General features: G+C 66.1%; 92 protein-coding genes, 1 other RNA gene and 1 riboswitch (2 of these 94 running past the window's edge). Of the genes, 32 read left to right on the top strand and 61 right to left on the bottom strand.

What is annotated here, in order from left to right:
• From KT882_RS09530 to KT882_RS09500, 7 genes are all read right to left on the bottom strand, one after another.
• On the bottom strand, window positions 1–931 hold the 5' portion of the coding sequence (locus KT882_RS09530; protein ID WP_228895496.1) for a methyl-accepting chemotaxis protein. 818 nt of this gene lie to the left of the window's left edge; only the first 931 of its 1,749 coding nucleotides appear in the window; the start codon lies at window positions 929–931; the stop codon falls past the left edge of the window.
• A 168-nt stretch (window positions 932–1,099) separates the two neighbouring features.
• Window positions 1,100–1,756: an adenylate kinase gene (adk, locus tag KT882_RS09525; RefSeq protein WP_161071786.1), complete on the bottom strand. Its 657-nt coding sequence runs from the start codon at window positions 1,754–1,756 to the stop codon at window positions 1,100–1,102.
• A gap of 200 nt (window positions 1,757–1,956) precedes the next feature.
• Window positions 1,957–2,718: a 3-deoxy-manno-octulosonate cytidylyltransferase gene (kdsB, locus tag KT882_RS09520; protein ID WP_161071785.1), complete on the bottom strand. Its 762-nt coding sequence runs from the start codon at window positions 2,716–2,718 to the stop codon at window positions 1,957–1,959.
• 10 nt (window positions 2,719–2,728) lie between these two features.
• Window positions 2,729–2,905, bottom strand: a complete 177-nt coding sequence (locus KT882_RS09515; protein ID WP_082219489.1) for a Trm112 family protein — start codon at window positions 2,903–2,905, stop codon at window positions 2,729–2,731.
• Window positions 2,886–3,983 carry a tetraacyldisaccharide 4'-kinase gene (lpxK, locus tag KT882_RS09510; protein WP_228895494.1) on the bottom strand — a complete coding sequence of 366 codons (1,098 nt, stop codon included), beginning with the start codon at window positions 3,981–3,983 and terminating at the stop codon, window positions 2,886–2,888. The genes KT882_RS09515 and lpxK overlap by 20 nt, the downstream gene beginning before the upstream one ends.
• Window positions 3,984–4,113: 130 nt before the next feature.
• Window positions 4,114–4,536, bottom strand: a complete 423-nt coding sequence (locus KT882_RS09505) for an ExbD/TolR family protein (RefSeq protein WP_161071783.1) — start codon at window positions 4,534–4,536, stop codon at window positions 4,114–4,116.
• Between the two features lie 8 nt (window positions 4,537–4,544).
• The gene (locus KT882_RS09500) at window positions 4,545–5,153 is read right to left on the bottom strand and encodes a MotA/TolQ/ExbB proton channel family protein (protein ID WP_161071782.1); all 609 of its coding nucleotides are present in this window, start codon (window positions 5,151–5,153) and stop codon (window positions 4,545–4,547) included.
• Window positions 5,154–6,264: 1,111 nt separating this feature from the next.
• On the opposite strand from KT882_RS09500, the gene xseA reads away from it, so the two are divergent.
• Window positions 6,265–7,650, top strand: coding sequence for an exodeoxyribonuclease VII large subunit (gene xseA / locus KT882_RS09495; RefSeq protein WP_228895492.1), 1,386 nt, complete (start codon window positions 6,265–6,267; stop codon window positions 7,648–7,650).
• A gap of 74 nt (window positions 7,651–7,724) precedes the next feature.
• Here the strand turns inward: xseA and KT882_RS09490 are convergent, their stop codons facing one another.
• The 3 genes from KT882_RS09490 to KT882_RS09480 form a co-directional block, all read right to left on the bottom strand.
• Window positions 7,725–8,768 (bottom strand): glucokinase, encoded by a 1,044-nt coding sequence (locus KT882_RS09490; protein WP_228895490.1) that lies wholly within the window; start codon window positions 8,766–8,768, stop codon window positions 7,725–7,727.
• Between the two features lie 74 nt (window positions 8,769–8,842).
• Window positions 8,843–11,314, bottom strand: a complete 2,472-nt coding sequence (locus KT882_RS09485; protein ID WP_228895488.1) for a TonB-dependent receptor — start codon at window positions 11,312–11,314, stop codon at window positions 8,843–8,845.
• A 105-nt stretch (window positions 11,315–11,419) separates the two neighbouring features.
• Window positions 11,420–12,766 (bottom strand): GH1 family beta-glucosidase, encoded by a 1,347-nt coding sequence (locus KT882_RS09480; protein ID WP_228895486.1) that lies wholly within the window; start codon window positions 12,764–12,766, stop codon window positions 11,420–11,422.
• 206 nt (window positions 12,767–12,972) lie between these two features.
• On the opposite strand from KT882_RS09480, the gene KT882_RS09475 reads away from it, so the two are divergent.
• The 6 genes from KT882_RS09475 to KT882_RS09450 all read left to right on the top strand — a co-directional run bounded on the left by KT882_RS09475 (window position 12,973) and on the right by KT882_RS09450 (window position 19,420).
• Entirely contained in the window at window positions 12,973–13,986 is a 1,014-nt protein-coding gene (locus KT882_RS09475) for a LacI family DNA-binding transcriptional regulator (RefSeq protein ID WP_228895484.1), read from the top strand.
• A gap of 65 nt (window positions 13,987–14,051) precedes the next feature.
• A complete protein-coding gene (sodB, locus tag KT882_RS09470; protein ID WP_161071777.1) occupies window positions 14,052–14,630 on the top strand; it encodes a superoxide dismutase [Fe] in 579 nt (192 codons plus the stop codon).
• Between the two features lie 145 nt (window positions 14,631–14,775).
• Window positions 14,776–15,459 carry a penicillin-insensitive murein endopeptidase gene (locus KT882_RS09465; protein WP_161071776.1) on the top strand — a complete coding sequence of 228 codons (684 nt, stop codon included), beginning with the start codon at window positions 14,776–14,778 and terminating at the stop codon, window positions 15,457–15,459.
• A gap of 150 nt (window positions 15,460–15,609) precedes the next feature.
• Window positions 15,610–16,746 carry a TRAP transporter substrate-binding protein gene (locus KT882_RS09460; protein ID WP_161071775.1) on the top strand — a complete coding sequence of 379 codons (1,137 nt, stop codon included), beginning with the start codon at window positions 15,610–15,612 and terminating at the stop codon, window positions 16,744–16,746.
• Window positions 16,747–16,823: 77 nt separating this feature from the next.
• Window positions 16,824–17,411, top strand: coding sequence for a TRAP transporter small permease subunit (locus tag KT882_RS09455; RefSeq protein WP_228895483.1), 588 nt, complete (start codon window positions 16,824–16,826; stop codon window positions 17,409–17,411).
• Window positions 17,408–19,420, top strand: a complete 2,013-nt coding sequence (locus KT882_RS09450) for a TRAP transporter large permease (RefSeq protein WP_228895481.1) — start codon at window positions 17,408–17,410, stop codon at window positions 19,418–19,420. Before KT882_RS09455 ends, KT882_RS09450 begins: the two co-directional genes overlap by 4 nt.
• A 22-nt stretch (window positions 19,421–19,442) precedes the next feature.
• Here the strand turns inward: KT882_RS09450 and KT882_RS09445 are convergent, their stop codons facing one another.
• The gene (locus KT882_RS09445; RefSeq protein ID WP_228895479.1) at window positions 19,443–22,073 is read right to left on the bottom strand and encodes an ATP-binding protein; all 2,631 of its coding nucleotides are present in this window, start codon (window positions 22,071–22,073) and stop codon (window positions 19,443–19,445) included.
• A 114-nt stretch (window positions 22,074–22,187) separates the two neighbouring features.
• The gene (locus tag KT882_RS09440; RefSeq protein WP_161071772.1) at window positions 22,188–22,934 is read right to left on the bottom strand and encodes an SDR family oxidoreductase; all 747 of its coding nucleotides are present in this window, start codon (window positions 22,932–22,934) and stop codon (window positions 22,188–22,190) included.
• Window positions 22,935–23,045: 111 nt separating this feature from the next.
• Between KT882_RS09440 and KT882_RS09435 the strand changes: the two genes are divergently transcribed.
• On the top strand, window positions 23,046–23,942 hold the full coding sequence (locus KT882_RS09435; RefSeq protein ID WP_228895476.1) for a LysR family transcriptional regulator: 897 nt from the start codon (window positions 23,046–23,048) through the stop codon (window positions 23,940–23,942).
• A 1-nt stretch (window position 23,943) separates the two neighbouring features.
• Here the strand turns inward: KT882_RS09435 and KT882_RS09430 are convergent, their stop codons facing one another.
• Both KT882_RS09430 and KT882_RS09425 read right to left on the bottom strand, forming a co-directional pair.
• Entirely contained in the window at window positions 23,944–24,243 is a 300-nt protein-coding gene (locus KT882_RS09430) for a hypothetical protein (protein WP_228895474.1), read from the bottom strand.
• Between the two features lie 89 nt (window positions 24,244–24,332).
• Window positions 24,333–26,846, bottom strand: coding sequence for a chemotaxis protein CheW (locus KT882_RS09425; protein WP_228895472.1), 2,514 nt, complete (start codon window positions 26,844–26,846; stop codon window positions 24,333–24,335).
• A gap of 300 nt (window positions 26,847–27,146) precedes the next feature.
• Between KT882_RS09425 and KT882_RS09420 the strand changes: the two genes are divergently transcribed.
• From KT882_RS09420 to KT882_RS09395, 6 genes are read left to right on the top strand one after another with little or no spacing between them, the layout of a single operon-like run.
• Window positions 27,147–27,368 carry a DUF4148 domain-containing protein gene (locus tag KT882_RS09420; protein ID WP_228895470.1) on the top strand — a complete coding sequence of 74 codons (222 nt, stop codon included), beginning with the start codon at window positions 27,147–27,149 and terminating at the stop codon, window positions 27,366–27,368.
• A gap of 21 nt (window positions 27,369–27,389) precedes the next feature.
• Window positions 27,390–28,844, top strand: coding sequence for an efflux transporter outer membrane subunit (locus tag KT882_RS09415; RefSeq protein ID WP_161071767.1), 1,455 nt, complete (start codon window positions 27,390–27,392; stop codon window positions 28,842–28,844).
• 48 nt (window positions 28,845–28,892) lie between these two features.
• Window positions 28,893–29,390 (top strand): MarR family winged helix-turn-helix transcriptional regulator, encoded by a 498-nt coding sequence (locus KT882_RS09410; RefSeq protein ID WP_161071766.1) that lies wholly within the window; start codon window positions 28,893–28,895, stop codon window positions 29,388–29,390.
• Between the two features lie 15 nt (window positions 29,391–29,405).
• Window positions 29,406–31,601: an FUSC family protein gene (locus tag KT882_RS09405; protein WP_161071765.1), complete on the top strand. Its 2,196-nt coding sequence runs from the start codon at window positions 29,406–29,408 to the stop codon at window positions 31,599–31,601.
• Window positions 31,591–31,791, top strand: a complete 201-nt coding sequence (locus KT882_RS09400; RefSeq protein ID WP_161071764.1) for a DUF1656 domain-containing protein — start codon at window positions 31,591–31,593, stop codon at window positions 31,789–31,791. The genes KT882_RS09405 and KT882_RS09400 overlap by 11 nt, the downstream gene beginning before the upstream one ends.
• Before the next feature lie 14 nt (window positions 31,792–31,805).
• Window positions 31,806–32,741: an efflux RND transporter periplasmic adaptor subunit gene (locus KT882_RS09395; protein WP_228895468.1), complete on the top strand. Its 936-nt coding sequence runs from the start codon at window positions 31,806–31,808 to the stop codon at window positions 32,739–32,741.
• 66 nt (window positions 32,742–32,807) lie between these two features.
• Here KT882_RS09395 and KT882_RS09390 read toward each other — a convergent pair whose 3' ends face one another.
• The 4 genes from KT882_RS09390 to KT882_RS09375 all read right to left on the bottom strand — a co-directional run bounded on the left by KT882_RS09390 (window position 32,808) and on the right by KT882_RS09375 (window position 37,118).
• Window positions 32,808–33,113, bottom strand: a complete 306-nt coding sequence (locus KT882_RS09390; RefSeq protein ID WP_161071762.1) for a hypothetical protein — start codon at window positions 33,111–33,113, stop codon at window positions 32,808–32,810.
• 12 nt (window positions 33,114–33,125) lie between these two features.
• Window positions 33,126–33,776 carry a thiol:disulfide interchange protein DsbA/DsbL gene (locus tag KT882_RS09385; protein WP_161071761.1) on the bottom strand — a complete coding sequence of 217 codons (651 nt, stop codon included), beginning with the start codon at window positions 33,774–33,776 and terminating at the stop codon, window positions 33,126–33,128.
• A 160-nt stretch (window positions 33,777–33,936) separates the two neighbouring features.
• Entirely contained in the window at window positions 33,937–34,896 is a 960-nt protein-coding gene (locus tag KT882_RS09380) for an IS110 family RNA-guided transposase (RefSeq protein WP_228892791.1), read from the bottom strand.
• A gap of 227 nt (window positions 34,897–35,123) precedes the next feature.
• Window positions 35,124–37,118, bottom strand: a complete 1,995-nt coding sequence (locus tag KT882_RS09375) for a TonB-dependent receptor (protein WP_228895466.1) — start codon at window positions 37,116–37,118, stop codon at window positions 35,124–35,126.
• 67 nt (window positions 37,119–37,185) lie between these two features.
• A riboswitch (cobalamin riboswitch) is annotated at window positions 37,186–37,439 on the bottom strand.
• A gap of 61 nt (window positions 37,440–37,500) precedes the next feature.
• Here KT882_RS09375 and KT882_RS09370 point away from each other — a divergent pair.
• From KT882_RS09370 to KT882_RS09360, 3 genes are all read left to right on the top strand, one after another.
• A complete protein-coding gene (locus tag KT882_RS09370) occupies window positions 37,501–39,705 on the top strand; it encodes a M1 family metallopeptidase (RefSeq protein WP_161071759.1) in 2,205 nt (734 codons plus the stop codon).
• Window positions 39,702–40,559, top strand: a complete 858-nt coding sequence (locus tag KT882_RS09365) for a hypothetical protein (RefSeq protein ID WP_228895464.1) — start codon at window positions 39,702–39,704, stop codon at window positions 40,557–40,559. The genes KT882_RS09370 and KT882_RS09365 overlap by 4 nt, the downstream gene beginning before the upstream one ends.
• 79 nt (window positions 40,560–40,638) lie before the next feature.
• A complete protein-coding gene (locus KT882_RS09360; protein ID WP_161071757.1) occupies window positions 40,639–41,445 on the top strand; it encodes a DODA-type extradiol aromatic ring-opening family dioxygenase in 807 nt (268 codons plus the stop codon).
• A 24-nt stretch (window positions 41,446–41,469) separates the two neighbouring features.
• Here KT882_RS09360 and ylqF read toward each other — a convergent pair whose 3' ends face one another.
• Window positions 41,470–42,420, bottom strand: coding sequence for a ribosome biogenesis GTPase YlqF (ylqF, locus tag KT882_RS09355; protein ID WP_161071756.1), 951 nt, complete (start codon window positions 42,418–42,420; stop codon window positions 41,470–41,472).
• 148 nt (window positions 42,421–42,568) lie between these two features.
• On the opposite strand from ylqF, the gene KT882_RS09350 reads away from it, so the two are divergent.
• Together KT882_RS09350 and KT882_RS09345 are read left to right on the top strand one after the other, a co-directional pair.
• Complete coding sequence (locus tag KT882_RS09350) at window positions 42,569–44,551, top strand: OPT family oligopeptide transporter (RefSeq protein ID WP_161071755.1); 1,983 nt, start codon at window positions 42,569–42,571, stop codon at window positions 44,549–44,551.
• 97 nt (window positions 44,552–44,648) lie between these two features.
• Window positions 44,649–47,651 (top strand): hybrid sensor histidine kinase/response regulator, encoded by a 3,003-nt coding sequence (locus tag KT882_RS09345; RefSeq protein WP_228895461.1) that lies wholly within the window; start codon window positions 44,649–44,651, stop codon window positions 47,649–47,651.
• Between the two features lie 16 nt (window positions 47,652–47,667).
• Here the strand turns inward: KT882_RS09345 and KT882_RS09340 are convergent, their stop codons facing one another.
• Window positions 47,668–48,594, bottom strand: a complete 927-nt coding sequence (locus KT882_RS09340) for a histone deacetylase family protein (protein ID WP_228895459.1) — start codon at window positions 48,592–48,594, stop codon at window positions 47,668–47,670.
• A 94-nt stretch (window positions 48,595–48,688) separates the two neighbouring features.
• On the opposite strand from KT882_RS09340, the gene KT882_RS09335 reads away from it, so the two are divergent.
• From KT882_RS09335 to KT882_RS09315, 5 genes are all read left to right on the top strand, one after another.
• Window positions 48,689–49,609 (top strand): AAA family ATPase, encoded by a 921-nt coding sequence (locus KT882_RS09335; RefSeq protein ID WP_161071752.1) that lies wholly within the window; start codon window positions 48,689–48,691, stop codon window positions 49,607–49,609.
• An 18-nt stretch (window positions 49,610–49,627) separates the two neighbouring features.
• Window positions 49,628–50,650 carry a DUF58 domain-containing protein gene (locus KT882_RS09330; RefSeq protein ID WP_407682045.1) on the top strand — a complete coding sequence of 341 codons (1,023 nt, stop codon included), beginning with the start codon at window positions 49,628–49,630 and terminating at the stop codon, window positions 50,648–50,650.
• 49 nt (window positions 50,651–50,699) lie between these two features.
• A complete protein-coding gene (locus tag KT882_RS09325) occupies window positions 50,700–52,742 on the top strand; it encodes a transglutaminase TgpA family protein (protein WP_228895454.1) in 2,043 nt (680 codons plus the stop codon).
• Window positions 52,739–53,875 carry a lytic murein transglycosylase B gene (mltB, locus tag KT882_RS09320; RefSeq protein WP_161071750.1) on the top strand — a complete coding sequence of 379 codons (1,137 nt, stop codon included), beginning with the start codon at window positions 52,739–52,741 and terminating at the stop codon, window positions 53,873–53,875. Before KT882_RS09325 ends, mltB begins: the two co-directional genes overlap by 4 nt.
• A 413-nt stretch (window positions 53,876–54,288) precedes the next feature.
• Entirely contained in the window at window positions 54,289–54,624 is a 336-nt protein-coding gene (locus tag KT882_RS09315) for a hypothetical protein (protein ID WP_082552264.1), read from the top strand.
• 57 nt (window positions 54,625–54,681) lie between these two features.
• On the opposite strand, the gene cysM is transcribed toward KT882_RS09315, so the two are convergent.
• Both cysM and KT882_RS09305 read right to left on the bottom strand, forming a co-directional pair.
• Window positions 54,682–55,584, bottom strand: coding sequence for a cysteine synthase CysM (cysM, locus tag KT882_RS09310; protein WP_161071749.1), 903 nt, complete (start codon window positions 55,582–55,584; stop codon window positions 54,682–54,684).
• Window positions 55,585–55,664: 80 nt separating this feature from the next.
• Complete coding sequence (locus KT882_RS09305; RefSeq protein ID WP_228895452.1) at window positions 55,665–56,204, bottom strand: GNAT family N-acetyltransferase; 540 nt, start codon at window positions 56,202–56,204, stop codon at window positions 55,665–55,667.
• A gap of 191 nt (window positions 56,205–56,395) precedes the next feature.
• On the opposite strand from KT882_RS09305, the gene KT882_RS09300 reads away from it, so the two are divergent.
• Window positions 56,396–58,108 (top strand): FAD-dependent oxidoreductase, encoded by a 1,713-nt coding sequence (locus KT882_RS09300; RefSeq protein ID WP_228896586.1) that lies wholly within the window; start codon window positions 56,396–56,398, stop codon window positions 58,106–58,108.
• 156 nt (window positions 58,109–58,264) lie between these two features.
• On the opposite strand, the gene KT882_RS09295 is transcribed toward KT882_RS09300, so the two are convergent.
• The 39 genes from KT882_RS09295 to KT882_RS09105 form a co-directional block, all read right to left on the bottom strand.
• Window positions 58,265–59,647 carry a M28 family peptidase gene (locus tag KT882_RS09295; protein WP_228895450.1) on the bottom strand — a complete coding sequence of 461 codons (1,383 nt, stop codon included), beginning with the start codon at window positions 59,645–59,647 and terminating at the stop codon, window positions 58,265–58,267.
• A 34-nt stretch (window positions 59,648–59,681) separates the two neighbouring features.
• Window positions 59,682–60,659, bottom strand: coding sequence for a hypothetical protein (locus KT882_RS09290; protein ID WP_228895448.1), 978 nt, complete (start codon window positions 60,657–60,659; stop codon window positions 59,682–59,684).
• Window positions 60,660–60,674: 15 nt separating this feature from the next.
• A complete protein-coding gene (locus tag KT882_RS09285; RefSeq protein WP_228895446.1) occupies window positions 60,675–65,276 on the bottom strand; it encodes an RHS repeat-associated core domain-containing protein in 4,602 nt (1,533 codons plus the stop codon).
• 43 nt (window positions 65,277–65,319) lie between these two features.
• On the bottom strand, window positions 65,320–66,216 hold the full coding sequence (locus KT882_RS09280) for a right-handed parallel beta-helix repeat-containing protein (protein WP_228895444.1): 897 nt from the start codon (window positions 66,214–66,216) through the stop codon (window positions 65,320–65,322).
• Window positions 66,213–67,169, bottom strand: coding sequence for a right-handed parallel beta-helix repeat-containing protein (locus KT882_RS09275; protein WP_228895442.1), 957 nt, complete (start codon window positions 67,167–67,169; stop codon window positions 66,213–66,215). Before KT882_RS09275 ends, KT882_RS09280 begins: the two co-directional genes overlap by 4 nt.
• Window positions 67,166–68,071 (bottom strand): right-handed parallel beta-helix repeat-containing protein, encoded by a 906-nt coding sequence (locus KT882_RS09270; RefSeq protein WP_228895440.1) that lies wholly within the window; start codon window positions 68,069–68,071, stop codon window positions 67,166–67,168. The genes KT882_RS09275 and KT882_RS09270 overlap by 4 nt, the downstream gene beginning before the upstream one ends.
• A gap of 1 nt (window position 68,072) precedes the next feature.
• On the bottom strand, window positions 68,073–73,169 hold the full coding sequence (locus KT882_RS09265; protein WP_228895438.1) for a DUF6765 family protein: 5,097 nt from the start codon (window positions 73,167–73,169) through the stop codon (window positions 68,073–68,075).
• 8 nt (window positions 73,170–73,177) lie between these two features.
• A complete protein-coding gene (locus KT882_RS09260; protein ID WP_228895436.1) occupies window positions 73,178–74,833 on the bottom strand; it encodes a DUF192 domain-containing protein in 1,656 nt (551 codons plus the stop codon).
• Window positions 74,834–74,836: 3 nt separating this feature from the next.
• Window positions 74,837–75,769, bottom strand: a complete 933-nt coding sequence (locus tag KT882_RS09255; protein ID WP_228895434.1) for a type II secretion system F family protein — start codon at window positions 75,767–75,769, stop codon at window positions 74,837–74,839.
• Between the two features lie 10 nt (window positions 75,770–75,779).
• Complete coding sequence (locus tag KT882_RS09250) at window positions 75,780–76,643, bottom strand: type II secretion system F family protein (RefSeq protein ID WP_228895432.1); 864 nt, start codon at window positions 76,641–76,643, stop codon at window positions 75,780–75,782.
• Entirely contained in the window at window positions 76,640–78,505 is a 1,866-nt protein-coding gene (locus KT882_RS09245; protein ID WP_228895430.1) for an ATPase, T2SS/T4P/T4SS family, read from the bottom strand. Before KT882_RS09245 ends, KT882_RS09250 begins: the two co-directional genes overlap by 4 nt.
• A 2-nt stretch (window positions 78,506–78,507) precedes the next feature.
• Window positions 78,508–80,049 (bottom strand): type II and III secretion system protein family protein, encoded by a 1,542-nt coding sequence (locus KT882_RS09240; RefSeq protein ID WP_228895428.1) that lies wholly within the window; start codon window positions 80,047–80,049, stop codon window positions 78,508–78,510.
• 73 nt (window positions 80,050–80,122) lie between these two features.
• Window positions 80,123–81,067: a Flp pilus assembly protein CpaB gene (cpaB, locus tag KT882_RS09235; RefSeq protein ID WP_161072362.1), complete on the bottom strand. Its 945-nt coding sequence runs from the start codon at window positions 81,065–81,067 to the stop codon at window positions 80,123–80,125.
• 2 nt (window positions 81,068–81,069) lie between these two features.
• Window positions 81,070–81,264: a hypothetical protein gene (locus KT882_RS09230; RefSeq protein ID WP_161072363.1), complete on the bottom strand. Its 195-nt coding sequence runs from the start codon at window positions 81,262–81,264 to the stop codon at window positions 81,070–81,072.
• The gene (locus KT882_RS09225; RefSeq protein WP_161072364.1) at window positions 81,261–82,001 is read right to left on the bottom strand and encodes a hypothetical protein; all 741 of its coding nucleotides are present in this window, start codon (window positions 81,999–82,001) and stop codon (window positions 81,261–81,263) included. Before KT882_RS09225 ends, KT882_RS09230 begins: the two co-directional genes overlap by 4 nt.
• Window positions 81,998–82,837 carry a hypothetical protein gene (locus KT882_RS09220; RefSeq protein ID WP_228895427.1) on the bottom strand — a complete coding sequence of 280 codons (840 nt, stop codon included), beginning with the start codon at window positions 82,835–82,837 and terminating at the stop codon, window positions 81,998–82,000. The genes KT882_RS09225 and KT882_RS09220 overlap by 4 nt, the downstream gene beginning before the upstream one ends.
• Entirely contained in the window at window positions 82,834–83,700 is an 867-nt protein-coding gene (locus KT882_RS09215) for a hypothetical protein (RefSeq protein ID WP_228895426.1), read from the bottom strand. The genes KT882_RS09220 and KT882_RS09215 overlap by 4 nt, the downstream gene beginning before the upstream one ends.
• 35 nt (window positions 83,701–83,735) lie before the next feature.
• Window positions 83,736–85,103, bottom strand: a complete 1,368-nt coding sequence (locus tag KT882_RS09210) for a pilus assembly protein TadG-related protein (protein ID WP_228895423.1) — start codon at window positions 85,101–85,103, stop codon at window positions 83,736–83,738.
• A gap of 3 nt (window positions 85,104–85,106) precedes the next feature.
• Window positions 85,107–85,412 carry a hypothetical protein gene (locus tag KT882_RS09205; RefSeq protein ID WP_161072368.1) on the bottom strand — a complete coding sequence of 102 codons (306 nt, stop codon included), beginning with the start codon at window positions 85,410–85,412 and terminating at the stop codon, window positions 85,107–85,109.
• 283 nt (window positions 85,413–85,695) lie between these two features.
• The gene (locus KT882_RS09200) at window positions 85,696–86,067 is read right to left on the bottom strand and encodes a ComEA family DNA-binding protein (protein ID WP_161072369.1); all 372 of its coding nucleotides are present in this window, start codon (window positions 86,065–86,067) and stop codon (window positions 85,696–85,698) included.
• Window positions 86,068–86,168: 101 nt separating this feature from the next.
• On the bottom strand, window positions 86,169–87,062 hold the full coding sequence (locus KT882_RS09195) for an FAD:protein FMN transferase (protein ID WP_228895422.1): 894 nt from the start codon (window positions 87,060–87,062) through the stop codon (window positions 86,169–86,171).
• A 4-nt stretch (window positions 87,063–87,066) separates the two neighbouring features.
• Window positions 87,067–88,212 carry a DUF3570 domain-containing protein gene (locus KT882_RS09190; RefSeq protein ID WP_228895418.1) on the bottom strand — a complete coding sequence of 382 codons (1,146 nt, stop codon included), beginning with the start codon at window positions 88,210–88,212 and terminating at the stop codon, window positions 87,067–87,069.
• Window positions 88,212–88,475, bottom strand: coding sequence for a DUF4266 domain-containing protein (locus KT882_RS09185; RefSeq protein ID WP_161072370.1), 264 nt, complete (start codon window positions 88,473–88,475; stop codon window positions 88,212–88,214). The genes KT882_RS09190 and KT882_RS09185 overlap by 1 nt, the downstream gene beginning before the upstream one ends.
• Before the next feature lie 10 nt (window positions 88,476–88,485).
• Entirely contained in the window at window positions 88,486–88,980 is a 495-nt protein-coding gene (locus tag KT882_RS09180; RefSeq protein ID WP_228895416.1) for a TlpA family protein disulfide reductase, read from the bottom strand.
• On the bottom strand, window positions 88,977–90,254 hold the full coding sequence (locus tag KT882_RS09175; protein WP_161072372.1) for a DUF4214 domain-containing protein: 1,278 nt from the start codon (window positions 90,252–90,254) through the stop codon (window positions 88,977–88,979). Before KT882_RS09175 ends, KT882_RS09180 begins: the two co-directional genes overlap by 4 nt.
• Before the next feature lie 81 nt (window positions 90,255–90,335).
• Window positions 90,336–91,280, bottom strand: coding sequence for a D-glycero-beta-D-manno-heptose-7-phosphate kinase (gene rfaE1, locus KT882_RS09170; protein WP_161072373.1), 945 nt, complete (start codon window positions 91,278–91,280; stop codon window positions 90,336–90,338).
• A gap of 124 nt (window positions 91,281–91,404) precedes the next feature.
• Window positions 91,405–92,580 (bottom strand): lipopolysaccharide assembly protein LapB, encoded by a 1,176-nt coding sequence (gene lapB, locus KT882_RS09165; RefSeq protein ID WP_228895414.1) that lies wholly within the window; start codon window positions 92,578–92,580, stop codon window positions 91,405–91,407.
• A gap of 13 nt (window positions 92,581–92,593) precedes the next feature.
• On the bottom strand, window positions 92,594–92,899 hold the full coding sequence (locus KT882_RS09160) for a LapA family protein (protein ID WP_107877036.1): 306 nt from the start codon (window positions 92,897–92,899) through the stop codon (window positions 92,594–92,596).
• Window positions 92,900–93,003: 104 nt separating this feature from the next.
• Window positions 93,004–93,309, bottom strand: a complete 306-nt coding sequence (locus KT882_RS09155) for an integration host factor subunit beta (protein ID WP_050408958.1) — start codon at window positions 93,307–93,309, stop codon at window positions 93,004–93,006.
• 23 nt (window positions 93,310–93,332) lie between these two features.
• Complete coding sequence (rpsA, locus tag KT882_RS09150; RefSeq protein ID WP_161072484.1) at window positions 93,333–95,012, bottom strand: 30S ribosomal protein S1; 1,680 nt, start codon at window positions 95,010–95,012, stop codon at window positions 93,333–93,335.
• Window positions 95,013–95,094: 82 nt separating this feature from the next.
• Window positions 95,095–95,763, bottom strand: a complete 669-nt coding sequence (gene cmk, locus KT882_RS09145; RefSeq protein WP_161072375.1) for a (d)CMP kinase — start codon at window positions 95,761–95,763, stop codon at window positions 95,095–95,097.
• Window positions 95,764–95,766: 3 nt separating this feature from the next.
• Window positions 95,767–97,104 (bottom strand): 3-phosphoshikimate 1-carboxyvinyltransferase, encoded by a 1,338-nt coding sequence (aroA, locus tag KT882_RS09140; protein WP_228895412.1) that lies wholly within the window; start codon window positions 97,102–97,104, stop codon window positions 95,767–95,769.
• A 14-nt stretch (window positions 97,105–97,118) separates the two neighbouring features.
• Window positions 97,119–98,018: a prephenate dehydrogenase gene (locus KT882_RS09135; protein WP_161072377.1), complete on the bottom strand. Its 900-nt coding sequence runs from the start codon at window positions 98,016–98,018 to the stop codon at window positions 97,119–97,121.
• Window positions 98,011–99,129, bottom strand: a complete 1,119-nt coding sequence (gene hisC, locus KT882_RS09130; protein ID WP_228895410.1) for a histidinol-phosphate transaminase — start codon at window positions 99,127–99,129, stop codon at window positions 98,011–98,013. Before hisC ends, KT882_RS09135 begins: the two co-directional genes overlap by 8 nt.
• Before the next feature lie 19 nt (window positions 99,130–99,148).
• Window positions 99,149–100,222 carry a prephenate dehydratase gene (gene pheA / locus KT882_RS09125; protein ID WP_161072379.1) on the bottom strand — a complete coding sequence of 358 codons (1,074 nt, stop codon included), beginning with the start codon at window positions 100,220–100,222 and terminating at the stop codon, window positions 99,149–99,151.
• Window positions 100,223–100,250: 28 nt separating this feature from the next.
• Complete coding sequence (gene serC / locus KT882_RS09120; protein WP_161072380.1) at window positions 100,251–101,333, bottom strand: 3-phosphoserine/phosphohydroxythreonine transaminase; 1,083 nt, start codon at window positions 101,331–101,333, stop codon at window positions 100,251–100,253.
• Window positions 101,334–101,342: 9 nt separating this feature from the next.
• The gene (locus KT882_RS09115) at window positions 101,343–101,888 is read right to left on the bottom strand and encodes a DUF2059 domain-containing protein (RefSeq protein ID WP_161072381.1); all 546 of its coding nucleotides are present in this window, start codon (window positions 101,886–101,888) and stop codon (window positions 101,343–101,345) included.
• 190 nt (window positions 101,889–102,078) lie between these two features.
• The gene (gene gyrA / locus KT882_RS09110) at window positions 102,079–104,739 is read right to left on the bottom strand and encodes a DNA gyrase subunit A (RefSeq protein ID WP_228895408.1); all 2,661 of its coding nucleotides are present in this window, start codon (window positions 104,737–104,739) and stop codon (window positions 102,079–102,081) included.
• Window positions 104,740–104,843: 104 nt separating this feature from the next.
• Entirely contained in the window at window positions 104,844–104,999 is a 156-nt protein-coding gene (locus KT882_RS09105; RefSeq protein WP_228895406.1) for a hypothetical protein, read from the bottom strand.
• Window positions 105,000–105,159: 160 nt separating this feature from the next.
• On the opposite strand from KT882_RS09105, the gene ompA reads away from it, so the two are divergent.
• The 7 genes from ompA to ssrA form a co-directional block, all read left to right on the top strand.
• Window positions 105,160–105,879, top strand: a complete 720-nt coding sequence (ompA, locus tag KT882_RS09100; protein ID WP_161072383.1) for an outer membrane protein OmpA — start codon at window positions 105,160–105,162, stop codon at window positions 105,877–105,879.
• A gap of 202 nt (window positions 105,880–106,081) precedes the next feature.
• Window positions 106,082–107,773 (top strand): ShlB/FhaC/HecB family hemolysin secretion/activation protein, encoded by a 1,692-nt coding sequence (locus KT882_RS09095; RefSeq protein ID WP_228895404.1) that lies wholly within the window; start codon window positions 106,082–106,084, stop codon window positions 107,771–107,773.
• A 90-nt stretch (window positions 107,774–107,863) separates the two neighbouring features.
• Window positions 107,864–112,675, top strand: a complete 4,812-nt coding sequence (locus KT882_RS09090; RefSeq protein WP_228895402.1) for an MBG domain-containing protein — start codon at window positions 107,864–107,866, stop codon at window positions 112,673–112,675.
• Window positions 112,676–112,774: 99 nt separating this feature from the next.
• Window positions 112,775–113,470 (top strand): bifunctional 2-polyprenyl-6-hydroxyphenol methylase/3-demethylubiquinol 3-O-methyltransferase UbiG, encoded by a 696-nt coding sequence (gene ubiG / locus KT882_RS09085; protein ID WP_161072386.1) that lies wholly within the window; start codon window positions 112,775–112,777, stop codon window positions 113,468–113,470.
• A gap of 40 nt (window positions 113,471–113,510) precedes the next feature.
• On the top strand, window positions 113,511–114,218 hold the full coding sequence (locus tag KT882_RS09080; RefSeq protein WP_161072387.1) for an HAD family hydrolase: 708 nt from the start codon (window positions 113,511–113,513) through the stop codon (window positions 114,216–114,218).
• A 97-nt stretch (window positions 114,219–114,315) separates the two neighbouring features.
• Window positions 114,316–115,272, top strand: coding sequence for a hypothetical protein (locus tag KT882_RS09075; protein ID WP_161072388.1), 957 nt, complete (start codon window positions 114,316–114,318; stop codon window positions 115,270–115,272).
• Window positions 115,273–115,312: 40 nt separating this feature from the next.
• Window positions 115,313–115,343, top strand: a transfer-messenger RNA (tmRNA) gene (ssrA, locus tag KT882_RS09070) (it continues 329 nt past the right edge of the window).

Here is a 115,343-nt window from a genome sequence, read left to right as displayed (position 1 = left end):
TCGAGGACGCGGTCTCCTCCAGCGAGCTGGCCTGCTGCTCGGTGCGCGAAGACAGGTCCAGGTTGCCGCTGGCGATCTCGCCGGACGCCGCCGTGATGGCGTCGGTGCCGGTGCGCACCTGGCTCACGATGCGCACCAGGCCGTGGTGCATGTCCTCCAGCGCCAGCAGCAGCTGGCCGGTTTCATCCTTGGCATGGCCGCTGCCCTGCGCGTTGCCGCCGCCCGGCTCGCCGGTCAGGTCGCCATCGGCCACGCGGCGGGCCAGGTCCACCGCCTGCCGCATCGGCCGCGTAATACCGGTCGACAGCCACCAGGCAAACGCCACGCTGAACACCGCCGTCAGCGCCGCCAGCACCAGCTGCAAATTGCGGCTTTGCGCGGTAACCGCGTCGATGTCGCGTGCTGCGTCGTCGATCTGCTTGTTCTGGTGCTCAAGCATCTTTTGCAGCATGGCCTCGTAGCCCTTGGCGGCGGGCTGGTAGACATTCTCCAGCAGCTTGGCGGCCTCCTCCATATTCCCGGCCGACTTGGCCTTGTTGATGCCGTCGCGCGAATCCACATAACTCTTGCGGAACACGACCAGCTCGGCCATCAGCTTTTTATCTTCGTCCGTGGCCAGGGCCTCGATCTGCTTGATCAGATCCTGCGCCCGCTTGGTGGAGGCGGCGATGTCCTGCGCAAAGAAAGGGGCCAGCGAGGTATCGCTGCTCTTGGCGATGGCGGTGGTGCGGCGTATGCCGGCGTAGACGATGCGGTACCACTCGGAGATCAATCGCTCCTTGGCCAGCGGCACTTCCATCATGGCGCGGGTGGCGTCGGCGCTGCCCTGCAGGCGGTAGATGCCGAAGCCGGTATTGAAGATCAGCCCCGCCAGCAGCACCGTGAAACCCAAGGCCAGCCGGCGGCCTATGCTCCAGTCTCTCATATTCATTTTTTGCCTCCATATGATGTACGGAATCCCCACGTCTAGTGTAGTAGCGCGCAGGCGTACCGTCTGTTGTACTTTGGAACAACTTGTTGAAGAGCTTGGGGAGGGGCGGAAACGACGAGGCGGACCGATGGGTCCGCCTGCGGAGGGGTACTGCGGGGTGGGGCAAGCTTAGTTCGACAGGGCGGCGAACGCGCGGTCGCGGATTTCTTCCACGGCGCCCACGCCTTCGATCTTGCGGTACTTCGGCGCGACGCTGTCACCGGACTGTGCCCAGGTGTTGTAGTAGCCCAGCAGAACCTCGGTCTGGTTGTGGTACACATCCAGGCGCTTCTTCACGGTCTCGGCCTTGTCGTCGTCGCGCTGCACCAGGTCTTCGCCGGTGACATCGTCCTTGCCTTCGACTTTAGGCGGATTGAATTTCACGTGGTACACGCGGCCCGAGCCAGGGTGGCAGCGGCGGCCGTCCATGCGCTCGATGATGGAAGCGTCCGGCACCGAGATTTCCAGCACGTAGTCCACTTTCACGCCGGCGTCCTTCATGGCGTCAGCCTGCGCGATGGTGCGCGGGAAGCCGTCGAACAGGTAGCCGTTGGCGCAGTCGGCCTCTTTCAGGCGCTCTTTCACCAGGCCGATGATGATGTCATCCGATACCAGTTGGCCAGCGTCCATGACCTTTTTCGCAGCCAGGCCCATTTCCGTGCCGGCCTTGATGGCCGCGCGCAGCATGTCGCCGGTGGAGATCTGAGGAATGTTGTATTTTTCCTTGATGAAATTCGCTTGGGTGCCCTTGCCGGCTCCGGGTGCTCCTAACAGAATGAGACGCATGAAAAGTCCTAAAACGATTATAAGAATCTGGTGGTATGGTTGGAAATGCTGACGCTTCGTCTACCTTCGTCACGAAACTTACCACAAAACGCCCGCCTGACGCCAGTTTGTGGACGATTTGGCATGCCAAAAACACGAAAGAGTCAAGGAAAAGAAAAAAGCGTGGGCAATCCGCCTCGCGGCCCGGCGGCCGGGGCGGATCAGGCGGCGTAATGGCGGCGCACGCGCTCCAGGTCTTCCGGCGTATCGACCCCGGCGGCGGGGGCCGCGTCGGTCACATGCACCGCGATCGGATAGCCGTGCCACAGCACGCGCAACTGCTCCAGGGCCTCGATGGACTCCAGCGGCGACACCGCCAGCTGCGGATAGGCCTGCAGGAAATCGTTGCGGTAGGCGTACAGGCCGATATGGCGCAGCGGCACGTAAGCCGAGTCCGCGCCCGGCAGCACGCTCTTGTCCTTGGCGAATGCGTCGCGATGCCACGGGATGGTGGCGCGCGAGAAGTACAGGGCGCGGCCGGCCTTGTCCAGCACCACCTTCACCACATTCGGGTTAAACGCGTCCGCCGCCTCGTGCAGCGGGTGGGCGCAGGTCGACATGGGCACATCGGCGCCGATGCGGGCGGCGGCGGCGGCCAGCAGCGCGGGATCGATCAGCGGCTCGTCGCCCTGCAGATTGACCACCACCGCATCCGGCGCCAGGTCCAGCGCGCGCGCCACCTCGGCGATGCGGTCGGTGCCGGAAGGATGGTCGGCGCGCGTCATGCACACCTCCACGCCGTGCTGCTCGCAGGCGGCGCGGATGTCCTCATGGTCGGTGGCGACGATGATGCGGGCCGCGCCGGCCTGCGCGGCCCGCTCGGCCACGCGCACCACCATGGGCTTGCCGCCCAGGTCGGCCAGCGGCTTGTTCGGCAGGCGGGTGGACGCCAGGCGCGCCGGGATAATGACGACAAAGCTCACGGTTCCGTCCTTATTCCACCGCATCCTGCAGGGTACGGGCCTCATCGGCCCACATGATGGGGATGCCATCGCGGATCGGGTAGGCCAGGCGGTCGCCGCGGCAAATCATTTCCTGGGCTTTTTTATCGTACTCCAGCGGGCCCTTGCAAACGGGGCAGACCAGGATATCAAGCAGACGAGCATCCACGACATTTCTCCACAATGTATTCGGCCAGCGCGGCATCGATGCGCGCTGTCACCGGAACCACCCACAAGCGCGGGTCGTCCCTCAGTTCTTCAATTTGGGCACATTTTACTGCATCCTTCTCGGTCATCAGGATGAGATCCGCATCCAGGCCGTCGAAGGGGTGGTCGAGGAAATCATGATGGTCGGGCAAAGGCAGCTCGATGACGTCCAGTCCGGCGGCGCGCAGCATGCCGAAAAAGCGCGCCGGATTGCCGATGCCGGCCGCCGCCGCGATGCGCAGCGGGCGCCGCGCCAGTTCGGCCAGCGGCACGCGCTCGCTGCGGTCGGCCAGGCGCTCGGCGATATCGCCCGCCAGCACCATCTGCACCGGCACGGAGGCCTGGCCGGTGGCCGCCGCGCGGCCCAGGGCGCGCTGGGCCATGCTGGACAGCGGCGCCACGCTGTCGGCCAGCTCGGCGGTCAGCGCGGGCGTATTGACGACGGTGAAATCGCGCCGGCGCGAAGGCGGCTCGCGCAGCGGCCCGGCCGGCAGCAGCCAGCCATTGCCCACGCCGCGCCCATCGAAGAGCACGATTTCCACATCGCGCTGCAGCTTGTAATGCTGCAGGCCGTCATCCGCCACCAGCACATCCACGGCAGGATTCAAGGCCAGCAGCGCCCTGCCCGCTGCGGCGCGGTCGCGGCCCACCATCACCGGGCAGCCGGTGCGCATGGCGATCAGCAGCGGCTCATCGCCCACCTCCTGCGGCGTCGAACGCGGCCCCACCAGGCGCGGCGCGCCGTCCTTGCTGCCGAAGCCGCGCGAAATCACGCCCGGCGTAAAACCCGCCTGCTGCAGAGCCTGCACCAGCCAAATGGTCAGCGGCGTCTTGCCCGTGCCGCCGATAAAGATATTCCCCACCACCACCACCGGCACCGGCAGCCGCTCCGACTTCAGCACGCCCAAGCGGAACAGCGCCCCACGCAAGCCGGATAACGCACCAAACAGCAGCGACAGCGGCCACAGCGCACACGCAAGCGGCCCCTTGCGCAGCCAATTGCGCGTCAGCGTCAATTCAAGCGAGGAAGTTTTAGACATTAGAACTTTATTAGCAGCCCCCACCCCAACGAACTGAGCCGCATTCACCCCACTTCGGGGTCTGACCCCGAAGTGGGGTGAATGCGGCTCAGGCTGCTTGTAGGAATGGGCTGAATCGTTGGGAGGTTTCTTATTTGGCGGTGCCGGTCTGGGCGGCGAAGGTGAGCTTGTCGTAGCCGGCCAGGCGCGCTGCTTCCATCACGTTGATGACCATCTGGTGCATCGCGAACTGGTCGGCGTTGATGATGACCACCGGCGATTTGGCGTCCTTGGCCGCGCTTTTCAGCGATTCGGCCAACCCCGCCACGTTCTGGAACGACACCGGCACGTTGTTCACCGTGTAGTTGCCCTTGGCGTCCACCGTTACGTTGATTTCGTTGGGCCGCTCGTGCGCCTTCTCGGCCTCGGCCGTCGGCAGCGTGATCTGCAGCTCGGTGAACTTGCTGTACGTGGTCGTCACCATCAGGAAGATCAGTATCACCAGCAGCACGTCGATGAACGGGATCAGGTTGATCTCCGGGTCTTCGCGGTGCTGGCCGCGGCGGAAGTTCATGCCCATGGTCAGGTCTTCCGCGAGCAGTGGACCACGTCGACAAATTTAATCGCCTGCTGCTCCATCTCGATGATGAAGCTGTCCACCAGCGCGCGGAAGTGGCGGTAGAACACCAGCGTGGGCATGGCGATGGCCAGGCCGAAGCCGGTGTTGTACAGCGCCACCGAGATGCCGTGCGCCAGCTGCGCCGGGTTGGTGCCGGTGGCGTTCTGCGCGCCGAAAATCTCGATCATGCCGACCACCGTGCCGAACAAGCCCATCAGCGGGGCCAGCGTGGCGATCGTGCCCAGCGTGGTCAGGAAGCGGTCCAGCATGTGGGCCACGCCGCTGCCGGCTTCTTCTATGGTTTCCTTCATCACTTCGCGCGGCGACTCGATATTGCGCAGCGCGGCCGACAGCACCACGCCCAGCGGCGAGCTTTGTTCCAGTTTCTGGATCACGTCCGGCGTGATGTTGCCGCTGCGGTAGACGCCCACCACTTCGTCCAGCAGCTGGCGCGGAATAATCTTGGCGCGGCGCAGGAACAGCAGGCGTTCAATAATGAGGGCGGTGGCGACGATGGAGGCGATCAACAAAGGCCAGATGGGCCAGCCTGCTGCTTGGATAATGGCGAGCAAAACGAACTCCTGTGTTGGGGGGCTGCGCAGGCAGGAATGCCTAGACGCGCAATGTATCTTGTTGGGGCCTGATCGGCAAGTGCCACGCCATTCTCGGACTTATTCTCCATTCTGCACATTTTCTGTGGACAAGATTGTTAGCAAGGCATCCCACTTCGCATCAAGCCCTTGATCCATAAGGGAAAACTTGCCATGCGTAAAAATATTGCAGTCTCCAAGCCGGCCGCGCGGAAACGACTGTCCACACTTCTCCCCATATTCTGTTGATAAGATTGTTAGCAATGACATTGATGGACAGCAAAGTCTTTGATTCATAAGCACTTTTTTGCCGTGCGCAAAAATTTCGCATATGACGAAAATAGCCCGCTTTTGTATGGTTCTTGATATGAAAACCCGGCTTTCCTCAGCCGTTTTTGAACAACTTCTTCATTCTGCACAAAAACTGTGGACAAAATTGTGCGCAAGGTCAAAGATTGCATGTTAAGCCCATGATTTATAAGGATAAAACACCAAAGATTAAAAAACAGGCAGCGAGCCACACTCGGCCACCGCCGGTTACTTTCTGCTACGCACGTGTACAACTGTGCACTTCTGCACATATTATGTGGATAAGATTGTGCGCAAGGCCGAAAATCACATGCTATCTCATTGATTCAACACGCTTTAGTTTATCTGATTAAATTTTAGACAGCGCTTCCGGGCGCCCGCTGCCGATTGGTCTGCAACGCCGGCCACTGGTATCCAAGTGGAGTTCTGCACATCTTCTGTGGATAAAATTGTGAGCAAGCGCCCGGGCAAGGCATTAAGTACTTGATTTATAAAGTAAATATTTCTATGCGTAAATTTTTAGCACAGGCGTACTTGTTCACAGCAAAGCCCTTTTGATACCAAAAAGTTCCTCACATTTTTTGTGGATAACTTTGTGCGTAACCACCCGCCCCTGCTGCAAAGTGCTTGATCCATAAGGACTTTCTGCCATTGCCCGCTAATGCGGCATGGTTGTTTACCTTTTAAAATCAATCATTTACGAAAAAGACTTGCCTTAAAAAGTGATGTATGACATAAGCATGACCTCCGCGTGATTTTGTGGACAGTTTCCCTTTCCTGAACGATGAACACCTTCCTTCCAGACGATAGCAACAAGCCGCAAGCAGACGTCATCAGCGTCAGCGCGCTCAACCAGGCCGTCAGCCGGCTGCTGGAGCGCAGTTTTCCACTGACGTGGATATCCGGCGAAATTTCCAATTTCACCCGTGCCAGTTCGGGACATTGGTATTTCACCTTGAAGGACGATGCGGCCCAGGTGCGGGCCGTGATGTTCCGCGGCCGGGCGCAGTACGCGGGCTTCGTGCCGCGCGAGGGCGACAAGGTCGAAGTGCGGGCGCTGGTCACGCTGTACGGCCCGCGCGGCGACTACCAGATCAATGTGGAAGCGATACGCCGCGCCGGCGTGGGCGCGCTGTTCGAGGCTTTCCTGCGCATGAAGGAGCGCCTGGGCGCCGCCGGCCTGTTCGACCAGGACCGCAAGCGCGCCGTGCCGCTGTTTGCGCGCACCGTGGGCGTGGTCACCAGCCCCACCGGCGCCGCCCTGCGCGACGTGCTGACGGCCCTGAAGCGGCGCGCCCCCCATGTGCGCGTGGTGCTCTATCCCACCCTGGTGCAGGGGCAGCAGGCGCCGGAGCAGATCGCGGCGGCCATCAACACCGCCTCCGCGCGCGCCGAGTGCGAGGTGCTGATCGTGTGCCGGGGCGGGGGCAGCATCGAGGATTTGTGGGCCTTCAACGACGAGGCGGTGGCGTATGCGGTGGCCAACAGCAATGTGCCCGTCATCTGCGGCATCGGCCACGAGACCGATTTCACCATCGCCGATTTTGCCGCCGACCTGCGCGCGGCCACGCCCACCGCCGCAGCCGAACTGGCCGCCACGCCGCGCGCGGACTGGCTGGCCTCCCTGCGCGCCGACGCCAACGATTTGCGCCGCGCCATGCAGCGCGCACTGGGCGACGCGGCGCAGACGCTGGACGGCTATACGCGCCGCCTGCTCAGCCCCACGGCGCAGATCGCGCAGCAGCGCAGCAAGCTGCAGGCCCACGCCACGGCGCTGACGCACGCCAACCGCGCGCCGCTGGCGTATGCGCGGGTGAGCTTCGATAAATTGCAGTCGCGCTGGTCGGCGCTGCGGCCGGATGTGCGCGCGCTGAGGATGCAGGTGGAGGGGTTGCAGCGGCGTGCGGCGCTCAGCATCGCCAACGGACACGCGCAGAAGCGCGACGCGCTCAACGCGCTGGCGGCGCAGCTGGAGATGTTGAATCCGCAGCGCACGCTGGAACGCGGCTACGCCATTGTGACGGGACAGGACGGTGCCATCGTGCGCGCGCCGTCGCAGCTGCACGCGCGCGACAGTGTGACCGTGCGGCTGGCCGAGGGCAGCGCCGAAATTGAAATCGCGGACGTCAAGCCGGCAAGCGGCGGCACCGGCGGGTTACGCTCGCGCTAACCCGCCCTACGCGCCATCCCGCATCGACTGCATCTCGTAGGGCGGGTTAGCGTGAAGCGCGTAACCCGCCAGCGCTACGCCAGCTCGGCCAGTATCACCGACATGCCGATCAGCGCCGGATACTCGGCCGTGATGACATAGGTCGGTATCTGCGAAATATAGCCGCTCAAGCGTCCCTTGTGCTCAAAGCGTGCGCGGAAGCCCGAGCGCGCCAGGAATCCGCCCAGGCGCGGCACGATGCCGCCGCCTATATAGATGCCGCCGCGCGCGCCCAGTGTAATGGCGACGTTGCCCGCGATGGTGCCCAGCATCTCGCAGAAGGTCTCCAGCGTCTCCACGCACACCAGGCATTCGCCGCGCAGGCCGCGCTCGATAATGGCCGGCGTGTCCATGCCCTGTATCGCCTGCGGCGCCGCGCCTGCGCGCTCGGCCAGCACTTCGTATATCAGCCGTATGCCCGGCCCGGACACCAGCCGCTCGGCCGACACGTGGCCATAGCGCTCGCTGGCCCGCTGCAGGATATGTATCTCGCGCTCGCTGACGGCGGCGAAGGTGCTGTGCCCTCCTTCGCTGTCCAGCGCTATCCACTCCTTGCCCGCCGGGACCAGTCCGGACACGCCCAGGCCCGTGCCTGCGCCGACCAGGCCTATCACGCCGCGCTCGCGTGCCTCGCCGCCGCCGACCTGCACGCGGTGCTGCGCCGACAAGAACGGCACGGCGCGCGCCAGTGCCGCAAAGTCGTTCACGACGTGCAGCGAGGTCAGGCTGAATTGGGAGCAGATCGCTTCAATGGAAAACGACCAGTGGTGGTTGGTCATGCGCACCGCGTCGCCGTCTATGGGGTTGGCGATGGCGATGCCGGCCTGGCGCGCCTGGTAGCCGCCCGCAGCCACCGTGGCGGGCTGCGACAGGTATTGCACGATGGCCGCGCCCAGCGTGGGATAGGCCGCGCATTCGGCCACCCAGATGGCGTCGATGCGCCCGGCCGCCGTCTGCAGGCCGAAGCGGGCGTTGGTGCCGCCGATGTCGGCCAGCAGCCAGGGGCGCTCGTAGCGCGCGCCGCCGCCATCTTCGTCAAAGAATGCGAGGGAATGCTGGGGAATATTTTCGATCTTCATGGTTGCCACCTTTGAACCCACGGCACAACCTGGGGTCAGTCCCATCGGGACTGACCCCGGCCTTGCAGGGTCGGTTAGAACTTCATCGACACGCGCGCACCGACAGTGCGCGGAGCATTATAGAACGCGCCGTAGATCTGCTGGGTAGGCTGGCATGGCATGCCGGTGTCGGTGCACAGCTCCACCACGTCCAGCTTCACTTCGCGGTCGGTTGCGTTCTGCACGAAGATCTCGGCCGTGTAGGCTTTGTTCATCGGCTGGAAGCGCAGGCTCAGGTCCAGCGTGGAGTAGGCTTTCTGCTTCTTCACGCCCGGATGGCCGGGCACGTCGTTGCTGAAGGCGCCTGCGCCGACGAAGGTCTGGCCTTCGTAGTGGGCCGAAATGCGTGGCGTGAACAGGCCTTTGCTGGTGGCGAAGTCGTGCTCGTACTGCAGCGTGGTGGCGAACTTCGGCGCGTGTTTCATCACGCTGCCGCCCACGTCCACGTTGGGCGCGGTGGAGCCGCAGGACAGGCCCTTGGCGCGTGCCGCGTCCACGTCGCAGGACATGAAGCTGTCGTAGGTGGCGTCGAGCCAGGTGGCGTTGCCGGTCAGGCGGTCCACCTTGGTCGGACGCCAGGTCCACTCCGCTTCCACGCCGTTCACGGTGGCGCCGGCGGCGTTGAAGTTGGCCAGCACGCTGTTCACCACTTGCGATTCCAGCTTGTCCTTGTACTTCATGTGGAAGGCGGCCACGTTCAGCGTCAGCAGGCGGTCCAGCAGGTCGGACTTCATGCCCAGCTCATAGCTGGTCAGTTTTTCCGGCTTGGTGGTGGCGCCGCCGTCGCCGATGGCTGGCGAGTGGAAGCCGGTGGTGACCGAACCGTACAGCAGGATCTCGGGACGCAGCTTGTATTCCACGCGGCCCAGCCAGGTGGCCTGGCCGTATTTCAGGTCCGCCGTGTTGTCGCCGAAGGTGTTGCCGCAGGTGGCTGCGCTCACCACGCCGCCAGGGCCGATGTTGTGGGTGTTGATGGTGCCGGTGCCCGGCGTGACCAGCTGCTTGATCTGGTCCGGCGTCAGCACGGTGGTGCCCAGCGGGACGTTGGCGGGCCAGTTCGGGCAGGCCCAGTTCTGGCCGCCGATGTCGAACTTGTGGTCCTTGGTGTAGCGCGCGCCGACGGTGGCTTTCAGTTCGTCGTTCACTTGCAGGCTGCCCTGCGCGAACACGGCTTTGGATTTCAGCTGGCGGTCGCCCTGGATAAAGGACATGGCCGATGCGTACTGGCCCACGGTCGGACGCACGAAGATGACGTTGCCGGCGGCGATGTCCTGCTGCACGGTGGCTTGCGAAATCTGGCTGCGGTCGATGTCGAAGCGCACTTTATTCTTCTCGCCGAACAGGAACAGGCCGCCCACCCACTGGAACGGCGCGTCGTTGTCCGAGCGCGCTTGCAGCTCGTGCGAGTAGCTGTCGAACTTGGCCCACTCGGTGCGGTTTTCGGATTTGAAGCCGGGGAACAGGCCTGCGTCGGCGTCGTTCACGTTGGCGCGCTTGTAGCGGCTCCAGCTGCCCAGGTAGGTCAGGTCCAGCGCGTCGCTCGGATGGTAATTGAGCTTGCCCTTGAAGGTGGTGATGGACTGGTCCAGGTTGCCCGGGCTGTCGATCAGCGCGGAGCGCAGTTCGGTGCCGGCAGCCGGTTCGGCGGCCAGGTAGACGTTGCCGGCGCCCTGGTCTTTATAGTAGTCGGCAATGACGGTGGCTTTCAGCTCGGGGGTGAAGCGCCACATCAGCGAGGCGCGGGCGCCCATCTTGTCTTCGGCGCCGTATTTCTTCGCGCCGGGCAGCACGTTGGAGCCCTTGCGGAAGTCCACGGTGCCGTCATGGCTGTCCTTGATGGCGGCGATGCGCAGGGCGACGTCGTCGGCCAGCGGGATGTTGATCATCGCTTGCGTTTGCAGGCGGTGGTAGTCGCCTATGGTCATGCCGGCCGAGCCGAACACCTTCTCGGTGCTGGGCGCGCCGGACACCAGGTTGACGGCGCCGGCGGTGGAGTTACGGCCGTTCAGCGTGCCTTGCGGGCCGCGCGCCACCTCGACGTGGGACAGGTCGTACATCAGCGCGGTGGCGCCCTGCGGACGCGGCGAGTAGATGCCATCGATGTAGAAGGCCACGGCCGGGTCGCCCAGCTCGGTGTGGTTGGCGGAACCCACGCCGCGCATGTAGACGTGCACGCCGCCCGAGTCGCCGTGCTGCTCCACCACCAGGCTAGGCACCATGGTGGTGAGCGAGGCCAGGTCTTTTACCTGGTTGTTGGCCAGCGTGTCCTGGTTGTAGGCGGTGATCGCCAGCGGGGTTTCCTGCACAAAGGTGTTGCGGCGGGTGGCCGTGACGATGATCTTTTCCATCTCGCCGTTGCGTGCTGGCGCGGCGGCTTCGATCGGGGCGGCGGCGGCGGCAGGCATGGCGCTGGCGGCGGCTGCGGCGCCCTCCTGCGCGAAGGCGTTGGCGGTCAGCAGGGCGAGTGGCGCGAGTTTCCACATCGCTTTGGTGTGCGAGTTTTTCATTGTCATTCCTCTATTATTCCGTTGATTGATGGTGTTGCATAGCTCTTTGGCTACTGCGGCACTCCAGCTGAAATCAGCTCGAATCCATGTTGGGCTCCTGCATGGTCATTGCTCCTTGATGAAATTGCGGTACCAGTGCGCGCTGTCTTTCAGCGTGCGCTGCTGGGTGTCGTAGTCCACGTAGATCAGGCCGAAGCGGCGCAGATAACCCGAGTTCCACTCGAAGTTGTCCAGCAGGCTCCAGTAGAAGTAGCCCTGCACGTCCACGCCCGCCTGCATGGCGTCGTGCAGCGCGGCGAGGTGCATCTTCAGGTAGTCGATGCGCGGCTGGTCCTTGACCTGGCGGCCATTCGCGCCATCCTGCAGCTGGTCCGCCACGGCCATGCCGTTTTCGGTGATGTAGACCGGCGGCAGCGTGTATTCGGCGTGCAGCTTGACCAGCAGCTCGGTCAGGCCTTGCGGGTAGATCTCCCAGCCCATGTCGGTCTTGCCCAGCTTGAATTCGGGCTGGCGCGGCGGCGTCTCGGTGCTGACGAAGGCACGGAAGTAGTAATTCACGCCCAGGAAGTCGATGTCCTGCCGGATATCGTTGAAATCGTTTTCATGAATGGACAGCAAAGAGCAGTCGTTGTTTGCCAGCGCCAGCTCCGGGTAGCTGCCCTTGAAAATGGGGTCCATGAACCAGGCCACGGAGCGCGCCCACTCCACTTCGGCGGCCTTGATGTCGGCGGCGGAATCGGTGGCCGGGGTGGCGGTCCACTGGTTCAGCACGATGCCCAGCTTGGCCGATACGTTCAGCTTGCGCATCGCCTGCATGGCCAGGCCGTGCGACAGCAGCAGGTGGTGCGAGGCGCTCACGGCGGCGGCCGGATTGGCCATGCCCGGGGCGAACTGGCCGGTGCCGTAGCCCAGGTTGGCGGTGCACCAGGGTTCGTTGTGGGTGGCGATGGTGGCCACGCGGTTGCCGAAGCGGCGCGCCACTTCGGCGGCGTACACGGCGAAGTGCGCGGCGGTGTCGCGGTTCAGCCAACCGCCTTTATCTTCAAGGGCTTGCGGCAAATCCCAGTGGTACAGCGTGACGTGGGCGGCGATGTTTTTTTCGGCCAGCTTGTCCAGCAGGCGGCTGTAGAAGTCGAAGCCCGCTTCGTTCCAGGCGCCGCTGCCGTCGGGCTGCACGCGCGGCCAGGCGATGGAGAAACGGTAGGAATCCACATTGAGCGAGGCGATGATGTCCACGTCCTCGGCATAGCGGTGGTAATGGTCGCAAGCCACGTCGCCGGTGCTGGCGTCGGTGATCTTGCCGGGGGTGTGCGTGAACGTGTCCCAGATGGACGGACCACGGCCATCGGCAGTGGCGCCGCCTTCGATCTGGTAGGCGCTGGTTGCCACGCCCCAGGTGAAAGTCGATGGGAATGCTGGCATGGTGGTCGGAGCGGAATCAGGTGTGGTCATGTCGTTGGCGGTGGTGTCTGTCTTTTGAAAACGTTTTCAAGAGTGTGTGCATTTAACACCCAGTTAAAATCGAAGTCAATCATAATATTTTGAACAACTGTGCGATTTTTAACTCGGCAAACCCGCTCCGCAAGAGCGAGAATCCTGTTAAAACTATGCTATGCTGGCCCTGAAAAGGATTTCAAAAAACAACGACAGGACCGACCTTGAGCGACGACGACCATACCTCCCCTTCGACTTTGCTGGACGTTGCGCGCGAAGCCGGAGTGTCGCCCAGCACCGTCTCCCGCATCCTGAACGGCACCGCCAAGGTGTCCGACGACAAGCGCCAGGCCGTCATGGCCGCCATCGCCCGCACCAAGTTCGCGCCCAACCTGATGGCCCAGGGCCTGAAAAAGGGCCGCTCGCAGACCATAGGCATCGTGGTGCAGGATATTTCCTCGCCCTACTTCGACGAAACCCTGCGCGGCGTGGACGACGGCCTGAAGGGCACGGGCTACGCCTCGGTCATCGTCAGCGGCCACTGGAACGCCGAGGAGGAAGCGGACCGCATCCGCCTGCTGCTGGCGCGCAAGGTGGACGGCATCATCCTGCTGTCGGGCCGCATGTCGGACGAGACCGTGCTGCAGTTCTCCGGCCAGCGGCCCATCGTCTCCACCGGGCGCTCGCTGAACACGCGCAGCGCGCTGGGCTTCAAGCTGGACAATGAATACGGCGCCTGGATGGCGGTGCGCCACCTGATCGAGCTGGGGCATCGCCGCATCGCCTTCGTGTCCGGCCCGGCCAACAATATCGACGCCGAGGAACGCGCGGCCGGCTACCGGCGCGCGCTGTTCGAGGCCGGCATCGAGCTGGACCCCAAGTTGATGGTCGAGGGTAATTTCCACGAAAACAGCGGCCTGCTGGCCGTCAGCCACCTGTTCGACACCGGCCAGCAGTTCACCGCCGTGTTCGCCGCCAACGACCAGAGCGCCTACGGCGTTCGCCTGTGCCTGTACCGCAAGGGCATCCGGGTGCCGGACGACGTGTCGCTGGTGGGCTTCGATGACCTGCCCGGCTCCTCCTATACCACGCCGCCGCTGACGACCATACGCCAGCCGCTATATGACATGGGTCTGGTGGCCACCCATGCGCTGCTGCGCCTGATCCACGGCGAGCCGGTGCAGGCGCAAGTGCCTCCGCTGGAGCTGGTGGTGCGCGAGACCACGCGGCGGCGCTGAAAGGTTTACAATAATGGCTGTTTCAGCAAACAATAACTTTCAGCCCACACCAAAAGGATAGACACATGGAACATACTCTGCCACCTCTGCCGTATGCAATCGACGCCCTGGCGCCGCACATCTCGCAAGAAACGCTGGAATACCACTATGGTAAGCACCACCAAGCGTATGTCACCAATCTGAACAACCTGATCAAGGGCACCGAATTCGAAGCCCTGTCGCTGGAAGAGATCATCAAGAAATCCTCCGGTGGCATCTTCAACAACTCGGCCCAGGTCTGGAACCACACCTTCTACTGGAATGGCCTGAAGCCAGCTGGCGGCGGCGAGCCTACCGGCGCGCTGGCCGACGCGATCAACGCCAAATGGGGTTCCTTCGCCAAGTTCAAGGAAGAATTCACCAAGTCCTGCGTTGGCAACTTCGGTTCCAGCTGGACCTGGCTGGTGAAAAAGCCGGACGGCACCGTGGACATCGTCAACACCTCCAACGCCGCCACCCCGCTGACCACCGAAAACAAAGCGCTGCTGACCTGCGACCTGTGGGAGCACGCCTACTACATCGACACCCGCAACCTGCGTCCGAAGTATGTTGAGAACTTCTTCAACCTGGTGAACTGGGACTTCGCGGCCGCCAACTTCGCTTAAGTACAGCCAAGCGAGCGGTCCGCCCCTCAAGAAAGCCTGCGCCACGGCGCAGGTTTTTTTTCGCCGATCGCTTTGACATCCCTCAGCGCCCCCTCACGCGCCGCCATGCTATCCTCAAAAGACAGCGATGCACATACAGGAGAAAATGAAAGCCCTTCCAATTTTTGGCCTTGTCTGCGCTGTTTGCCATATCCAGGCTGCGGGAGCGGTGGAAAGCGAGTGCCATGGCCGCACCGCGAGCGGACGGGTTGAACGCAGCGTGCCCTTGCCGGTCCGGGGCGAGAATTTTTCAGCCTACAGCACACTGGCCGCATCGGCCGGCAGGACTTACGTGCATTCCACCGTCGGGCGGGTCGTGGGCCAGGCCTATGCGGCGCTGGCGGCTTCGCGGCCGGCAACGCACTATGTGTACGGCGAAACCGGGCTGAAAAACGGCGGCCCGTTCAACCCCCACAAGACGCATCAGAACGGCACTTCCGTGGATTTCTTCGTGCCGGTGCTGGATGCCGAGGGCAAGTCCGCCTTGCTGCCATCCACCCCGCTCAACCGCTACGGCTACGATATCGAGTTCGACGCGCAGGCGCGCTACGGCGATTACCGCATCGATTTCCCGGCCATGGCGGAGCATCTCTATCAACTGCGGCTGGCGGCGCTGGCGCAGAAAACCGATCTGGCGCTGGTGATCTTCGATCCCCGCTACCTGCCGCAACTGCTGGCCACACCGCGCGGCCCCTACCTGCGCCGCCACCTGCGCTTCATGCAAGACACGCCCTGGGTGCGGCACGATGAGCATTATCACGTCGACTTTGCCATCGCCTGCGCCTTGTAAGTCCCGTGTAAGCAATCTGTAAGTATGCAGGAACATTCTTGCAATTCCGTTATCAGTGTCTGAACAGACAGGAGGCAGCACCGCCGTACTTTCGCAGCACCACGTCAGGATTTATCGTTCCGGTTACAAAACTACAACAGGAGACATACGATGAAGAAGATCGACACCCCAGCCAAGCAGAACATCAACGCCCGCCGCAAGTTCCTGGGCAACGCCGCCGCCGGCGCCACCGGCGCCGCGCTCGCCCTGCCCATGATCGCCAACGCCCAGGCGCCCACCCAGCTGCGCTTCCAGAGCACCTGGCCGAGCAAGGACATCTTCCACGAATACGCGGGCGACTTTGCCAAAAAGGTCAACGACATGACCGGCGGCGAGCTGAAAATCGAGGTGCTGCCGGCCGGTTCGGTAGTGCCCGCCTTCGGCCTGCTCGATGCGGTGTCGAAAGGCACGCTGGACGGCGGCCACGGCGTGATGGGCTACAACTACGGCAAGCAGAGCGCCATCGCGCTGTGGACCTCCGGCCCGGTGTTCGGCATGGACGCGAACATGGTGCTGGCCTGGCATAAATACGGCGGCGGCAAGGAGCTGCTGGTCAAGCTGTACTCCTCCATCGGCGCCAACGTGGTGTCCTTCCTCACCGGCCCCATGCCCACCCAGCCGCTGGGCTGGTTCAAGAAGCCCATCACCAAGAAGGACGACCTGAAAGGCCTGAAGTTCCGCACCAACGGCCTGGCCATCGACCTGTTCACCGCCATGGGCGCGGCGGTCAATGCGCTGCCCGGCGGCGAGATCGTGCCCGCCATGGACCGCGGCCTGCTCGACGGCGCGGAGTTCAACAACGCCAGCTCCGACCGCCTGCTGGGATTCCCGGACGTGTCCAAGGTGTGCATGCTGCAAAGCTTCCACCAAAGCTCGGAGCAGTTCGAGATCACCTTCAACAAGACCAAATACGACGCCCTGCCCGCCAAGATGAAGGCCATCATCGACAACGCCGTCGAGGCGGCGTCGGCCGACATGTCGTGGAAGGCGATCGACCGCTATTCCAAGGACTACGGCGAGCTGCAATCGAAGGACGGCGTAAAGTTCTACAAGACGCCCGACACCCTGCTGCAGGAGCAGCTGAAGGTGTGGGACGAGGTGGTGGCCAAGAAGGGCGCGGACAATCCGCTGTTCCGCGAAGTGGAGAAGTCGCAGCGCGCCTTCGCGGCGCGCGCCATGAAGTGGGACATGGACACCAATAACCCGCGCCGCATGGCCTACAACCACTACTTCGGCAAGAGGGCCTGATACCGGAACGCGCAGCATCCGGCGCGCGCGGCAGCACCGCGCGCGCCGGCCCGCCCACACCTTTCCGGAGCCGCCGCATGCAGAACTTCTTGTTTTTCATCGACCGGGTGAGCAGCTGGATCGGCCAGGCATTTTCCTGGCTGATCGTGGCGCTCACCTTCCTCATTTCCTGGGAAGTGTTCGCGCGCTACGCGCTGAACCGCCCCAATCCCTGGGCCTTCGATCTGATGATCATGATGTACGGCGCTGCCTTCATGATGGCAGGCGCCTACACCCTGGCCAAAAACGGCCACGTGCGCGGCGACGTGCTGTACAGCTTTTTCCCGCCGCGCCTGCAGGCCGGCCTGGACCTGCTGCTGTATGTGGTGTTCTTCATCCCCGGCGTAGTGGCGCTGGTATGGGCCGGCTACGCCTACGCGGCCGAGTCGCTGGCCATCAATGAGCACTCCACGCTGACGGCGAACGGGCCGCCGCTGTATCCCTTCAAGATGGTGATCCCGGTTTCCGGCGTGCTGCTCCTGCTGCAAGGGCTGGTGGAGATCGTGCGCTGCGTGCTGTGCCTGCGCGACGGCGCCTGGCCCTCGCGCGAGCCGGACGTGGAAGAAGTGGACGTCGGCAAGCTGAAGGAAATGGTCCACGCCGACGGCACGGGAGAAGCAACATGAGGAAGGAAATCTGGTTCGGCCTGTCCATGCTGGTGGCCATCGTCATTGCGCTGTTCGCCCTCATGCCCGCCCCTGCCGACATGACGAACGGCCACGTTGGCCTGCTGATGCTGGCCCTGGTGGTGGTGGCCATCATGCTGGGCTTCCCCACCGCGTTCACGCTCATGGGCATGGGGGTGCTGTTCGCCTGGTACGCCTTCCATAGCCGCGATCCCAACCAGGCGATACAGCTCACGCTGGATCTGATGGTGCAGCGCGCCTATTCCGTGATGGCGAACGACGTGCTCATTTCTATCCCGCTGTTCGTCTTCATGGGCTACCTGGTGGAGCGCGCCAATCTGATCGAAAAGCTGTTCAAAAGCCTGCACATTGCCATGGCACGGGTGCCGGGTTCGCTGGCGGTGGCCACCATCGTCACCTGCGCCATTTTCGCCACGGCCACCGGCATTGTCGGCGCGGTGGTCACGCTGATGGGGCTGCTGGCTTTGCCCGCCATGCTGAAGGCCGGCTACAGCACGCGGCTGTCGGCGGGCGCCATCACGGCCGGTGGCTGCCTGGGCATACTGATACCGCCGTCGGTGCTGCTGATCGTCTACGGCGCCACGGCGGGCGTATCGGTGGTGAAGCTGTATGCGGGCGCGCTGTTCCCCGGCATTATGCTGGCCGTGCTGTACGTGGGCTATGTGATGCTGGTGGCCAAGCTGAAACCGGACGCCGCGCCGCCACTGTCCGCCGAGGAGCGCCGCGTGGCCCTGCCGCCGTTCGCGCAGGCCATGACGGCCAACGGACGCGCAATGGCCCTGCCGGGACTGGCCGGCGCGCTGGCGCAATCGGGGCCGGTGCCGGGCGGCGCGGGCAAGCGCGCGCTGGCGCAGCAGCTGCTTATCGCCCTGCTGCCCGCGCTGGCGTTTGCCGCGTTGATGGGGATGAGCTACCGCATCGTCACGGCGCCTGCCGCAGCGCCCACCGAGCTGGTGGAACTGGGCAGCACGCAGGACTTGAGCGCGTCCGCCAGCGACGTGGGAACGCTGGCGGAACCGGCGCCCGCAGGCGGACTGGAAGAACCGCCGGCCAGCAGCGACCTGGCCGAGCCGCCGGGCGCGGAAACGCCGGCCGGCAAGGCAGCCGCCGGGCAAGGCGCGGGCGCAGTATCGCCAGCCGCGCCGGCAGGGCCAGCGACACCGGCCACCCCGGCTGCCGGCGCAGCCGCACCGGCGCCCGCAGCCGATGCGGCGGCAGGCGCGCAGCCTTCCAGGCCTGCGCCGGCCAGCTTCTGGATAGCGCTGGGGGCCGGCACGGCGGCGCTGCTGCTGTTCTACGTCTTCTTCTCCTTCGCCCGCCTGGAGATACTGAAAATGCTGATGGGGTCATTATTCCCGCTGGCGTTCATGATCCTGGCGGTATTGGGCAGCATCGTGTTCGGCTTCGCCACGCCCACCGAGGCGGCGGCCATGGGCGCGTTCGGCGGCATGCTGCTGGCCATCGCCTACCGGCGCTTCAACTTCGGCATGCTGCGCGAGTCGGCCCACCTGACGGCGAAGACCAGCGCCATGGTGTGCTGGCTGTTTGTCGGCTCCAGCATTTTCTCGGCCGCCTTTGCGCTGCTCGGCGGGCAGGAGCTGATCAACACCTGGGTGCTGGGCATGGAACTCACGCCGGTGCAGTTCATGCTGCTGGCCCAGGTCATCATCTTCCTGCTCGGCTGGCCGCTGGAGTGGACCGAGATCATCGTGATCTTCATGCCCATCTTCATCCCTTTGCTGGGCCACTTCAATATCGACCCGCTGTTCTTCGGCCTGCTGGTGGCGATGAATCTGCAGACGGCCTTCCTGTCGCCGCCGGTGGCCATGTCGGCCTTCTACCTGAAGGGCGTGGCGCCGCCCCATGTGACCCTGAACCAGATCTTCCTCGGCATGATGCCCTTCATGGCGATCCAGGTGCTGGGCGTGGTCCTGCTGTATCTGTTCCCTGCCATCGGCCTGTGGCTGCCCGGGGTGCTGTACAAATAGGCGCGCAGCCCGGGCGGGCGCCTCAGGGCGCCTGCTCGGCGCAAACCGCGTCTATCATGCTGCAAAGCTGCGGGTACTGGTGCTGCTCCAGCATGGCTTCCACAGCCTGCACGGTGTCGCCGTGGTCGGCGCGGAAGGCTTCCAGCAGTTGCAGGGCGCGCGCCGGATACAGCAGGTGCAGCGCTTCGCGCACCGACACCAGCACTTCATAGGGCAGCAGCGCCAGGCGCGCCTCCGTCAGCGGCGCGCGCGGCGCGGACGGCAGGCGCTGGCGGCGCCGGAAGCGCACGCCCAGCTGCTGCTCCAGCACCTGGAACAGCCGGTCCTGCTCGATGGGCTTGCACAGGAATTCGTCGGCGCCGGCCGCCAGCGATTCGCGCCGCTCCTCCTCGAAGGCGTGCGCGGTCATCATCACCACGCGCGGCTGCACCAGCGCCGGTTCGGCGCGCAGTTGCCGTATCACGGCCAGGCCGTCCAGGCCGGGCATGCGCCAGTCCATGAACACCAGCGCCGGCTGGAAGCGGCGCAGCGCCGCCAGTCCGGCCGCGCCGTCAGCCGCCAGCTCCACCTCAAAGCCCAGCGGCGACAGCAGGCTGTGGATCAGGTGGCGGCTGTCGGCGTTGTCGTCCACCACCAGGATGCGGCGGCCGCGCTGCGACGGATCCAGCGCCTCCACCGTGTTGAGCGCCTCTCCCGGCACGTAGTTGGCGCCGCTCACCTCCAGCGTGAAGCGGAATTCCGCGCCGCGCCCCAGCTCCGACTCCACTTCCAGCGTGCCGCCCATCATGCGCACGAACTCGCGCGAGATGGTCAGCCCCAGGCCCGTGCCTTCCTGCGCGCCGGTGTTGTCGGTCTGGACGAAGGGTTCGAAGATGCGCTGCTGGTCTTCCTTGGCGATGCCTTTGCCGGTGTCGCGCACCGAGAACGACAGCCGGTAGCGCCCCTCCTCCAGCGGCGCGGCGCGCGCGATCAGCATTACGCTGCCCTGCTGCGCGAACTTCACCGCGTTCGATACAAGATTGAGCAGCACCTGGCGCAGGCGCGCGCCGTCCATCTGCACGGCCGGCGGCAGGCCGTGGCAGTCCAGCGTCATGTGCAGGCCGGCCTGGCGGGCGCGCGCGCCCAGCATGTCCATCACCTCGCGCAGCACGCCCTCCACCGCCACCACCGTCGACTGCAGCGTGATGCGGCCGGCTTCGATCTTGGACAGTTCCAGCAGGTCGTTGATCAGCGTGAGCAAGTGCTGGCCCGAGCGGTTGATCACGCCCAGGTTGCGCTTTTCCTCCTCCGTCATGGACTGCGAATCGGCCAGCAGGCGCGAAAAGCCGATCACTGAATGCAGCGGCGTGCGCAGCTCGTGGCTCATGGTGGCCAGGAACACGCTCTTGGCGCGGTTGGCCGCCTTGGCCTCGGTCACCGCCACCGACAGCGCCTCGGTGCGCTCGGCCACCAGCTCCTCCAGGTGGTTGCGGTGGCGCCGCAGCTCCTCCTCGGCCAGCTTGATGTCGGTGATGTCGTAGTTCACGCCCACCAGCCGGCGCAGCGCGCCGCTGGCGTCCCGGAATGGCTTGCCCGCCGCCTTGATGTGACGCAGCTGGCCGTCCGGCCAACGGATGCGGAATTCGGCCAGGTAGCTGCGCTCGCCGCTGCGCACTTTTTCCAGCAGTGCGTTCACCTGCACCAGGTCCTCCGGCACCAGGCGCGCCTCCCACGCGTCCAGCGTACTGTCGAAGGCGCCCGGCGGCACGCCGTACTGGCGGTGCATCTCGCGGTCCCACAGCAACTGGTTGGTGTCCACGTCCCAGTCCCAGATGCCGATATGGGCCGCGTCGGTGGCGATCGCCAGGCGCTCCTCGCTGGCCTGCATGGCGCTGTAGCGCTGGTCCAGCAGGTCCACCATTTCCAGGATGGATTCGTTCAGCGTTTTCAGTTCGCCCAGGAAGAGCGACTGGTCCGGCCGCGCGCCGGCGCCGCCGGCCTTCACGCTGGCCGCGTACTGCCCCACCGACTTGAGCGGCTTGAGCATCAGATACCACAGCAGCAGATACACGCCCAGCACCAGCGTGACGTCCAGCGCCACGATGGCAAAGCCGAGCGCAATGCGGCGCTCGCGCAGCGTTTGCAGCACGTACTGCGGCGTGACGTACATCTTCACCACGCCGATCTCGCGCCCCGCCATGCGGATGGGGCGCATGGCCGTGCGCAGCGCCGGAATGTCCGGCTCCTGCTCCACCTGTTCCAGCACGCCCTCGGCGTTGCGCAGGAAGACGAATTGCACCTTGTTGCTGAGGGTGACGGAGCAGCCGTACAGGTCGCGGTTGTTCAGGCTGGCCTGCACCATGGCGATAATCTGGCGGTCGTCGAAATTCCAGGCCGGCAGCGCGATGGCGGCGGTCAGCTGGTCGGCGCTGGCGTCGAGCTGGCGGTGCAGCGCCTTCCAGCGCTCGTCGCGCTCCTGGCTGTAGGACAGCACCGCAAAACCCAGCAGCACCAGCGTTACCAGCGCCGCCAGCGCCAGGCTCACGATCAGCGCGATCGATACCCGGCGCGACGCCATGCGCTGCAGCAGCGCGCGCGGCAGACAAGCGTCGGCCAGCCGCGCAGCCCCACGCCGCGCCGCGCCCATGCAGCGATCCGCCATATTCAAAACCATGCCCATTATTCCGCCCGGACTATCCCCTGTTCCAGCAATGCTAGCGCTCCGGGGGCGGATTGTATCTTGTACCTTGGTACAGTATGTATCAATTTACAATCCGGGCGGCCGGTTTTACACCATGCCGCCGTTGGCGCGCAGCGTCTGCCCGTTGATCCAGGCGCCGTCCGGGCCTGCCAGGAAGGCGACGGCGGCGGCGATGTCGTCCGGCGTGCCCAGGCGCTCCAGCGGCGCCATGGCCGACAGCCGGGCGATGGTTTCCGGCGTTTTCCCGTCCAGGAACAGGGCGGTGGCGGTCGGCCCCGGCGCCACGGCGTTGACCGTGATGCCTTTGCCGCGCATTTCCTTGGCCAGGATATTGGTCATGGTTTCAACCGCGGCCTTGGTGGCGGCGTACACGGCGTAGCCGGGCAGGCGCGTGCCCACCAGGCTGGACGAAAAGTTGATGACGCGGCCGCCGTGCTGCAGCCGGGTGCCCGCTTCGCGCATGGTGTTGAAGCTGCCCTTGAGGTTGACGGCCACCAGGCGGTCGAAGGTATCGTCGCCGGTGTCGGCCAGCGCCGGCAGTTGGGGCGGCATGATGCCGGCGTTGTTGACCAGCACATCGACCCGGCCCAGCTGGGCGATGGCCTGGTCGAACAGCGCGCGCACGGCGGCCGGATCGGCCACGTCGGCCTGGACGGCGATGGCGCTGCCGCCGCCATCCGCGATGGCCTGGACCACCCGGGCCGCTTCGGCCGCGTTGCCGGCGTAGTTGACGACCACCGCGTAGCCCTCGCGCCCCAGGCGCTGGGCGATGGCGGCGCCTATGCCGCGCGATGCGCCGGTGACGATGGCGACTTGTTGCTGTTTGCTGTTCATGGTGCGGCTCCTTTAGTTGGCGGATTCGTTGATGGATTGAGTATCACTCATTCACCACCACCAATAAATGCACTAAAATTGCTAACACAATTCAATAATCCACAATAATTCATGGACAGACTGGACGCCATGCGGCTGTTCACCCGCATCGTGGAACTGGGCAGTTTCAGCCGCGCGGCGGACAACCTGAAGCTGCCGGCCGCCACGGCCACGCACACCATCAAGCAGCTGGAGGCGCGGCTGGGCGTGCGCCTGCTCCAGCGCACCACGCGCCACGTGAGCGCCACGCCGGACGGTCAGGCGTACTACCAGCGCTGCGTGCGCATCCTGGCGGACGTGGACGAGACCGAGGCGGGCTTTGGCCACAGCGGCGCGGCGCCGCGCGGCAAGCTGCGGGTGGACCTGCAAGGCACGCTGGCGCGCCATTTCGTGCTGCCGCGCCTGGGCGAGTTCTTCGCCCGCTATCCGGAGCTTGAACTGGAAATCGGCATGGGCGACCGGCTGGTGGACATGGTGCGCGAGGGTGTGGACTGCGTGCTGCGCGGCGGCGTGCTGCGCGATTCAAGCATGGTGGCGCGGCGCGTGGCCAGCCTGCGGCAAGTCACCTGCGCCAGCGCGGCCTACCTGGACCAGCACGGCACGCCGCGCACGCTAGACGAGCTGGCGGGCCACCGCGCAGTGAATTTCTATTCCATCGCCAGCGGCAAGGTGTTCCCGTTTGATTTCGTGGTGGACGGCGAACCGCGCAGCGTGCAGCTGTCCGGCTCCGTCTCGGTCAGCAATGCGGAGGCCTATGTGCAGTGCTGCGCCAATCACCTTGGGCTGATCCAGCTACCGCGCTACCACGTGGCCGCGCAGCTGGCGGACGGCAGCTTCCGCGCGGTGCTGGACGACTGGCGCCCGCCGGAGATGGCGGTATCGGCCATGTACCCGCAGCAGCGCCAGCTCTCGCCGCGCGTGCGGGTGTTCGTGGACTGGCTGGCGGAGGTGATGGCCGCCGCCAGCTGACTCATTCGTCCCGCTCAGCCTCCACCAGCGGGATTGTTTCAACGTGGTCGACGTTGATGTCGGCGCCGTCCTTCTGCGCCGTATCGCATCCCGGCGCGGCGCGTTCGCCGGTGCCGCCCGAATCGGTATCGCTGTCCAGGTCCGCGTCGCCCAGTTCCGCGCCGGCCGTGCCGCCGCTCACATCGCTGCCGGAATCCGAACTGTCGCTCGGTCCCAGGGCGCCGGTGCCGTGGCCTTTGCCCAGGCCGCGGTCAGGTGCCGTGGGAAAGTTATCGGGATCCAGTGTGCTGTTGCCTGACATGGTGGCCTCCGTAAGCTGTTTGCATTGCAGACCACTGTAACAAAGCCACCGCCGGGGCGGCGCACCCCATGGCGCGCCGCCGCGCAGCGCTACTGGACGGCGTGAGCCTGCTGCCCGGCCAGGGGCGCGTCGCGCAGCACCGCCGCCATGTGCTCCACCGACAGCAGGGTTAGCATCTGCCCTGCCGCATCGGCCGATTTGACAATGGACGCAAGCACCGGCGTGATGCCCACGAACACATGGTTGACCGGCGCGATGTCGGCCACCGGCACCACCGGGATGTCGCCCAGGCGCTCGACCAGCACGCCGAAGCGCTTGCCGTTCGCGTCGGCCAGCACCACGGTGAGCATGTCCGCGCGCGGCACGCTGGAGGCCACGCCCAGCGCGCGCTGCAAATCGTAGATCAGCATGGTGGCGCCCTGGTAGATGGCGGCGCCGCAGACTGCGGGCGCGGCGTTGGGCAACTGCACGCAGCCGCCGAACGGTATCGCCTCCACCACCGAGGACGCGGCCACGCCCAGCAGGTAGCTGCCGACGTGGAAACTGGCGATTTCCAGCCGCTCCGCACCATCCGCAGGCTGCGGCTGCGGGACGGACATCGCCGGCGCGGCAGCGCTGGCGGGCGCACGCCCTGGCGCGGCCAGGCCGCCATTCCAGGCGCCGAGCGGCACGCAGACCAGCGCCAGCACCGCCTGCCCCGCAGCCCCCTCGCTGCCCCGGTACTCGCGGTAGCCGGACGACGCGCGCGCGCCCACCGCCATCACCTGCCCGTCCAGCAGCACCAGCCGCGCCGCGCCGGACGCGGTGGCTGCGGCTTCGGCCAGCAGCTCCTCCGGCACGTCGATGCGGCTGCCGGGCTGCCAGCGCGGGTCGCTGGACGCGATCACGCCGCCGAGTGCGTCCACGAACAGCGTGCAGGCTTTCGCGACTTTGGGCGGCCGCGCCGCCTCCAGTATCGCGGCCAGCTGCGGCGCGGAGTCGAACACCACGGCGATGCCGCCCGCCACGCGGCCGCCGCCGTCCTGCAGCGGTGTCGCGTATATCCAGGTCGGACGGCCGCCGTACAAATCGTCCGCCACGAATTCGGACACGGCGTAGCGCTCCGCATCGCGCAGCGCCACGGCCTGCTGCCGCCACGGCGCATCCAGCCGCCGCCCCAGCCATTGCTCCGCATGGGGACGCGACACCGCCACCACCACACCCTCCGCGTCGAACAGCAGCAGGCTGTCGTAGACCGTGTACAGGTCGTTGATGGCGCGCAGCCGCGCCGACATCGCTTCCTGCTGGCCGTCCGGCTGCGCCAGCAGGCCGCACAGCAGCGGGTCCAGCGCCCACCAGCGGCAATCGTTGCTGCGCTCGTAAAGATTGCGGTCCAGGATATCGATCGCCAGCGCCGCATGGAAACGGCAATCGTCCAGATGCGCGGCCACCGCCATCGCCTGCAATTTGCCGATCGAACGCGTGAAGACCTCCTTCATGCGCGTGCCGGTGCGCACGATCTCGGCCAGCAGCACGCGCGAGAAGGCGGGATTGCTCGCCGGCGCAGCCGCCCCGGACGATCCGGCCGCGCCTTGGCGCGCCTGGCCCTGGCGGATATTCGCGTTCCACACCGAGCGGCTCAACTCGCGCTGGATCGCCTCGGCCTGCGGCGGAATGCGCTGCAGCTCAGGCGGGAAAGCCGAGCCGTCGGCCAGCACCGCCGCCAGCAGACCGCCGCCGCCCGCCGGGTCCAGCGACGCAGACGCGCCGGCCTCCTCCCCGTCCTGCTCATCCTCCTCGAACGCGGCATCCAGCGGCACCAGCACCAGCGCGCTCCACCCCGGCCCCATATAACCCTGGAAGCCCTGCGCCATGCGGCGCGAGGCCAGGTATTTGCGGCCTGCGTAGCGCATCAGATGGCCGTCGCCCGGCGCCACGTCGACCACCGAACCCGGCGCCACCTGGCTGCTGTCGCTGCTCGCGATCACCATGCCCGTATCGTCCAGCAAGGTAATCACGCTCCAGTCGCCGCGCCGCTGCAAGCTGGCGAAGATGCGCTTGACCTCATATTCAAAATCAAAGCACAGGAACAGCGCGCCCAGCACGGCGCCCGCCTCGTTCTGCACGCGCACCGCGTAGAACAGATTGCGCGACTCCTCCGGGAACAGATCGCTGCGCACCGCCGCCTCGGTATAAGGCGCGGTGCTGTCCAGCACCTCGCGCAGCAGCGGGTCGCGGCACACCGCCACGTCCGGCCGTCCCGGCAGCCGCGCCAGCACCTCGCCGGACGGCGACAGCAAAATCACGTCGCGGTACACCGAATAGCGCGCCACATACGCTTGCAGGCGCGCCGCCATGTCCGCCCGCGCGGCGGGGCTGCGTTCCGTGGCCGCAGCAAACCCGCGCAGCGCGTGGTCGGTGGCCAGGAAGCCGATGTCGGCGGTGCGCTCGAACAGATTGCGCACCAGGATATCAATCGCCACCTGGGCGGGCGCGCACAGTTCCTGCACGCGCTTGTCCAGCGTGGTGCGGGCCAGGCTGTCGAGCAGGCCGGCGCTCAGTTCGGCAAAGGCGGCCTTGGTGCCGCTCATTTCCGTGGTGGTGCCGGACAGTTGTCCCAGCAAATTTAAAACATCCCAGACAGATTCCAGGGATTTCAGGGTCTCGCGATTTTCCGTCACGTGCAGCATGTGTGGCTGCAAGCTACGGAATTGATGGCTGACCGCACTTGTGGTTGGGCGCATGTCGTTGGGTTTTCCGATAAGAAGACCCGCCATGCAAGCAATTATCATTCCACACACCAACATTACCTTTTCATCACTTTCGCACCAGACCGGTGCGCTTGTGCCACCTTGTGGTTACTACTTACTTCATTACTGAACAATTCAGTGATATACTGTTTTCACTCAACCAGGAGAACCATCATGAAAAACCTCATCGCCACCTTCGCCTTGATCACCGCCGCCGCTGCCGCCTCCGCCCAAACCGCCGCCCCGGCCACCGACACCAAACAGCCGCAAGCCAGCACCGGCCTCACCCGCGCCGAAGTCATCGCCGAAGTCATCGAAGCACGCAAAAACGGCACCCTGATCGAAACCGAAGCGGACATGGACGTCGCCCAGACCCGCAAGCACATCGCCAAGTAATCCAGGCCGGACGACACCGCCATGACCCTGCTGCGCCCCCTCTCACTGCTTGCCGCCGCGCTGGCGCTCACCGCCTGCGCGGACATGAGCAAGGTCGCGCCGCCGCAAGCGCGCAAGCTGGACCCGGTGCAGCTGAACGCGGGCGCCGCCATCCAGGCCGCAGCGGCCGAGGGCGCCAAAGACGGCGCGGCGGCGCAAGCCGCGTGGCCCAAGGAAGCCTGGTGGCGCAATCTGAACGACCCGCAGCTGGACCGCTTGCTGGAGCGCGCGCTGGAAGGCAATCCCAGCCTGAAGGCCAGCCAGGCGCGCGTGCGCCAGGCGCAGGCGCTGGCCGGCGTAGCCGAAGCAGCCACCCTGCCGCGTGTGGACGGCAGCGCCGTGGTCGACCGCGAACTGTATTCCGCGCACAGCAGCGTGCCCGCGCCGCTGGCCGGCAACTACGCCACCAAGACCACGGCCAATATCACCGCCAACTACGACCTGGACCTGTGGGGCCGCAACCGCGACGCGCTGGCCGCCGCCCTGCACGACGCGCAGATGGCCGCCGCCGAGGCGCAAATGGTCAAGCTGGCGCTGGAGTCGGCCATCGTGCACAGCTACATCCAGCTGGCCAACGCCTGGGCCATGCAGGACGCGGTGGCCGCCAGCCTGCAGCAGCGCCAGCAGATCCTTGAGCTGACCAAGCGCCGCCGCAACGCCGGCCTGGCCAGCGACATCGACGTGGCCACCATAGAAACAACGCTGCCGGCCGGCCGGCGCGAGCGGGAACAGGCGGCAGAATCCGTCGCCCTGCTGCGCAACCAGCTGGCGGCCCTGATCGGCCAGGGACCGGGCGATGGCGACGCCATTGCCCGGCCAGTGCTGACATTGAACCAGCCCACCGTGCTGCCCAGCGCCCTGCCCGCCGAGCTGGTGGCGCGGCGCCCGGACCTGGCGGCCCAGCGCTGGCGGGTGGAAGCGGCGGCCAAGCGCATCGGCGTGGCGCGTGCGGACTTCTACCCCAACATCAACCTGATGGCCTTCGCCGGCATCCAGGCGCTGGGCTTCAGCCACCTGCTGGACATCCATTCCGCCACGCGCGGTATCGCCCCCGCCATCAGCCTGCCGATTTTCGAAGGCGGCCGATTGCGCAGCCAGCTGGGCAGTCAGAACGCGCTGTACGACATCGCGGTGGAGCAGTACAACGCCACGCTGGTGCAGGCGCTGGCCGAAGTGGCCAACGCCGTCACCCAGGCGCGCTCGGTGGAACAGCAGCAGCAACTGGCCGAACGCGCGCTGGCTTCGGCCACCCGTGCGCACGCGCTGGCGGACCGCGCCTTCCGCGCCGGCATGACGGACTCGCTCAGCGTGTTGCAGGCCCGCCTCACCCTGCTGGCCGAACAGCAGCAGATGGTGCAGGTGCAAAGCAGGCGTCTCGACAGCTATGCCGCGCTGATGGCGGCGCTCGGTGGAGGAATTAAACAAGATTTCCCGTGATACAACGATAGTACAATCAATACTTTCGTACAGGGAGAGGAGAGCGCAATGAGCAGTTTTGACGCGACCAACAAGCGCCTTAAGAACATCCACGCACGCATGCCGGCGTTTCCGGAGGAGACCATGCGCCTGATGCGGCTGACGTATCACGTGCAAAAGCGCATGAAGGACTTGTCCAACGCGGCGCTGCGCAAGTACGACCTGGTCGACGCCAGCTATATGGTGCTGGCCGTGCTGTACGGCTCGGACGACGAAACTTCGACCGCGTCCACGCTGGGCGAGGCCTGCATGGAAAAGCCGGCCAACCTGACGCGCGTATGCAACGACCTGGAGACCCAGGGCCTGATCTCGCGCGGCAACCGCCCCGGCGACCGCCGCTGCGTGATGATCTCGCTGACCGACAGCGGGCGCGCGCTGATCGAGCAAGTCATGCCCGAAGTCTGGGCACGCACCACCCGCGCCTATGACGGCTACAGCGCGGAAGACCGCAAGCTACTGGAGCAGCTGTTCAAGCGACAGCTGGAAAATTTAGAAAACATCAGTTGAACCTGACCTGAAAACATGACCCCGGACCCAGCCCCCTACACACATCAACACAGCAAGGCGTGGCTGGCCGGAGCGGCCAGGCTAGTCCAGGGCTGGACCGGGACCGAAGGCGAGCGCTGGATCTTCGTCGCCAAGACCCTGCTGGCGGCCTTCACCGCGCTGTGGCTGGCCTTCCGCCTGGGCCTCGATTCGCCCAACACGGCCATGACCACCACCTTCATCCTCGCCCTGCCCAGCAGCGGCATGGTGCTGGAAAAAGCCTTCTACCGCCTGCTCGGCACCCTGGTGGGCTGCAGCAGCGCCCTGCTGCTGACGGCGCTGTTTCCGCAGCAGGCGCCGCTCATGTTCATCGGCCTGGCGCTGTGGATCGCGGCCTGCACCTGCGGCGCGGCCATGTACCGCAACCAGCAATCGTACAGCTTCGTCCTGGCCGGCTACACCGCCGCCATGATCGCCATCCCCGCGCTGGACCACCCTGCGGGCGCGTTCGCGCTGGCCGTCACGCGCGTGGTGGAAGTGAGCCTGGGCGTGATCTGCGCCACCGTGGTGCACGACGCGCTATTCCCGCGCCACCAGAGCGCGCAGGTGATGCGCACCGTGCAGGCGCGCTACCTGCGCTTCCTCGGCTTCTGCCGCGAGGTGCTGGAACACAAGGCGCCGCCCGCCGAAACCGAACTGGCACACCTGCGCTTCGCGGCCGACATCGCCGCGCTGGAATCGGGCCGCGCCGCCGCCTTCTTCGAAGCCGCCCACGCCCGCGCCCACACGCGCCAGCTGCACGCCTTCAACAGCGCCTTCATGGCCGCGCTAACCACCTTCTACACCCTGCACCGCCTGGCGCACCGCCTGCGCCAGGACGCCGCATCGCCGGTGCCGGCCCTGATCGAGCCGCCGCTGGCGCGGCTGGCCGCGGCGCTGGCGCAAGGCGAAACGCTGCAAGGCCCGGCGCTGGCCGCCCTGCAAACCGAACTGGCCGCCGCCATCGCCGCCGCCCGCGCGCAGGCCCACCTGAACGCGGACGTCTACGTGGACGCGGACGGCGGCAAACCCGCCTCGCCGCACCGCATCGACTTCGAAACCGCCATCGAACTGCTGGAGCGCTTCGCGCGCCAGTTCGGCGACTTCGCCGCCACCTACCACGGCCTGGCGCAGCGCAAGCGCACGCAGGCCAGCGAGCCGCAGTCCTATACTCCCAAGACGCCGCCCGCCATCGTGCTGGCCAGCGGCTTCCGCGCCGCCGCCGCCCTGCTCACCGTGGCCGGCGTGTGGTACTGGATGGCCTGGCCCTACGCCGTCAACGCGGTGCTGATGACGTCCATCTTCTGCGCGCTGGCCTCGTCCTCGCCGCGCCCCACCGCCATGATCAAGCAGGTCATGACGGGCTTCCTGATCGCTTGGCCGCTGTCCTTCTTCACCGAGTACTTCCTGGTCATGCCGGCCAGCGGCTACCCCATGCTGGTGCTGGCCGCCGCGCCCCTGTTCGCGGCCGGCGCCTACCTGACCACCGATCCCAAGCGCGCCGGCGTCGGCATCGGCATGACCTTGTTCAGCGCGCAGGTGATCGCGCCGCTCAACCTGGCCCATTACGACGTCGCCGCCTTCCTCAACACCACGCTGGCCATGCCGCTGGGCGTGGCGCTGGCCTGGGCCATCTTCGCCGTGGTGCTGCCCGAGCACACCATGGGCCAGAAAGACCACGTGGCCGCCGCGCTGTGGCGCGAGGCGCTGGCCGCCAGCACCGCGCCGCAGCACGCCTGGCGGCGCTGGCCAGCGCTGCGCCACCGCTTCGACAACCGCGTGCGCGATCTGCTCAGCCAGCTCAACGCCGCCTCCGGTCCCGCGCCCGGCGAGGACGCGCGCGCCGTGGTGCGCCAGGGCCTGACCTTGCTGGAACTGGGCCACTCGGTGCTGGAGCTGCGCGCGCTGATCGCCGAATCCGGCCGCAGCGAAGCGCGCCGCGCGCTGCAGGACTGCGTGTCCGCCCTGGCGGCCTACTTCCGCTCGCCCACGCAAGAGCGCTGCGGTACGGCCGTCGGCGCGGTGCTGCGCGCCGGCGCCGCCGTGCGTGCAGCGCTGCCCGAAGCCGCCGCGCCCGAGCGCGCAGCGCGCCTGCGCACCGCCCTCACCGACCTGCATTCCATTTACACCTGCCTGCTGGACCAGCTGCTCACAAGCACAAGCACCAGCCCCGGAGACCGCCATGCCTCGTGAACTCGCCGTGTTCGGCATCCTCATTCCCACCCTGCTGCCGATTTTCCTGGCCAGCCTGCTGCTGCAAGGCGCGCTGGACTGGGTGCTGGGCCACGCCGGCCTGTACCGCCGCGCGTGGCACCCGGCGCTGGTGCGCCTGTGCCTGCTGGTATGCATCTTCAGCGCCCTCACGCTGGTCCTCTATTCCTAACTATGCTCTCGACCATGACCGCCAAGATATTCCGCTTCTTCATTACCGCCCTGCTGCTGTGCGGCGCCCTGTGGCTGGGCAAATCCGCCTGGGACCGCTACATGGAATCGGCCTGGACACGCGACGGCCGCATCAAGGCCGACGTCGTCAACATCAGCGCCGACGTGGCCGGCACCGTCACCGAGGTGCTGGTGAAGGACAACCAGCTGGTGCAGAAAGGCGACGTGCTGTTCGTCATCGACAAAGCGCGCTACGGCGCCGCGCTGGCGCAGGCCAACGCGCTGCTGGCGGGCCAGCAGGTTGAGCGCGGCCGCCGCAGCAAGGAAGCCCAGCGCCGCGCGGCGCTGGACGACGCCGTCATCTCGGCCGAGAACCGCGAGAGCGCGGGCTACGCGGCCGACAGCGCCGGCGCCCAGCTGCGCGCCGTGCAGGCCGCACGCGAACTGGCGCAGCTGAACCTGGAACGCACAGTGGTGCGCGCGCCCGTGTCCGGCTATGTGACCAACCTGAATGTGCATGCGGGCGACTTCGCGGCAGTGGGCGCGGCCAAGCTGGCCATTATCGACAGCGCGTCCTACTACGCGGTGGGGTATTTTGAAGAGACCAAGCTGCCGCTGCTGAAAGCGGGCGCGCCGGCGGACCTGAGCCTGATGGGCGGCGAGGCGCTGCTGCACGGCCATATCGACAGCATCGCGCGCGGCATCACCGACCGGGACGCGGGCACCGGCCGCGAGCTGCTGGCCGACGTCAATCCCACCTTCAACTGGGTGCGCCTGGCACAGCGCGTGCCGGTGCGCATACGGCTCGACAGCATACCCAAGGATGTGACGCTGGTGGCGGGCACCACCTGCACGGTCAGCCTGCACGGCGGGTTACGCGCCACGGCGCTAACCCGCCCTACGCCACCAACACAGCCGGCAACGGCGGCAACGGCGCGTAGGGCGGGTTAGCACGCGCAGCGTGCGTAACCCGCCAAGCAGGCCACGTAAAAAAACCCGCCGTGGCGGGTTTTGCGTTTATGGCTTGGTGTGCATGAGCGCGTAGCCCACGTGCTCCCACCAGTGCTCCCTGGTGTGCACCGTCTTCATGCACGCCATATCGGTTTCGCCCTTGAACATGCGGTCCTCGCACTTCTTGCCTGCGTAGGCGTTGCGCTGGTTCTCGGCATTGGCCAGCGCTATCATCAGCCACACCGAAAACGCAATCACGACCAGCAGCAAGCTCCATGCAACGTGGTTCACATGGCTGCGCCAGAACAGCTTGTTCTCGTCCGGCGCGGACTCGCGGTAGATCGCCATCACTTCTTTTTCAGTATCGCTCATGATTGTTCTGCTTTATTTCTTGGCGGCCTTGGCCACCAGATAATCCATCACCTGCAGCGTGGCCTGCTGCGAAGCCTGCTCCGGCATGCCCGGACGGCCGGCCTGCGACGGCGAGGTGACGAAACGGCCGTCGACCACGATGGTAGGCGCACTGTCCACCTTGTAGGCGGTAACCACCTGGGCCGCACGCTTCATTTTAGTCTGTACGGCGAAGGAATTAAAGAACTCCAGGTATTTCGCCTTGTCGATGCCGTTCTTGACCAGGAAGTCGGTCATGGCGTCGTCCTTGTTCAGGCGGTTGCGCTCAACGTGGATGGCGCGGAAGATCTTGTTGTGGAACTCTTCCAGCTTGCCCATCGCTTCCAGCGTCAGGTAAGCATGAGCCTGGGCGTCATTCGGGCCGCCTGCCGGGAAGTGCACGCGGCGGAAGGCGATCTTGTCGCCCTGCTGCTTCACCCACTCGTGCAGCGCCGGCTCGAATGCGTTGCAGTGCGGGCAGGAATACATGAAGAACTCGATAACCTCCACTTTCTTGCCGGTGTCGGTGCGCACCGGGGAAGCCAGCGTGGTGAAGTCCACGCCTTCCTTCGGCTCAGCGGCGGAGGCGCCGGCTGCGGTGAAAGACAGGGCGGCGGCGGCAATAATCAGGCGCAGGAAACGCATAATGATCCTTCTGGAATTAAGAGTGGGCTAATAACGCCGCGAGATTAACATTTTTTCGGCCTCGCCATCAGGCCATACAGCAAAAATCCCCGGCCAGCGGGGATTTTAAGCCTGATTTAAGACCCCGGCCATCAGCAACACGTAGATACTGTTATGCCGGTCAAGCGTTTTGAAGCTCCTGATTGAATGGTTTGCCAGATTTTAAGACGCCGAAAGCAACGTGGACGAGCTTGCGCATCATGGCGCCGATCACCAGCTTGGCCGGCTTGCCTGCTGCTTGTAGGCGGGTGCGGAACTGGCGCCCCCAGTCGGTGCGGTACAGCGCCACCATAGCCGGCATGTACAGATTTTTGCGCAGATGCGCGTGGCCGATCTTGGACATCCGGGGCCGCTGCTTCACGCTTGATCCGGACTCATGTTGGCGCGGATCGAGGCCTGCAAAGGCGGCAGCCTGCCGACCGTTGTCGAAGCGCCCGGCATGCATGCCATAGGCCAGCAGTAACGCAATGGTATTGTCCCCGACACCGGGAATGGTATCGAGTAAGTCGCGTCTGCCGCGCATGTCGGGATCGTCGTTGATGTGATCACGTACGCGCTTGCGCAGCTGTTTAATCTGCTCGCCGAGCCAGGCAATATGCTGTTCGATATCGGCCCGGACCGATTCGCGCGCCACGTCCAGGCGGTTCGTTTCCTGCGTCTGCATGGCCAGCAGCGCATCCAGGCGCAGCACCATCGCTTTCAATTCCTGTTCGCTCAGCGGCGGCGGCTGCCATGCTTCCGGACCATGCTTGGCGCAGAACTCGGCAATGACCTTGGCGTCGACCTGGTCGGTCTTGGTGCGCACCAGCTGCGCCTGGGAAAACGCCTTGATCTGGGCCGGATTGACGACACTGACGCGGTAGCCCCGACGGGCAAAGAACTCCGCGATCGCCTCCCAATAGACGCCAGTGGCCTCCATGCAGATATGGGGCAACCCGTCCGTATGACTCTGCAGCCACGCTTCCAGTTTGGCAAAGCCAGCCTGGGTGTTTTCTACAACTTTCGCACGGTGTTTGCCCGTTTCCAGGCGCAGTGCGCAATCGACCTTCAATTTGGCGACATCTATACCAAGACACAACATTACTCTTCTCCTGATCAACCTTGCAAATGCGGGCTCACGGCACGCCGGGCCAAAGATACTGTTCGATCTTTAATGGAATAAGAGCAACTGCTGCGAAATCTACATCACGGTCTTGGCGACCAAGGGCGGGTACGGCATCCAGTTGCTCTGCCCCGACGTTCCGTTTTCGGGGCAGATGGAATAATACAAGGGCGGGTTAGGCAAAGCCGTAACCCGCCATGCGCGCGTCAGAACTCGTAGCGCGCCGACAGCTTCAGCTGGCGCCCGTCCGAGCTGTAGATGCCGCCACGGCACTGGAAGGCCATGCCGTAGTACTGCTTGTCGGCCAGGTTCAGGCCGGCCAGCGCCACTTCCCAGGCGCCAAACTTGCGCGCATAGCGTGCGTCCAGCGTGGTGTAGGACGCAATGCGCGCGGCGCAGCTGTTGGTGAAATCGGAACCGAAGCGCTGGCTGTCCACCCACTGCGCGCCGATGTCGGCGGTCTGGCCGTCGGCCGGGGTCCAGGTCAGGCGCGCGCTCAGCACGTTCTTCGGCACCAGCACCATTTCACGTCCGGCGATGGCGCCTTCGGTGAAGGTGGCTTTCACGCGCTGGTAGTGGCCGCTCAGCGTCCAGTCGCGCGCCAGCTCGGCGCTCGCGTCCAGCTCGAAGCCCTGGCGCTTGGTCGGCGCCAGGTTGGTGTTGGCGCCAAAGCCGAACGCGCCGGCGGTCGGATCGTAGTAGATCTCGTTGCGCAGCTCGTGGCGGAACACGCGCGCCGACAGCTTGGCGCCGCCGTCGGTGTAGCTGGTGCCCAGTTCCAGGTCATGCGAGGTCTGCGGCTGCAGCACGGTGTTGGGCACCAGGGTGTAGCCGTTTTCATCGGCATTGGCCACGCGGTAGCTGTGGCCGGCCTTCGCGTGCAGCGTGGCTTTCGACGACAGCGCGTAGCTGCCCTGCACGTCCCAGGCGTTCACGCCCTGGGTCACGTCGTAGTTGGCAACCGACCAAGGCGACGGATCGGCGTTGGTCTTCTCGAACAGCTCGCGGCGCACGCCTGCGGCCAGGCGGAAAGCGTCCCACTTGACTTCGTCGCGCAGGTACAGCGCCTTGGATTTCTGCGTGGCCTTGCTCGGGCTGGAGCCCTTCTGCTCGCGGGTCCAGTCGATGAAGTCCACGCCCGCCACCGCTTCGTTCAGCACGCCGCCGAACTGGCCCAGCTTGCGCACGCGCGGCGAGAACTGGGTCTGCTTGCTTTCGTAGTCCAGCACGGAGGACGTGGTGCCGTGGAAGTAGGTCGCTTCCAGCTCCTTGCGGCGGTGCGACAGCTCGGCGGCCAGGTCGTAGCCCGCGCGCTTGGCTTCGACGAAGGCGGTGAAGCGGTCGCTATCGAGGGCGCCGAAGTCCTTCGGCGTGGCGGCCTGGCGCGGGTTGGCGTCGAACTGGGCCTGGCTCAGCGATCCGGCGAAGCGCGAGTCCTGGCGGGTGCTCGACAGGCGCACGCCGGCGCGGCCGTCGGTAAAGCCCACTTGCGAGCCGGCGTTCACGCTGCGCGATTTGAAGGCGTTGTTGTCGCGGTAGTTGTCGGTGTCCAGCGCGCCGCCGGACAGGTCGAAGGCCCAGTCGCCGGTGCTGTGGGTCAGCGCCGCGCGGCCTTCGCGCAGGCCGAACTGGCCCACTTCGGCGTACACGCTGCCGTGCGTGCCGGCATTGCGCGCACCGGGGCGCTTGGTGATGATCTGGATCACGCCGCCGGTGGCGCCGTCGCCGAACAGCACGCTGCTGCCGCCGCGCGTGATCTCGATGCGTTCAACCGAATCAACCGGGATGGTCGACAGGATGGCCGAGCTCAGTTCGTTCTCGGACAGCCGCACGCCGTCCAGCAGCACCACCATGTTCTGGCTGCTGTTGGTGCCGAAGCCGCGCAGGTCCAGCGCGAAGTCCGGGCTGCCGTCCAGGCTCTGGTGGCCCAGCACGCCGCCGATCTTGCGGATGGCCTGGTTCACGTCGCTCACGCCGGCGCGGCGGATCTCGGCCGCGCTGATGACGGTGGCGCCGATGGGCAGCAGCGACGGATCGCTGTCGAAGCGCGCGCCGGTCACCACAACGGCGGCCAGGGCATCGCCCGCGATCTGGGTTTGCGCCATGGCGGAGGAAGAAACGATAGCGGCGGAGAAGCACAGCGCCACGGCAAGCGCCAGCGGCGACGAAGCCGGCGCGCGGCTAGAATTCGAGAAGGTCATGTTGTACTTTTATGCGTAGTGAGCATCCGCCTGCGTCCCCGCAGGCCGGATTCAACGAAAGGCTTTCGGCGCTTTCACCTGTTTGGCCGGTATCCGGGCTGGCAAGACGGGACGGGATCACCTTCCGGCGCGGGACTGGCCTGCGCAGTGGTTGTCGATCCAGCCTGCCGCGCATGCATTGCAGAAGCGCGGCGCTTGCGTACCGTTGCGGGGGCAGCACACCTTGGCCGCCGCGCTGCCAAAAAGCGCCGGCTGCCTTGTGTTTCCCGTTTAACTGCGTCCAAGGGCATGGACGCGGGCACCAAAACGCCGCCATTATACTCCCGGCCCCGTATGGATGATTTTGTTGGCAAATAATTACGTGCTTCGTTATAGTGGCGCCATGAACGCACACTCCTACCGCAAGCCAGCCATCGTCCTTGCCGCCCTCGCCGCCGCCACGCTGGCCGTGCTGGCGCTGGCGCAAGTCCAGGTCATCGCCATCCCCGAGCCGTACACGGACACCGGCATCCCCTTCGCCCCCGCGCAGGCAGGCGCCGTGGCCGCGCCCAGCGCGCCGGACGCCTGGGGCGGCCCGCGCACCGGCAGCGAACCCACCCTGTCCGACCGCGTGGTGGACTACAAGATAGCCGCCACGCTGGACCCGGACAAGCACACCGTGGACGGCAAGCAGCAGCTCACCTGGCGCAACCGCAGCGCGCATCCGGTGCGTACGGTCTACCTGCACCTCTACCTGAACGCCTTCGAGCATGCGGGCACCACCTTCTTCACCGAGCACCGCGCCAGCGGCGGCGGCATGTTCAGCCGCGATCCCAGAGAAGGCGAATGGGGCCACATCAACCTGCGCAGCGTGACGCAAGGCGGCGCCAAGGTGGAACAGTCCTTCGTGCAGCCGGACGGCGGCCCGGCCAGCGACCGCACCGTGGTGCGGCTGGACCTGCCGCAGCCGGTGCAGGCCGGCGCCTCCACCACGCTCGATATCGACTTCCACAGCCAGCTGCCACGGCTGCTCGCGCGCAGCGGGTACTTCGGCAGCTTCCACCTGGTGGCGCAATGGTTCCCCAAGATAGGCGTGCTGGAACTGGCGGGAGAACGCGGCGCCACCAGGCCGCGCTGGAATGTGCACGAATACCACGCCGAGTCAGAGTTCTACGCGGACTTCGGCAGCTACGACGTCAAACTCACCGTGCCCAAGGACTACACGGTGGGCGCCACCGGCGAGCTGCAAGGCGCGCCGGTGGAAAAGAACGGCATGCTCACGCACCACTACGTCCAGGGCGACGTGCACGATTTCGCCTGGACAGCGGACAAGCGCTACGCAGCGCCGCTGATGGGCAGCTGGAGCGGCGCGGGCAGTCCGCCGGTCAGCATCAAGGTGCTCTACATGCCGGAGTTCGCGGCCAGCGCCGCGCCATCGCTGAAAGCCGCGCAGGACGCGCTCACCTACTACTCCAAAACGCTGGGCCCCTATCCCTACAAGACGCTGACCGTGGTGCTGCCTCCGCATAACGCAAGCGAGGCGGCGGGCATGGAGTATCCGACCTTCTACACCGCCGACAGCTACGCCACGGTGGATCCGAAATCGCGCCAGGAATTCGAGCTGGACCTGGTCAACATCCACGAATTCGGACACGGCTACTTCTACGGCATCCTCGCCTCCAATGAATTCGAGGAACCGATGCTGGACGAAGGCCTGAACGAATACTGGAATATGCGCATGGCGCGCGAACGCGGGCAGCTGCTGCATCCGGCGCCGCGCTGGCTGCGCGCCATCGGCGTGTCGCCCGGCTTTGACGGCTTCCACTTTGAACTGGGCGGCGCGGTGCGCGAGAACCCGGCCGACCCCGCCGGCCAGAACGCGTACACGCGCCTGCAAGGCATAGGCCCGGCCTACAACCGCAGCGCCACCATCTTCCACGACCTGGAAGCGCAGCTGGGCAAGCAGGCCACCGAGCAGGCCTTCAAGGAATACTACCAGCGCTGGCGCTTCCGCCACCCCAGCACCGCCGACCTGCGCGAAACGCTGGCCCAGGCCAGCGGCCAGCGCGCGCTGGTGGAGCGCGTGTTCGCGCAGCAGGTCTACCGCACCGGCAAGGTGGACGACCGCGTGCAGTCCATCAGCAGCGAAGAAGTGCTGCCGCAGCCGGGCAGCGGCATCGTCAACGGCAAGCGCGTGGAGCTGACGCAGGACCAGGTGGACAAGCAGATCGACGATGCGCGCGAAAAATGGGAGAAAGCCCATCCCGACGCCAAGCACGGCGCAGGCCCCTACCCCTACCGCACCGAAGTGGTGGTGCGCCGGCGCGGCGAGGCCGTACCGCAAACGCTGCTGGTGCGCTTTGCCGACGGCAGCAGCGAAACCGTCAAATGGGACCCGCAGAACGGCGAACGCTGGGAGCGATTCGTGTGGCAGAAGCCGGTGAAAGCCGTGTCGGCCGAACTCGACCCCGAGCGCAAGCACCTGCTCGACACCAATAAACTCGACGACAGCCGCACCGTCAAGGCCGACGGCAGCGCCGCGCGCCGCTGGACCTTCGACCTGGCCGCGCTCGCGCAAGCCATCCTGACACTGATTGCAACCATATGAAACTGACCGACACCTGCGTGCGCGCCGCCCGCGCAGCCCTGCAATGGCGCCTGCTGGCGCTGTGGACCATCGCCCTGCTGCTGCCCACGCTGGCGCTTGCGCTGCCGTTCTGGATGCAGTTCGGCGCCGCCTTCAACCACTCCGTGCACGCGGCCGAACTGGCGCAGCGGCTGGACCTGTCCAATATCGCCGACCTGATGGGCGAGATGACGCGCAATCCGGCCGCGATCCAGCTGGGCGCAGGCACCGCGCTGGTGCTCACGCTGCTGCTGTCGCCGCTGCTCACCGGCGCGGTCGCCACCGCCGCCCGCTACGACGGCAAGCCGGCCCTGCGCCACATGTTTGCAGGCGCGGTCGCCGAATACCCGCGCATGTTCCGGATGATGCTGTGGGCCTTGGTGCCGCTGGGCGCCGCCATCGGCATCGCCAGCGGGCTGCAAAGCCTGGCCGGCAGCGGCGCAGACAACGCCATCACCCCGAGCGAAGGCCAATACCTGCGCGGCGCCGCCGGCATCCTCACCGCACTGCTGATCGCGCTGGCGCTGGCCACGCTGGACGCCGGCCGCGCCGTGCTGGCGTCCGACCGGCGCCGCCGCTCGGCCGTCGCCGCCTGGTGGCACGGCCTGCGCCTGCTCGCGCGCAGTCCCGGCGCCACGCTGGGCAGCTACGCGGCGATCAGCCTGCTGGGGCTGGCCGTGGCCGCCGTGCTGGGCCTGGGCCGCGTCCACCTGCCCACCGCCGGTACCATCGGCCTGCTGGCGGCCCTGCTGCTGACCCAGGCCATCGCCGTCATCCTGGCCTGGATGCGCAGCGCGCGGCTGTTCGCGCTCATCGGGATTATTAACAAATCCTGAACGATCCATCCATAAAAACACGATTGATGAACAAGGAGTGCGGGACTATAGTAAGTGCATCGAAAACCAGGAGCACTCCATGTCCAGCACTGCACTCCCCACCTACTTCCTGTCCCACGGCGGCGGCCCATGGCCGTGGATGCTCGCCCACTACGGCAACCGCTACGACGCGCTGAAAGCGTCGCTGGAAGACATCCCGCGCCAGCTTGGCAGCGCCAAGCCCAAGGCCGTGCTGGTGGTGACGGCGCACTGGGAGGCGAGCGAGCTGCGCATTTCGGCCAGCCCCAAGCCGCCCATGATTTACGACTACGGCGGCTTCCCCGACTACACCTACGACATCCAGTACAGCGCGCCCGGCTCGCCGGAAGTGGCCGAACGCGTGCAGCAGCTGCTGAACGGCGCCGGCATCGCCGCCCACCTCGACCCGCTGCGCGGCTTCGACCACGGCACCTTCTCGGCCATGCAGCCCATCTACCCGGCGGCCGACGTGCCCATCGTGCAACTGTCGCTGAAACAAGGGCTGGACCCGGCCGAGCACATCGCCATCGGCCGCGCCCTGGCGCCGCTGCGGGAGGAAGGCGTGCTGATCATCGGCAGCGGCCTGAGCTACCATAACCTGCGCCAGTTCGGCGCGGCGGGCGCGGAAGCCTCGCACCAGTTCGACGCCTGGCTGCGCGCATCGATGGCGCTGGCGCCGGCCGAGCGCGAAGCCCGGCTGCTGGCCTGGGAAAGCGCGCCTGCGGCACGGGCGGCGCACCCGCGCGAAGAGCACCTGCTCCCGCTAATGGTAGCCCACGGCGCCGCCACGGCCGACGGCGCCGCCAACGTCTACCACGAAGACAGCTTTATGGGCGCCCTCGCCGTCTCCAGCTTCCGCTTCGGCTAAAAAGCACCAACACCCCAAAAGGGGTCAGGTGCCGCGCTTGCCCTTCATGCGCTCGGCTTCCTTGGCGGCAGCTTTGGCGGCGGCCAGTTCGGCTTTGATGCGCTGCTCTTCGGCGAAGGCGGCCAGGGCGGCGGCGCGGGTGGCGGGGGTCTCCAGGGAGATGCGGCCCAGCACGCCGCTGCGGTAGTCCTGCAGGAAGATGTGGGCCGCTTTTTCGTAGTCGTAGTCGCCGCCCTTGAGGCGGTAGCCGCGCTTGGCGGCGATGCCTTCGACCACGGCAATGGCGTCCATGCTCTCTATGTCCTTGTAGCCGTAGCGCGTGGCCAGCAGCTCGGGGTAGCGGCGCAGCATTTCGCCGGCCAGGAATTCGGCCACTTCTTCTTCGATCAGCGCATTCGAGCCGATGGCGTGGCTGGCGGCCAGCATCAAGCCGTCGCTCGGCATGGCGATCTTGGGCCACAGCATGCCGGGCGTGTCCACCAGCACGGTGTTTTTATCCAGGTAGAGCTTCTGCTGCACCTTGGTCACGGCCGGCTCGTCGCCCACCTTGGCCACGCGCTTTTTCAGCAGCGCGTTCATCAGCGTCGATTTGCCGACGTTGGGGATGCCCATGATCATGATGCGCAGCGGCTTGGTCGGCACGCCGCGGTGCGGCGCCAGCGCCTTGGCCAGGTCCGGAATGCGCGCCACGTCGCCCGGCTTCTTGGTGGTCATGGCGTAGGCGGTCACGCCTTCCTGGCCGTTGTAGTATTCCACCCACGCGGCGGTGGCGGCCGGGTCGGCCAGGTCGATCTTGTTGAGGATCTTCAGGCAGGGCCGCTGGCGGAACAGGCGCAGCTCTTCCACCATGGGGTTGCAGCTGGCTTCGGGCAGGCGCGCATCGACCACCTCGATCACCAGATCGGTGTTCTCCATCTGCTCGGCCGCCTTCTTCTTGGCGGCATTCATATGCCCCGGATACCATTGAATTGCCATGTCTTGCCTTCTGCTGCGTGCGTGTAATCCGCTATTTTACCTGCTCCGGCCTTTGCCGCCTCCATTGCAGTATCCGTTTGCCCGCAGGTCGGCTATCATGAGGCACAAATTTTTTCCTTTTTACAAACATTCCAGGGAGTCGTGCAAGATGACTAAAGCTTCCCCATCCACGCCAGGCGAAATCACCGTCCGCGGCGTGATCCTGGGTATCCTGATCACGCTGGTGTTCACGGCGGCGCAGGTCTATCTGGGCCTCAAAGTGGGCCTGACCTTCGCCACCTCGATTCCGGCGGCGGTGATTTCGATGGCGCTGCTGAGCGCCTTCAAGACCGCGACGATTCAAGAAAACAACATTGTGCAGACCATCGCCTCGGCCGCCGGCACGCTGGCCTCGGTGATCTTCGTGCTGCCGGGCCTGCTGATGATAGGCTGGTGGGCCAATGTGCCCTTCTGGCCGACCTTCGGCGCCTGCGCCATCGGCGGCGTGCTGGGCGTGATGTACACGGTGCCGCTGCGCCGCGCGCTGGTGTCGACCTCGGACCTGCCCTACCCGGAAGGCGTGGCCGCCGCCGAAGTGCTGAAGGTGGGCACCTCGTCGCGCGCCGGCGCCGCTGAAGGCAAGGCCGGCCTGATGGCCGTGATCCTGGGCAGCGTGGCCTCCGCGCTGTACGCGGCCGGCGCGGCCGTGAAGGTGATGGCCGGCGAAATGGCGGTCTATTTCCGCACCGGCAACGGCGCCACCGGCCTGGGCGCTTCCAGCTCGCTGGCCCTGATCGGCGCGGGCCACCTGATGGGCATCACCGTCGGCATCGCCATGCTGGCCGGCCTGGCCATCGCCTGGGGCATCCTGGTTCCCATCCTGACCGCGGCCCAGCCCATGGCGGACGCCTCGGCGGCCGACTGGGCGCTGAAAGTCTGGAAAACCGATGTGCGCATGATAGGCGCGGGCGCCATCGGCGCCGCCGCCATCGTGACCCTGGCCGGCCTCGCCAAGCCCGTCATCGGCGGCCTGAAGTCGGCCATGGCCGCGTCGCGCCACGCCAAGCAGAACGGCGGCGTGCTGCCGCGCACCGAGCAGGATATGCCTATCTTTATCGTCGGCCTGGTGACGCTGATCGCCATGGTGCCGGCCGGCTGGCTGCTGGCTTCCTTCCTGCAAGGCGGCGTGCTGCAAAGCGTGGCGCCGGCGCTGATCGCTGTCGGCGTGGGCTACATCCTGGTGGCCGGCATTTTCGCCGCCGCCGTCTGCGGCTACATGGCTGGCCTGATCGGCTCCTCGAATTCCCCGGTTTCCGGCATCGCCATCCTGACCGTGCTGGGCGCCGCCCTGTCGGTGGGCGCGGTGGGCAAGCACATCATGGGTCCGGAAGTGGCGCATGCGCTGATCGCCTTTGCGCTGTTCGTCACCACCGTGGTGCTGGCCGTGGCCGTGATCGGCAACGACAACCTGCAGGATCTGAAAACCGGCCAGCTGGTCGACGCCACGCCTTGGAAGCAGCAGGTTGCGCTGCTGATCGGCGTGTTCGCCGGTTCCTGCGTGGTGCCGCCGGTGCTGGAGCTGCTGAACCGCGCCAACGGCTTTGCCGGCGCGCCCAATCTGCAGGCCATCTCCTCGCAGCCGCTGGCCGCGCCGCAGGCGACGCTGATCTCCACGCTGGCCAAGGGCGTTATCGGTGGCAATCTGCCGTGGCACCTGATCGGCTGGGGCGCCGCCCTGGGCCTGGGCCTGGTGGTGCTCAACTTCGTGCTGAAAAAAGCGTCGGGCAACAAGTACAGCCTGCCGCCGCTGGGCGTGGGCCTGGCGATCTACCTGCCGAGCGCCGTGACCGCGCCGGTGGTGGTGGGCGCCGTCGCCGGCTACCTGTTCGAACGCGCCGTGCACCACCAGAGCTGGGGTGAAGTGGCCAAGCGCCTGGGCGTGCTGATCATGTCCGGCTTCATCGTCGGCGAGAGCCTGTTCAACGTGGCGCTGGCCGGCCTGATCGTGCTGTCCGGCGAAGGCGAGCCGCTGGCCATCGCCAACTCGCTGAGCGAACACGCCACCATGGTGGTGTCGCTGGTGGTGGGCGCCGCCGTGGTGTCCGCCCTGTACCGCTGGTCCAGCACCAGCGCCAAGCGCGTCGGCGCCTAAGCACAGGCGGCCCCGCGCCGCCTTCCGTGTGTCGTATATATGCGTAGGGCGGGTTAGCAGCGCAGCTGCGTAACCCGCCATGTGTTAATGTAAGCACATGAGATTCGAGACACTGCGGCGATTGCGCAAGCTATTTACTGTGCTGGTAGTGGCAGTGGCGGCGGCATTCCTGATCGTCACTGGTTTCGTACTCCACACCCTGCACGAAAGCCGCCAGCGCTACTTCGCCAATGCGGAAGAAACCTCCCGCAATCTCGCCATTACACTGGAACATTTCCTGCGCGGCCACTTCTACGAAGTGGACCTGGCCATGCGCCGCGCCGGGCAGGAATTCCGCGCCATGCACGCCGAGCACCGCTTCAGCGACGCCGCCTTCAGCGCCTATCTGCGCTCGCTCAAGGAACGCATTCCCCACGCGCGCTCGGTGCGCGGCTCGGACAACGAGGGCCGGGTGATCTACGGCGAGGACATCGACCTGTCCAAGATCCAGAACCTGAGCATCCGCGAGTTCTACCCGCGCGCACAGAAGGAGCGCGAACTGGTGTTCGGCGTGCCGGTCAAGTCGCGCATCACGGGCGACTGGGTACTGCCGCTGGTCTACGCACTCACCTACGAGGACGGCCGCTTCGGCGGCACGGCCTATGTGAACATGACCACCAGCACCATCACCGACGTGCTGAAGTCCCTCAACGTGGGGGCGAATGGCGTAATCACCCTGGTGGACAAAGACCGCCGCATGCTGCACCGCTACCCGGAGGTGGCCGAAGTGCCGCTGGGTTCCCAGGTCATGCTGTCGGCGCCCACGCTGGCGGTGCTGAACAGCCAGCGCCAGCACGCCACCTACACCACCACCAGCGTGCGCGACGGCCTGCAGCGCGTGGTCAGCATCGAACGCATCGGCCAGTATCCGGTGTTCGTGCTGGTGGGCCTGTCCAGCGACGACTTCCTGGCGCCGTGGCGCAAGGAGGCCGTCAACGACGCCATGTTCCTGGCGCTGCTGTTCATCATGGCGGCCGGCTCCCTGCTGGGCGGGCGCTATGCATTGCGCCAGCAGGCCCGCACGGTGGACAAGCTGACCGAGGCCAAGGACCAGGCGCTGGAAGCGGGCCGCGCCAAGTCGGACTTCGTGGCGAACATGAGCCACGAAATCCGCACACCGATGAACGCGGTGCTGGGCATGCTGCAGCTGCTGCAGCAAACGCAGCTCGACGGCCGCCAGCGCGACTACGCAGCCAAGGCGGAATCGGCGGCGCGCGCCCTGCTTGGCCTGCTCAACGACATCCTCGATTTCTCCAAGGTGGAAGCGGGCAAGCTGGCGCTGGACCTGCATCCATTCAGCCTGGACCGGCTGCTGCGCGACCTGTCCGTGATCCTGTCCGCCTACGTGGGCGGCAAGCCGGTTGAGGTGCTGTTCGAGGTTGATCCCGCGCTGCCGCCCTGGCTGCTGGGCGACTCGCTGCGCCTGCAGCAGATCCTGCTGAACCTGACCGGCAACGCCATCAAGTTCACCGAGCAGGGCGAGGTGGTGCTGTCGGTGCGGCCGGTGCAGGGGCCGGACGGCGCGCGCATCGCCTTCGCCATCCGCGACACCGGCATCGGCATCTCGCCCGAGCAGCGCAGCCATATCTTCGACGGCTTCTCCCAGGGCGAGGCCTCCACCGCGCGCCGCTTCGGCGGCTCCGGCCTGGGGCTGGCGATCTCGCAGCGCCTGGCCCGCATGATGGGCGGGACGCTGGATGTGGCCAGCACGCCGGGCCAGGGCAGCACCTTCAGCTTCGAGCTGGCGCTGCCGCAGGCGGAGCCGCCGCCGCAGCAAGGCCATCCCGCGCAGCTGCACGCCCTGGATTGCCTGGTGGTGGACGACAACCCCAGCGCGCGCCAGGTGCTGGCGGCCATGGCGGCGTCCTTCGGCTGGCGCGTTGACACGGCCGACAATGGCCTGGACGCGATCCGGCTGGCGATGGAACGCAGCGCGGGCCACCCTTACGACGTGCTGCTGGTGGACTGGCGCATGCCGCTGCTGGACGGCTGGGAAACCAGCGTGCGCCTGCGCGAGCTGCTGCCCGCCGCCGCCACGCCCTTGATCATCATGGTCACCGCATATGACCGCGAGCAGCTGGCGCAGAAGCAGGCGCAGGAGCCTGCCCGGGCCGCGCCGGTGCTGGACGGGGTGCTGGTCAAGCCGGTCACGGCGTCGATGCTGTTCAACGCGGTGGCCGACGCGCGCTCCGGCCAGCGCCCCGCCCTGCTGGACCAGCCGCCGCAGTCGCGGCGCTTGCTGAACCGGGTGAGCATCCTGCTGGTGGAGGACAATCCGACCAACCAGCAAGTGGCGCGCGAGCTGCTGAGCCACGAGGGCGCGCTGGTGGAGGTGGCCGCCTGCGGGCAGGACGCCATCTCCGCCGTGCGGCGCGAGGGGCCGCTGCCGGACGTGGTGCTGATGGATATCCAGATGCCGGACATGGACGGCTACGAGGCCACGCGCGCCATCCTTGCCGAACTGGGCGAGCGCGCGCCGCCCATTATCGCCATGACGGCCAACGCCATGCAGTCGGACCGGGATCTGGCGCTGGCGGCGGGCATGGTGGACCACGTGGGCAAGCCCTTCGACCTGCAGCAGCTGATCGGGGTCATCCTGTCCCACGCGGGACCTCGGCGCGAACAGGCTGCGGCCGGCGTGACGGCGGCAATCGGCGCAGCGGCAGCCGGCCCGGCTAGCGCAGCGGCAATCGGCGCGGCGGCGCGCACCGAACCGCCGGCGCGGCTGGACTCGGCCGGCGCCATCAAGCGCATGGGCGGCCTGGTGCCGGTCTACCAGATCGCCCTGCGCAGCTTCAATGCGGAAGCCGCGCTGATTGCGGCGGAGCTGCGCGCGGCACTCGATACGGAAGGCTGCGCAGGCGCCGCGTCCGCGCTGCATACGCTCAAAGGACTGGCCGGCACCATAGGCGCCAACGAACTCAGCCAGCTGGCGGCGCAGGCGGAACAAGCGCTGCGCAAGGAAGCCGGGCCGGCGGCGTGCCGGGCCACGGTCCAGGCGGTGCTGGCGGCCATCCCCAATATAGTCGAACAGGTGGACCTGAAGCTGGCGCCGCGTTAAGACGTGCCAGAGCGGCCTACAGCTCCGCCAGCGCCTTCACGTGGGCCACTACGCTGCGGCCCAGCGCCGACAGGTTGTAGCCGCCCTCCAGGCAGCTCACGATACGGCCTTGCGCGTACTCCTTGGCCACGGCCATCACCTGCTGCGTCATCCAGGCGTAGTCCGCCTCCACCAGGCCCATGCCGCCGATGTCGTCCTCGCGGTGCGCGTCGAAACCGGCCGAGATGAAGATCATCTCCGGCTTGAAGGCGTGCAGCGCGGGCAGCCACTTGTCCAGCACCAGCTGGCGCACCACGTCGCCCTTGGAATGCGCCGGGACCGGCACGTTCACCCGGTTCGGCGTTTCCGCCGCCACCGCGCTGTAGGGATAGAAGGGATGCTGGAAGAAGCTCACCATCAGCGCGCGCGGCTCGTCCATCAGCGCCTCCTCGGTGCCGTTGCCGTGGTGGACGTCGAAATCCACGATGGCCACGCGCTGCAGGCCGCGCACGTCCAGCGCGTGCTTGGCCGCGATGGCGATGTTGTTGAACATGCAGAAGCCCATGGGCTCGGTCGGCCGCGCGTGGTGGCCGGGCGGGCGGATGGCGCAAAAGGCGTTGCCGATTTCGCCGTCGATCACCGCGTCCGTGGCCGCCACGGCGGCGCCGGCGGCGCGCAGGGCCGCCTGCCAGCTATGGGCGTTGAGCGAGGTGTCGCCGTCGATGGGGTAGTAGTCGCCCGCCTCCGGCACGTTGTCGCGCACAATGCCGATGGCGTTGCGGCTATGGTTGCGCTCTATGTCGGACAGCGCCGCCAGCGGCGCCTCGCGGTGCTCCAGCAGGTCGTCAATGTGAGAATTGATGAGCTGGTCGGCAATCGCTTGCAGCCGGGCGGGCGATTCTGGATGCCACTCGCCCATCTCGTGGCGCAGGCAGTCGGGGTGGCTGTAAATTGCTGTACTCATGTCTCGTGTCTCTACCGCAGCGATCGGGGTGGTTCCCATGCGGGTTCTCGCATAGAATCAGGTTGTAATCTACCACGGGATAATAACAGGAACCATGTATACCAAACTGCATGCGGTAGCGCGCCAGGTGGGCCAGGTCATCGTCGGCAAGGACCAGCAAGTGCGCCTGGCGCTCACTTGCATGCTGGCCGGCGGCCATTTATTGGTGGAGGACGTGCCGGGCGTGGGCAAGACTACGCTGGCGCACGCGCTGGCCATTTCGCTGGGCCTCAATTTCAACCGCATCCAGTTCACCAGCGACCTGCTGCCGGCCGACGTCTCCGGCATTTCCATCTACGAGCGCGAAAAGAACGGCTTCGCCTTCCATCCCGGCCCCATCTTCACGCAGGTGCTGCTGGCCGACGAGATCAACCGCGCCACGCCCAAGACCCAGTCCGGGCTGCTGGAAGCGATGGAGGAACGCCAGGTTTCGGCCGACGGCGTCACGCGCCCGTTGCCCGAGCCTTTCTTCGTGATCGCCACCCAGAACCCGCTGCACCAGGTTGGCACCTTCCCGCTGCCGGAGTCGCAGCTGGACCGCTTCCTGATGTGCCTCTCGCTGGGCTATCCCGACCCGGCCGCCGAACGCGCCCTGCTGCTGGGCGACGACCGGCGCGCCATGCTCAAGTCGCTGCCGCCGGCCATGAGTTCGGCCGAATTGCTGGAGGCGCAGCGCAGCCTGCGCCGCATCCACGTCTCGCCCGCGCTGGCCACTTATGTGCAGGCGCTGGCCCAGGCCTCGCGCCAGAACGGCGCCTTCGCCGAGGGCCTGAGTCCGCGCGCGGCGCTGGCGCTGCTGCAGGCGGCGCGCGCCTGGGCCGCGCTGGAGGGGCGCGACCACGTGCTGCCGGAGGACGTGCAGGCGGTGCTGGTGCCGGTCTGCGCGCACCGGCTGCGGCCACTGAAAGCGGCGCACGGCGTGGCCCTGGCCAGCCGCGACCTGGTGCTGCAGTTGCAGGCATCGGTGCCGGTGTAAGCCCGCTCCATGCAAACCATGCAGGACGCCGGCGCACCCCGGCCACTATCCCCTCCGCCCCCCGGCCGGCTGCGGGCGTGGCTGAACAGCTGGCTGTTCCAGCTGCGCGGGCCGGAACCGGGCGAGGTGCTGCTAGTGATGCGGCGCGTCTTCATCGTCCCCACGCGGCCCGGCATGGCGTTCACGGGACTGCTGCTGATCATGCTGATCGGCTCCATCAATTACACGCTGGGCCTGGGCTTTGCGCTGACCTTCTTCACCGGCGCCTGCGCCGTGGCGGACATGGTCATGACGGCCCGTAACCTGGCCATGCTGCGCCTGGCGCCTGGCCGCGCGCAGCCGGTGTTCTCCGGGCAGGAGGCGCAGTTCGAACTGCAAGTCCACAACGGCACGGCGCGCAGCCGCTACGGCGTGTGGCTGGGCTTCCAGCACGACGGCGAACCGCGCCAGGCGCTCGACGTGCCGGCCGGCGGCAGCGCGGCGCTGGTGCTGGCGGCGCCCACCGAGGGGCGCGGCTGGCTGGCGGCGCCGCGCGTGCGACTGGTGACGCGTTTTCCGCTCGGCCTGTTCCGCGCCTGGGCTTACTGGGAGCCGGACCTGCGCGTGCTGGTCTATCCCGCGCCGGAAAACAACGCGCCGCCGCTGCCGGTGAGCGGCGCGGCCAGCGAGGACGGGCACGGCCAGGTGGGGCTGGATAATTTCGCCGGCATCCGCAGCTACCAGCCGGGCGACCCCATGCGCCACCTGGCCTGGCGCCAGATCGCGCGGCACGACCCGGCGCTGGGCGGACAGCTCAGCACCAAGCATTTCGAGGGCGGCGCGGTGGCCGAGATGGTGCTCGACTTCGCGCTGCTGCCCTACACCCTGGATCTGGAGCTGCGGCTGTCGCGCATGGCGCGCTGGGTGCTGGAGGCCGAGCAGCGCGCCCTGCCCTACGGCTTCCGCCTGGGCCACCACGACCTGCCGCCCGCCTTGGGCGACGCCCACCGGAGCGCCTGCCTGCGAGCGCTGGCCTTGTACGGCCAGGAGGCCTACGCGTGAGCGCCCCGGCCAAGCGCGGTCCTGCGCCGCAGCGCACCGGGAGCGCCGCGTGAGCGCGCACGGCGCCGCATCGGCGGGACCGCTGGCACGCTGGGCGCAGCGGCTCACGCGCGACAAGGCCGACACGCTGTTGCTGCTGGCCGCCGCCCTGCTGGTGCTGGCGCCGCACTTCGGCCATCTGCCCCCGTGGACCAGCGCCGTCATCTGCTGCGTGCTGCTGTGGCGCGGCGCCATCACGCTGCGGGGGCGCCGCATGCCGCCGCTGTGGCTGCTGCTGCCGGTGTCGCTGCTGGCCATGGGCGGCGTCTACCTGTCCTTCCGCACCCTGCTGGGCCGCGACGCGGGCGTGGCCATGCTGGCCCTGCTGCTGGCCTTCAAGCTGCTGGAAATGCATGCCAGGCGCGACCTGTTCGTGGTCATCTTCCTCAGCTTCTTCCTGCTGCTGACCAATTTCTTCTACTCCCAGTCCATCTTCACCGGCCTGTGCATGGTGGCCACCATCATCGTGCTGCTGGCCACGCTGATGACCTTCCAGTACACCGGCGCCGTGCCGCCGCTGCGCCAGCGCCTGCTGGTGGCGGGAAAAATCTTCCTGGCCGCCGCGCCGCTGGCCGTGGTGCTGTTCTTCGCCTTCCCGCGCATCCAGGGACCACTGTGGGGCCTGCCCGGCGACGCCCGCAGCGCCCGCAGCGGCATTTCGGACACCATGTCGCCCGGCAGCATGACCGGCCTGGCGCTGTCGGACGAGGTGGCTTACCGGGTGCGCTTCTTCGGCCCGCTGCCGCCGCAGAACCAGCTCTACTGGCGCGGCATTGTGCTGAGCAACTACGACGGCAGCACCTGGACCCGCACCGAACGCCCCCGCTACCGCGCCGGCGAAAGCAACTCGCGCGCCTCCGTGCTGGGCGAGCCGCTGCGCCATGAAGTGACCATGGAGCCCACCGGCAAGCGCTGGCTGTTCGCGCTGGAGCTGACCAATCCCAACCTGCCCATGCCCGGCCTGGGCGCCGGCCTGAGCGACGAGTTCGAGTTCATCAGCCGCGAGCCCGTGCACCAGCGGCTGCGCTACCAGGCCAGCGCCTACCTGTCCTACCGCCTGCAGCCCAGCCTGGACGGCGCGCAGCTGGCCCGCGCGCTGCGCCTGCCGGACGGCTACAACCCGCGCACCCTGGCGTTGGCGGCCACGCTGCGCCAGCCCGGCGGCCCCGCGGACTCGGCCCAGGCCGTGCTGCGCATGTTCCGCACCCAGCAGTTCAGCTACACGCTGGAGCCGCCGCTGCTGGGCCGCAACGCGGTGGACGATTTCCTGTTCGGCAGCAAGGCCGGCTTCTGCGAGCACTACGCCGGCGCCTTCGTGGTGCTGATGCGCGCCATGGGCGTGCCGGCGCGCGTGGTCACCGGCTACCAGGGCGGCGAACTGAACCCCGTGGACGGCTACCTCACCGTGCGCCAGTCCGACGCCCACGCCTGGGCCGAAATCTGGGCCGAGGGCCAAGGCTGGCTGCGGGTCGATCCCACCTCCGCCGTCGCGCCCGAGCGCATCAACCAGGGCCTGGGCCGCGCGCTGCCGCAGCAAGCGCCGTTCGGCCTGACCGGCCTGGACGGCCTGATGAATTTCGCCAATGACAGCAATTCGTGGCTGGCGAAACTCAGATTCCGCGCACTGGCGGTGAATAATGCGTGGAATCAATGGGTCCTGGATTACAATCCAGATAGGCAGAGCAGTTTCCTTGCGGAACTATCCGGCGCCTTCGGCAACTGGCGCAGCGGCGCGGCGCTGGCGGCGTCCGCCCTGCTGGCGCTGGCGATGCTGCAGCTGCGCAAACGGCGCGCCCTGGTCCCGCCGGATCCGGTGGACGCGGTGTACGCGGCGTTCTGCCGCATAATGGCCCGGCGCGGCATGGCGCGCGCGCCGCACGAAGGACCGCACAGCTACGCCCGCCGCCTGCAGGCGATGGCGGGGCAGGAAGATAAGAAAGAGGCCATGCTGGCCTTTCTGGAATTGTATGGCGCGCTCAAGTATGCAGCGCCTGCTGATGAGATAACGGCGCCCGCCAAAAGGCTGGCCATTTTGCTGAAACGAATTCAATGAAACTGTCTTTGCACACCAACACGCTCTCCTCCGCCCTGCTGGCATTGGCACTGGCCGGTACCGCGCCGGCGCCAGCCGCCGCCGCCACGCCCGCCGCGCACAGCAAAGCGAAGGCCAAGAAAGCCAAGCCCGCCAAGGCCGTCCCGGCCAAGAAAACCGACTACGAAGGCGAATTCGTCAATTTCGGCCAGTGGAAGGAAGTGGGCCAGTTCCTCGACGAAATGGCCGCCAAGCACGGCTTCGACCGCAAGGAACTGGAAGCGACCATGATGCAGGTGCGCTACGTGGACTCGGCCGTGCAGCTGATGAAGCCGGCCCCTCCCGGCAAGCCGAAGAACTGGCAGGCCTACAGCAAGCTGTTCATCGAGCCGGTGCGCATCAACGGCGGCGTGAAATTCTGGAACGAGAACCGCGAGGCGCTGGCGCGCGCCGAGGCGCTGTACGGCGTGCCGGCGGAAATCATCGTCGGCATCATCGGCGTGGAAACCGTGTACGGCAGCAACACCGGCCGCTTCCGCGTCATGGACGCGCTCACCACGCTGGCCTTCGCCTACCCGCTGGCGCCCGCGCGCGAGGCGCGCATGGCCTTCTTCAAGGGAGAACTGGAAAGCACGCTGCTGTACGCGCGCCAGGCCGGCATCGATCCCTTCTCGCTGCTGGGTTCCTACGCCGGCGCTGTGGGCCTGCCGCAGTTTATGCCAAGCAACATTATGAAATACGCGGTGGATTTCGACGGCAACGGCCGGGTGGACCTGCGCAACTCGCCCACCGACGCCATCGGCAGCGTGGCCGCCTTCCTGGTGGCGCACGGCTGGCGCCGCGACGACCCGGGTCCGCTGGTGTATGCCGCCACCGTCTCGCCCAGCCGCCAGTGGGAACGCTTTATCAACCAGGGCCTGGAAGCAAAATTCCGCCCGCAGGACTTGATGTCCGCCGGCGTCGTCACCACTTCCACCTTGCCGGAAGGAATGAATTTCGGTCTGGTGGATTTGCAGAACGGCTCCGAGCCGACTGAGTTCTGGCTGGGCAGCAATAATTTCTTCTCGATTACGCAATACAATCGCAGCTACTTCTACGCCATGTCGGTGCTGGAGCTGGGACGCGCCATCAAATTATCGCGCCGCGACTTGTAAGGAAGCGTAAAGCCACTTGAAATCTTGCCTCGTGGCAGCTATTGTATAATTGATAGTTGGAAACACGACAGGAATCATATCGTGCGGCAATGCTGAGCGATTTTGCCCTATACTCAACTTTGTGCAAAAGACAAAGAATGGTGCGGGATCTGCAGAGGCATGGTAGCACACGCAGCTGGCGGCAATTCTCACACATTGTTGCGGACGGACAACGATATCTACGTGCAACAGTTATTTTTTATTGCTCGTAAGTATTACATTGCGTGATGTTGTACAATTGTGTATATATTATGAAACTTGTTATTTCGGAATTCCGTCCGTGTGGTGAATTCGTTCCCGAGTAAGGATGAACATGGCTAGGCTCCGAGTGTTTCACTTTGCAGGACAAACTTTACAGAAGGAACAGACGAATCATGACTAACCAAGTGGGTATCGATATGAACAGCGATTCGGAAGGCGATGATCTGCTGCAATACAATCCGAACCGGCTGCTCGACACGCTGATCGAAAACCTGCGCCTGAAAAACGATGCCGCCCTGTCGCGCGCATTGGAAGTGGCGCCACCGGTGATCAGCAAAATCCGCCACCACCGCCTGCCGGTGGGTGCTTCGCTGCTGATCCGCATGCATGAAGTAAGCGATCTGAGCATTCGTGACCTGCGCTACCTGATGGGCGACCGCCGCAACAAGTTCCGCATCAGCGACAAGCAGTTCAAGCCTAAAGAAGGCGAAACGCCGAACCAGGGCTAAGCCGCCCCGGTTTGCGATCCCTCCCCCGCGCGGGCGGAGGGATAAAGTCCTTTGCCCTTACGCCGGGAACACGCCGGTCGACAGGTAGCGGTCGCCCCGGTCGCAGACGATGAACACGATGGTTGCGTTCTCCACGGTCTGCGAAATGCGCAATGCAATCTCGCACGCGCCCGCCGCCGAAATTCCACAAAAGATGCCTTCCTCGGCAGCCAGCCTGCGCGCCATGCGCTCGGCCGCCGCCTGCGTCACGTATTCCACCTGGTCCACGCGCGCCTTGTCGTAAATCTTCGGCAGATAGGCTTCCGGCCATTTGCGGATGCCGGCGATCTGCGAGCCTTCCTCCGGCTGCGCGCCGATAATGCGCACCGCCTCGCTCTGCTCCTTCAAGTACTGCGACACGCCCATGATGGTGCCGGTGGTACCCATGGCGCTGACGAAGTGGGTGACGCGGCCGCCGGTGTCGCGCCAGATTTCCGGGCCGGTGCCCTCGTAGTGGGCGCGCGGATTGTCGCCGTTGCCGAACTGGTCCAGGATAATGCCCTTGCCGTCCTTCTGCATCTGCTCGGCCATGTCGCGCGCGTATTCCATGCCGCCGGTCTTGGGCGTGAGCAGGATCTGCGCGCCGTAGGCGGCCATGGCCTGCTTGCGCTCCTCGCTCTGGTTTTCCGGCATCAGCAGCAGCATCTTGTAGCCGCGGATGGCGGCCGCCATCGCCAGCGCAATGCCGGTGTTGCCGGAGGTCGCTTCGATCAGCGTGTCGCCCGGCTTGATGTCGCCGCGCTCCTCGGCGCGGCGCAGCATGGACATGGCGGCGCGGTCCTTGACGGAACCGGCCGGATTATTGCCTTCCAGCTTGCCCAGGATAATGTTGCCGCGCGCGTCGGCGTCGGCGCCGGGGATGCGTTTCAGCTGCACCAGGGGCGTGTTGCCGATCGTATCGGCAATAGTCATGTAAGCCATTGAGTTCTGTTTTCGTTCAGCAAAAAAGATCATTTTAATCCGGGACGCGAAAGCGCGCCCGGCACGGGGTTGGCCGGACCTTACAGCTTCACGCTCATCAGCGTGTAAGCGAGCTGCTCGCCGTCGATGCGGAACATGTCGGCGATTTCGCCGGTCTGCCGGAAGCCGCAGTCGCGGTAGAGCGCGCGCGCCGGTTCGTTAATGCTCAGCACTTCCAGGTCCACCCACTCGAGGCCGGCCTGGCGCGCCCAATCCATGGCGGACCGCACCAGCACCCGGCCCAGGCCCTGGCGCCGCGCCATGCGGTGCACACCCATGCCCAGCAAGGCGCGGTGGGCGCTGCCGCCCTCGGGCCGCGCGCGCAGGTCGACGTGGCCGAGAATGCCGTCCTGGCCGGTGGCGGCCCAGGCGCGGCGCCAGCCCGGCTGGCCGACGGCAATGCCCATGCCCTTGATAAAGGCGACGGCTTTTTCCTCCGGGAAGACCGACTGGCTGCGCGGCATGGGCTGAAACAGCGGATGGCCGTGCGTGCCGTTGTCCCTCAGGTGATCGTTCAGGTAGACGAAAAACTGCTCGGTTTCGCGCGGATCGAGCGCGCGGATGGCGGGGACGACGGGCATAAATAGCTTATCAGGGAGAATTGCAAAAAATAATTGCAAAGATTGTACCAGCCTGGCTCCCCAATAAGATGTTGGCATGAAAGCCGGGGCATGCGATAGACTGTCCGTAACAAAAACCCGCCCCTTATTTCACGAATACCGCCATGGCCAACGACACCCCTTTCGAAGCAGAAGTGAACGCCAGCGTAGCCATGGGCACTTTGCCCAGCTCGCTGGAATCGCGCCGCCACCAGATGTTCCCCACGCTGAGCGAAGCGGAGATCAAGCGCATGCACCGCTTCGGCACCGTGCGCCATTTCCGCAACGGCGAACGCCTGTTCGAAGCCGGCCGCACCACCTTCGGCATGCTGGTGATCCTGACAGGCCGGGTGGCCATCAGCCGCTACGACGGTCTGGGCAACACCTCGCTGATCATCGAACACGGCGCGGGCCAGTTCTGCGGCGAGGTGGGCCAGCTGTCGGACCGCCCTTCGCTGGTCAACGGCGACGCGGTCGGCGACGTGGAAGTGCTGGTGATCCCGTCCGAATCGCTGCGAGCGCTGGTGGTGGCGGAAGCCGAGCTGGGCGAGCGCCTTGTGCGCGCGCTAATCCTGCGCCGCGTGGGCCTGATCGAAGCGCCGTCGGGCGGCCCCGTGCTGGTGGGCGCGCCCGGCCATCCACGCCTGCACAATCTGCAGACCTGGCTGCAGAGCAACGGCCATCCCTATTCCGTGCTGGACCCGAAGTCCGACGCCCAGGCGCGCGCGCTGTGCGAGCACTACCAGCCGCAGCCCGAGGACATGCCGCTGGTGGTGTGCCCGGACGGCAGCGTGAAAATGAACCCCACCAATGTGGAGCTGGGCCGCTGCCTGGGCATGCTGCCCGAGCTGAGCAGCGACAAGGTGTGGGACGTGATCGTGGTGGGCGCCGGCCCGGCCGGACTGGCGACGGCGGTGTATGCCGCGTCCGAAGGCCTGTCGGTGCTGGCGCTGGAAACGCGCGCCTTCGGCGGCCAGGCGGCCGCCAGCGCGCGCATTGAAAACTACCTGGGCTTCCCGACCGGCATTTCCGGCGGCGCGCTGGCCGGACGCGCTTATGTGCAGTCGCAGAAGTTCGGCGTCAAGATCGCCATTCCGGCGCCGGCCGGGCGGCTTATCTGCGACACCTATCCGCTGCAGGTGGAAATGTGCGGCAGCCTGACGCGGCTGCAGGCCAAGACCGTGGTGCTGTCCTGCGGCGCGCGCTACCGCCGTCCATCGCTGGCCAACCTGAAGCAGTTCGAAGGACGCGGCGTGTACTACTGGGCCTCGCCTATCGAGGCCAAGCTGTGCAAGACCGAGGAGGTCATCCTGGTAGGCGGCGGCAATTCGGCGGGGCAGGCGGCGGTGTTCCTGTCCGGGCACGCGTCCAAGGTGCACATGCTGGTGCGCGGGCCGAGCCTGGCGGCCACCATGTCCAGCTACCTGATCGAGCGCATCCAGGCCACGCCGAATATCGTGCTGCACACGCATAGCGAGATTGTAGCGCTGGAGGGGGATGACGAACTGGGGCTGCAGCAGGTGCGCGTGCGCTGCGGGCGGGACGACTCGGAAACCGACTACGACGTGTGCCGCGTGTTCCTGTTTATCGGCGCCGACCCGAATACGGGCTGGCTCAGCGACTGCGGCGTGGACGTCGACCCCAAGGGCTTTATCCGCACCGGCTTCGACGTGACCAAGGCGCAGTGCAAGGCCAACTTCTCCAAGGGGGTGTACCCGGCCGACCTGCCCTCGCGGGCAGCGCTGGAAACCAGCGTGCCCGGCGTGTTCGCTATCGGCGACGTGCGCGCCAACTCCACCAAGCGGGTGGCGGCGGCGGTGGGAGAAGGCGCGGCGGTGGTGTCGCAGATCCACGCATTCCTGGCCAACCTGCCGCCGGCGTTGTAGCCGGCCGTGGCGGGTTACGGCTTCGCCTAACCCGCCCTACGATGTGCCGATGTGCCGATGTGCCGATGTGCCGATGTGCCGATGTAGTGATGTAGTGATGTGAACGGTGACGTAGGGCGGGTTAGAACCGCAGGTTCGTAACCCGCCGAACGCGGCTCAGCGCAGCGGCACCGGATACGATGCCGGGCTGGCGTTGCCGTCCTTGTCGATGGCCTGCACGCCGAAGTAGTAGTTGTCCTTCGACAGCGGCACCCGCGCTTCGGTGACGTTGCCGACGAATTTGCTGCCCTGCCAGCCCGCCGCATCCGTTGCGCGCCAGACGATGCGGTAGCCCGCCAGGTCCGGCTCGCCGTTCGGCTTCCACACCAGCGCCGTGTCGTTCTCCAGCTGCCCCGTGCGCACCTGCACCTGCTGCGGCGACGCGGGCGCCAGCGCCAGCGTGGCCAGCGCGGCGGCGTTCACGCGCGCCACCTTGGCAATGTATTTGTAGTCGTTGTACTCAGGCATATCGCCTATCACCACGCCGTTTTCCGTGCGCACGTTCTGGTGCTGGTGGTTGAAGTCCTCCGCCGGCTCGGTAAAGCGCAGCGCCGCGTAGCCGCGCTCCAGGAAAGGCATATGGTCGCCGCCGCGCAGATAGCGGTCGCGCCGCTGTATCACGCTGACCTTGAAATCCTTCACGTAGCGCTCGCCCTGCTCCTTCACGTGGCGTGCCAGCTGGCGCGACAGCGAGTCGTTCTCGCCGCCGGTCTGTATCAGCGTGCGGTTGGTGTCGCTGGCTTCCTTCTCCACCGGAAGGCCTTCCGCAAACAGGCGCACCTGCTTGTCGTCCACCTTGCCGTGCTCGTCGCGCGAGCTGCCGATGATGTCGTTGGTGAACATGCCGGCGATGTTCAGCTTCTTCTGCTTGGCCTGTTCGGCCCAGTGCGCCGCGCCCAGCAGGCCCTGTTCCTCCGCCGCCACTGTCATGAAGACCAGCGTGGCGTCGAATTTGTACTTGGCCATGACGCAGGCCATTTCCATCACGGCCGCCGTGCCGGAAGCGTCGTCGTTGGCGCCGGGCGCGAAGCCGGTGGCGTCCATCACGTCGGTGTTGCGCGAGTCATAGTGGCCGCTGACCACGTAGATGCGTTCCTTGGCCGCGTCCTGCGTGCCGGGCAGCGTGGCCACCACGTTGACGATCTCGGTCGGACGGCTGATGCGGCGCGACACTGGCGCGATATGGCTGTCGAATTCCACCTGCAGGCGGCCGCCGCTCTGCGCGTTGCAGCGCTCGAATTCGCTCTTGATCCAGCGCCGCGCGGCGCCTATGCCCACCGTGTCGGATTCGGTCTCGGACATGGTGTGGCGGGTCTGGAAGCTCACCAGCTTGCGTATCGTGGCTTCAATGCGCTGCGGCGAAATCTCGCTGACGATCTTGTCGATCTGCGGCTGGCGGCGGGCGGTGTCCGGTGCCGCTGGCTCGGCGGCGATGGCGCCGTTACAGGCGAAGGCTGCGGACAATGCGGCGGCGATGAGGGTAGTCTTGTTATGGGCCATATCGTTATCCTGGTTGATACAGCCTGCAATATTCTCACGAACCCCGCAGCCCGCGTAACGGGATTTTTGTATCGGCAAGTAGCAGCGCGTAGAAGTTGGCCAGGCGGCGGTAGCGCTCAAGGAAGTAGCGCAGCTGCAGCTCGATGCTGCGTGCGTTATACACGATGGCGTAGAGCCAGGTCAGCGGCACGTCCTTGAACACGATGTCGCTGTCCTTCAGCTTTTTGGTCTGTGATCCCGGCACCAGCAGCAGCGACGGCGGATAGCGGAAGTCCGGCGCGCCGTCCGGCTTTTCTATCATGACGGCCCAGCGCAGCGCGGTGTCGCCGGGCGCGGCGAACACCAGCCGCTTCGCCGTGCTGAGCGCAGCGTTGTAGGGAAAATCCGGGGCCAGCGCCGCCATCAACCTGAGGGTCCAGTCGGGATTGAGCACCACTTGCGGGTCCGCCACCACCACCTCGCTGTTCCAGTACAGGGCGCGCCAGTAGGCCGTGTCCTCGGCGGGCGGCACGCTGGCATCGCGCACGGCAGGCCCCAGCTCCAGGTGCGACAGCATGAAAGGCGGCGTCAGCGTGGCGCGCTCGCCCGCTTCCTTCAGCCACTTGGTGGCGTTGGCCTGGACTTCCATGGCCATGTGCCGCTGCAGCCCGGCCGCCAGGCTGTTGACGGTGTCGTTTGCCACCGCGTCGAGCGCGTCGCCGGTTCCCATCGGGTTCTCGATATCGAGCACGCCCGTTTCCAGGTAGTTGCGGTAGCCGGCGGGCAGCGCCACGTAGTCCGGCGCTTCGGCCTGCAGGATGCGCTGGCGGTAGGCTTCCACCATGTAGCGCCGGCCCGCCTCGTTGACCAGCGGCTCCGGCAGCGCCTCGCGCAGCCACAGCTGGCGCGCGTAAAAGCAGCGCCAGCCCTCCGCGATTTCGCGGTCCATCAGTTCTTCCTGGAAGGCCGCCAGCTTGTCCGCCGACGCGGCCACCAGCCCGCTCACTTCGTCCCGCAACTGCTTCGTGTCCAAACCACTTCCTTTCAATCAGAACCAACCTTTGAACCAGTCGATGGCGCCGTCCAGCATGCCCTTCTGCTTTTCCTCGCCCTTCTTGGTGGCTTCGGCCGCCACCGCCGGACTGAAGGCAAACAGCGCCGCCAGCGCCGCCATCAGCGCCACCGTGCCTGCCGCCGCAGCGGACAGCGCGGCGGCAATCGAGGCCAGCACGGCGGCAATCGCCGGCGCCAGCAGGATGGCGGCCGCCACCAGCAGCGCAATGGCCAGGCCGATCAGCACCACCATGCCTATGGTCTCCAGCGTGGACCAGCCTTCCTTGGCCCCCTGCGCCTTGATCTGCTGCATCTGCTTATCCAGTTCATTGCGCTGGCTGGGCGACAGCGCGGGCGCGGGCACCTGCTGCGGCACCGGCTTTTCCTGCGCCTGCTGCTTACTATAAAACAGCAGGCCGGATTGGTCATTCACTGCATCGGCCTGGAAGGTCACGTTCCACACCTTGCCGCCCATGAGCACGGCCGTGGGCGTGAGCTGGCTGACAATGGCCTTGCTCGATCCGGCGGTCCAGCAGCCTTTCTTCGCCCCCGCGATATAGGCCGCCACTTCGCCCTTGCCCGCCGCGTAGTTGGCGGGGTTGACGGCGGAACTCCAGCTGATGGGCTTCAGCTCCCACAGCGTGCCGTGGAAACTGGGCTTGAACAAGTCTGTCGGCTTGACGTAGTAGGCGTCCGGCCGCAGGCCCACCCAGGTGCCGTTGCGGCCGTCGTTGGCGCCCCAGCCCAGCCCATTGCCGCGTATCTGCGCCGCCATCTGGCTGTGCACCGCCGTACCGAACAGCCAGGGCGCCACGCCGCCGCCCCAGCCGCTGTCCGGCTCTATCGACAGGCCCAGCGGATCGGTCTTGCGCAGCGGGTCGCCTTCGGCGTAGGCGTAGAGGTTCAGGCCTGCTTCTATGCCCAGCGGGTCCGGCTGCAGGTAGCGGCCGGTAGCGGCGTCATAGTAGCGGTGCACGTTGTAGTACAAGCCGGTTTCCGGGTCGGCGTATTGGCCGGACAGGCGCAGCGGCATCTGGCCGCGCGGGCCGCCTTCCTGGCGCAGGTCGCCGAACGGCCCGAGTTCGGCCTGCCAGCGCAGCGCGCCGTTGGCATCGGTGACAGACTCCACCGCGTCGCGCTGGTCCGGGTGCAAGTATTCCACTTCGGGGCCGGCTGCGAAGACTTTGGGTAGCCAGCGCGCAATCCCGCGCATCGCCCCGGGCTCGCTCAGCAGACGCGCCACGGGCTTGCGGCCCAGGTACACGTATTCGGCCACCACGCGGCCTTCGCCGTCGGCTTCCGCCAGCAACTGGCCGTCTTCGTAGAGAAAGTAGCTGGTGCGTCCGCCCGCGCGCTTGACCACGCGGATGCCTTCGGCGTCGTAGCCATACCGGGCCACCAGCTTGCCGTCCGCGCTGCGCACCTCGGCCAGTTCGCCTGCGGCGTTGTAGTCCAGCGTGTGCTTGCCGTGTTCCAGCACATTGCCCACCGCGTCCGTGCTGGGGGCAGGCAGGCCAAGGCGGTCGCCCAGCGCGTTGTAGCGCAGGTCCAGCAGTTGCCGCTCGCCGCTGGACTCGGCCACCAGGCGGTCGTATTCATCATAGCGGTATTGGTGCGGCACGCTGGACGTGGCGGCCGGTTCGGCCACATCGGCCGCCGTGGCGGTGGAGAACAGCTGCGGCAGCCGCAGCGACAGGCGCTCGGGCTGCGGCGCGCGGGTGACGGCCAGCCGCTGTTCGACCAGGGTGGTGTTCTTGTCCGCGTCCGCCCGCAGGATGCGCTGTCGCGTGCCGCTCTCGTGCAGCGTGAGCCGGCCCAGGCCGTCGTAGCTGCTGCGCGCAGCCAGGCCGTTGCCGTAGACGTAGCCGGCCAGCCGTGCGCCGTCCTGCGCAGCCGTGTAGCGCACACCGGATACGATGGGTTTGCCGCCGATGGAAATGGCAGTGACGCCTCCCGCTGCATCGTAGGCATAGTCCAGCACCGCGCCGCCCGGCATGGTCTTGCGCACCACCCGCCCCTGCGCGTCGCGCGCGTAGCCTACCTCCAGCAGCGCAGACGGTTCCGTCCCCGCGCCATACACGGCCAAGCGCTTGCGCGAAGGCCGCCCCCAGGCGTCGGGCTGCCAGTCAACCTGGCTGGCCAGCTGCTGCTGCGCATAACGCGCTTCGCCGGCCAGCGCCACGCCCTGGTATTGGTATGTGAGGCTGTCCTGGTGGCGCCCGGCGGCGTCGAAATACACCACCCGCAGCGCGCGCCCTTGCGCATCGCGCTCCACGGACACGGTCCTGCCGTCGGCAAAGGCCAGCTTGCGCAGCGAGCCGTCCGCCGCGTAGGCCGCCGTCCGCAAGCCGCTTTCGGGAGTAAGAATGGCTACCACGCGGCCGAAATCGTCCAGCCAGCGCCGCACTTCGCTGCCGCCGGGGCGGGATACGCTTTCGACCAGCGCCTCGGCCACGCTGCCGGGCGCGCCGCGCCGGTAGCTGCCCGCCAGCGGCACGCGCTGCGCATCGTCCTGCCCGGCCAGCGCAATCGGTGCGCCGGCGCTGTACTGCACAGCCGCCAGCAAGCGGCCCTCCGTGTCGAAAGTCCGCACGCGCTGGCCCTGGTCCGGCGCCACCACGTGGGTGAGATTGTCGCCGCCGTCAAACACGTAGCGCGCAATGCCGCCGTCGGGAACGGCGGCGGCGCCGACGCGTCCCTGGCCGTCGTAACGGTAGGCGGCGCCGTCGGCCTGCACGCTGCCGGCGTCCGGCTGGCCCTTCTTGTCCAGCAGCCAGGCGCGCTCGGTGAGCGCCGCCAACTGGCCTCCGTGCAGCAATTGCGCTTCGCTGCGCACCAGGCGGTAACCGTCGCTGGCCTTGACCGTGACTGGGCGCAGCGCCTCGTCCCGCTGCACAACCTCCGTCACCACGCCACCCGGCGCCGTAATGCGCTCTATCATGCGGCCCTGGCTATCGTAGTCCAGCAGGGTGATATCGGAATCGGCCGGCGTGCCCGCCTTCCCGTTCGGCAGCGGCCCGTCCACCAGCGCCAGCACGCTGCGGCCGTTGACCGTGCGGTAGCCATAGCTCGTAGTACGGACGATGGGCTGCGGCTCCCCCTTGCCATCCGGCGCGGGCGCCCAGCCCTGCTCGGTCATGCTCAGCAGCTGGCCCTTGCCGTTGTAGGACATGCGCGCCGATGCTTCCCTGCCCGCCACCACGCTGGGCCGGGCCACCACACTGGGCAGCGGCGCTTCAGTCGCATACTCGTAACGCTGCAGCCACTGCGGCGCCAGCGCGCGGCCGTTCTTGTATTCGATGCGGCTGATGCGCAGCGGACGGCCATAGAAATCCAGCTCGGTCTTGTCGGTGCGGCGCACGGCGCCCTGCGCATCGAGTTCGCTGGTCTCCACCAGCCTGCCCTGCTTGTCGTAGCCGTAGCGCTGGTTGGCCGGGCCGCACAGCGCGCAGCCCGCGCCGCGCACTTCCAGCAGGCGGAACTCGCCGGCCACGATGGCGTGCCGGTACACTGTCTTTTCCCCGGCACTGTTGGTGATAACGGTCTGCCCGCCCTGGCTGAAATCGAGCGTCACCTTGTCCGCATTGCCCGCGTGCGTGGACAGCACGGCTTTGCCATTGATGTCGTAGCCGAAAGTGGCGTAGCGCTGGCTGGCGTTTTTGCCGGCCGCGTCCTGCGCTTCGACGCTGACGCCGGTCAGGTAGGTGGGACGCAGCGCGTCCTCGTAATGGTAGCGGCGCGCGGCCGGGCCGCCTGCCGCCCGCTGCGCCGCGCCTTCCGGCACGGGATACTGCACCCGCACCAGGTTGGCCGCCAGCGCCACCTTGCCCACCGTGGCGCCCTGCGGCGCGGCGCTGCCGTATTCGTACACGAAGCGCCCCACCGGGCTGGCGATGCTCTGCACGCCGCGATAGCGCTCGCCGCGCGCCACGCCCTCGCGGTCCAGATAAGCCAGGCGCAGGCTGCGGCCTTGCGGATCGGTCACCTTCACCAGCAAGCCCTGGTTGTACAGCAGGCTCAGTACTTCGCCCGTGGGCGCCTGGATCTGCGTCAGCCTGCCGTCACGGTCAAAGCGCAAAGTGCGCCCGTCGTTCCACGTCCACAGGTATTCCTCCTTGCCGCGCACGCCCTTGATCTCCACCCTGCCGTGCGCCGGATCCGCGCTGGCGCACAGGCTGGGGTTGAGCAGGTCGCGGCTGAAAATCAGGCGGCTGCCGTCGGCCTGCATGATCTGCAGCGTGCCGTCGAAAGCGTAGAGCTGCGTTTCATACGACAGCTTCCAGCCCCGCCCCGTGATGCCGGGCGTGCTATTGCTCCCGCTCAGGAAGCTGTTGTAGTGCCGCACGATCTCCAGCCCCAGCACACCGGGCAGCGCGGGCATGTCCGTCTCCTGCTGGTACTTATTGCCGCTGATGACGTTGATCGGATTGCCCACTGCGAGGCTGACCGCGCCAGATGCGGGCAGGCTGGCCGGGGCCGGATCGGGCGCGGGGCACATCTGGCCCGAGCCGCCGGGACCGCAGGCATGGCTGGCGCCGGCCGCCAGATGCAGTGCCGCAGCGAGCAAGGCGCTGCGCAAGGTACGCTGAATATTCAAAGCTATCCCCTAAGTACGTAGCCTCAGCGCCGCGTCGGGCGCTTTACCGGCGTTGCGTGCCCTGTTGGAGCACACTGGTTTTGCCAACCTGGCGGACAACGTTCTCTATCCCTTCCAGGATGTTGTTCTCAACCCGCACATCGGCCGAATCCAGCAGATTGATGGCCGTGCCGGCACTGCCAAATCCTTTGTGGATGATGCGGTTATTCCTGACGATGGCGCCGCGCGCGTCGCGCAGTTTGATGACGGCGTCATAATTTCCGGTGCCGCGGCCATGCACGATGATGGTGTTGTTTTCAATGACCGTGCCCTTCCCGTACGCAAAGATGGCGACCGGACCGTCGACTTCTATCGTGCTGTCGCGGATCACGTTGTTGTCTCCACCCAGCACCACGCCGCGTCCGCCCGCACGGATGGCCACACGCTCCACCACATTGGCGCTGTCGCCCCAGCTGCCCGACGCCGGCGCAGGCGCGTCTTCGAACTGCGGCAGCGAGGGATACAGGCCGCCCGGCATGCCTTGCGCACCCGCATACAGCATGGACACGCCTACGCTGGTGTCGCCCGTCACCTCGATGCTGCCATTGCTGACCCGCACATTCCTCACCATGCCAAAGGAGCGCACGCCCAGCATGTCCGGAGCCGTGCTGCCGATGCGGTGGCCGCGCAAATCGAGGTCGACCCGGCGGCCGTCCGCTCCACCGCCGCGACTGCCGTAATCAATTGTCAGCAAGGCTTCCCCAGCCGCCGTTTTGAAACTGGCCGCGTGAATGTCGAAGGTGCGCGGGCGGCTGACGTCCGACCGCAGGCAGTAGCTGCCCGGCTTGCGCATGGTCTTCGCCTTGGCTGCGGCATACAGCTCGACCGGTTCGCACGCGAGCACCGGCGCTGCCAGCAACGTCGGCAGGCACGTAAGCAGCAGCCTGGGAAGGATTTTCATCGCCGCTGGGTCCCCTGTTCACGAACACTCGTCTTGCCCGTTTGCCGCACTACTTCGTCGATCCCTTCCACAATGTTGTTCTCGACCCGGACATTGTTCGAGTCCAGCAAATTGATCGCCGTAGCAGCGCGGCTGTCGCCTTTGTAAATAATCCGGTTGTTACGGATGACAGCGCCGTCCGCGTCGCGCAGCTTGATAACGGCATCATTGGGTCCCGCCGCGCGCGCATGAACAATAATGGTATTGTTCTCGATCACGCTGCCTCGTCCATGCAGGAAAATCGCGGTTGCGCCGTCCACCTCGATCATGCTGTCGCGTATGCTGTTGCCAGCACCGCTCATGATGATGCCCCGCCCTCCGGCACGGATGTTGAGACGGCTCAGCAGGAAATTCGCCTGGCCTGTGTCAGCTGCCTCCGGCATGGATACATCCTCGTACTCCGGCTCAATCGGCGAGCGCATGCCTGCGGTCTGCGCGCGGGAACGCAGCAGCAAACGCACGCCGGTGCTCCCCTGCCCAGCCACCGTCAGCGTTCCATTTCGCACGGTGACATTGCGGCCGGGGCCGATGCCGCGTACACCATCCATCCCAGCCACATCCGCCTGGGCATGATGGCCTTGCATGTCCAGCTCAAACGGACCATGCGGCGAATATTTCCCTCCTGTGCGGGGAGTGATGGCGATCAGCGCGCGGGTCGACGGTTCCTTGACGGCGGCCGAGTGGAGATCAAATTCCCGGCCTACGCGAAAATCTTGCTGTAGACAGTGCTTCCCCGCAAACACAACGCTGACGCCACTGGCGCTGCCGGTGTCATCCCTGTGGATAGGCCGGCATTCCTGCGCGCCAGCTGCGGATGCAATCCCTGCTGCGCAAGCAAACACCGCCGCAGCCGCGCAGGCACGCGGCATGCTAAGCGCCTGCCCCGCCAGCGGCAATAATAGACCAACGTTCACCGGCGCTCCGTGCCACGTTCATTCACACTGCTTGCGCCTACCCTCCGCACGACGTTCTCTATTCCTTCCAGGATGTTGTTTTCGATCCGCACATCGGCCGAATCCAGCAGATTGATGGCCGTGCCGGCACTGCCAAATCCTTTGTGGATGATGCGGTTATTCCTGACGATGGCGCCGCGCGCGTCGCGCAGTTTGATGACGGCGTCATAATTTCCGGTGCCGCGGCCATGCACGATGATGGTGTTGTTTTCAATGACCGTGCCCTTCCCGTATGCAAAGATGGCAACCGGCCCGTCGACTTCTATCGTACTGTCGCGCACAACGTTATTGTCCCCGCCGAGCACCACGCCACGCCCACCGGCGCGTATGGATAGTCGCTCCACTACATTGCCGGTATTGCCCCAACTACCCGACGGCGGCGCGGGCACGTCTTCGTATTGCGGCTGCGCCGGATCCAGACTGGACGGCATGCCCTGCGTGCCTGCATATAAAAGAGATACGCCGACGCTGGTCCCCCCCACGAGCTCAATGCTACCGTTGTGCACGTGCGCGTTGCGCACCATACGGGTCGAACGCACGCCCAGCATGTTCGGGGCCGTGCTGCTGATGCGATGACCGAGCAAATCAAGATCGACACGGCCGGCACCACCCACGCCCGGCTCGCGGAACGTCATGCTCAGCAGAGATTCTCCAGCCGCTGATTTCAAGCTGCCCGCATGAATATCGAAGGCAGGCTTGCGCTTGATATCCGTCTGGAGGCAGTAACTGCCCGGGCCGCGGATGGCCCGCGCCAAATCTCCGTCAAAAAACTCGATCGGTTTGCACTCCTCAGCCAGCACATGGGCAACAGGGCTCAAGCAAATCATCAGTACCAACCTCCAGCTCATTTTCTTCAGCTTCAAGTTACTCTCCCTGACTGCACACGGTTGGAAGTATGGTGCCAGCGTATTTTATTTGATCCAGTGGTTTTCCATCACTACCACACAGAAATTTGGCACGATTTTTCTCACCAAGCTCCTTACTGTAGACACCTTCGTCGTCAGCCGAACTCGTCCAATTCAGGCCTTCGATACCCCATTCCGTCAGCTTGGCTGCTAGCAGTTTAATCTTTGAGCTAAGTCTTGGATTTTCAGGATCGTAGCCGCTGCCCTCATGTTCCTCGGTGGCGTTGAACTGCTTCAAAAGCGATTCGATTTCGCTGAACGAATGCGCTTTGGTTTCCGGCGACTTCCAGGCCGCCAGCTTGGCCAGCACTTCCTTTTCCATCTGCAGCGTGCGTTCCTCGTTGTGGTTCCAGTTCATCGCCCCCGGCAGCGGAATCGCGGACCAGTGGTTGTAGGTGTAGTCTGGATTGCTGCCGTAGCCGCCATGCCCCAGGCCCACATTCAGCGGGAAGGGATTGTTGTTCGCGTCGCGGTGGGCGAAAGTGTCTTCAAACGAGTGCAGGTACTCGCCCATGAATTGCAGCTGGGTGCAGCGCGTGTTCGCCAGATTGTTTGCCTTGCCTGCGTTGGTGACCGCCGCATACAGGTGCTTGAGCTGCTCGTTCTCCGCGATGTTGGCGTAAGCGGCGCTGCCCGGTGGCGAGCCGTAGTCGCTCACGCCGCCTTTCACCAGGCCGGTGGCAGGGTCGATTTTGGACGGCACCATGGTGAAGTGATAGGCCAGCAAACGCGCCCTGTGCGCGTCGGAGACGCCGGTGTCGAGGTTGAGCGGCTTGGTCTCCGGATTGTCATCCACGTACTGCGCCGCCAGCGCCAGCACCTGCGCCTCCTCCACGCTCATGCCGGCCGCCACGGCCAGGAAGAAGTTCATGTAGTAGTGGATGTCGCTCTGGTACAGGCCCAGGGGATCGACATTCGACAAGGGATTGCCGCCCACGTACAGATAGGGGTTCATGCCGCCTTCGATGCCCATCGGGTCGGGCGTGGTGTAGCGGCCCAGTTGCGGATCGTAGTCGCGGTAGTAGTTTTGATTCAGCCCGGTCTCGGCGTCGTACACCTGCCCAGGCAGGCGCAGATTCATCTCGAACGCCTTGCCTGCCGCGCCCGCGGCGGCGTGCACCACCCTGGCGTGGCCGAAGGGCGTGGTGCTGGCCTGCCATACCACGCGCTGGGCGCTGTCGGTGACGGCCTGCGGCGTGCCGAGCTGGTCGCCGTGGATGGCGAAGATACTGGCCTCGCTGTCGCTGGCGTGGGGGCCGGCCGGCACCACCATGCCGTTGAGCGTGACGATGGCGCGCCACGCACGGTGCAGCAGGCCGTCATTGGCGGCCATTTCAATCTTCGCCACCGGCTTGCCGTTCAGGTAGACATAGTGCGCCGTAATGCGGCCCTGCTCGTCCGCCTCGGCGGCCAGGCGCTGGCCGCGATAGAGGCTGTAGGTGGTGCGCGCCACGCGCGAACCGCCAGCAGCGGCGGCATAGACGGTCTTGGCAATACGCTCCCCCTGGCTGTTGTAGTAGTAGCGCGCCACGGGCTGCTGCTGCGGCCCGTACACCGCCACGGGGCGGCGCGCGCTGTTGTATTCGATGCGCTGGCGCTGCCCGCGCAGCGGGTCCAGCGCCGGGCGCAATGGCGATATCCCCGCAGCCAGCTGGGCCATGGGCACGCCCGTGGCGTGGTACAGCCATGCGCTGGCGGTGTGCGGCGGCGCGCCGGGCGCGGCGTCCGTCTGCGCCACCAGCCGGTTGGTCCCCGGCTGATAGATGTGCTGGCGGGTGCCAAATTCAGCCGCCCCCTCCGCATCGAGCGCAGTGCGGATCACGCGCGGCGCGTCCGGCGCCGTGGTTTGCGCGATACGGTTGCCTCCCCTGTCGTAAGCGAAACGCGTGACTGCGCCGTCGCCCTGCTCTACGCGGGTCAGCCGGTCCAGCGCGTCGTAGCCGTAACGCTCGCTGCGCGCAATGGCGGCCGTGCCGGCCGTCCCGGCCTGTTCGCGTTCGATGCCGGTCAGGCGTCCCGCCTCGTCGTAGCGGTTCACCTGGCGATACACCGGGCGCGGACCGGCTGCGGGCGCAATGCCGAACCAGCCGGCAATGCGCTGCATCCAGCCGCCCGGCGCAGCACCAGCGCGCGCCACCGCGCTCAGTTCAGCAATGCGTCCATGCGCGTCCAGCTCAAACTGCTGGCGCACGCCATTGCCCATGGTGTAGCCGCGCAGGCCGCCCGCCGCTGTTTGTTCTATGGCGCCGACAACAGCCTGGCCGTCAAACAGCACCTCGCGCAGCTGCCCGTTATCCGCGTAGCGGTAGCTGAGCTGGTGGCCGTCGGGCAGGGTCTGGTCCAGCAGATGGCCGGCTTCGTCATATCTGCTGCCGGTGACAAAGCGCAGACCTTGCCCAGCCTTGCCATCCGGCCTGGCCAGCCAGCGCTGCTCGCTCAGCACCTGGCCGAACGCATCGTAGACATACGTGGTGCGCTCAAGCGCATGCTCTTCCTTGCCGTCCGCGCCCGAACTGGTTTCCAGCAGGCGCCAGCCCTGGTAACGATAGCGAACCAGCTCGGTGTGCTGGTCCCGGCCCAGCGCCAGCAGGCGCCCTGCGTTGTCGTAACGGTAGCGCGTGGCGCTGCCGCTTTCATCAATGCGCGCCAGCACATGGCCTGCCTGGTCATACATGAAAAGCGTGGCGCCCCGGTCGGCATTGGCCTCCATGACCTTGCGGCCGAAGTCGTCGTAGCGGCGCTCGGTCACCACGCCGTTCGCATCGGTGATCTTCACTGCGCTGCCGTGCGCGTCGTAGGCCAGCTTCACGCTGGCCGCATCCGGCGTATTGGCGGCGGCGGTGCGGACGGCCAGCATGCCGTTCTCGTCGTATTCAAAGCGGGTGCTGGCGCCAAGCGCGTTGCTCAGCTCAGCCACCTGCCCCTGCGTGGTGTGGTCGCTGCGGCCGCGCTGTCCGGCGGCGTCCGCCAGCGATTCCAGGCGTCCCGACTGGTCGTAGGCGTAGCCCACCGCACCCAGCGCTTTCGCCGGCGCCAGGTCCGCATCGGCGAAGCGCGCCTCGGCCGATGTGCGGCCTTCGCTGTCCTGCACCGTGACCACGCGGCTGCCGTCCGGCATCACGCGCGAGACGATGCGCCCCGCCTCGTCATAGTCGAAGCGGGCCGGCAAGCCGCCCGGCTGCGTGACGGAGAGCAAGCGCCCCTGCCCGTCGTAGCGGTAGCGCCAGACGCGCTCCTGCCGGGTGCCGGGGTCGGGCGCGCCGCCTTTCAGCATTGCCGCTTCGATGCGCACCTCCTCTGCCTGGCCGCGCCAATTGCTGCGCGTCGTAATGGTGTGTACAACATGGCCGTCGCTGCGGCGTATGCGCACCGGACGCAAGGCCGGGTCGCGCTCCAGCACCTCACTGGTTTCGCCGCCGGGCAGCGTCACGCGCGACAGCAACTGGGTCGCCGGCGCATATTCAAAACGGGTGATGTCGCTATTGGCCGGTCCCGGCGCCTGCGCTGCATTCGGCAGCGGGCCGTCGGCTTCGGTGCGCTTGCCGCGCGCATCGTACTGGTAGCGCATGGTGCGGCTGATGGCTTGCGCCACAGCCTTGCCGTCGTAGGTGGGCATGAAGCCGTCCTGGCTGATTTCCGCAGGCTGGCCGGCGCGATAACGCACGCGGGTGATGTAATCGCGTCCCGGCACCACGCTGGGGCGCGCGATCAACACGGGCGTGGGCAGCGGACTGGAACCGTACTCGTAGCGCACCTGGCGCTGCGGCGCGCCGGCCTTGCCGTCGCGGTAAGCCACCTTGCTCAACGTGAGCGGACGGCCGTAATGGTCCAGTTCCGCGCGCAGGGTCAGTTGCGGGGCGCCGCCGGCGTCCAGCTGCGTGGTTTCCGTGAGCCGTCCCAGCTTGTCGTAGCCGTAGCGCACATTGCTCTCGCCGCACAGCGCGCAGCCCGGGCCGCGCACTTCCAGCAGGCGGAACGCGTCGCCCATGATCTTGTGCTTGTAGACGGTGCGCTGGCCCAGGCTGTTGGTGACGGTGGTCTGGCCGCCCTGGCTGTAGTCCAGCGTGACTTTGTCGACGCCGTTGGCGTGCGTCGACAGCACCGCCTTGCCGTTCTCGTCGTAGCCGAAGGTGGCGTAGCGCTGCGCTTCCGTCTTGCCCTCCTCGACGAAGCTGATGCCGGTCAGATAGGTCGGACGCCGCACATCCTCGTACTGGTATGCGCGGCCAGCAGCGGCCGCCGACGCCGAGGGGTAGCGCACGCGCACCAGGTTGGCCAGCACGCTGTTTTTGGGTGCGCTGGCGCCCTTGGGCATGGCGCTGCCATATTCATAGGAGAAGCGTCCCACCGGCGTGGTGATGGACTGCACGCCGCGGAAGCGGTCGCCGCGCGCCACGCTTTCGCGGTCCAGGTAGCTCAGGCGCAGGCTTCGGCCTTGCGGGTCGGTGACTTTCACCAGCAGGCCGTGCGGGTCGTACAGCAGGGTCAGTACTTCGCCGCTGGCCGCCTTGATGCGGTTCAGCTTACCCCGGTGGTCGAAGGTCAGCTCGCGGCCGTCGGTCCAGGTCCAGACGTACAGCTCGCGTCCGCGCGCGCCGGAAATGGCCAGCGTGCCGTTGGCCGGATCGGCGCTGGCGCACAGGCTGGGGTTGAGCAGGTCGCGGCTGAAGATCAGGCGGCTGCCGTCGGCCTGCATGATTTGCACCGTGCTGTCGAAGGCATACAGCTCGGTCTCGTAGGACAGCTTCCAGCCACGCCCCACGCTGCCCGGCGCCATATTGGCCGCGCTCAAGCTGCTGTTGTAGTGGCGCACAATCTCCAGCCCCAGCACGCCGGGCAGCGCGGGCATGTCGGTTTCGCGCTGGTATTTGTTGCCGCTGATGACGTTGATCGGATTGCCGGCGCCGACATTGACCGAGGCCGCGCTCTGGCTGGCAGGCGCGGCCGTGCCCAGGTCGCAGGTCTGGCCTGAACCGCCGGGACCGCAGGCGTAGGCCGAGCCGCAGGCCAGGGCCAGCAGCGCGGAGGCCAGCGCGCTTTTGTAAATGGCATTCATCGTGTTGTTCATGTTTTCGGTTTCACTTTCACCACCACACGCCGGTTCGGCGCGAGGCAGGATTGCAGCGCGGCGCCGGTGGCGGGCTGGCAGGCCGAGAGTTCCTTGACGAAGTCGGTCGCGCCCGCGCCCACCACGTTCACCTTGTCGGCCTTGATGCCTTTCGAGGCCAGGTAGTCGTACACGGCTTGCGCGCGGGCCTTGGACAAGGCCAGGTTGTGCGCGTCGTTACCCAGCGGGTCCGCGTAGCCGGTCACGGTCAGCGTGTCGATCTGCGTGTTGCCGATGTTGGCGACCAGCTTGTCGAGGATGTCCTTGCCGTCCTGCGTGAGCGTGGACTGGTCGAAGCCGAACAGCGTGTCCGAGCCCAGCGTGGCGGTGGAGGCTGCCGGACAGGTGCCGCCGTCGCCCGGCGTTGGCGTCGGCGTGGTGCAGCCGCCCAGCGGGCAGTCCGGCGGATCGTTCGGATTAGCCGGACCCGGTGGATCGCCCGGATCGGTGGGATTGCCGTTGTTGCCGGTGCCGGGAATGGAAACCGGATTATCAGGCTCGATGGCGTCGCTCTGCATCTGCATCGTCACGTGGCTGACCACGGGAATGCGGCCATCCTGTATCAGCTTGGTGCGGAAGGCGTCGGTGCCGTTGTCCTGCCACTTCAGGTAGGCGGTGTAGATGCTACCCACCACCGGCACCTTGGGCTTCACGCCCTGCATCACGCGCAGCTTGATCAGGTTGGCGTCCTGTATGGTCTCGCCCGAGCTGGCGCCCAGCGCCTGGCCCTTGAACGCCAGGCTGCTGTTCGGGATCACCCGCTTGCCCTGGGTATTGAGCTTGGCCTGCAAGGCGGGATCGTTGAAGTCCGCGAAGGCTTCCTTGGTCGGGTTGATCATGGTGATCTGCACATTGCCCGCCATGTCGGCCTTGGCGCGCGCCAGCGCCTCGGCCAGCTCGGTGGCGTTCTGGCCGCCGCCGTACAGCGGGATCAGCGCCTGTGCATACGCGTCTTCAATCTTGCCCAGCTTGGCGTTGGCCACGCTGCCCGCGCGCGCGGCCATGAAGCTGGCCTGATTGAGCTGGCTCTTGGTGAAGAACAGCAGGCTGTATTGCGTCACGCCCAGCCCCAGCACGGTGAGCACCGGCGCCGCGATGGCGAATTCCAGCACCGCGATGCCGCGCTGGGCGGCACGGCGCGCAGTACGGCGCGGCGCGGCCGGGGCTTCCGGCGTTGCCGACGTTGCATTAGCGGCGGCCAGCGCGCGCGCGCTGCCGTCCAGCAGAGGATGCCGCAGGCGGTCGCCGGGGGCGATGGACCAGCGCGCCACGCTGCCCGCCGCCAGTTCCAATGTATGCGCCGCGCGCGGATGGCGCTGGCCCGCCGCGTCGCGCCCGGCATGGCCCATGCTGGCGCTCCAGGGGCGCAGCGCGGGCACGCAGCGCGTCACCACGCCCTGCGCGTCCAAATACACCACGTCGATGGCGAAGCGCATGAAAGCGGTATGCACGCTGGGGCAGCCCGTCAGCAGCAGGCCCTGGTTGCGTGGCAGCGCCTTGCGCAGCATCAGGCCCATGAAACGGCTCCAGAAGCGCTGCGCCACCTGCACGCCCAGGCGATGGACGCCACTGCGGGTATGCAGGCTGGCGCCGGGGTAAAGGGAATCACTCATGGTTCAGGTTCCAGGATGGAGCAGCTTCATCGCGATGGGAAAAAACAGGACGACGAAGGTGCAGGGAAAAATGAAAACGAGCAGCGGGAACAGCATCTTCACCGGCGCTTCCATGGCCAGCTTTTCAGCGCGCTGGAAGCGCTCGGCGCGGCGCTGGTCGGCCTGAGCGCGCAGCACCGGCCCCAGGTTCATGCCCATGCGCTCGGCCTGGATCACGGCGGTGATGAAGTGCGACACATTGGGCTCGTTCAGGCGGTCGGCCATGGTGCGCAGCGCCTCGGCGCGCGCCTTGCCGGCCCGCATGTCGCGCAGCACGCGCTGGATCTCGTCGCGCAGCACGCCGCGCGGCCCCTTGGCCACGGCCTGCTGCAGCGCGCCTTGCAGGTTCAGGCCCGCTTCCACGCACAGGGTGATGATGTCGAGGTAGAACGGCAGCGACTTGAGCAGCTCGCTGGTGCGGCGCTTGAGCAAATCGTTCAGCCAGATGCCGGGGAACAGCATGCCGAGCAGGAAGCCAATGGCGCAGGTCCACAGCTGCCCGGTGGCGCCCACTTGCAGCCTTCCCTCCAGCGCGTGCTCCAGGCTGGCCAGGCCCCAGCGCAGCAGCATCGCGCCCACCACGCCGGACACCAGGCGCGCGGCCATGAACTGGCCCGCGCTGAGCGCATACTCCAGCCCCGCCTTGCGCAACCGCGCCTGCACCAGCATGTGGCGCCGGGCAGGCACCAGCGGGCCGATGAAGTACGCGATCCAGTGGATGGGCCACCACAGCAGGCGGAAGCCCAACGGCGGCGGGTCTTTGTACTCGCGGTCCTCGGGCGGCACTTCTGCCAGCGCGCCGCTCAGCAGCCAGGCGCACAGCGCCACGGACAGGCCGGCCGCAACCGCCACGAAGGCGATGACGGCGGTGCTATGTTGGATCAGCAGCGATTCCATGCAGGTCTCCTCACACGTCGATACTGATGATTTTTCGGATGATGAACATGCCCATGGCCTCGAACACCACCACCACCGCCAGCGCCGCCCAGCCAGCCGGCGTGTGCCACAGCATGTCCATCGCGGCCGGCTCCATCTTCGACAGCACCAGCCCCAGCGCGATCGGCAGCAGGCCCACCACCCAGGCCTGCAGCTTGCCCTGCGCTGTCAGCGCGCGGATCTTGCCTTCCATTTGCAGGCGGCTGCGGATGGTGCCTGCGGTGCGTTCCAGCGTTTCCGCCAGGCCGCCGCCGGTCTCCGAGGCGATGCGCATGGCCGACACCACCAGCACGGTGGTCTGGGTCGGCATGCGGTGCGCCAGATTGCTCAGGCTTTGCTCCAGCGTCACGCCGATGCGCTGCTCGCGCAGCATGAGCGCGAACTCCTGGCCCAGCGGCGCGGGCGCCTCTGCCACCAGCTGCGACAGCGCCGAACCGAAACCGGCGCCGGCGCGCATGCCGCCGGCCAGCATCATCAGCGCGTCCGGCAGCTGATGCTCGAACTGCAGCATGCGGCGCTGGCGCATGGCCGAATACAGCAGGCGTGGCGCCCACACCAGCATGGCGCAGGCCACCGCCGTGAGGATTGCGCTGCCGGTCGCCATCCAGGCGCCCAGGGTGCCAAGCGCCATCAGCGCCATATTGGCGGCGAACAGCTTGCGCGCGTCGATGAACAGGAAGAACTCGCGCACCTGGAACTGCGCGCGCTCGGTGAAGCTGGCGCGGTAGCGCTTCATGGTGGCGGTGCCGACGTCGATGGCGAACCACGCCAGCAGCGCGCCAGACAGCGCGACGACCAGCGTCAGCACCGTGAGGAAGGTGGCGCTGGTGTTCATGCCGAACGCCTTTCCGCGCGCCGGTCATGGCCGCTGCGGGCCATCCACTCGCGCTCCTGCTGCGTGCCGGCCAGCTGCGCGGCAGGACGGAAGATGTCCATGCGCAGCTCGTTGCCCATGGCGCGCAGCTCCTCGTAGAAGGTGGGCGCCATGTCGCAGCCGGTGAAGACGCCCTGCACGCGGCTCACGCCATGCGCGTCGGCCTTGCCGTAGCCCTGGCCGGCAAAGCGGAACAGCTCCTGCAGCTGGATGCGGCCGCTCTCCATGCCGGTCAGCTCGGTGATGCTGGTGACCTTGCGCGAGCCACAGGCAAAGCGGGTCTGCTGCACGATGATGTCCACCGCCGACGAAATCTGTTCGCGGATGGCCACCAGCGGCAGGTCCATGCCGGCCATCAGCACCATGGTTTCCAGCCGCGCCAGCGCGTCGCGCGGCGTATTGGCGTGCAGCGTGGTGAGCGAGCCTTCGTGGCCGGTGTTCATGGCCTGCAGCATGTCGAGCGCCTCGGCGCCCCGGCATTCGCCCACCACGATGCGGTCCGGGCGCATGCGCAGCGTGTTCTTCACCAGGTCGCGTATCAGCACCGCGCCCTTGCCTTCCACGTTGGACGGCCGCGACTCAAGGCTGATCAGGTGTTCGTGATGCAGCTTCAGTTCGGCCGCGTCCTCCACCGTGATGATGCGCTCGCCGGGTGGAATGAAGTTGGACAGGATGTTGAGCAGCGTGGTCTTGCCCGAACCGGTGCCGCCGGACACGATGATGTTTTTGCGCGAACGAACGCACACCTCCAGGAACTCCGCCATGTCCGGGCTGATGGCGCCGAAGCGCACCAGGTCGTCCGCGTCCAGCTTGCGCTTGGCGAATTTGCGGATGGTGAGCGTGGGGCCTTTCAGCGCCAGCGGCGGGATGATGGCGTTCACACGCGAGCCGTCGGCCAGGCGCGCATCGACCATGGGCGAGGATTCGTCGATGCGCCGTCCCAGCGGCGCCACGATGCGCTCGATCACGCCCAGCACGGCGCGGTCGCCGGTGAAGGTGAGCGGATGGCGCTGCAAGCGGCCGGCGCGCTCGACGTAGATTTCATCGTGGCGGTTGACCATGATCTCGCTCACGCTGTCGTCTTCCAGCAGTTCCTCCAGCGGTCCCAGGCCCACGGCCTCGTTGAGCACCTGGCGGCACAGCACGTCGCGGTCCAGTTCGGGCGGAATGTCCGCCTCCAGCTCCTGGCGGATTTCGCGGATCACGCGGCTCGTTTCGGCGCGCAGCTGCGCGTCCGTCATGCTCGATACGTCCTTGCGGCGCAGGTCCATCGTATCGAGCAGGCGCGCGTGCATGCGCTTGCGCCATTCGAATTCGAGTTCCTTGCGGCGCGGGTCTATGCCCAGCACCACGGCGAAGCCGGGCTCCTTCTCGGGCTCCGGCTGCTGCGCGCGCGCCTGCTCGACGGCGGCGTGCGCCCTTTCCGCATTCACGCGCGAGGCGTGGATCTCCTCGGTGGCCATGCGGTTGCGGTGCTGCGCCGCGCTGGAGCGCAACTGCGGCGCGGCGGCCTGCACCAGTTCCGGTTCCGGCTCGCTATTAAGCACGCGCAGACGGTAGGGCCCGATGGCCAGCACGTCGTTCAGGCCCAGCGGGCCATATTGCGACGTGATCCGTTCGCCGTTCACATACAGGCCGCCGTACGATCCCAGGTCCTGCACCAGCACGCCGCCGGGCGTGCGCAGCAGGCGCGCATGCTCCTTGCTCACGCGCCAGCCACCCAGCTTGACGTCGTTCTGCGGCGACTTGCCGATCAGGCATTCGTCCGGCGCGTGTTCCAGGCGCGGCGCGCCGCTGCCTTCGGTGATCTCGATTTCCAGCATGGCTATTCCTTCCCTTCAGGCTGGGCCTGCGGCTGGGATTGCGGCAGGTACGCTTTGCCCGCATCGGTTCCCGGCTGCAGCGGATCGCTCAGATAAGGCGACTTGCCGAGCCGTTCGCCCAGGCGCTGGCCGGTGCTTTCCACGCGGTCCACCAGCCCCTTCGAGCGCGGATCAACAATGGTCGGCGTAACGAACACCACCAGCTCGGTCTCCTTGTTCTGGAAACGCTTGGAGCGGAACAGCGCGCCGAGGATGGGGATGTCGCCCAGGAAGGGCACCTTGTCCACGTCGTTGCTGCTGTTGCGCTGCAGGAGGCCGGACAGCACGATGGTTTCGCCGGCGCGCACATTGAACTCGGTCTTGGTCTTGCGGCTCAGCAGCGCAGGGCCGCCCAGCGTGGTGATGGAGGAGTCCAGCGAGCTGACTTCGGAGTCGATGATGGCGCGGATCACACCATTGCGGCCCACCTTGGGTTCGATGTCCAGCTTGATGCCGTAGGGCTTGAACACCACCGTCACGCCGTTCACCGACGACACCGAGTAGGGAAACTCGCCGCCCGCCAGGAAGCTGGCCTTGAAGCCGCTGCGGGTGGACAGCTGCGGCTCGGCCAGGATGCTGGCGGTGCCGTTCTGCTCCAGCAGGTTGAGCTGCGCGTTCAGGCCCATATTGATGGCGCTCAGGATGGTCAACTGCGACGGCAGCGTGACCGGGCTGCCGTCTCCCGAGCCTATGGGCGCAGGGGCACTGGTCGGCGAGATGATATTGATCTTGCGTCCGCCCACGTCGCCGCGTCCGCCCGGATACCAGATGCCGCCGATGGCGCCGCCGCCGGTGGGGCTCCACTTCAGCCCCAGTTCGCGCAGTTCGGACTTGGGAAACTCCACCACTTTCACGTCCATCATCACCATCTGCTCCCAGCCGATAGGGCTAGTGAAGTTGACGATCTGCGGGTAGCGCTTGGCCATCTCGGCCACCTTCTCGCGGTCGGCGTCGTCCAGCTCATCACCTTCGACGATGACCTTGTCGCCCACCACCGAAGCGGTGGCGCGGGGGATGCGCTGCAGGAAGCCGGCGATCTCGCGCGCCACGCGGGCCGTTTCGCCCGGCACCACGTTCACGCGGATGCGCTGGTAGCGGCCATCCTCGTTCCACACGAACAGCGTGGACGTGCCCACGCTGTTACCGAAGATGATCACTTCCTTGTCGTCCAGCGCATGCGCCGTCATCACCTGGCCGTTGCCGACCGCGATGCGCGCCACGCCCGGCGTGGGGAACACGCGCGACTCGCCCGCGAACAATTCAATCTCCGGCGCGGCGCCCGCTTCATGCGCAGGGTCGATAGGCGCGTACACGGCAGGCTTGGCCTGCTGGCGTTTCGTGGTGGGCTTCAGATTTTCGATATTGCCCATGCGCGCTGCGCCGGGAGCCTGCGCTGGGGCTTGCGCCTGTACCGCTGCCGCAGGGACCGCCGCCGGCGCCTGCTGCGCCTCGGCTTCCGGGGCTGCAGCCCATGCGGGCGCGGCCAGCACGCCCAACAGTATCAATGCCAGTACCAATGCCAGAGCAAGCAGTGGGAGTAAGTATTTTATTGTTTTCATTGTTGTTCTAGGTATGTGTTTAATGCACGCCGCCGCCGACAACGGCCACCGGCACCGCTGGAGGAACATCGCTTTCCTGCGCCGCCTGCGCAGCTGCCGCCGCCGCTGCGCCGCGCGGACGCAAACGCATCGCTTCAGGCGTCATGCTGCCCGCGCCATTGCCATACAAAACCGGCACCGCGCGGCGTCCGCCCTTGCCCTGCGCGCGCAGCTGGTTCATGCCCAGCAGCGAAGCCAGGTCGTTGGTCTGCGCGCCGATGGGGGTCTGGTCCTGCGGGTTGCGCAGCAGCGCCGTGAGCTTGCCCACTTCGCGCGCCACGATCAGGTTCTGCGCCTGGGCCGGCGTGGTGTCCAGCGTGACGGTGGAATAGCTGCGCCGCTCGCCGCTTTTCGGATCGTCGATCGAGCGCTGGCCGGTGGCCATCACCTGCATGCGCTGCAGCAGCGGGAAGGTGGACTTCTTGCCGTTCTGCTCGACCGTGATAATCAGGTCGATCAAGTCGCCCGGCTCCAGCATGCCGGAGATGGAATTGATTTCGTCCACCGGCACCGTCATGGCGCGGTGGCCGCTCTCCACGCGCGACGAGAACGACGGCGCGCGCTGCGTCTCCATCAGCCCCCACAGGATCATTTCCCCGGCCTTGACCGGATAAGCCACGGCCTGGCCGTCGATGCGGGCGAAGTCGTCCGGCGTGATCGCCACCGAGTGCGCGTATTCGGACGGCACCTGGCGGATGGCGAGGTTTTCATTGCTCACCTTTTCGCCCTTGGCGATGTCCACCTTGGCCACCACCACGGCCGTCATCTGGCCCTTGCCGCGCGCCTCGATGGCGGCCATCTGGCCGCTCAGGAAGCTGCGCGCGGCGAAGGCCGCCAGGCCGCCGATCAGCAGCGCGATACCAAGAACTATCCAGGTCTTGCCGGGCCGGATGCGGCGCAGCGATTCAACATTAGGCAGCTTCATGATCAGAACGGAAGCGAGATGGCGTAGCTGATGTTCTTGTAGGCCAGCTGGAAGCCGTCGCTGACGATCTCGAAGGTGGTGCGCGCCTTGCCCGGGCTGGCCGGGTTGTCCTGTATCGGCACGAACAGGGCGAAGCCCAGCACGGCGCAAACGATGGCGTATTCCATAGAGGTGTAGCCTGCCTGGTTCTTTTTCATTTCAGTTGCTCCATATGCGAAGTAGTGTTCAACACCACGGTGACGCGCCCTTCGCGGTCGCGGCAAATCACGGCCATGGCGTCCTTGCCCCGTCCCTTGAAGAACAGGGTGCTGCCGTTGACGGCGCCGGCAGGCAGGGGCCGGCCACCGTATTCCTCGGGTTTTGCTTCCCGTTCGAATTCCAATCCTTCGTCCCGCATCAGCTGGCGCACGCGGTCGCGGTTCACGTCCTCGCTGTAGCTGTTGTTCACCGCCAGCAGCAGCGAAGCCACGCCGCGCTCGTTCGAGGTGAGGAAGCTGATCACGGACGAGCCCTGCGGCAGCTGGGCCAGGTAGCGCGCGCGTTGCGCCTGCGTGGCGCCGCGCTGGCTCGCAGCGGCCTTCAAGTCGGTTACAGCCAGCAGGCCGCGCGTGCCCTGCGGCAGGCCTTCGAGCTGAATGGTGATGTAGTAGTCGCCGCGCGGCCGGCCCAGCACCAGCTTGTTGCCAACCTTGCTTTCCATCAGCGGCTTTTCCATGTGGCTGCGAAACCAGGCCGCCAGCACCGCAGGGGACTCGCTGGTCGCAAAACCCGTCATGCGCATCGGCATGCCCTGTGCGGCAACCTGCGCCCCCATGTCCACGATGGCGGCGCCGGGTGGCAGCTCCACCTGCGGCCAGACGGCCGCAGCTGCAGGCAGCACAGCCGGCGACAGCAGTACGGACAGTGCGGCGGTGGATAGGGCGCGGCGCATCATTTCAGGCGGTCCACAGGTACTTCGTCGCGCCAGTAAGCCAGTTCGCCCAGCTTTGGGCCTTTTCCATTGCAAGCGCCAGGAAAGCAGCCAGTCATTTCTGTCACTTTCACCGCGTCATCCACGACGCCGTTGAATGGGCGCAGCGCCTTGCCCGGCGTAAGCAGTGTTTGGTCGATGCGCGACTCCACCTGCCCTGGCCCGCTGGCGGTCCAGGTATCGACCGCCACACTGGTGGCACGCCTGATAGTCAGACCGATGTTCTTGAACGGCTCGTAGGTCTCGGCCGGATTGCCGGCGGGTGCCGGCAAATTGGCCAGCGTGACGCTAACGTTGGCGGTGAAGACGCCGTTCGCTTTCAGTTCGAGCTGATCGCGCACATTGATCGGCACAGGCATTGAAAATGGTGCGTCGTCTGAGGCTGCAGCGTAGCCGTCGGACTGCGCTGCACCTGCCGCGCCAGCACCGAAGGTCACCCGCACGTCGCTGAATTTGCTGATCAGCGCACCGCCGTTCTGGTCGCTCCAGAACCGATTGCGGTTGGCATTAAAGTCGCCCGCCGTGTCACCGGTCTTGATAGGGGCATCAGAGTTGCTGAAGTAGCGGCGGCGCACTTCGTCCTCCAGCTGCGACACCGGCTTCCATGAACTCATGCCGTCGTTGCGCGTCATCGCGTCAAAGGCCACGTAGCGGCTGGCCATCTGCGTGGCGTAGCTGATGTCCTGGTACTTCGCCACCACCGGCATCAACAGGAACAGTGGCACGAGCACCAGGCACATGACCACTAACTCCGTGAGCGCCTGGCCGCGCTGGGCTGCGAAGAATGGCGTGCGCGTCATTGCCCGCCCCCTCCGGTAAAGCTGTAGCCACCGGCTGCATAGGGCGTGAAGACAGCCGCGCTGACGGTCGTGTCCATGGCGGCGTCGGCGGCGTTCAGCTTCAAGCCTTCCGGTTGCTCCATTTCCAGCAACAGGCCGCCGAACTGGCGCGACGCCGCGCCCACCGCAGGTTTAAACGAGCCGCCGGATGCGTAGCATGCGCTGCCGCCGCCGGTAGCAGCGGGCAGCGCCCAAATGTCGCAGGTGACGCCCTTCACGTCTTTACGCTGGGCGGTCTTGCTGGCGGCGTAGGCCGATACCTGGCGCAGTTGCGCAGCCATCGCCGCCATGGCTGGGTCGTTCGCCATGCGCTGCAATGCATCCGCCCCACCTGCAGGACGGGCCGGCATAGGTCGGGCACCGGCGTGGCCATCCGGGCCGCAGTTGCCCTTGGCGATCTTCGCCACCAGGTCGATCTGGCAGATACCCGCGCTCGACTCCAGCTTGGCCGTGCGCACAGGTTTGGACAGCAGGCTGCAGTCGCTGATGTTCACCTGGTAGGAAACGCCGGACGAATATTGGATGCTGCGCTGTAAGGCAAGGTAGTAGTCGTCGCGGTGGCTCACCATGTAGTCCGGCCAAGCCTTGGGCGGATTGACCGGCTGGCCGGTACGCTGGTGATCCGTCACGCAAGCCTGCACGTTCTCCTTGAGCCGCGCCAGCAGCGCGGCGTTGCCTTCCTTGCCGTTGAAGTAGCCGTGCAGCCGCGCGCGGTGCACTTGCACCTGCGCGCCCGCCCTGCCGTAGGCCTCGTGCGGCATGGGCGCCTTGAAGATCTCGTCCTCTTGCGGCGTGGTGGCCTGCGCTGCGCAGACTACTGCCATGGCGACCCCGCCGCAGATGAAATATTTTGAACTAGTCATGGATTGATGCCCTGCAGTGCCGCAGCCGCTGCCAGCGTCGCTGCGGAGTTGTCGCCCAAATGCGCCTGCCAGTAAGGATTGAACAAACTTGGCAGTTCCTTCTTGCCGTCCGCGCGCGCCACCGGGCGGTCGAAATAGACTTCGGAGGTCGATACCGCCGCCAGTACGTCCTGCGCCTGCGCGCCTTTCATCACGTCCAGGCGGCCGGTGGGTTTGATCTGCGAGCGGCCGTCGGAGGTCATGGTCTGCGCTTTAGCGCGCGTAAGACGAATGGCGAAGCGTAGCGTGGGGTCTACCCGTTTTGCGGCAGTGGGACTGTCCGGGGAATACAACAGCACTTCGCTGGAGACGTCGAAAAAATTGGGCACGCCGCTGTAGAACCAGTCGCTGCCGCCGCCGTTCTTGCGGGCGGACTGCTGGCCGGTACCCAGCGAGTAGTTGGCGACGGTGCGGCAACGCGGTATGCCGAAGCGGAAGCGCAATTGCTCCGCCCGCAGCGTTGCGCTGTCCTGCGCGCGCCACTCGTCGAATCCAATTAGCTGAGTGCTGCCGGTTCGGTTCGCTTTCCCGCGCGGCACCGGATTGCAGGGCAAGATTGAGCTGTCGCTCCAGGAACGGTTTCGGACGAAACCGTCCTTGTAGGCGGCACTCAGCTCAACATCCTTGAAGCGGGTGCGGTCATTGCCGATGTTCGGCGTTATGAAGGGTTTTCCGTCGAACAACGTGTAGTTGTCGAGCAGCGGAATCAGGTCGACCTTCACCACGCCATCGCCGACGTAATTGGCATCCGCAACTTCCTGCATCAGCCGGGTGCGAGCCGGCAGGAAACTGGCATACATGGTGGTCTGAGCCAGCTGCAAGGCCACCTTTGCCGTTTCAGTCGCAAGCACGGTGACCTGCAGCACCGGGCTAACGACATTCTCAGTGGCGTTGATCACTGTTGCGCCATAGGCCAAGACTCCGCACGCCGGCGTGTACTTCAGCAACTGCAGGCCACCGGGAACAGGGTAATTCGTTGTACAGAGCATCGCCGTATCGGCACTGGTGGCGTGTTCAGCGGAGTATTCAAGCCAGGAATCGACACTCACCATCTGGGCGATCGTTACCTCGTTCGCCATCAGCGCGCGGTTGGTGTAGGCATCGAAGTTCAAGGCACGGGCGTGCATGACGGCGGCGCTGTAGGCCACGGCGTCGGCGGTGTTGACCAGCTTGGCCTTTTCGGCCGTCAGCTGCCCGGTGTTGAACATGAAGAACATCGCAACCAGCCCGCTCAGCAGGACGAACAATCCATAGATGAGCGCCTGCCCCCGCTGCCGCGCGCGGCGCGGCAGGGAAGACAGCGGGTTGGAGGCGAAACGGCTCATGACTTAGTTGCTCCCGCCTGCGCTGCCCTGCTTGCCGGTGGTGGCTTGGTCGCCGTAAGTGCCCAGCGAGTTCTTGTTGGCGTCCTTGGCGGCGGCGGCGGCCTTGGTCGCTGCTGCTTGCGATGCGGTGATGGCGGCAGTGCCGTCGTTGCCGGACACCTCGTTCGAGATGGCGGCCATCTGGTTGCGCACGGTGGCGCCGAACAGTTGCGTGACGGCGATGGCGGCCACGGCAATCATGGCGACGATGATGATGTACTCGGTCATGCCCTGACCGGTTTGCCTGCGTTTGAAAGCGCGGATGTTCATGCGATACCCCTTTATCAAATTGTGGAAACACCAAATGGAATGGGCCTCCACGGACGGGGTGTGGCCCGCGCGAGGAAGCGGAGCCAACTGTAGACCTTGTACACCGCGCACATTTTCACCAAATGTAACGATGTTAAATAAATAATTTTTATTTTTACTTATTGGGCTTTTTGGCAACATTTCAATCGTGCGGGGCCACCTCATCAGTTACGATGGCGGCCTGGCGGCGGAATAAAAAAAACCCCGCAGCGCGGGGTTTTGGGGGTACTGCGGCAGCCGGAGGCTATTTGGCGGTCGCGGGGGCAGCGGCAGAAGCCGTCTTGTCCGCCTTCTCGCCCTTCGCGGCCTTGGCCGGCTTGGCGGGCTTGGCTTCGCCTGCGCCGTCGCGCGATTTGCCGTTCACTTGCAGGCCGGCTTCGGACAGTTTGACCGCGTTCTTTTCCCCCACGCCCTTCACGCGCATTTCAAAGTCGGCCCAGTCCTTGAAGGGGCCGCCCTTGGTGCGCTCGTCCAGTATCGCTTTCGACTTGGCCGGGCCGATGCCCTTCACGCTGTCCAGCGCGGCCGCATCGGCCTTGTTCACGTCGACCTGTGCAAATGCGAAGCCCATCGTCGCAACCAATGCGGCAACTGCCATCAACAGTTTCTTCATCATATTTGTCTCCGTTATGTGGGTAGCGAAACGGGATTCCGCCTCGCCCGTGGTAAACGGAGGCCGCCGACGCCAGTTGACCGGCTTTGTTTGATGTACATCAATCAAACCGCATGGCTGTGCAGGCCGCCAGCCGCGTCCTGCGCCAGCCAGGCGCAGCCTGTTTGGGCCAGGAAATCCAGCGCCTGCGGGCCTTTCAGCATGGCAATCGTGGCGCTGGCGCCCGCCGCCACCGTGAGCGGCGCCAGCACGCTGACCGAGCGCCACGCCGTGACCGGGTAGCCGGTGGCGGGGTCGAGGATATGGCAGTAACGCCGGCCATCCAGCTCGAAATAGCGCTCGTAGTCGCCGGAGGTGGCCAGCGCGCCGCTGGCGACATCGATGGCGGCGATGGCGCCGTCCTCCTGGCGCGGGTGCTGGATGGCGATGCGCCAGGGGCTGCCGTCCGGCTGCGGGCCGAGCACGCGCAGATCGCCGCCCAGGTTGACGTAGCCGCAGTGCACGCCTTGCGCCAGCAGCAGCGCGGCGGCGCGGTCGGCGGCGTATTCCTTGCCGAAGCCGCCGAAATCCAGCTCCATGCCGGCCAGCGGCAGGCGCAGGCTGCTCCCTTCCCGCTCGGCCTTGCGCCAGCCGGTGAGGGCCAGCAGCGGCGCCAGCTCCTCCGGCTGCGGCACGCGCGGCTGCTTGAAGTTCCAGGCCCGGCGCAGCACGCCGGTGGTGATGTCGAACAGGCCGCCGCTGAGGGTGTACAGCTGGTCCGCGTATGCCAGCAGGGCCAAGGTTTCGTCGTCCAGCGGCAGCGGCGCGCCGCCGGCCGCGCCGTTGATGGCGGACACCACACTGTCGCTGCGGTAGCGCGAGTACTTCGCTTCGATGCGCCGCACTTCGGCCATGGCGGGCGCGGCCAGCGCCTGCGCCGCCTCCTCGCTCGCGGCGGGCAGCAGCAGCTGGCAAGGGCTGGCCATGGCCTGGAAAGCCACGGTGTACAGCGCGCTCAAGCGCTCACCATTGCTTGCTGATGCCCAGCTGCCAGATTTGCGCGTCCATGCGCGCCAGGCCGGGGCTGCCGGTGCCGAAGCGGCGCCAGCCCGTGCTCTGGCAGTAACGCTCGGCCTTCACCTGCGCGCGCCAGCCGTCGCCGAAGCTGTAGGCGGCCTGCAGGCCGGCCGTGACGGCGCCGAAGCCGGACAGGCGCTGGTCGGCCGAGCTGAAGGCGGTGGAACCGAAGGTGTAGCCGGGCGGGAAAGGCGGGCCGAAGCGCTTGTCGTACACCGGGTCGAAATAGAAGTCCGCCGCCGATTGCGTGCTCAGCCGCAGCGAGGGCGTCAAGGCCCAGCCGCCGCCCAGCGCGCGCTCGTATTCGGCGCCCAGGGTGTGGGCGCGGGTGCCGAAGCTGTCCATGTAGTAGCGGTAGCTGGTGCGCATGGCGCTGCCGTCCCCCAGCGCGTGGTTCCAGCGCAGCAGCAGGCTGTTGACGTCGCGCTTGCGCGGGCGGTTGTCGACGTATTTGTAGGGGTCCGAGTAGTAGCCTTTACCTTTCGCATGCGTCAGGTCGAGCTTGACGATGTCGCGCTGGGTCAGCACCTGCTCCAGGCTGGCCAGCCATTCCACGGTGTGGCGGCGCTCGCCTGTCACCAGCAGGTTGACCGGGGAAATGGTGTCGTTGCTGACGCCAAAGGACAGGCTCCCGGTGGTGTTGTGGTCCGCGCTGCTGATGGTGCCGCCCAGCGACAGCGCGCGCGAGCGGTAGTCGTTCTCGTTGGACCAGGCGGCGCCGGCGCTGACGCTGGCGTTGGCGAGGTAGCGCGTGACGCGCAGGTCGGCGGCGTGGCGCAGGTCGTCCATGCGCGAGGCGCCGGAGATGGCGGTGTGGTAGCGCGGCGTGGCGCCGGACACGTGGTCGCTGACGGCGCCCGCTTCCAGCAGCCAGCCGCCGGCCACCGGCAGCGACAGGCGCACCGCAGGCGAGCGCACGCTCACGCGGTCCAGGCCGGGCTGTTCGTCCTTGTAGTGCAGATAGTCGACGCTGAGGGTGGCGGTGTCCGGCAGGGTTTGCGCGGCTGCGCTCGGCAAGCCCAGCCCCAGGCCGGGCAGTGCGAGCGCAGCCAGCATCAGGGCCTGGCTTGGCGGCAGGTCGGTCTTCGGCATCAGTTGCACCCGCAGCCGCCGCCGCCCACGCTGCCCGCGCCGCTGGCGGCTTCCTTGCTGTCGTAGATGTGGGCGCTGTAGCGCGACGCGGCAGGGTCGCGGTCGAAGCGCATATTGGGCTGTGCCAGCGCGCCTTTTTCCCACGCCGCCACAGGCTGGAGCGGAGCGCAGCCGGTGGCCAGTCCGGCTGCGGCGCACAGCGCGGCCCATGCAGCCCACCTCGCCAGCCTGCACGCCCCGCGCCACCTTATTTGTGCTTGCATGCCGGCCTCCTTATGGTTGTTGCAGCGCGGACTGGATGCGTGCTTCCAGCGCGGCGGTGTCGTTGTCGTTGAAGCCGCTTTGCAGCCACAGCAGCTTGCCGTCGCGGCCGATCAGCGCGCTGCTGGGCATGCCCTTGATGCCGTAGGCGCGCGCGGTGGCGCCGGCCGGGTCGTAGGCGATGGTGAACGCGGCCGGCACGCGGGACAGGAAGGCGGCGGCGTCTTCGCCCTTGGCGTCCAGGTTGATGGCCAGTACTTGCAGGCCGGCGCCGCCATGGCGCTGCTGCAGGCCGTTCATCCAGGGGAAGGAGCGCTTGCAGGGGCCGCACCAGGAAGCCCAGAAATCCAGGTAGACCAGCTTGCCGCGATAGGCGCTCAGCTGCACCCTGCCCTGTGCTCCCGGCAAGTCGAAACCCGGCGCCAAGGCCTCGCCCGCCTTGGCGCCCGCGCTTGCGCACGTGATGGCCAGGGCCAGGACAGCGCTGCCGGCGACAGCGGCCGTCATGGCGGCATGCCCGCGGCGAACCAGGCGGCGAGCAGGTCGCGTTCGGCCTGCGTCATGCCGGTCATATTCGCCCAGGGCATGAATTGCGATTGCACGGTGGAGGTAAAGATTTGCGTCGAGCGCGCGCGGATCTCGGCTTCGGTGTCGAAACGGATGCCCAGCGGTGCCGGGTTGAATCCGGGCACGGTGGGACGCGCGGAATGGCACGGCACGCAGCGCTGGATGATGATGGCCTGCACCTGCGGGAATTTCAGCGCCGGCTGCACCGGCTTGGTCCAGCTGAAGACGCCTGCCTGCCCGGTGCTGGTGTTGACCCAGCTGCCCGCCAGCACCCCGGCCGCCAGGTTCAGGCTGCCAGTCAGCGTGACGCTCTGGCCTGCGGTGGTGGGCAGCGCCACGCTGAAGCGGCCGCCCGGCTGCAAAGTGCCGCTGCCGCCGGCGTCCTGGTTCACCAGGTGGCCGAACAGCGCCATCGTGCCGTCGGGCTGTATGGTGATGCCGATGGCGCCCTGGTCGGCGCCGCGCACCGTCACGTCATACTGGCCCGCATACTCGGCCATGGCATTGGCCGGCAGGCTGCTGCCAAAGGGCAGATACTCGATGCCGTTGCGCACCGCGTTGGCCAGCAGCGCGATGTTTTCCGGCGAGTCGGAGAACTGGGCCAGCACCTCGGCCTGGCTCAGCCGGACGCCCAGCGGGCCGGTGCCGTCCAGATTGCCGACATGGTAGGCCAGGCCTGCCGCGTCCGGTGCGCGGCCCAGCACGTTCGCATACAGCAGCGTGACGAAAGCGGCGCTGTTCGGCGCGCCGTACAAACTCATGAATTCCTGGCTGGTGACGAAGCTGGCGGCAACCGTGTTCAGCGGCGCGCCGTTGTCCATCGTGCCGATGTGGTAGCCCAGGCCGGCCAGGTCCGGCTTGCGCTTGAAGGCGGCCTGATACAGGCGGTAGGCCTGGCCGGCGTTGCCGGACAAGTCCAGGGCCAGCGCGGTATCGGCAAAACGCAAGCGGCTGTCCGCCGGCACCAGTTGGGTGGCGCCGCTGAGGATGTCGGTGACGAGGAAGCCGCCCGTGGCGGGGGCGACGGTGTATTGGCTGAGATAGCCGCTGAAGCTGATGGCCGGGCCGGGGGCCGCCGCGTGCTGCGGCGCAGGAGCGCCCGAAGCGGACAGGCGCGCGCCGGCGCTCGGATTGCCCGGCTGGGATTGCTCGCCCGCGCCGCAGGCAACCAGCAACAGCGGCAGGGCCAGACAGCAGAGGCGGCGAGCGTCCATAGCGGTGTACCAAAAAGGGAAGGTTTACATCTTAGCCATCCCTGTATTATTTGGCAACCAGCCCGGGCCGGGCAAACAACGTTAGAGGAACAGCTCCTCGCGCGTGACGGTGGCCGTGCCCAGCTTGCCGACCACGATGCCGCCGGCGCGGTTGGCGGTCTGCACCGCCTCGTTCCAGCCCGCGCCCGCGCCCAGCATGGCGGCCATGGTGGCGATCACCGTGTCGCCCGCGCCGGACACGTCGAACACTTCGCGCGCGTCGGCCGGCATGTGGAAGCGCTCCTGCGCCGTGTACAGCGTCATGCCCTCTTCCGAGCGGGTCAGCAGCAGCGCGTCCAGCTTCAGTTCGCTGCGCAGCTTCTGCGCCTTCTCCGTGAGCTGCTCCTCGCTGCTCCAGCCGCCGGCTATGTGGCGGAACTCGGACTTGTTCGGGGTCAGCACGGTGGCGCCGGCGTAGCGCGCGAAGTCGTCGCCTTTCGGGTCGACCATCACCACCTTGCCGGCCGCGCGGCCCGCCGCCACCATGTCGGCCACGTTGACCAGGCTGCCCTTGGCGTAGTCGGACAGGATGATGACGTCGTAGTCGGCCAGCAGGGCCTTGTATTGCATCAGCTTGTTGCGCAGCACGGTGTCGCTGGGCGGCTCCTCGAAGTCGATGCGCAGCATTTGCTGCTGGCGGCCGATCACGCGCAGCTTGATGATGGTGGAGATGGCTTCGTCGCGCTTGAGGTAGCTGTGGATGCCGCCGCTGTGCAGCAGCTGCTCCACCTGGTCGCCCGCCTCGTCGGCGCCGACCACGCCCAGCAGGCCGGCATGCGCGCCCAGCGCGGCCGCGTTGCGCGCCACGTTGGCCGCGCCGCCCAGGCGCGCTTCGCGCTTGTCCACGCGCACGATGGGCACCGGCGCTTCCGGCGAAATGCGGCTCACGTCGCCGAACCAGTAGCGGTCCAGCATGACGTCGCCAACCACGAGGATGCGCACTTTGTCGAGCGCGGGGGCTTGGAAGGTGGTAACGGAAGTACTCATGGCGGTCTCTCAGGGTCGGCGGTGCGCTCGGATCGGCGGGTTACGGCTGCGCCTAACCCGCCCTACGGCCACGCACATGGGCGGCATCGTAGGGCGGGTTAGCGCAGCGTAAGCCGCCGGCGCATCAATTCATTACGTTCAGTTCTTCCGTGCGGCGCGGCGGGTAGGATTCCCACTTGCTGCAGCCCGGGCAGTGCCAATAATACTGGCGCGCCTTGAAGCCGCAATGGCCGCACTGGTAGCGGGCCAGCTTCTGGGTGTAGCCATGCACCAGGCCTTTGACCATGGACAGCTCGGACAGCAGCTCGGGCGGCGCGTCCATCATGCGCGCTTCCAGCAGCTTGTCCAGGCCCAGCAGGGTCGGCGTGCGGCGCAGTTCGTCGCTCACCAGCTGCTTGGCCGCGCTCACGCCGTCCAGTTCGATCACGGCCTTGAACACCACTTCCAGCAAATCGATGGACGAAGCCTGCTCCAGGTAGGACTTGAGCAGCGACACGCCTTCCTGCGCCCGGCCCACTTTCTTGTAGCCGTCCATCAGGCGCTGCGCCACCAGGGCCACGTGCGGCACGCTTTGCTGCTCCACGCGGCGCCAGGTGTTGAGCGCCGCTTCCACGTCGCCCTGCATCAGCTGCGCGTCGCCCACCAGGATGGTGGCGCGCACGCTGGTGCGGTCGGCCTGCAGGGCCTGCTCCAGCAGCTGCATCGCCTCTTCCGGATGGATGTGGACCAGCGCGTCCTGCGCCATTTCGCAGTAGAACTGCGCGATTTCCTTCTGGCGCACGCCGGCGCCCGCGTCCTGCAGGCCGGTCGCCACTTCGATCGCGCGCGGCCACTCCTTCTCGCGCTGGAAAATCTCCAGCAGCGAGCGGCGCGCCTGCACGCCGTAGGAGCTGTCCACCAGGCGCTTGAAGGTTTCCTCGGCGCGGTCCAGCAGGCCGGCCTTCAGGTAGTCCATGCCCAGCTCGTATTCGGCGTGCGCCTTCTGCTCGGCCGGCAGGTCCGGGCGCGACAGCAGGTTCTGGTGCACGCGGATGGCGCGCTCGGTCTCGCCGCGGCGGCGGAACAGATTGCCCAGCGCGAAGTGCATATCGGCCGTTTCCGGGTCCAGGCGCACGATCTCGATAAAGGCGTCGATGGCCTTGTCGGGCTGGTCGTTGAGCAGGAAGTTCAGGCCCTTGAAATAGCCGCGCGGCAGCGTGCGCGACTCGGACACCAGCTGGCGGATGTCCACCCGCGCGGCGACCCAGCCCAGGCCGAAGAAAATGGGCATGCCCAATAACCACCAGAGTTCGAATTCCATACTTTTCTTAGGCTTATTGCTGCGTGTTGATACTGTCCGGCTGCGGCTGGGCGTTGACCTGCAGCGCCGAGGTTTGCAGCGTTTGGATGGTGGATTTTTGTTTGGTCGCTTCGCGCCGGTGGCGGAAAACGGTAGGGGTGAGCGCGAGCACGCCGAGGAAGGCGCCGGCGGCAAAGAAGCCGAGCAGCATCAGCACCAGGGGGCCGCGTAATTCGTAGTTCAGGAACAGGACCAGATTCACTTCCTGGGTGTTCTTCAGCGCGAAGCCGAAAAACAGCACAAACAGGATAAAACCAAAAACAGTGGAAACAATTTTCATTCGTCAGCTTCCCGTTTCAAAAAAAAACGGCATCCAGGGACGCCGCTCTTTTACATCAGCCGGAACAGGCTTGCACCCGCCCCGGCTACCGTCATGTAGACGCTTCAGTCCTCGATGATGGGCTGGCCCACCATCGCGTCGACACGCTCGCGCAACTGCTTGCCCGGCTTGAAGTGGGGCACCCGTTTTTCGGGCACCATCACCTTGTCGCCGGACTTCGGATTGCGGCCGATGCGGGGCGGCCTGCTATTCAAAGCAAAGCTGCCGAAGCCGCGGATCTCGATGCGCTGGCCGCTCGCAAGCGCGCCGGTCATTGCATCGAGTATCGTCTTGACGGCGTACTCCGCATCCTTGGCCACCAGCTGAGAATAGCGCTCAGCCAGGCGGTTGATCAACTCGGACTTGGTCATCTACTTGTCGTCTTAGTTCTTGCTTAGTTCTTATTATCGAACTTGGCCTTCAGCAGTGCGCCCAGGCTGGTGGTGCCCGAAGCGGCGCTGCTGTCAACCGATGCCATCTTCTGCATGGCTTCTGCAGTTTCAGCATTGTCTTTAGCTTTGATCGACAGCTGGATCGAACGTGCTTTACGGTCGATGTTGATGACCAGCGCTTCAACAGCGTCGCCAACCTTCAGGTGGGTACCGGCATCTTCCACGCGGTCGCGGGAGATTTCGGATGCACGCAGGTAGCCTTCAACTTCTTCGGACAGCTGGATCACGGCGCCTTTAGGCTCAACCGATTTAACGGTACCGTTAACCATCGAACCTTTGTCGTTCATGGCTGCGAAGTTGTTGAATGGGTCGCCTTCCAGTTGCTTCACGCCCAGGGAAACGCGCTCGCGCTCAACGTCGATAGCCAGAACCACGGCTTCCAGTTCGTCGCCTTTCTTGAACTTGCGCACGGCTTCTTCGCCGGACTCGGTCCACGACAGGTCGGACAGGTGCACCAGGCCGTCGATGTTGCCAGCCAGACCGATGAACACGCCGAAGTCGGTGATCGACTTGATGGCGCCACGGACTTTATCGCCCTTCTTGTGGGTTACGCCGAAGTCATCCCATGGATTTGCTTTGCACTGTTTCATGCCCAGCGAAATACGGCGACGCTCTTCGTCGATCTCCAGAACCATCACTTCTACTTCGTCGCCCAGCTGGACAACTTTATTAGGAGCAACGTTCTTGTTGGTCCAGTCCATTTCGGAAACGTGAACCAGGCCTTCGATGCCTTGTTCAACTTCAACGAACGCGCCGTAGTCGGTCAGGTTCGTTACTTTACCGAACAGGCGGGTGCCTTGTGGGTAACGACGGGACAGACCGGTCCAAGGATCGTCGCCCAGCTGTTTCACGCCCAGGGACACGCGGTTCTTTTCCTGATCGTACTTCAGGACTTTCGCGGTGATCTCTTGGCCAACGGTCAGCACTTCCGATGGGTGACGCACACGACGCCATGCCAGGTCGGTGATGTGCAGCAGGCCGTCGATGCCGCCCAGGTCCACGAACGCGCCGTAGTCGGTGATGTTTTTCACAACGCCGGTCACCACGGTGCCTTCTTTCAGCGTTTCCATCAGTTTCTGACGCTCTTCGCCCATCGAAGCTTCGATGACGGCGCGGCGGGACAGAACGACGTTGTTACGCTTGCGGTCCAGTTTGATCACTTTGAATTCGAGGGTCTTGCCTTCGAATGGGGTGGTGTCTTTGACAGGACGGGTGTCCACCAGCGAACCTGGCAGGAACGCGCGGATGCCGTTGGTCAGAACGGTCAGGCCGCCCTTGACTTTGCCATTGACGGTACCGACGACGATTTCGCCGGATTCCATTGCTTTTTCCAGTGCCAGCCACGAAGCCAGACGCTTGGCTTTGTCGCGCGACAGGATGGTATCGCCGAAACCGTTTTCCAGCGATTCGATGGCCACGGAAACGAAGTCGCCTACTTTGACTTCCAGTTCGCCTTGGTCATTCTTGAATTCTTCAACAGGGATGAAAGCTTCCGATTTCAGGCCGGCGTTTACGATCACAAAGTTGTGATCCAGACGAACGACTTCAGCGGAGATCACTTCGCCGGAACGCATGTCCTGACGGGACAGGGATTCCTCAAAGAGGGCTGCGAAACTTTCCATATTAGACATAGTACTTCCAGGTCAGCCAGTAAGGCCCGCGATATGCGGCTTCAACTGGGTTAGGGTTAATAAAACACAACAATTACTTTGCTGCGGCGGCATACCACTGCAACACCTGCGCCACCGCCTCATCGACGGCCATACGCGAGGTATCGAGCACATGCGCTCCCTCCGCGGGGACCAGCGGCGCGATGGCCCGGTTCGTATCCCGGTCATCCCTTGCCTTCAAATCCATCAGGAGGTCTTCCATATTAGCAGAAAATCCCTTAGCTATCAATTGCTTATATCGGCGTTCGGCGCGCGCTTCCACGCTGGCGGTCAAAAACACCTTCAACTGGGCGCCGGGGAAGATCACCGTGCCCATATCGCGCCCGTCGGCCACCAGGCCCGGCGTCTTGCGGAAACCCAGCTGCAGGCCGTACAGCGCCTGGCGCACCGAGGGGAAAGCGGCGATTTTCGAGGCCGTGTTGCCCACCTCTTCCTGCCGGATCGCGTCGGTGACGTTTTCATGCGACAAAAACACCGCCTCCCCGGTAAAACTGATGTTCAGGTGCTCGGCCAGCTTGGCCAGCGCGTGTTCATCCGTCAGGCTGGTGTCGCGGCGGATAGCCTGCAGCGCGGTCAAACGGTAGAGCGCGCCCGAGTCCAGCAGGTGGAAGCCGAGGTGGTCGGCAACCTTGTGTGCGACGGTGCCCTTGCCGGATGCGGTGGGGCCGTCAATGGTGATGACTGGAATATGGGAGGTGGACATGTTTTATTTGGCAATGGCGGCGAAGGCGTCGAAATAGTCGGGGAAAGTCTTGGCCACGCATTTAGGGTCGTTAATCCGTACATTATTGCCTCGACGCAATGCGCCGTCCAGCGAGACCAGCGAGAAGCACATGGCCATGCGGTGGTCGTCGTAGGTGTCGATGGCGGCGGAACCGATGGCGGCGGGCGGCGTCACCTTCAGGTAATCCGCACCCTCCACCACCACGGCGCCCAGCTTGCGCAGCTCGGTGGCCATGGCGGCGATGCGGTCGGTTTCCTTCACGCGCCAGCTGGCGATGTTGCGCAGCGTGGTGGTGCCGTCCGCATACAGCGCGGCCACGGCGATGGTCATGGCGGCGTCCGGAATATGGTTGAAGTCCATGTCCACGGCCTTCAGCGGGCCATTGGACTTGGCTTCGATCCAGTTGTCGCCCATGGTGATCTGCACGCCCATCTGCTCCAGCGCCTCGGCAAAGCGCACGTCGCCCTGGATGGAATCGCGTCCCACGCCTTCCACGCGCACCGGGCCGCCGGCAATGGCGCCCGCCGCCAGGAAGTAGGAAGCGGACGAGGCGTCGCCCTCCACGTGGATCAGGCCCGGGCTCTTGTAGCGCTGGCCGGCCTGCACGGTGAAGGACGCCCAGCCGTCCTGCTCCACCGTCACGCCGAAGCGGCGCATCAGGTTCAGCGTGATCTGGATGTAAGGCTTGGAAATCAGTTCGCCAACGACATCGATGGTGACGGCGTGGCCTTGCGCCATCAGCGGCGCCACCATCAGCAGCGCGGTGAGGAACTGGCTGGACACGTCGCCGCGCACCGACAGGCGCTGCGCCGTCAGATTGCCCTTGCGGATGTGCAGCGGCGGATAGCCGGGATTGCCCGTGTATTCAATCTGCGCGCCGATGGCGTTCAGCGCGTCCACCAGGTCGCCGATCGGGCGCTCGTGCATGCGCGGCACGCCGTGCAGCTTGTAGTCGCCGCCGATCACGGCCAGCGCGGCCGTCAGCGGACGGATGGCGGTGCCGGCGTTGCCCATGAACAGATCGGCCGAGGGCGCAAAGTGCACGCCGCCCACACCGCCTCCGCCGGCCACGGTGTGCATGGGGTAGCCGTCCATGGTGGGCTGCGCTTCCCAGCGCACGCCCAGCTCGCGTAAGGCGTTCAGCATGACGTGCGTGTCGTCCGACGCGAGCAGGCCGCCGATGCGGGTTTCGCCTTCCGCCAGCGCAGCGAGCAGCAGGATGCGGTTGGAGATGGATTTCGAACCCGGCAGGCGCACCACGCCTTCAACGTGGGCGACCGTCGCCAGATCGATGTGTTCGGGATAGTTTTGCTGCGTCATACCAGTCCTTTTGCTTACTCAGCTTTGTCTTGTGCGGGCGGCGCCTCGGCCGCCTCGATCGTCGCAATCCAGCGCTGGCGGGCTTGCTGGGCATTGCCGTACACCGCCTCGAGGGCGGCGCCGTTGCCGGCGGCAAGCTGCGCGCGCAGCGTGGTCAATTGTGCCAGATAGGCGTCCAGCTCCGTCAGCAGCGCGGCCTGGTTGGCCAGGCTGATGTCGCGCCACATTTCCGGCGACGAGCCCGCGATGCGGGTGAAGTCGCGGAAGCCGCTGGCGGCGTACTGGAACAGCAGATCGGCGTGCGGCTTGTGGGCGATGTCGTCCACCAGTGCGTAAGCCAGCAAATGGGGCAAATGGCTGACGGCGGCGAACACCTTGTCGTGTTCTTCCGGCGAGAGGCGATGGATCACAGCGCCGCAGGCACGCCAGGCGGCGGCCACCAGCTCCACGTCCGCTTCGGCGTTTTCGGCCAGCGGCGTGAGCACTACTTTCTTGCCTTGATACAGATGCGGAATGGCCGCTTCCGGGCCATTCGTTTCGCGCCCCGCGATGGGGTGGCCGGGCACGAAGCGTCCCAGCTTGTCGCCCAGCACGGCGCGCGCGGCGGCGGCCACGTCGCCCTTGGTGCTGCCCGCGTCGGTGACCACGGTGCGCGGCCCCAGGTGCGGCAGCAGCGCGGCCAGGATGTTGGCGGTCTGCGCCACCGGCGCGGCCAGCAGCACCAGGTCCGCGTCCTGGAGCGCCACGGCCAGGTCGCCGCCGATTTCGTCGATGATGCCCAGCTCCAGCGCACGTTGCAGCGATGCCGGCGAACGGTCCATGCCGACAATGCTGCGCACGGCGCCGGCCTGTTTCAGCGCCCGCGCAAACGAACCGCCTATCAAGCCGACGCCGAAGATAACGATCTTATTCACGGTCCGACGCCAGCGCTTTCTGCAAAGCCGAGATCAGGATGGCGTTTTCCTGCGGCAGGCCGATGGAAATGCGCAGCCACTCGGGCAGGCCGTAGTTGCCCACCGGGCGCACGATCACGCCCTGCTTGAGCAGCGCCAGGTTGACGCGCGCGCCGGCGGCCAGGTCCTTGCCCACTTTGACCAGCACGAAGTTGCCAAAGGACGGCACGTACTCCAGGCCCATCTGCTGGAACGCTTCCACGAACTGCTGGTAGCCGGCGGCGTTGTTGCGCGCGCCCTGCTCCAGGAAGTCCTTGTCGTTCAGCGCGGCGATGGCGGCCGCTTGCGCCAGCGAGTTCACGTTGAACGGCTGGCGAATGCGGTTCATCAGGTCCGTCAGCGCAGGCTGGGCGATGGCGAAGCCCACGCGCAGGCCGGCCAGGCCGTAAGCCTTGGAGAAGGTGCGCGACACCAGCAGGTTGGGATACTGCTTGACCCACGCTGCGGACTCGTACTGGTTTTCCGGCGACAGGTATTCGTTGTAGGCCTCGTCCAGCACCACCACCACGTTGGCCGGAACCTTCTTCAGGAAGGCTTCGATTTCGGCGGCGCCGATGAAGGTGCCGGTGGGGTTGTTCGGGTTGGCGATGAAGACCAGGCGGGTGTCCGCGTCGATGGCGGCAGCCATGGCGTCCAGGTAATGGCCGTAGTCCTTGGCCGGCACCACGATGGCGCGCGCGCCCAGGCCTTGCGTGGCCAGCGCGTACACCGCGAAGGAGTACTGCGAATAAACGATGGCCTGGCCCTTTTCCACGAAGGCGTGGGCGGCGATTTCCAGGATGTCGTTGCTGCCGTTGCCCAGGGTGATCCAGTCGGCCGGCACGTCGTAGCGCTCGGACAGCGCGGCCTTCAGCTCGAAGCCGTTGGCGTCCGGGTAGCGGCCCAGGTCCGCGGCGGCGGCAGCCATCGCGGTCTTGGCCGATTCCGGCACGCCGTACGGGTTTTCGTTGGAGGCCAGTTTGACGATGGACGCTTCGTCCAGGCCAAACTCGCGCGCCACTTCGGAAATGGGTTTGCCAGCCTGGTATGGGGCGATGGCGCGGACGTATTCAGGACCGAAATTCTTGGACATAGGATTCTCAATAATTGAATTAAGTAAGGCTGACCGGGTAAGAGCCCAGCACCTTGAAGAATGCAGCCTGGTCTTTCAGTTCGGCCAGGGCTTTGCCGACGGCGGCGTCGTTCACATGGCCGTCCACGTCAACGTAGAAGTAGTACTCCCAGGTGCCGATGCGCGCCGGGCGCGATTCGAAACGGGTCATGGACACGCCATGCTTGGCCAGCGGCGCGAGCAGCTGGTACACGGCGCCGGCCTTGTTCGGCACGGCCAGCACCAGCGAGGTGTGGTCTTTCCCGGACGGCAGCGTTTGCAGATGGCCGATGACGGCGAAGCGCGTGCGGTTGTGCGGGTCGTCCTGGATATGGCCTTTGACCACGCCCAGCTTGTACTGCGTGCCCGCCATTTCGCTGGCGATGGCCGCCACGCTGGCGTCGTCGCCGGCCATGCGCGCCGCTTCCGCGTTGGAGGCCACGGCGCGGCGTTCGATGTTGGGATAGTTCTGGTTCAGCCACACCTGGCACTGCGCCAGCGCCTGCGAATGCGCGCAGATCACCTGCACGCCGTCCATATTGCCGGTCTTGGTCATCAGGCTGTGGTGCACGGCGATGGCCACTTCGCCGCTGATCAGCGTGGTCGTGCCCAGCATCAGGTCCAGCGTGCGGTTGATGGCGCCTTCGGACGAGTTCTCCACCGGCACCACGCCGAAATCGGCGGTGCCGGCTTCGGTGGCGCGGAACACTTCGTCGATGGACGCGCAAGGCAGGCCTTCAACGGCGCTGCCGAACTGCTGGTACACAGCCTGTTCGCTGAAGGTGCCGACCGGGCCGAGATAGGCCACGGTGACGCGCTTTTCCAGCGCGCGGCAAGCGGACATGATTTCGCGGAAGATGGTCTGCACGTCGGTGGCGACCATGGGGCCGGGGTTGCGGTCGGCCACGCCGCGCAGCACCTGGGCTTCGCGTTCGGGGCGGAACACCGGCGCGTTGGTTTCGGCCTTCACGTGGCCGACTTCCTGCGCCACTTTGGCGCGCTGGTTCAGTAAGGCGAGGATCTGCGCGTCGATCGCGTCGATCTGCTCGCGCAGGGGTTTCAGTTTATCTGTCATGTTCTGCAGCCAGAGGGTGGGTTTGGCCTTAGCGGCCCGCAAATTCGTTCAGGTAATCGACCAGGGCTTGTACGCCCTCGATAGGCATCGCGTTGTAGATCGATGCACGCATACCGCCGACGGACTTGTGGCCCTTCAGTTGCAGCAGGCCGCGCGCTTTGGCGCCGGCCAGGAATGCTTCATTCTTGCTTTCGTCGCGCAGGTAGAACGGTACGTTCATGCGCGAGCGGTATTGGGGCAGGACGCGATTCTGGTAGAAGTCGTCCGCATCCAGCGCGGCGTACAGCAGCGCTGCTTTTTCTTTGTTGCGGCGTTCCATCTCGGCCACGCCGCCTTGTTTTTTCAGCCACTGGAACACCAGGCCGGCAATGTAGATGCCATAGGTGGGCGGCGTGTTGTACATCGATTCGTTGTCGGCCACGTTCTTGAAGTCGAAGGCGGACGGGCAGAAAGGCAGCGCCTTGCCCAGCAGGTCCTCGCGCACGATGACCACGGTCACGCCGGCCGGGCCGATGTTCTTCTGCGCGCCGCCGAAGATCAGGCCGTACTTGGCCACGTCCACGGGACGGGACAGGATGTGCGAGGACATGTCGGCCACCAGGGTGGTGTCGCCCTGCGCGGTGGGCACGAAGTCGATCTCCACGCCGTCTATGGTCTCGTTGGTGCACAGGTGCAGATAGGCCGCGCCGGGCGTGAGCTTCCACTCGGACTGCGGCGGCACGAAGGTGTAGCCGTTGTCCTTGGCGCTGGCGGCAACGTTCACCTTGGCGTAGCGCGCCGCTTCCTTGATGGATTTGCTGGACCAGGAGCCGGTCTGCACGAAGTCGATGGTGCTATCGGCGCCGGCGACGAGGTTCATCGGGACCACGGCGTTCTGCGACAGCCCGCCGCCCTGCATGAACAGGATCTTGTAGTTGTCCGGCACCGCCAGCAGTTCGCGCAGGTCGCGCTCGGCGGCGCGGTAGATCGAAATGAACTCCGGGCCGCGATGGCTCATTTCCATGACGGACATTCCACTGCCGTTCCAGTCCAGCATTTCAGCAGCGGCCTGGGCCAGCACTTCTTTCGGCAAAACGGCTGGGCCGGCGGAGAAATTGTAGATATTCGTCACGTTCTTTCCTTAGTTGACCAGGTTGGCGGTCATTTCCTCAACGATTTTCCCCATGCGCGGCAAGATGATTTTCTGGCTGGTCTGCATGGATTCCTGCATCACCTTCGGCATCGTGGCCAGCATCTTGGCGCCGATCGGGCTGCGGTAGAAGGCCAGCAGTTCGCGCATCTCATCGACCGTGTAGTTGCGGGCGTAGATGGCGGTGGTTTCGCGTTCCAGTTCATCGAACAGCGCCGGGTCGGCAAAAAACTTCTGCAGGGAGGCCGTCATGGCCGGGATCATTTTTTCCAGCTCGGCCTGGGCTGCGGCCTTCTTGGCCGGGGTCATGCCCCTGGCACGGGTTTCAATCATGCCGCCGCTCATGGCGCGCAGCATTTGCGGCATCTGCGCCGTCATCTGCTGCATCGACGCCTGCATCAGGCCGCGCGCGTTGATCGCCTCCATCAGCTGCTTGGCGGCGGCGGTGGATTCCGCACTGGGGACGGCGTTCTGCGCCATGGCAGGCGCGCAGGAAAGCGCCAGAGCGGCGGCTAGCAGGGCAACGATTTTTTTCAATTTGTCTCTCTCGAATGTAAAAACGGGGCCAGTGTCATTGTCGCATTAATTGCGCAAACGACCCTGGCCCCGCCGTGGCGGGTTACGGCCTCCGGCCTAACCCGCCCTACGCACCATCACGAACCAAGTCGCGCGATGCAGGCGTAGGGCGGGTTAGCGTAGCGTAACCCGCCTGTGCGCGCCGCAAAGCTTACTCGGGCGCCGCCTCCGGTTCGTCCGGCGCGGCCGGCGCTTCCGCCACATTGCCGCCGGATGGTTCCAGCTCCACCTCGTCGATGTCCGTTTCCACGATGCGCTGCAGGCCGGACAGCTTGGTGCCGTCTTCCACCGCGATCAGGGTCACGCCTTGCGTGGCGCGGCCCATTTCGCGGATCTCCGCCACGCGGGTGCGGATCAGCACACCGCCGGTGGTGATCAGCATGATCTCGTCGGTCGGCTCAACCAGCGTCGCGGCGACCACCTTGCCGTTGCGCTCCGAGGTCTGGATGGCGATCATGCCCTTGGTGCCGCGGCCGTGGCGGGTGTACTCGGTGATCGGAGTACGCTTGCCGTAGCCGTTCTCGGTGGCCGTCAGCACGGACTGCTGCTCGTTCTCGGCCACCAGCAGGGCGATCACGTTCTGGCCTTCTTCCAGGTTCATGCCGCGCACGCCGCGCGCCGTGCGGCCCATGGGACGCACGTCGTTCTCGTCGAAGCGCACCGCCTTGCCGGCGTCGGAGAACAGCATCACGTCGTGCTGGCCGTCGGTCAGCGCGGCGCCGATCAGGAAGTCGCCCTCGTCCAGGTCCACGGCGATAATGCCGGCCTTGCGCGGGTTGCTGAAGTCCTTCAGCGGGGTTTTCTTCACGGTGCCCAGGCTGGTGGACATGAAGACGTAATGGTCCTCCGGGAAGGTGCGGTTTTCGCCCGACAGCGGCAGCACCACGGTGATCTTCTCGTCGTCCTGCAGCGGGAACATGTTCACAATCGGCTTGCCGCGCGAGGCGCGCGAGCCCTGCGGCACTTCCCATACCTTGAGCCAGTACATGCGGCCACGGTTGGAGAAGCACAGGATGTAGTCGTGCGTGTTGGCGATGAACAGCTGGTCGATCCAGTCCTCGTCCTTGGTCGCCATGGCCTGCTTGCCGCGTCCGCCGCGCTTCTGCGCGCGGTACTCGGAAATCGGCTGAGACTTCATGTAGCCCAGGTGCGACAAGGTCACGACCATGTCCTGCGGCGTGATCAGGTCTTCCGTGCCCAGGTCGGTGGCGTTGTGCTCGATGGTGGAGCGGCGCGCGTCCTTGCTGCCGTATTCCAGCTGGGCGGCGGTCATTTCGTCGGTGATGATGGTGGTCACGCGGGCCGGCTTGGACAGGATGTCCAGCAGGTCGGCGATCAGCGCCATCACGTCCTTGTATTCGTTGACGATCTTGTCCTGTTCCAGGCCGGTCAGGCGCTGCAGGCGCATCTGCAGAATCTCTTGCGCCTGGTCGTCGGACAGCTTGTACAGGCCGTCCGGCTGCAGGCCGTAGTGCTTGGGCAGGTGCTCGGGACGGAAGGCTTCCATGCCCGCCTGGCCTTCGTCGCCGGTGCGGGCCAGCATTTCGCGCACGATGGACGAATCCCAGCCGCGCTCCATCAGCGCGGTCTTCGCGACCGGCGGCGTCGGCGCGGCCTTGATGATGGCGATGAAGTCGTCGATATTGGCCAGCGCAACGGCCAGGCCTTCCAGCACGTGGCCGCGTTCGCGCGCCTTGCGCAGTTCGAACACGGTGCGGCGCGTGACCACTTCGCGGCGGTGCGACAGGAAGCACGCCAGCATTTCTTTCAGGTTCAGCAGCTTGGGCTGGCCGTCGACCAGGGCCACCATATTCATGCCGAAGGTGTCTTGCAGCTGGGTCTGCTTGTACAGATTGTTCAGCACCACTTCCGGCACTTCGCCGCGCTTCAGCTCGATGACCACGCGCATGCCCGACTTGTCGGACTCGTCGCGGATGTCGGAAATGCCTTCCAGCTTCTTGTCGCGCACGTTTTCGGCGATGCGTTCCAGCAGGGACTTCTTGTTGACCTGGTAAGGCAGCTCGTCAACGATGATGGCGGTGCGGCCGCCGTCCTTGCCGTATTCCTCGTAGTGGGTCTTGGCGCGCATTACCACGCGGCCACGGCCGGTGCGGTAGCCGTCGCGCACGCCGGACACGCCGTAGATGATGCCGGCGGTCGGGAAGTCCGGCGCAGGAATCAGCTCGATCAGCTCGTCGATGGTGCAGTCCGGGTTGCGCAGCACGTGCAGCGCGCCGTTGATCACCTCGGTCAGGTTGTGCGGCGGGATGTTGGTCGCCATACCCACCGCGATACCGGACGAACCGTTGATCAGCAGGTTGGGGATGCGGGTCGGCAGGACGGTCGGCTCTTTTTCCTTGCCGTCGTAGTTGGGCGCGAAGTCGACGGTGTCCTTGTCGATGTCGGCCAGCATTTCGCCGGCGATCTTGTCCAGGCGGCACTCGGTGTAACGCATCGCCGCGGCGTTGTCGCCGTCGACCGAGCCGAAGTTGCCCTGGCCGTCCACCAGCATGTAGCGCAGCGAGAAGTCCTGCGCCATGCGCACCAGCGTGTCGTAAATCGAGGCGTCGCCGTGCGGGTGGTATTTACCCATGACTTCACCGACCACGCGCGCGCACTTGACGTAAGGGCGGTTCCAGACATTGTTCAGTTCGTGCATCCCGAACAGGACCCGGCGGTGTACCGGCTTCAGGCCGTCGCGCGCATCCGGCAAGGCTCGGCCCACGATCACGCTCATGGCGTAGTCGAGGTAGCTCTTGCGCATCTCTTCTTCGAGGGAAATAGGGATTGTTTCTTTTGCGAATTGATCCATGTGTGGGTCGTCTGTTCTTAACTGAGGTTGACTTATCTGTTACGCACGCTGCCGTACACCCGTTGTCCGCAGACAAGCGCACGATTTTAGCATGCGCGTCATGGCTACTGCGCAATTCCGGCGCCGGGGCCTGCCGCGACCGCCGCGAGACCGGCGCGGGCGATGTCACGGAGCTGAAACAATGAAACGTTATTATTTCGCCCAGCGTTGCGCAAAAACAACATTTTGGTCAATTGCGGCCCGGATTCAATTTGCGCCATTAGTATTCCATTTCCATCCCTATGGCAAAATGGACTAGAAGTTAATTGCCTGTTTCGCAATCGGGAACCCGCGCGACAGAGGGGCATATGGTAGGATGCGCCCCATGCACCAACGTCGCGCAGTTTTTCTGCGGATATCACCCCGAAAGGAAGAAAAAATATGAATAAAATTATTGCATCGATTTTTGCTGCGTCGGCAGTGATCGCTGGATCCGCCGTGGCCCAGCAGCCAACCACCCCGCCTTTCGCCCCCGTAACCCAGGACATCAAGGCCGCCACTCCGAAGAGCGCTTATGTACAGGATGCACGCGGCATTATCGCTCGCGACCCGTTCGGCCTGTGCTGGCGCACCGGCTACTGGACCCCGGCTGACGCCGTGCCAGGTTGCGATCTGCCAATCTGCGTTGAGCCAGAGAAACTGGAGAACGGCAAATGCGTAGCACCGCCGCCGCCACCAGCACCGGCCCCCGCCCCGGCTCCTGCACCAGCCCCTGCGCCAGCACCGGCTCCGGCGCCGACCTCGGAAAAAGTCAGCTTCGCAGCGGACGCCTTCTTCGACTTCGACAAAGCCGTGCTGAAGCCTGAAGGCAAAGCCAAGCTGGACGACCTGAGCTCGAAACTGGGCGCGATCAACCTGGAAGTCATCATCGCCGTAGGCCACACCGACTCCGTCGGCAGCGATGAATACAACCAGAAGCTGTCGGTACGCCGTTCGGAAGCCGTGAAAGCCTATCTGATCTCCAAAGGCGTTGAAGCGAACCGCGTCTACACCGAAGGCAAGGGTGAGAAGCAGCCAGTGGACGACAACAAGACCGCCGCCGGCCGCGCTAAAAACCGCCGCGTGGAAATCGAAGTTGTGGGTACCCGCAGCACCAAGTAATACGCAGCACGCGCATGCATTAAACGCGCGCGAATAGCACCATTCAAGCCGCCCGGTTCACGCCGGGCGGCTTTTTTTTACCATGCAAAATGCGGCGTTGTAAATTTGTACTCACCCCAATTTGTTGTTGACTCGACATCGGCGTTGCAGGACGATTCTTTCCTGTTGGACAATCGCTGAAGTGAGAGAACAGGGGTTAAGCATGATTAACCGCGCTTGGCTTTTCGGCGGCATTGCTGCCGCACAGTGTCTCAACTGCCTGGCCCAAACGGTGCCGGACGCAGGCCGGCTGGACGACCGCAACCGCCCGCCGCCCCCCTCCTCCCCGCCCGCCGCACCGCGCGTGGTGGTCAATCCCGCCGCGCAGCCGGGCCAGCCCGCGCTCACCGAAGGCAGCCTGATGGTGAAAGGTTTCCGCTTCAGCGGCGACCTGGACGGCATTGCGCCGGCCACGCTGGCCAGCCTGACCGCCGGCGACGGCGGCCGCGTGATGGCGCTGAGCGAACTGCACACCGTGGCCGACAAGGTCGAGCGCCATCTGCAGGCCGACCTGGGCCTGGTGGTGGCCAAGGCCTGGGTGCCGCTGCAGGACGTGCAGGACGGCATGGTGGAAATTCGCATCCTGCAGGGCACGGTGGAGGAGCTCAAGCTGTCGGCCGCGCCCGGCCAACTGTCCGTGCCGTCGGGCGCGCTGGCGCCGGCCCGCATGCTGCTGCCGCCCGGCTCGGCCATCAGCCGCGCCAGGCTGGAGGAAGCGGTGTACCGCATGTCCGACTACGTGGGCACGCCGGTGCGCGCGTTGCTGCTGCCGGCCGCCGCCCTGGGCCGCTACGACATCCAGTTTGAACTGGAAGCGGCCGGGCGCGTGAGCGGCAGCGTGAGCGTGGACAACACCGGCAACCGCTACACCAGCCAGTGGCACGACACGGTGAACCTGAAAGTGGCCAACCTGACCGGCCACGCCGACCAGCTGCAGCTGACCGGCCAGCTGCTGACCGACAAGCAGCGCAGCCTGCGCGCCCACTACCAGCATCCGCTGCCGGGCGACTACCGCATCGGCCTGAGCGGGCAAGTGTCGCGCTACGAACTGGGCGGCGCCTTCGAGCCGCTGGACGCGCACGGCCGCACCACCCTGTTCGGCGTGGACCTGCAGCGCGCGCTGGCGCGTTCGCGCGCCTACAACCTGTACGCCAGCGCCGAGGTGCTGCGCCGCAAGCTGACCAACCACCAGCTGGGCGCGCTCACCAGCAAGCACACGGTCAACGAACTGAACCTGGGCCTGCGCACCGACTGGACCAGCGGCACGGCCTTCAACTACGGCTGGGTGACGCTGACCGGCGGCAACGTCAAGCTGGACGGCGCGGCGCTGGACGCCGTCAGCGACCACCTCGGCCCCGACCTGCGCGGCGGCTTCGGCAAGCTGGCCTTCGGCTACACGCGCAGCCAGCCGGTGGCCAAGGACGGCAGCTTCGTGGCCAATCTGTCCGGCCAGCTGGCCAGCAAAAACCTGGACTCGTCGGAGACTTTCCTGCTGGGCGGCATGGGCGCCGTGCGCGCCTACCCCAGCGGCGAAACGGCGGGCGACCAGAGCCTGGTGGCGCAGCTGGAGTACCACCAGCAGTTCGGCCAGGCGCTGCGCGGCTTTGCCTTCTACGACATGGGCTGGATCAAGGTGCGCAAGCACCCGTGGCCAAGCTTTGTGGGCGACAACAGCTTTACGCTGAAAGGCGCGGGCCTGGGCGTGGCCTGGCAGCCGGCCAGCCGGGTCGAGCTGTCGCTGATCGCGGCGCGCAAGCTGGGCCACAACCCGGTGGCCGACCCGCTGACCGGCAACGACAGCGATGGCCGCTCGTCGCGCTTCCGGGTGTGGGCGTTCGCGATTTTCCGGTTCTAGCGGCGGCTTACGCGCTCCGCGCTAAGCCGCCCTACGAGGATACACGCCGTCGCTGGGTCATTCTTAACTTGCCGTTGTGGGGTGCTGATCATGTCCATGCCGCAATTCCCTCTCAAACAGACCGTGCTGTGCTGCCTGCTGGCCCTGGCCGCCATGGAACGCGCAGCGGCCCAGGCCGCGCCGGGCGCCCTGCCCACCGGCGGCAATGTGGCCGCCGGCCAGGCCGCCATCAGCCAGAACGCGGCCACCATGCAGGTGCGCCAGAGCAGCCAGCAAGCCATCATCGACTGGCAGAGTTACAACATCGGGCGCGACGCCAGCGTGCAGTACATCCAGCCGAATGCCGGCGCCAGCACGCTGAACCGCGTACTGAACGGCAGCAGCGAGATCGCCGGCCGGCTCAGCAGCAACGGCCGGGTGTTCCTGCTGAACGCGAACGGCGTGACCTTCACGCCCACGGCGCGGGTGGACGTGGGCAGCCTGGGCGTGGCGGCGGGCAGCGCCAGCAATGAGTCCTGGCTGGCGGGCGCGGCCGAGGTGCGCAACAGCGGCAGCGTGGTCAACCAGGGCGAGATCCGCGCGGCCGACGGCGGCAGCGTGGCGCTCACCGGGCTGGCGGTGCGCAACAGCGGCAGCATCACCGCGCCGCGCGGCGCCATCGCGCTGGCGGCGGGCGACGCGGTGCGCCTGAACATCACATCCGACGGCCTGATCCAGGCGCAGGTGACGGGCGCGGCGGCGCAGGCGCTGGTCGACAACAGCGGCCTGCTCGACAGCGAAAGCGGGCGCATTGCGCTGGCGGCCAGCACGGCGGCGGGCACGGCGGGCGGGCTGGTGGCCAACACCGGCATCATCCGCGCCAGCGGCGTGGTCCACAACGGCGGCACCGTGTCGCTCACCGGCGGCGAGGTGCAGGCCGGCGGCAGCATTGCGGCCGCGTCCGCCCAGGGCGACGGCGGCAAGGTGGACGTCTTCGGCGACCTGCAGAACGGCAGCGTGCGCTTTACCGGCAGCATAGACGCCAGCGCGGGCGGCGGCGGCAGCGGCGGCGCGGTGGAAACCTCGGCCGCCAGCGTGAAAGTGGGCGACGGCGCGCGCGTCAACACCCTGTCGGCCGGCGGCAAGGCCGGCAGCTGGCTGATCGATCCGCAGGACTTCACCATCGGCACGGCGGCCGGCGACGACATCAGCGGCGCCACCGTATCGGCCAACCTGGCCAGCACCAGCCTGGACATCCAGAGCGCCAGCGGCTCGCGCACCGGCACCGGCACCATCTACATCAACAACCCCATCAGCTGGAGCTCCAACAACACGCTGGGCCTGCTAGCCGAGGGCGGCATCGTGTTCGGCGCGGGCGGCCAGAACGGCCTGACGGCCAGCGGCAACACGGCCGGGCTGGTGATGCGCTACGCCACCGATTACGTCCTCAACGGCAACAAGATTACGCTGTCCGGCACCGCGCCGTCGGTCACCGTCAACGACGTCAGCTATGTGGTGATGAACACCAACAGCACGGCGGCCCTGAACACCATGCTGCGCACCCAGCCCAACCGCGCCTTCGCGCTCACCAGCGACATCGACGCCAGCGCCACCGCGCTGCTGGACGGCGGCCAGGGCTGGGTGCCGGTGGGCGACGCCACCACCCCGTTCAGCGGCCTGATGGCAGGCTTCGGCCACACCATCGACAAGCTCAACATCAACCGCCCCGCCAGCAGCGATATGGGCTTGTTCGGCGTGCTGAGCGGGCAGGTGCGCGACCTGGCGCTGACCGGCGTCACCATCAACGGGCTGAGCAACGTGGGCGGCATCGCCGGCACCCTGAGCGGCAGCCTGAACGGCGTCAGCGTGGCCGGCACCGTGCGCGGCGCCAGCAATGTGGGCGGCCTGGCCGGCAGCGCGCAGAACGCGTCCCAGATCCGCGACAGCTACAGCCAGGCCAATGTGGCGGGCAACAATGTGACCGCCGCCACCCGCTACACCATTAACGCCCTGGCCGGCAATCTGCAAAGCACGCCGGTCAACAGCTATTACGACGTGGACGCGGTGCAGGTCAACGGCGCGGCGCGCCTGGGCACGGGCGGCCTTTACCACGCCCAGTTCCAGGACTGGCTCACGCACGGAAAAACGCTGAGCATCGCCAACTACGCCGCCTCGCTGCCTTTCGACACGCTGCTGGGCGCCTACCTGATCAGCGATGTGCAGGGCCTGCGCGACCTGCTCGGCTTCGCGCAGCAGTCCAGCCTGAAATTCCGGCTGGCCGCCAGCCTCGACCTGAGCGCCTCGCCCGGGCTCTACCTGCCAGCCTTTGCCGGCCAGCTGGACGGCGCCGGCCGCAGCATACGCGGCCTGAACGTGGACGCTGCGGGCGCCGGTGGCCTGGTGGGCGTCAACAGCGGCACCCTGACCGGCCTGAGCATTGAAAACGCCACCATCGCCGGCAGCGTCAACGCCGGCGGGCTGGCCGGCGTGAACAGCGGCACCATCAGCAACTCCCAGGTCGTCACCAGCACCGTGGGCGGCGGCAGCGGCGCCAACGGCGGCGTGGCCGGCCTGAACACGGGCGTCGTGCGCGACAGCGCCAGCAGCGCCAGCGTGTCCGCCCCGGCCACGGCGGCGGCGGGCGGCCTGGTGGGCGTGAACAGCGGCCAGGTCATCAACAGCTACGCCTACGGCAGCGTGCAGGGCGGCGCCAGCGCGGGCGGGCTGATCGGCTCGGGCGCGGCCAGCGGCGTGAGCAGCAGCTACTGGGACACGCAAAAGTCCGGCCAGGCCGCCAGCGCCGGCGGCGGCAGCGGCAAGACCACCGCGGAGCTGGCGCAGCAGGCCACCTATGTGGGCTGGGACTTTACCGGCGTCTGGCGCACCAGCAGCGCCGGCCCGGTGCTGCGCGTCATCTCGCCGCAAGCCATCGTGCTGACCATCGCCGCCAACAGCCTGACGCGCGTGTACGGCAGCCGCGTCACGCCGCTGGAACTGTCCGTGACGCCGACCGGCCTGGCCGACGGCGACACGCTGGCCTCGCTGGGCGGCACGCTGAGCTACTCCGGCACCTGGCAGACCGGCACCAATGTGGGCGTGTACAGCGTGATCCCCGGCGGGCTCACCTCCAGCAAATACGACATCGTGTTCGTCAACGGCACGCTGACCGTGACCAAGGCCGACCTGACGCTGGCCGCCGTCAACCTGAGCAAGGTGTATGGCGCGGCCGACCCCACGCTGCGCTTCACGGCCAGCGGCCTGAAATACAACGACACCGTGGCCGTGGTCAGCGGCGCCACCCTGAGCGCGCCCACCGGCGCCACCGCCGTGGCCGGCAGCCACGCCATCAGCATCAACATCACCAATGCGGTGGCGGACAATTACACCATCCGCAGCGCCACCGGCGGCACGCTGACGGTGAGCAAGGCCAACCTGGTGCTCAACGCCAACAACGCCAGCACCGTGTACGGCGTGAACCCGTCCCTGACTTTCGGCGCCACCGGCCTGCTGTACAGCGACACGGCCGCCGTGGTGAGCGGCGTGAACTTCGCCACCACCACCGGCGCGGCGGCCAAGGTGGGCACCTATCCGATCAGCATCAGCGGCGGCACGGCGGCCAACTACAACATCACCGGCTACGGCGCGCCGGCCACGCTGACCGTGGGCAAGGCCACGCTGACGGTGCGCGCCGACGACAAATTCAAGCTGCTGGCCGATCCCGACCCCACCCTGACCTACAGCGTGCAAGGCCTGGTCTACAACGACACGCGCGACCTGGTGACCGGCGTGAGCCTGAGCACGCCGGCCGGCGCCGGCTCGGCCGTGGGCAGCTACGTCATCACCGCCGCCGGCGGCGCGGCGGGCGACAACTATATTGTGCGCACCGCGAACGGCGCGCTGGTGGTGTCCGCGCCGCCGCCGCCCGCGCCGATCGAGCCGCCGGTGTCCACCCGCGCGCTGGAGACCGTGACGGTGGTGACGCCGCCCGCGCCGATGCAGGCCGAGCCGGAGAAACCGGCCGCCATCGCCGGCGGCACGGTCAGCGCCCAGCGCAAGGAGCTGTTTGCGCCGGCCAACCAGCTGATCACCAGCAATCCCAACATCGCCCGCCTGCCGGACTGCGGCGCCAACAACGAGGGCGAATGCATCGCCCAGCCGCGCGTGCCGGTGCAGGCGCGCATCGACACCGACGGCCAGGCCGCGCCGGCGGCCCAGATCCGGCGCAAGCTGGCCCTGGTGATCGGCAACCAGCAGTACGGCTCGCCGCTCACCAGCCTGGAGGGCGCTGGCCAGGACGCCGAGGCCATCGGCGACGTGCTGAAAAAACAAGGCTACGAGGTGTCAGGCCTGAGCAACGCGACGCGGCTGGACATGGTCAACGCCATGAACAAGCTGATCAAGGATGCCGAAGGTGCGGACAGCGTGATGGTGTTCTACGCCGGGCACGGCCACATCCACCCCGGCTCCTCGGTGGGCTACTGGATCCCGGCCGACGGCCGCATCGACAACCCGCGCGGCTGGCTGTCCAATATCGACATCGCCCGCTTCCTGGCCAATATTCCGGCGCGTCAGGTGCTGCTGGTGTCCGACAGCTGCTTCTCGGGCGCGCTGACGCGCGAAACCGGCGCCGCCGGCGCGGGCAGCACGCTGAGCCGCAACGCCATCCTGAACCGGCGCTCGGTGGTGGCCATGACCTCGGGCGGCGAGGAAGTGGTGGCCGACAGCGCCTTCGAGGGGCACTCGCCGTTCACCTACTACCTCTTGGCCGAGCTCGACAAGAACACCGAGCAGCCCGCCAAGACGGTGCTGGAACGGGTGCGCGAGCAGGTGCGCAAGAGCGCCGAGCAGTCGCCCGCCTACGGCGCCATCGTCTCCTCGGGCCACGTCAGCGGCGGCGAATACCTGCTCAACCCGGCCAAATAGCCGCACGGGCGGGCGGCCGGGCCGGCCCCCGCCCCGCTTTTCGCGGATTTTGTTGCGCGCACACTTTGGCGCGCGGCAAAATCCCGCTATCATGCGGATATGAATGCCGACCCTCTAGAAATCCAAAAATTTAGCGAACTGGCCCACCGCTGGTGGGATCCCACGTCCGAATTCCGTCCCCTGCACGAAATCAATCCGCTGCGCCTGGAATGGATCAACGCGCGCGCCCCGCTGGCGGGCAAGAACGTGATCGACATCGGCTGCGGCGGCGGCATCCTGGCCGAATCCATGGCGCGCAAGGGCGCCAAGGTGACCGGCATCGACCTGTCCGAAAAAGCGCTGAAAGTGGCCGACCTGCACAGCCTGGAGAGCGGCGTGCAGGTGCGCTACAAACTGATCGCCGCCGAAGAGATGGCCGCGCAGGAAGCCGGCCTGTACGACGTGGTGACCTGCATGGAAATGCTGGAGCACGTGCCCGACCCGGGCGCCATCGTGCGCGCCGCCGCCACCCTGGTGAAACCGGGCGGCCAGGTCTTCTTCTCCACGCTGAACCGCAACCCCAAGGCCTATCTGTTTGCCGTGATCGGCGCCGAATACGTATTGCGCATGTTGCCGCGCGGCACGCACGACTACGCCAAGTTCATCACCCCGGCCGAGCTGTCGCAATACGCGCGCAGCGCCGGCCTGCAAGTGAACGGCCTGAAAGGCCTGGGCTACAACCCGCTCAGCAAGATCTACTCGCTGAACGAGGACACCAGCGTCAACTACATGGTCGCCACCAGCCGCCCCGCCTAACCACATTCCGGCGGCTGCGGCCGCCCACTACCGCCCTCCCATGAGCCATCCTGCCCCCTTGTCCGCCCCGCGCGCCGTCCTGTTCGACCTGGACGGCACCCTGGCCGATACCGCGCCCGACCTTGCCGCCGCCGTCAACCTGCTGCGCAGCGCGCGCGGGCTGGAAGCCACACCCTACGAACTACTGCGCCCCACCGCCTCGGCCGGCGCGCGCGGCATGATAGGCGTGTCCTTCGGCCTGACGCCGCAGGACGCCGGCTTTGACGAGCTGAAAAATGGCTTCTTCGACAATTACGAAGCCGCCATCGCCGTGCACAGCACCCTGTTCGACGGCGTGCACGAACTGCTGGCCGGGCTGGAAGCGGCAGGCATCGCCTGGGGCATCGTCACCAACAAGCCAGCCCGCTTCACCGACCCGCTGCTGCCGCTGATCGGCCTGGCGCACGCCGGCTGCGTGGTCTCGGGCGACACCACCGCGCACGCCAAGCCGCACCCGGCGCCGCTGCTGGAAGCGGCGCGCCGCCTCGGCCTGCCGCCGGAAGCTTGCTGGTACGTGGGCGACGACCTGCGCGACATCCAGGCTGGCCAGGCGGCCGGCATGGCCACCGTGGCCTGCGCCTGGGGCTATTGCGGCCCGACCGAGCCCGTGGCGTGGAATGCCGATTATTTGTTGCCGACACCGCTATCCTTATTGCAAATAGTGCAAAATACTGTAACAGAACAGGCCGCAAACGCGCTTGCAGCCTGATAGATTGTCACGCGACCATTGCCGCACGGCAATTCTCCGCGTAAGATAAAAGGGTAAGCAAGAAGGGTAACCAACAAGTGAGAACCGGAGTACGCACATGACTAGCGATGAACTAATAATCGCCGACCCCGCTGCGCGCAGCCATACGCCGCAGAGCTGGGATGTGACAGTGTCCGAATCCAAGTTCTACTGGTACGACCTGCTGGTGGACTTTCCGCCGGTGCCGGACTTCCGCGACCCGCTGGGCCGCTACCTGCGCCGCATGCAGTTCGCGGTGGAAGCGACCATGGAAAAGCGGCTGATGTACATGCTGGTGAGCCGTCCGAAGCTGCGCTTCGACACGTCGCGCTCGACCAGCTGGGGCTTTTTCGGCCTGAAGCTGAGCATCCCCATCCTGGTGGGCGGCGATCAGAAGCGCGACTCCATCACCATCGAACTGAAAGTCCCCGAAGACGCCACGCTGAAGAAGCCGACGGTGCAGGTGTTCGAGCGCTTCCTCACGCTCAACTGGGGCTCGATGATAGAAACCTATTCGATCCACGACCTGCTGCAAAGCTTCGACACCAAGCACGACTACCCGACCAAGGTGCACTACGTGGGCCAGACCCGGGACCCGGCCGGCCGCCTGCTGAAAGGCCGCATCAGCGGCGTGAACCGGGTGTGCGACAACAATGGTCCGGACTTCGACAACTTCCTGCTGATCCAGCGCCTGGATTTCAGCACCGGCGCGCCCATCCCCGGCGCCGACAGCGACGAGATGCAGGACATGCTGCTCAAGGACCAGATGGACCTGCTCGAGTGCATCCTCATCAAGTACTTCGAAGTGGAAAACGAAAAAGTGCGCAGCCCGCGCGAAGTGCAGTCGAGGGAAGCGCGGGTGGCCAGCCTGTACCATGCGCACATGCTGCAGCGGCTGCAGGTCGACCTGGCGCTGGAGGCGCCGGACGCTTTCCAGAACCTGTATTCCGACAAGGTAAAAGAATCCGCCCGCCACCTGTTCGAAGTGACCTTCAAGGGGAGCGAACCGGTATTCCGCGTGCCGGGCAAGGCGTAACGCACAGGGCGCGGGAATTCGAGTACAATGATAAGTCTGTGGGGACGACCTGGCTTCGACGTGGGTTGCAA

Origin of the sequence: Pseudoduganella aquatica (assembly GCF_020865585.1) — a bacterium.
Lineage (GTDB): Bacteria > Pseudomonadota > Gammaproteobacteria > Burkholderiales > Burkholderiaceae_D > Rugamonas > Rugamonas aquatica_A.
The sequence above is the reverse complement of the archived record's forward strand: the minus strand, read 5'-3'. Positions and strand labels throughout refer to the sequence as shown.

Coding starts and splice junctions, on each gene's coding strand:
- KT882_RS09480 (WP_228895486.1), bottom strand. CDS start 12,766: ATGACCACACCTGATTCCGCTCCGACCACCATGCCAGCATTCCCATCG.
- KT882_RS09295 (WP_228895450.1), bottom strand. CDS start 59,647: ATGGCCCATAACAAGACTACCCTCATCGCCGCCGCATTGTCCGCAGCC.
- KT882_RS09465 (WP_161071776.1), top strand. CDS start 14,776: ATGAAAGCCCTTCCAATTTTTGGCCTTGTCTGCGCTGTTTGCCATATC.
- KT882_RS09105 (WP_228895406.1), bottom strand. CDS start 104,999: ATGGCGCAAATTGAATCCGGGCCGCAATTGACCAAAATGTTGTTTTTG.
- KT882_RS09200 (WP_161072369.1), bottom strand. CDS start 86,067: ATGATGAAGAAACTGTTGATGGCAGTTGCCGCATTGGTTGCGACGATG.
- KT882_RS09075 (WP_161072388.1), top strand. CDS start 114,316: ATGACTAGCGATGAACTAATAATCGCCGACCCCGCTGCGCGCAGCCAT.
- rfaE1 (WP_161072373.1), bottom strand. CDS start 91,280: ATGAGTACTTCCGTTACCACCTTCCAAGCCCCCGCGCTCGACAAAGTG.
- xseA (WP_228895492.1), top strand. CDS start 6,265: ATGAACACCTTCCTTCCAGACGATAGCAACAAGCCGCAAGCAGACGTC.
- ubiG (WP_161072386.1), top strand. CDS start 112,775: ATGAATGCCGACCCTCTAGAAATCCAAAAATTTAGCGAACTGGCCCAC.
- cysM (WP_161071749.1), bottom strand. CDS start 55,584: ATGGCTTACATGACTATTGCCGATACGATCGGCAACACGCCCCTGGTG.
- KT882_RS09300 (WP_228896586.1), top strand. CDS start 56,396: ATGGGCACTTTGCCCAGCTCGCTGGAATCGCGCCGCCACCAGATGTTC.
- cmk (WP_161072375.1), bottom strand. CDS start 95,763: ATGTCCACCTCCCATATTCCAGTCATCACCATTGACGGCCCCACCGCA.
- lapB (WP_228895414.1), bottom strand. CDS start 92,580: ATGGAATTCGAACTCTGGTGGTTATTGGGCATGCCCATTTTCTTCGGC.
- KT882_RS09450 (WP_228895481.1), top strand. CDS start 17,408: ATGAGGAAGGAAATCTGGTTCGGCCTGTCCATGCTGGTGGCCATCGTC.
- KT882_RS09380 (WP_228892791.1), bottom strand. CDS start 34,896: ATGTTGTGTCTTGGTATAGATGTCGCCAAATTGAAGGTCGATTGCGCA.
- KT882_RS09440 (WP_161071772.1), bottom strand. CDS start 22,934: ATGAACAGCAAACAGCAACAAGTCGCCATCGTCACCGGCGCATCGCGC.
- KT882_RS09090 (WP_228895402.1), top strand. CDS start 107,864: ATGTCCATGCCGCAATTCCCTCTCAAACAGACCGTGCTGTGCTGCCTG.
- KT882_RS09155 (WP_050408958.1), bottom strand. CDS start 93,309: ATGACCAAGTCCGAGTTGATCAACCGCCTGGCTGAGCGCTATTCTCAG.
- KT882_RS09080 (WP_161072387.1), top strand. CDS start 113,511: ATGAGCCATCCTGCCCCCTTGTCCGCCCCGCGCGCCGTCCTGTTCGAC.
- gyrA (WP_228895408.1), bottom strand. CDS start 104,739: ATGGATCAATTCGCAAAAGAAACAATCCCTATTTCCCTCGAAGAAGAG.
- KT882_RS09220 (WP_228895427.1), bottom strand. CDS start 82,837: ATGACGCGCACGCCATTCTTCGCAGCCCAGCGCGGCCAGGCGCTCACG.
- KT882_RS09260 (WP_228895436.1), bottom strand. CDS start 74,833: ATGAGTGATTCCCTTTACCCCGGCGCCAGCCTGCATACCCGCAGTGGC.
- KT882_RS09245 (WP_228895430.1), bottom strand. CDS start 78,505: ATGCTGGAAATCGAGATCACCGAAGGCAGCGGCGCGCCGCGCCTGGAA.
- KT882_RS09350 (WP_161071755.1), top strand. CDS start 42,569: ATGACTAAAGCTTCCCCATCCACGCCAGGCGAAATCACCGTCCGCGGC.
- KT882_RS09410 (WP_161071766.1), top strand. CDS start 28,893: ATGAGCAGTTTTGACGCGACCAACAAGCGCCTTAAGAACATCCACGCA.
- KT882_RS09225 (WP_161072364.1), bottom strand. CDS start 82,001: ATGATGCGCCGCGCCCTATCCACCGCCGCACTGTCCGTACTGCTGTCG.
- KT882_RS09185 (WP_161072370.1), bottom strand. CDS start 88,475: ATGCAAGCACAAATAAGGTGGCGCGGGGCGTGCAGGCTGGCGAGGTGG.
- KT882_RS09415 (WP_161071767.1), top strand. CDS start 27,390: ATGACCCTGCTGCGCCCCCTCTCACTGCTTGCCGCCGCGCTGGCGCTC.
- KT882_RS09330 (WP_407682045.1), top strand. CDS start 49,628: ATGCAGGACGCCGGCGCACCCCGGCCACTATCCCCTCCGCCCCCCGGC.
- KT882_RS09405 (WP_161071765.1), top strand. CDS start 29,406: ATGACCCCGGACCCAGCCCCCTACACACATCAACACAGCAAGGCGTGG.
- rpsA (WP_161072484.1), bottom strand. CDS start 95,012: ATGGAAAGTTTCGCAGCCCTCTTTGAGGAATCCCTGTCCCGTCAGGAC.
- KT882_RS09370 (WP_161071759.1), top strand. CDS start 37,501: ATGAACGCACACTCCTACCGCAAGCCAGCCATCGTCCTTGCCGCCCTC.
- KT882_RS09230 (WP_161072363.1), bottom strand. CDS start 81,264: ATGAAAAAGAACCAGGCAGGCTACACCTCTATGGAATACGCCATCGTT.
- KT882_RS09305 (WP_228895452.1), bottom strand. CDS start 56,204: ATGCCCGTCGTCCCCGCCATCCGCGCGCTCGATCCGCGCGAAACCGAG.
- KT882_RS09365 (WP_228895464.1), top strand. CDS start 39,702: ATGAAACTGACCGACACCTGCGTGCGCGCCGCCCGCGCAGCCCTGCAA.
- KT882_RS09445 (WP_228895479.1), bottom strand. CDS start 22,073: ATGGTTTTGAATATGGCGGATCGCTGCATGGGCGCGGCGCGGCGTGGG.
- KT882_RS09360 (WP_161071757.1), top strand. CDS start 40,639: ATGTCCAGCACTGCACTCCCCACCTACTTCCTGTCCCACGGCGGCGGC.
- KT882_RS09335 (WP_161071752.1), top strand. CDS start 48,689: ATGTATACCAAACTGCATGCGGTAGCGCGCCAGGTGGGCCAGGTCATC.
- sodB (WP_161071777.1), top strand. CDS start 14,052: ATGGAACATACTCTGCCACCTCTGCCGTATGCAATCGACGCCCTGGCG.
- KT882_RS09175 (WP_161072372.1), bottom strand. CDS start 90,254: ATGGACGCTCGCCGCCTCTGCTGTCTGGCCCTGCCGCTGTTGCTGGTT.
- KT882_RS09345 (WP_228895461.1), top strand. CDS start 44,649: ATGAGATTCGAGACACTGCGGCGATTGCGCAAGCTATTTACTGTGCTG.
- KT882_RS09095 (WP_228895404.1), top strand. CDS start 106,082: ATGATTAACCGCGCTTGGCTTTTCGGCGGCATTGCTGCCGCACAGTGT.
- KT882_RS09505 (WP_161071783.1), bottom strand. CDS start 4,536: ATGAACTTCCGCCGCGGCCAGCACCGCGAAGACCCGGAGATCAACCTG.
- lpxK (WP_228895494.1), bottom strand. CDS start 3,983: ATGTCTAAAACTTCCTCGCTTGAATTGACGCTGACGCGCAATTGGCTG.
- KT882_RS09430 (WP_228895474.1), bottom strand. CDS start 24,243: ATGTCAGGCAACAGCACACTGGATCCCGATAACTTTCCCACGGCACCT.
- KT882_RS09340 (WP_228895459.1), bottom strand. CDS start 48,594: ATGAGTACAGCAATTTACAGCCACCCCGACTGCCTGCGCCACGAGATG.
- KT882_RS09280 (WP_228895444.1), bottom strand. CDS start 66,216: ATGAAAATCCTTCCCAGGCTGCTGCTTACGTGCCTGCCGACGTTGCTG.
- KT882_RS09250 (WP_228895432.1), bottom strand. CDS start 76,643: ATGAACACCAGCGCCACCTTCCTCACGGTGCTGACGCTGGTCGTCGCG.
- KT882_RS09215 (WP_228895426.1), bottom strand. CDS start 83,700: ATGGCAGTAGTCTGCGCAGCGCAGGCCACCACGCCGCAAGAGGACGAG.
- KT882_RS09265 (WP_228895438.1), bottom strand. CDS start 73,169: ATGAATGCCATTTACAAAAGCGCGCTGGCCTCCGCGCTGCTGGCCCTG.
- KT882_RS09315 (WP_082552264.1), top strand. CDS start 54,289: ATGACTAACCAAGTGGGTATCGATATGAACAGCGATTCGGAAGGCGAT.
- KT882_RS09375 (WP_228895466.1), bottom strand. CDS start 37,118: ATGACCTTCTCGAATTCTAGCCGCGCGCCGGCTTCGTCGCCGCTGGCG.
- KT882_RS09490 (WP_228895490.1), bottom strand. CDS start 8,768: ATGAAGATCGAAAATATTCCCCAGCATTCCCTCGCATTCTTTGACGAA.
- KT882_RS09190 (WP_228895418.1), bottom strand. CDS start 88,212: ATGCCGAAGACCGACCTGCCGCCAAGCCAGGCCCTGATGCTGGCTGCG.
- KT882_RS09210 (WP_228895423.1), bottom strand. CDS start 85,103: ATGAGCCGTTTCGCCTCCAACCCGCTGTCTTCCCTGCCGCGCCGCGCG.
- KT882_RS09385 (WP_161071761.1), bottom strand. CDS start 33,776: ATGCGTTTCCTGCGCCTGATTATTGCCGCCGCCGCCCTGTCTTTCACC.
- KT882_RS09485 (WP_228895488.1), bottom strand. CDS start 11,314: ATGAAAAACTCGCACACCAAAGCGATGTGGAAACTCGCGCCACTCGCC.
- cpaB (WP_161072362.1), bottom strand. CDS start 81,067: ATGAAGCTGCCTAATGTTGAATCGCTGCGCCGCATCCGGCCCGGCAAG.
- pheA (WP_161072379.1), bottom strand. CDS start 100,222: ATGACAGATAAACTGAAACCCCTGCGCGAGCAGATCGACGCGATCGAC.
- KT882_RS09435 (WP_228895476.1), top strand. CDS start 23,046: ATGGACAGACTGGACGCCATGCGGCTGTTCACCCGCATCGTGGAACTG.
- ompA (WP_161072383.1), top strand. CDS start 105,160: ATGAATAAAATTATTGCATCGATTTTTGCTGCGTCGGCAGTGATCGCT.
- KT882_RS09400 (WP_161071764.1), top strand. CDS start 31,591: ATGCCTCGTGAACTCGCCGTGTTCGGCATCCTCATTCCCACCCTGCTG.
- KT882_RS09160 (WP_107877036.1), bottom strand. CDS start 92,899: ATGAAAATTGTTTCCACTGTTTTTGGTTTTATCCTGTTTGTGCTGTTT.
- KT882_RS09395 (WP_228895468.1), top strand. CDS start 31,806: ATGACCGCCAAGATATTCCGCTTCTTCATTACCGCCCTGCTGCTGTGC.
- adk (WP_161071786.1), bottom strand. CDS start 1,756: ATGCGTCTCATTCTGTTAGGAGCACCCGGAGCCGGCAAGGGCACCCAA.
- KT882_RS09390 (WP_161071762.1), bottom strand. CDS start 33,113: ATGAGCGATACTGAAAAAGAAGTGATGGCGATCTACCGCGAGTCCGCG.
- aroA (WP_228895412.1), bottom strand. CDS start 97,104: ATGACGCAGCAAAACTATCCCGAACACATCGATCTGGCGACGGTCGCC.
- KT882_RS09205 (WP_161072368.1), bottom strand. CDS start 85,412: ATGAACATCCGCGCTTTCAAACGCAGGCAAACCGGTCAGGGCATGACC.
- KT882_RS09455 (WP_228895483.1), top strand. CDS start 16,824: ATGCAGAACTTCTTGTTTTTCATCGACCGGGTGAGCAGCTGGATCGGC.
- KT882_RS09460 (WP_161071775.1), top strand. CDS start 15,610: ATGAAGAAGATCGACACCCCAGCCAAGCAGAACATCAACGCCCGCCGC.
- KT882_RS09420 (WP_228895470.1), top strand. CDS start 27,147: ATGAAAAACCTCATCGCCACCTTCGCCTTGATCACCGCCGCCGCTGCC.
- hisC (WP_228895410.1), bottom strand. CDS start 99,129: ATGTCCAAGAATTTCGGTCCTGAATACGTCCGCGCCATCGCCCCATAC.
- mltB (WP_161071750.1), top strand. CDS start 52,739: ATGAAACTGTCTTTGCACACCAACACGCTCTCCTCCGCCCTGCTGGCA.
- KT882_RS09180 (WP_228895416.1), bottom strand. CDS start 88,980: ATGACGGCCGCTGTCGCCGGCAGCGCTGTCCTGGCCCTGGCCATCACG.
- ylqF (WP_161071756.1), bottom strand. CDS start 42,420: ATGGCAATTCAATGGTATCCGGGGCATATGAATGCCGCCAAGAAGAAG.
- KT882_RS09255 (WP_228895434.1), bottom strand. CDS start 75,769: ATGGAATCGCTGCTGATCCAACATAGCACCGCCGTCATCGCCTTCGTG.